The 113,991-nt window shown below is 71.9% G+C and carries 111 protein-coding genes (1 of these 111 only partly in view); 29 read left to right on the forward strand and 82 right to left on the reverse strand.

What is annotated here, in order from left to right:
• Nucleotides 1-125: 125 nt before the first annotated feature.
• From RH861_RS15095 to recO, 3 genes are all read right to left on the reverse strand, one after another.
• Complete coding sequence (locus RH861_RS15095) at nucleotides 126-581, reverse strand: hypothetical protein (protein WP_310521691.1); 456 nt, start codon at nucleotides 579-581, stop codon at nucleotides 126-128.
• Nucleotides 582-811: 230 nt separating this feature from the next.
• Nucleotides 812-1,627 (reverse strand): isoprenyl transferase, encoded by an 816-nt coding sequence (locus tag RH861_RS15100; protein ID WP_310521692.1) that lies wholly within the window; start codon nucleotides 1,625-1,627, stop codon nucleotides 812-814.
• Entirely contained in the window at nucleotides 1,624-2,361 is a 738-nt protein-coding gene (gene recO, locus RH861_RS15105; RefSeq protein ID WP_248598885.1) for a DNA repair protein RecO, read from the reverse strand. The genes RH861_RS15100 and recO overlap by 4 nt, the downstream gene beginning before the upstream one ends.
• A 91-nt stretch (nucleotides 2,362-2,452) precedes the next feature.
• Here recO and RH861_RS15110 point away from each other — a divergent pair, with 91 nt between their 5' ends.
• Entirely contained in the window at nucleotides 2,453-3,244 is a 792-nt protein-coding gene (locus tag RH861_RS15110; protein WP_310521693.1) for an SDR family oxidoreductase, read from the forward strand.
• Nucleotides 3,241-3,900, forward strand: coding sequence for a trimeric intracellular cation channel family protein (locus RH861_RS15115; RefSeq protein WP_067945436.1), 660 nt, complete (start codon nucleotides 3,241-3,243; stop codon nucleotides 3,898-3,900). The genes RH861_RS15110 and RH861_RS15115 overlap by 4 nt, the downstream gene beginning before the upstream one ends.
• Nucleotides 3,901-3,963: 63 nt before the next feature.
• On the opposite strand, the gene leuA is transcribed toward RH861_RS15115, so the two are convergent.
• The 14 genes from leuA to hrcA all read right to left on the reverse strand — a co-directional run bounded on the left by leuA (nucleotide 3,964) and on the right by hrcA (nucleotide 18,005).
• Entirely contained in the window at nucleotides 3,964-5,739 is a 1,776-nt protein-coding gene (leuA, locus tag RH861_RS15120; protein ID WP_310521694.1) for a 2-isopropylmalate synthase, read from the reverse strand.
• A 229-nt stretch (nucleotides 5,740-5,968) separates the two neighbouring features.
• The gene (locus RH861_RS15125) at nucleotides 5,969-7,369 is read right to left on the reverse strand and encodes an ABC transporter permease (protein ID WP_310521695.1); all 1,401 of its coding nucleotides are present in this window, start codon (nucleotides 7,367-7,369) and stop codon (nucleotides 5,969-5,971) included.
• Nucleotides 7,366-8,127, reverse strand: coding sequence for an ABC transporter ATP-binding protein (locus tag RH861_RS15130; protein ID WP_067945430.1), 762 nt, complete (start codon nucleotides 8,125-8,127; stop codon nucleotides 7,366-7,368). Before RH861_RS15130 ends, RH861_RS15125 begins: the two co-directional genes overlap by 4 nt.
• 91 nt (nucleotides 8,128-8,218) lie before the next feature.
• On the reverse strand, nucleotides 8,219-8,887 hold the full coding sequence (locus tag RH861_RS15135; protein ID WP_310521696.1) for a response regulator: 669 nt from the start codon (nucleotides 8,885-8,887) through the stop codon (nucleotides 8,219-8,221).
• On the reverse strand, nucleotides 8,884-10,083 hold the full coding sequence (locus RH861_RS15140) for a sensor histidine kinase (RefSeq protein ID WP_310521697.1): 1,200 nt from the start codon (nucleotides 10,081-10,083) through the stop codon (nucleotides 8,884-8,886). The genes RH861_RS15135 and RH861_RS15140 overlap by 4 nt, the downstream gene beginning before the upstream one ends.
• A 133-nt stretch (nucleotides 10,084-10,216) precedes the next feature.
• Nucleotides 10,217-10,807: a hypothetical protein gene (locus tag RH861_RS15145; RefSeq protein WP_310521698.1), complete on the reverse strand. Its 591-nt coding sequence runs from the start codon at nucleotides 10,805-10,807 to the stop codon at nucleotides 10,217-10,219.
• Nucleotides 10,808-10,908: 101 nt separating this feature from the next.
• Nucleotides 10,909-11,802: a GTPase Era gene (gene era / locus RH861_RS15150; protein ID WP_310521699.1), complete on the reverse strand. Its 894-nt coding sequence runs from the start codon at nucleotides 11,800-11,802 to the stop codon at nucleotides 10,909-10,911.
• Nucleotides 11,799-13,115: a hemolysin family protein gene (locus RH861_RS15155; protein ID WP_310521791.1), complete on the reverse strand. Its 1,317-nt coding sequence runs from the start codon at nucleotides 13,113-13,115 to the stop codon at nucleotides 11,799-11,801. The genes era and RH861_RS15155 overlap by 4 nt, the downstream gene beginning before the upstream one ends.
• Before the next feature lie 5 nt (nucleotides 13,116-13,120).
• Nucleotides 13,121-13,582: an rRNA maturation RNase YbeY gene (gene ybeY / locus RH861_RS15160; protein WP_067945418.1), complete on the reverse strand. Its 462-nt coding sequence runs from the start codon at nucleotides 13,580-13,582 to the stop codon at nucleotides 13,121-13,123.
• Entirely contained in the window at nucleotides 13,579-14,703 is a 1,125-nt protein-coding gene (locus RH861_RS15165; RefSeq protein ID WP_374760991.1) for a PhoH family protein, read from the reverse strand. The genes ybeY and RH861_RS15165 overlap by 4 nt, the downstream gene beginning before the upstream one ends.
• Entirely contained in the window at nucleotides 14,690-15,049 is a 360-nt protein-coding gene (locus RH861_RS15170) for an HIT domain-containing protein (protein WP_310521700.1), read from the reverse strand. The genes RH861_RS15165 and RH861_RS15170 overlap by 14 nt, the downstream gene beginning before the upstream one ends.
• A 24-nt stretch (nucleotides 15,050-15,073) precedes the next feature.
• Complete coding sequence (locus RH861_RS15175) at nucleotides 15,074-15,808, reverse strand: 16S rRNA (uracil(1498)-N(3))-methyltransferase (RefSeq protein WP_310521701.1); 735 nt, start codon at nucleotides 15,806-15,808, stop codon at nucleotides 15,074-15,076.
• A gap of 19 nt (nucleotides 15,809-15,827) precedes the next feature.
• Nucleotides 15,828-16,928 (reverse strand): molecular chaperone DnaJ, encoded by a 1,101-nt coding sequence (gene dnaJ, locus RH861_RS15180; protein ID WP_310521702.1) that lies wholly within the window; start codon nucleotides 16,926-16,928, stop codon nucleotides 15,828-15,830.
• A 57-nt stretch (nucleotides 16,929-16,985) separates the two neighbouring features.
• Nucleotides 16,986-18,005: a heat-inducible transcriptional repressor HrcA gene (hrcA, locus tag RH861_RS15185; protein WP_310521703.1), complete on the reverse strand. Its 1,020-nt coding sequence runs from the start codon at nucleotides 18,003-18,005 to the stop codon at nucleotides 16,986-16,988.
• A 203-nt stretch (nucleotides 18,006-18,208) separates the two neighbouring features.
• Between hrcA and RH861_RS15190 the strand changes: the two genes are divergently transcribed.
• Together RH861_RS15190 and RH861_RS15195 are read left to right on the forward strand one after the other, a co-directional pair.
• Entirely contained in the window at nucleotides 18,209-18,598 is a 390-nt protein-coding gene (locus RH861_RS15190; RefSeq protein ID WP_310521704.1) for a DUF4870 domain-containing protein, read from the forward strand.
• A 280-nt stretch (nucleotides 18,599-18,878) separates the two neighbouring features.
• Entirely contained in the window at nucleotides 18,879-19,202 is a 324-nt protein-coding gene (locus tag RH861_RS15195) for a DUF4870 domain-containing protein (protein ID WP_067945406.1), read from the forward strand.
• Between the two features lie 21 nt (nucleotides 19,203-19,223).
• Here RH861_RS15195 and hemW read toward each other — a convergent pair whose 3' ends face one another.
• From hemW to lepA, 3 genes are read right to left on the reverse strand one after another with little or no spacing between them, the layout of a single operon-like run.
• Nucleotides 19,224-20,459 (reverse strand): radical SAM family heme chaperone HemW, encoded by a 1,236-nt coding sequence (gene hemW, locus RH861_RS15200; protein WP_310521705.1) that lies wholly within the window; start codon nucleotides 20,457-20,459, stop codon nucleotides 19,224-19,226.
• A 1-nt stretch (nucleotide 20,460) separates the two neighbouring features.
• Nucleotides 20,461-21,108, reverse strand: coding sequence for a DUF1990 domain-containing protein (locus RH861_RS15205; protein WP_310521706.1), 648 nt, complete (start codon nucleotides 21,106-21,108; stop codon nucleotides 20,461-20,463).
• Between the two features lie 30 nt (nucleotides 21,109-21,138).
• Complete coding sequence (gene lepA / locus RH861_RS15210) at nucleotides 21,139-22,995, reverse strand: translation elongation factor 4 (RefSeq protein ID WP_067945400.1); 1,857 nt, start codon at nucleotides 22,993-22,995, stop codon at nucleotides 21,139-21,141.
• Nucleotides 22,996-23,074: 79 nt separating this feature from the next.
• On the opposite strand from lepA, the gene RH861_RS15215 reads away from it, so the two are divergent.
• The 4 genes from RH861_RS15215 (at nucleotide 23,075) to rpsT (ending at nucleotide 26,090) form a co-directional block, all read left to right on the forward strand.
• A complete protein-coding gene (locus RH861_RS15215) occupies nucleotides 23,075-24,301 on the forward strand; it encodes a sensor histidine kinase (protein ID WP_310521707.1) in 1,227 nt (408 codons plus the stop codon).
• Entirely contained in the window at nucleotides 24,298-24,924 is a 627-nt protein-coding gene (locus RH861_RS15220) for a response regulator (RefSeq protein WP_248598900.1), read from the forward strand. The genes RH861_RS15215 and RH861_RS15220 overlap by 4 nt, the downstream gene beginning before the upstream one ends.
• Nucleotides 24,925-24,927: 3 nt before the next feature.
• Nucleotides 24,928-25,680 (forward strand): alpha/beta fold hydrolase, encoded by a 753-nt coding sequence (locus tag RH861_RS15225; protein WP_310521708.1) that lies wholly within the window; start codon nucleotides 24,928-24,930, stop codon nucleotides 25,678-25,680.
• A gap of 149 nt (nucleotides 25,681-25,829) precedes the next feature.
• Nucleotides 25,830-26,090, forward strand: coding sequence for a 30S ribosomal protein S20 (rpsT, locus tag RH861_RS15230; RefSeq protein ID WP_067945396.1), 261 nt, complete (start codon nucleotides 25,830-25,832; stop codon nucleotides 26,088-26,090).
• A 113-nt stretch (nucleotides 26,091-26,203) separates the two neighbouring features.
• On the opposite strand, the gene holA is transcribed toward rpsT, so the two are convergent.
• From holA to RH861_RS15280, 10 genes are all read right to left on the reverse strand, one after another.
• The gene (gene holA, locus RH861_RS15235; RefSeq protein WP_310521709.1) at nucleotides 26,204-27,220 is read right to left on the reverse strand and encodes a DNA polymerase III subunit delta; all 1,017 of its coding nucleotides are present in this window, start codon (nucleotides 27,218-27,220) and stop codon (nucleotides 26,204-26,206) included.
• Between the two features lie 31 nt (nucleotides 27,221-27,251).
• The gene (locus RH861_RS15240) at nucleotides 27,252-29,648 is read right to left on the reverse strand and encodes a ComEC/Rec2 family competence protein (protein ID WP_310521710.1); all 2,397 of its coding nucleotides are present in this window, start codon (nucleotides 29,646-29,648) and stop codon (nucleotides 27,252-27,254) included.
• Nucleotides 29,649-30,353 carry a ComEA family DNA-binding protein gene (locus RH861_RS15245; protein WP_310521711.1) on the reverse strand — a complete coding sequence of 235 codons (705 nt, stop codon included), beginning with the start codon at nucleotides 30,351-30,353 and terminating at the stop codon, nucleotides 29,649-29,651.
• A gap of 96 nt (nucleotides 30,354-30,449) precedes the next feature.
• Nucleotides 30,450-33,026, reverse strand: a complete 2,577-nt coding sequence (leuS, locus tag RH861_RS15250; RefSeq protein ID WP_310521712.1) for a leucine--tRNA ligase — start codon at nucleotides 33,024-33,026, stop codon at nucleotides 30,450-30,452.
• Between the two features lie 87 nt (nucleotides 33,027-33,113).
• Nucleotides 33,114-34,517 (reverse strand): aminodeoxychorismate synthase component I, encoded by a 1,404-nt coding sequence (gene pabB / locus RH861_RS15255; protein WP_310521713.1) that lies wholly within the window; start codon nucleotides 34,515-34,517, stop codon nucleotides 33,114-33,116.
• A gap of 103 nt (nucleotides 34,518-34,620) precedes the next feature.
• Nucleotides 34,621-36,486 (reverse strand): PA domain-containing protein, encoded by a 1,866-nt coding sequence (locus RH861_RS15260; protein ID WP_310521714.1) that lies wholly within the window; start codon nucleotides 36,484-36,486, stop codon nucleotides 34,621-34,623.
• A 130-nt stretch (nucleotides 36,487-36,616) separates the two neighbouring features.
• Entirely contained in the window at nucleotides 36,617-38,326 is a 1,710-nt protein-coding gene (cydC, locus tag RH861_RS15265; RefSeq protein WP_310521715.1) for a thiol reductant ABC exporter subunit CydC, read from the reverse strand.
• Entirely contained in the window at nucleotides 38,319-39,950 is a 1,632-nt protein-coding gene (gene cydD / locus RH861_RS15270; RefSeq protein ID WP_310521716.1) for a thiol reductant ABC exporter subunit CydD, read from the reverse strand. The genes cydC and cydD overlap by 8 nt, the downstream gene beginning before the upstream one ends.
• 1 nt (nucleotide 39,951) lies before the next feature.
• Complete coding sequence (gene cydB, locus RH861_RS15275) at nucleotides 39,952-40,956, reverse strand: cytochrome d ubiquinol oxidase subunit II (protein WP_310521717.1); 1,005 nt, start codon at nucleotides 40,954-40,956, stop codon at nucleotides 39,952-39,954.
• A 12-nt stretch (nucleotides 40,957-40,968) separates the two neighbouring features.
• Complete coding sequence (locus RH861_RS15280) at nucleotides 40,969-42,381, reverse strand: cytochrome ubiquinol oxidase subunit I (protein WP_310521718.1); 1,413 nt, start codon at nucleotides 42,379-42,381, stop codon at nucleotides 40,969-40,971.
• Nucleotides 42,382-42,487: 106 nt separating this feature from the next.
• On the opposite strand from RH861_RS15280, the gene RH861_RS15285 reads away from it, so the two are divergent.
• From RH861_RS15285 to RH861_RS15295, 3 genes are read left to right on the forward strand one after another with little or no spacing between them, the layout of a single operon-like run.
• Nucleotides 42,488-42,859: a BlaI/MecI/CopY family transcriptional regulator gene (locus tag RH861_RS15285; protein ID WP_310521719.1), complete on the forward strand. Its 372-nt coding sequence runs from the start codon at nucleotides 42,488-42,490 to the stop codon at nucleotides 42,857-42,859.
• Between the two features lies 1 nt (nucleotide 42,860).
• Nucleotides 42,861-43,787, forward strand: coding sequence for a M56 family metallopeptidase (locus RH861_RS15290; protein ID WP_310521720.1), 927 nt, complete (start codon nucleotides 42,861-42,863; stop codon nucleotides 43,785-43,787).
• A 43-nt stretch (nucleotides 43,788-43,830) separates the two neighbouring features.
• On the forward strand, nucleotides 43,831-44,610 hold the full coding sequence (locus RH861_RS15295) for a DedA family protein (protein WP_310521721.1): 780 nt from the start codon (nucleotides 43,831-43,833) through the stop codon (nucleotides 44,608-44,610).
• Here RH861_RS15295 and RH861_RS15300 read toward each other — a convergent pair.
• The 5 genes from RH861_RS15300 to RH861_RS15320 all read right to left on the reverse strand — a co-directional run bounded on the left by RH861_RS15300 (nucleotide 44,607) and on the right by RH861_RS15320 (nucleotide 48,538).
• Nucleotides 44,607-45,539 carry an ABC transporter substrate-binding protein gene (locus tag RH861_RS15300; RefSeq protein ID WP_310521722.1) on the reverse strand — a complete coding sequence of 311 codons (933 nt, stop codon included), beginning with the start codon at nucleotides 45,537-45,539 and terminating at the stop codon, nucleotides 44,607-44,609. The genes RH861_RS15295 and RH861_RS15300 overlap by 4 nt on opposite strands.
• Nucleotides 45,536-46,279 carry an ABC transporter permease gene (locus tag RH861_RS15305; protein WP_310521723.1) on the reverse strand — a complete coding sequence of 248 codons (744 nt, stop codon included), beginning with the start codon at nucleotides 46,277-46,279 and terminating at the stop codon, nucleotides 45,536-45,538. The genes RH861_RS15300 and RH861_RS15305 overlap by 4 nt, the downstream gene beginning before the upstream one ends.
• A complete protein-coding gene (locus tag RH861_RS15310; RefSeq protein WP_310521724.1) occupies nucleotides 46,276-46,962 on the reverse strand; it encodes an ABC transporter permease in 687 nt (228 codons plus the stop codon). The genes RH861_RS15305 and RH861_RS15310 overlap by 4 nt, the downstream gene beginning before the upstream one ends.
• Nucleotides 46,959-47,771, reverse strand: a complete 813-nt coding sequence (locus tag RH861_RS15315; RefSeq protein WP_067945367.1) for an ABC transporter ATP-binding protein — start codon at nucleotides 47,769-47,771, stop codon at nucleotides 46,959-46,961. Before RH861_RS15315 ends, RH861_RS15310 begins: the two co-directional genes overlap by 4 nt.
• Nucleotides 47,772-47,878: 107 nt before the next feature.
• Nucleotides 47,879-48,538, reverse strand: coding sequence for a TetR/AcrR family transcriptional regulator (locus tag RH861_RS15320; protein ID WP_067945365.1), 660 nt, complete (start codon nucleotides 48,536-48,538; stop codon nucleotides 47,879-47,881).
• Nucleotides 48,539-48,649: 111 nt separating this feature from the next.
• Here RH861_RS15320 and RH861_RS15325 point away from each other — a divergent pair, with 111 nt between their 5' ends.
• Nucleotides 48,650-49,708, forward strand: coding sequence for an App1 family protein phosphatidate phosphatase (locus RH861_RS15325; RefSeq protein WP_310521725.1), 1,059 nt, complete (start codon nucleotides 48,650-48,652; stop codon nucleotides 49,706-49,708).
• A 58-nt stretch (nucleotides 49,709-49,766) separates the two neighbouring features.
• Here the strand turns inward: RH861_RS15325 and RH861_RS15330 are convergent, their stop codons facing one another.
• From RH861_RS15330 to RH861_RS15445, 24 genes are all read right to left on the reverse strand, one after another.
• Nucleotides 49,767-50,822, reverse strand: coding sequence for a quinone-dependent dihydroorotate dehydrogenase (locus tag RH861_RS15330; RefSeq protein WP_310521726.1), 1,056 nt, complete (start codon nucleotides 50,820-50,822; stop codon nucleotides 49,767-49,769).
• 13 nt (nucleotides 50,823-50,835) lie between these two features.
• The gene (nrdR, locus tag RH861_RS15335) at nucleotides 50,836-51,309 is read right to left on the reverse strand and encodes a transcriptional regulator NrdR (protein ID WP_310521727.1); all 474 of its coding nucleotides are present in this window, start codon (nucleotides 51,307-51,309) and stop codon (nucleotides 50,836-50,838) included.
• Nucleotides 51,310-51,333: 24 nt separating this feature from the next.
• On the reverse strand, nucleotides 51,334-52,647 hold the full coding sequence (hisD, locus tag RH861_RS15340; protein ID WP_310521728.1) for a histidinol dehydrogenase: 1,314 nt from the start codon (nucleotides 52,645-52,647) through the stop codon (nucleotides 51,334-51,336).
• A gap of 47 nt (nucleotides 52,648-52,694) precedes the next feature.
• A complete protein-coding gene (gene dnaE, locus RH861_RS15345; RefSeq protein ID WP_374760992.1) occupies nucleotides 52,695-56,225 on the reverse strand; it encodes a DNA polymerase III subunit alpha in 3,531 nt (1,176 codons plus the stop codon).
• 77 nt (nucleotides 56,226-56,302) lie between these two features.
• Complete coding sequence (locus RH861_RS15350) at nucleotides 56,303-57,223, reverse strand: RluA family pseudouridine synthase (RefSeq protein WP_310521730.1); 921 nt, start codon at nucleotides 57,221-57,223, stop codon at nucleotides 56,303-56,305.
• A gap of 1 nt (nucleotide 57,224) precedes the next feature.
• Nucleotides 57,225-57,833 (reverse strand): signal peptidase II, encoded by a 609-nt coding sequence (gene lspA, locus RH861_RS15355; RefSeq protein ID WP_067945352.1) that lies wholly within the window; start codon nucleotides 57,831-57,833, stop codon nucleotides 57,225-57,227.
• Nucleotides 57,823-58,521 carry a DivIVA domain-containing protein gene (locus RH861_RS15360; protein WP_310521731.1) on the reverse strand — a complete coding sequence of 233 codons (699 nt, stop codon included), beginning with the start codon at nucleotides 58,519-58,521 and terminating at the stop codon, nucleotides 57,823-57,825. The genes lspA and RH861_RS15360 overlap by 11 nt, the downstream gene beginning before the upstream one ends.
• Before the next feature lie 114 nt (nucleotides 58,522-58,635).
• Nucleotides 58,636-58,941, reverse strand: a complete 306-nt coding sequence (locus RH861_RS15365) for a YggT family protein (protein WP_067945348.1) — start codon at nucleotides 58,939-58,941, stop codon at nucleotides 58,636-58,638.
• Between the two features lie 9 nt (nucleotides 58,942-58,950).
• Nucleotides 58,951-59,424 (reverse strand): cell division protein SepF, encoded by a 474-nt coding sequence (locus RH861_RS15370; RefSeq protein WP_310521732.1) that lies wholly within the window; start codon nucleotides 59,422-59,424, stop codon nucleotides 58,951-58,953.
• 33 nt (nucleotides 59,425-59,457) lie between these two features.
• Nucleotides 59,458-60,129: a YggS family pyridoxal phosphate-dependent enzyme gene (locus RH861_RS15375; protein WP_310521733.1), complete on the reverse strand. Its 672-nt coding sequence runs from the start codon at nucleotides 60,127-60,129 to the stop codon at nucleotides 59,458-59,460.
• Between the two features lie 43 nt (nucleotides 60,130-60,172).
• The gene (ftsZ, locus tag RH861_RS15380; protein WP_067945344.1) at nucleotides 60,173-61,363 is read right to left on the reverse strand and encodes a cell division protein FtsZ; all 1,191 of its coding nucleotides are present in this window, start codon (nucleotides 61,361-61,363) and stop codon (nucleotides 60,173-60,175) included.
• Nucleotides 61,364-61,523: 160 nt separating this feature from the next.
• Entirely contained in the window at nucleotides 61,524-62,561 is a 1,038-nt protein-coding gene (locus tag RH861_RS15385) for a cell division protein FtsQ/DivIB (RefSeq protein ID WP_310521734.1), read from the reverse strand.
• 10 nt (nucleotides 62,562-62,571) lie between these two features.
• Nucleotides 62,572-63,978: a UDP-N-acetylmuramate--L-alanine ligase gene (gene murC, locus RH861_RS15390; RefSeq protein WP_310521735.1), complete on the reverse strand. Its 1,407-nt coding sequence runs from the start codon at nucleotides 63,976-63,978 to the stop codon at nucleotides 62,572-62,574.
• Between the two features lie 46 nt (nucleotides 63,979-64,024).
• Nucleotides 64,025-65,125, reverse strand: coding sequence for an undecaprenyldiphospho-muramoylpentapeptide beta-N-acetylglucosaminyltransferase (gene murG / locus RH861_RS15395; protein WP_310521736.1), 1,101 nt, complete (start codon nucleotides 65,123-65,125; stop codon nucleotides 64,025-64,027).
• The gene (gene ftsW, locus RH861_RS15400; RefSeq protein WP_310521737.1) at nucleotides 65,122-66,378 is read right to left on the reverse strand and encodes a putative lipid II flippase FtsW; all 1,257 of its coding nucleotides are present in this window, start codon (nucleotides 66,376-66,378) and stop codon (nucleotides 65,122-65,124) included. The genes murG and ftsW overlap by 4 nt, the downstream gene beginning before the upstream one ends.
• A complete protein-coding gene (gene murD, locus RH861_RS15405) occupies nucleotides 66,335-67,888 on the reverse strand; it encodes a UDP-N-acetylmuramoyl-L-alanine--D-glutamate ligase (RefSeq protein ID WP_310521738.1) in 1,554 nt (517 codons plus the stop codon). Before murD ends, ftsW begins: the two co-directional genes overlap by 44 nt.
• Nucleotides 67,873-68,967 (reverse strand): phospho-N-acetylmuramoyl-pentapeptide-transferase, encoded by a 1,095-nt coding sequence (mraY, locus tag RH861_RS15410; RefSeq protein ID WP_248598924.1) that lies wholly within the window; start codon nucleotides 68,965-68,967, stop codon nucleotides 67,873-67,875. Before mraY ends, murD begins: the two co-directional genes overlap by 16 nt.
• Nucleotides 68,964-70,376, reverse strand: a complete 1,413-nt coding sequence (locus RH861_RS15415; protein ID WP_310521793.1) for a UDP-N-acetylmuramoyl-tripeptide--D-alanyl-D-alanine ligase — start codon at nucleotides 70,374-70,376, stop codon at nucleotides 68,964-68,966. Before RH861_RS15415 ends, mraY begins: the two co-directional genes overlap by 4 nt.
• Nucleotides 70,373-71,917 (reverse strand): Mur ligase family protein, encoded by a 1,545-nt coding sequence (locus tag RH861_RS15420; RefSeq protein ID WP_310521739.1) that lies wholly within the window; start codon nucleotides 71,915-71,917, stop codon nucleotides 70,373-70,375. Before RH861_RS15420 ends, RH861_RS15415 begins: the two co-directional genes overlap by 4 nt.
• Nucleotides 71,918-71,930: 13 nt before the next feature.
• Nucleotides 71,931-73,724, reverse strand: a complete 1,794-nt coding sequence (locus tag RH861_RS15425) for a peptidoglycan D,D-transpeptidase FtsI family protein (RefSeq protein ID WP_310521740.1) — start codon at nucleotides 73,722-73,724, stop codon at nucleotides 71,931-71,933.
• A gap of 55 nt (nucleotides 73,725-73,779) precedes the next feature.
• A complete protein-coding gene (ftsL, locus tag RH861_RS15430; RefSeq protein ID WP_310521741.1) occupies nucleotides 73,780-74,364 on the reverse strand; it encodes a cell division protein FtsL in 585 nt (194 codons plus the stop codon).
• Complete coding sequence (gene rsmH, locus RH861_RS15435; protein ID WP_310521742.1) at nucleotides 74,361-75,314, reverse strand: 16S rRNA (cytosine(1402)-N(4))-methyltransferase RsmH; 954 nt, start codon at nucleotides 75,312-75,314, stop codon at nucleotides 74,361-74,363. Before rsmH ends, ftsL begins: the two co-directional genes overlap by 4 nt.
• Before the next feature lie 104 nt (nucleotides 75,315-75,418).
• Entirely contained in the window at nucleotides 75,419-75,850 is a 432-nt protein-coding gene (gene mraZ / locus RH861_RS15440; protein WP_067945325.1) for a division/cell wall cluster transcriptional repressor MraZ, read from the reverse strand.
• A 245-nt stretch (nucleotides 75,851-76,095) separates the two neighbouring features.
• Nucleotides 76,096-76,491 carry an SCO2097 family morphological protein gene (locus tag RH861_RS15445; RefSeq protein ID WP_310521743.1) on the reverse strand — a complete coding sequence of 132 codons (396 nt, stop codon included), beginning with the start codon at nucleotides 76,489-76,491 and terminating at the stop codon, nucleotides 76,096-76,098.
• Nucleotides 76,492-76,567: 76 nt separating this feature from the next.
• Between RH861_RS15445 and RH861_RS15450 the strand changes: the two genes are divergently transcribed.
• On the forward strand, nucleotides 76,568-77,680 hold the full coding sequence (locus RH861_RS15450) for a polyprenyl synthetase family protein (RefSeq protein WP_310521744.1): 1,113 nt from the start codon (nucleotides 76,568-76,570) through the stop codon (nucleotides 77,678-77,680).
• 25 nt (nucleotides 77,681-77,705) lie between these two features.
• Here RH861_RS15450 and RH861_RS15455 read toward each other — a convergent pair whose 3' ends face one another.
• Complete coding sequence (locus RH861_RS15455) at nucleotides 77,706-78,044, reverse strand: Rv2175c family DNA-binding protein (protein WP_310521745.1); 339 nt, start codon at nucleotides 78,042-78,044, stop codon at nucleotides 77,706-77,708.
• Between the two features lie 134 nt (nucleotides 78,045-78,178).
• Between RH861_RS15455 and RH861_RS15460 the strand changes: the two genes are divergently transcribed.
• Both RH861_RS15460 and pknB read left to right on the forward strand, forming a co-directional pair.
• Nucleotides 78,179-79,375 (forward strand): muramidase family protein, encoded by a 1,197-nt coding sequence (locus RH861_RS15460; protein WP_310521746.1) that lies wholly within the window; start codon nucleotides 78,179-78,181, stop codon nucleotides 79,373-79,375.
• A gap of 121 nt (nucleotides 79,376-79,496) precedes the next feature.
• Entirely contained in the window at nucleotides 79,497-81,380 is a 1,884-nt protein-coding gene (gene pknB, locus RH861_RS15465; protein WP_310521794.1) for a Stk1 family PASTA domain-containing Ser/Thr kinase, read from the forward strand.
• A gap of 112 nt (nucleotides 81,381-81,492) precedes the next feature.
• Here the strand turns inward: pknB and RH861_RS15470 are convergent, their stop codons facing one another.
• The 3 genes from RH861_RS15470 to RH861_RS15480 all read right to left on the reverse strand — a co-directional run bounded on the left by RH861_RS15470 (nucleotide 81,493) and on the right by RH861_RS15480 (nucleotide 84,632).
• Nucleotides 81,493-82,863, reverse strand: a complete 1,371-nt coding sequence (locus tag RH861_RS15470; RefSeq protein WP_374760993.1) for a class II 3-deoxy-7-phosphoheptulonate synthase — start codon at nucleotides 82,861-82,863, stop codon at nucleotides 81,493-81,495.
• Between the two features lie 82 nt (nucleotides 82,864-82,945).
• Entirely contained in the window at nucleotides 82,946-83,635 is a 690-nt protein-coding gene (locus tag RH861_RS15475; RefSeq protein WP_067945313.1) for a lysophospholipid acyltransferase family protein, read from the reverse strand.
• A 46-nt stretch (nucleotides 83,636-83,681) separates the two neighbouring features.
• A complete protein-coding gene (locus RH861_RS15480) occupies nucleotides 83,682-84,632 on the reverse strand; it encodes an ROK family glucokinase (protein WP_310521747.1) in 951 nt (316 codons plus the stop codon).
• Between the two features lie 143 nt (nucleotides 84,633-84,775).
• Between RH861_RS15480 and RH861_RS15485 the strand changes: the two genes are divergently transcribed.
• Complete coding sequence (locus tag RH861_RS15485; RefSeq protein ID WP_310521748.1) at nucleotides 84,776-86,611, forward strand: AMP-dependent synthetase/ligase; 1,836 nt, start codon at nucleotides 84,776-84,778, stop codon at nucleotides 86,609-86,611.
• A 72-nt stretch (nucleotides 86,612-86,683) separates the two neighbouring features.
• Here RH861_RS15485 and def read toward each other — a convergent pair whose 3' ends face one another.
• Genes def through RH861_RS15500 form a run of 3 tightly spaced genes read right to left on the reverse strand, consistent with a single transcriptional unit; the run spans nucleotide 86,684 to nucleotide 92,000 of the window.
• On the reverse strand, nucleotides 86,684-87,175 hold the full coding sequence (gene def / locus RH861_RS15490) for a peptide deformylase (protein ID WP_310521749.1): 492 nt from the start codon (nucleotides 87,173-87,175) through the stop codon (nucleotides 86,684-86,686).
• Between the two features lie 13 nt (nucleotides 87,176-87,188).
• Entirely contained in the window at nucleotides 87,189-88,541 is a 1,353-nt protein-coding gene (locus RH861_RS15495; protein WP_310521750.1) for a MinD/ParA family ATP-binding protein, read from the reverse strand.
• Nucleotides 88,542-88,589: 48 nt separating this feature from the next.
• On the reverse strand, nucleotides 88,590-92,000 hold the full coding sequence (locus tag RH861_RS15500; protein WP_310521751.1) for a pyruvate carboxylase: 3,411 nt from the start codon (nucleotides 91,998-92,000) through the stop codon (nucleotides 88,590-88,592).
• A 79-nt stretch (nucleotides 92,001-92,079) separates the two neighbouring features.
• Here RH861_RS15500 and RH861_RS15505 point away from each other — a divergent pair, with 79 nt between their 5' ends.
• On the forward strand, nucleotides 92,080-92,922 hold the full coding sequence (locus tag RH861_RS15505; protein WP_067945301.1) for a ParA family protein: 843 nt from the start codon (nucleotides 92,080-92,082) through the stop codon (nucleotides 92,920-92,922).
• A gap of 102 nt (nucleotides 92,923-93,024) precedes the next feature.
• Here the strand turns inward: RH861_RS15505 and RH861_RS15510 are convergent, their stop codons facing one another.
• From RH861_RS15510 to RH861_RS15530, 5 genes are all read right to left on the reverse strand, one after another.
• Complete coding sequence (locus RH861_RS15510) at nucleotides 93,025-93,579, reverse strand: MerR family transcriptional regulator (RefSeq protein WP_248598934.1); 555 nt, start codon at nucleotides 93,577-93,579, stop codon at nucleotides 93,025-93,027.
• Nucleotides 93,580-93,686: 107 nt separating this feature from the next.
• On the reverse strand, nucleotides 93,687-94,379 hold the full coding sequence (gene ftsR / locus RH861_RS15515) for a transcriptional regulator FtsR (protein WP_310521752.1): 693 nt from the start codon (nucleotides 94,377-94,379) through the stop codon (nucleotides 93,687-93,689).
• Nucleotides 94,376-94,876 (reverse strand): FHA domain-containing protein, encoded by a 501-nt coding sequence (locus tag RH861_RS15520; protein WP_067945295.1) that lies wholly within the window; start codon nucleotides 94,874-94,876, stop codon nucleotides 94,376-94,378. Before RH861_RS15520 ends, ftsR begins: the two co-directional genes overlap by 4 nt.
• Before the next feature lie 17 nt (nucleotides 94,877-94,893).
• Complete coding sequence (locus tag RH861_RS15525) at nucleotides 94,894-95,508, reverse strand: CDP-alcohol phosphatidyltransferase family protein (RefSeq protein ID WP_310521753.1); 615 nt, start codon at nucleotides 95,506-95,508, stop codon at nucleotides 94,894-94,896.
• A gap of 9 nt (nucleotides 95,509-95,517) precedes the next feature.
• Nucleotides 95,518-95,985, reverse strand: coding sequence for an NUDIX hydrolase (locus RH861_RS15530; protein ID WP_067945293.1), 468 nt, complete (start codon nucleotides 95,983-95,985; stop codon nucleotides 95,518-95,520).
• A gap of 147 nt (nucleotides 95,986-96,132) precedes the next feature.
• On the opposite strand from RH861_RS15530, the gene idi reads away from it, so the two are divergent.
• The 9 genes from idi to RH861_RS15575 all read left to right on the forward strand — a co-directional run bounded on the left by idi (nucleotide 96,133) and on the right by RH861_RS15575 (nucleotide 102,630).
• Nucleotides 96,133-96,675 (forward strand): isopentenyl-diphosphate Delta-isomerase, encoded by a 543-nt coding sequence (gene idi / locus RH861_RS15535; RefSeq protein WP_310521754.1) that lies wholly within the window; start codon nucleotides 96,133-96,135, stop codon nucleotides 96,673-96,675.
• Nucleotides 96,668-97,714 carry a polyprenyl synthetase family protein gene (locus tag RH861_RS15540; protein ID WP_310521755.1) on the forward strand — a complete coding sequence of 349 codons (1,047 nt, stop codon included), beginning with the start codon at nucleotides 96,668-96,670 and terminating at the stop codon, nucleotides 97,712-97,714. Before idi ends, RH861_RS15540 begins: the two co-directional genes overlap by 8 nt.
• On the forward strand, nucleotides 97,711-98,598 hold the full coding sequence (locus RH861_RS15545; RefSeq protein ID WP_310521756.1) for a phytoene/squalene synthase family protein: 888 nt from the start codon (nucleotides 97,711-97,713) through the stop codon (nucleotides 98,596-98,598). Before RH861_RS15540 ends, RH861_RS15545 begins: the two co-directional genes overlap by 4 nt.
• Nucleotides 98,595-100,208 carry a phytoene desaturase family protein gene (gene crtI, locus RH861_RS15550; RefSeq protein ID WP_310521757.1) on the forward strand — a complete coding sequence of 538 codons (1,614 nt, stop codon included), beginning with the start codon at nucleotides 98,595-98,597 and terminating at the stop codon, nucleotides 100,206-100,208. The genes RH861_RS15545 and crtI overlap by 4 nt, the downstream gene beginning before the upstream one ends.
• The gene (locus RH861_RS15555; RefSeq protein WP_310521758.1) at nucleotides 100,205-100,576 is read left to right on the forward strand and encodes a lycopene cyclase domain-containing protein; all 372 of its coding nucleotides are present in this window, start codon (nucleotides 100,205-100,207) and stop codon (nucleotides 100,574-100,576) included. Before crtI ends, RH861_RS15555 begins: the two co-directional genes overlap by 4 nt.
• On the forward strand, nucleotides 100,573-100,947 hold the full coding sequence (locus tag RH861_RS15560; protein WP_310521759.1) for a lycopene cyclase domain-containing protein: 375 nt from the start codon (nucleotides 100,573-100,575) through the stop codon (nucleotides 100,945-100,947). The genes RH861_RS15555 and RH861_RS15560 overlap by 4 nt, the downstream gene beginning before the upstream one ends.
• Nucleotides 100,944-101,855 (forward strand): prenyltransferase, encoded by a 912-nt coding sequence (locus tag RH861_RS15565; protein ID WP_310521760.1) that lies wholly within the window; start codon nucleotides 100,944-100,946, stop codon nucleotides 101,853-101,855. Before RH861_RS15560 ends, RH861_RS15565 begins: the two co-directional genes overlap by 4 nt.
• A gap of 21 nt (nucleotides 101,856-101,876) precedes the next feature.
• A complete protein-coding gene (locus RH861_RS15570) occupies nucleotides 101,877-102,248 on the forward strand; it encodes an Hsp15 family ribosome-associated heat shock protein (protein ID WP_310521761.1) in 372 nt (123 codons plus the stop codon).
• 88 nt (nucleotides 102,249-102,336) lie between these two features.
• Entirely contained in the window at nucleotides 102,337-102,630 is a 294-nt protein-coding gene (locus tag RH861_RS15575; RefSeq protein ID WP_067945277.1) for a GNAT family N-acetyltransferase, read from the forward strand.
• A gap of 55 nt (nucleotides 102,631-102,685) precedes the next feature.
• Here the strand turns inward: RH861_RS15575 and RH861_RS15580 are convergent, their stop codons facing one another.
• The gene (locus RH861_RS15580; RefSeq protein ID WP_310521762.1) at nucleotides 102,686-103,540 is read right to left on the reverse strand and encodes an aggregation-promoting factor C-terminal-like domain-containing protein; all 855 of its coding nucleotides are present in this window, start codon (nucleotides 103,538-103,540) and stop codon (nucleotides 102,686-102,688) included.
• A gap of 196 nt (nucleotides 103,541-103,736) precedes the next feature.
• Here RH861_RS15580 and RH861_RS15585 point away from each other — a divergent pair, with 196 nt between their 5' ends.
• Nucleotides 103,737-104,144 carry a YchJ family protein gene (locus RH861_RS15585; RefSeq protein WP_310521763.1) on the forward strand — a complete coding sequence of 136 codons (408 nt, stop codon included), beginning with the start codon at nucleotides 103,737-103,739 and terminating at the stop codon, nucleotides 104,142-104,144.
• Nucleotides 104,145-104,315: 171 nt separating this feature from the next.
• Complete coding sequence (locus RH861_RS15590; RefSeq protein WP_374760994.1) at nucleotides 104,316-104,954, forward strand: GTP pyrophosphokinase; 639 nt, start codon at nucleotides 104,316-104,318, stop codon at nucleotides 104,952-104,954.
• Between the two features lie 27 nt (nucleotides 104,955-104,981).
• Here the strand turns inward: RH861_RS15590 and ligD are convergent, their stop codons facing one another.
• On the reverse strand, nucleotides 104,982-106,013 hold the full coding sequence (ligD, locus tag RH861_RS15595) for a non-homologous end-joining DNA ligase (RefSeq protein WP_310521764.1): 1,032 nt from the start codon (nucleotides 106,011-106,013) through the stop codon (nucleotides 104,982-104,984).
• Between the two features lie 35 nt (nucleotides 106,014-106,048).
• Nucleotides 106,049-106,327 carry a DUF2277 domain-containing protein gene (locus RH861_RS15600; RefSeq protein ID WP_310521765.1) on the reverse strand — a complete coding sequence of 93 codons (279 nt, stop codon included), beginning with the start codon at nucleotides 106,325-106,327 and terminating at the stop codon, nucleotides 106,049-106,051.
• A 192-nt stretch (nucleotides 106,328-106,519) separates the two neighbouring features.
• Here RH861_RS15600 and RH861_RS15605 point away from each other — a divergent pair, with 192 nt between their 5' ends.
• Entirely contained in the window at nucleotides 106,520-106,762 is a 243-nt protein-coding gene (locus RH861_RS15605; RefSeq protein ID WP_067945267.1) for a hypothetical protein, read from the forward strand.
• 10 nt (nucleotides 106,763-106,772) lie between these two features.
• Here the strand turns inward: RH861_RS15605 and RH861_RS15610 are convergent, their stop codons facing one another.
• From RH861_RS15610 to RH861_RS15645, 8 genes are all read right to left on the reverse strand, one after another.
• The gene (locus RH861_RS15610) at nucleotides 106,773-107,843 is read right to left on the reverse strand and encodes a YihY/virulence factor BrkB family protein (RefSeq protein ID WP_310521766.1); all 1,071 of its coding nucleotides are present in this window, start codon (nucleotides 107,841-107,843) and stop codon (nucleotides 106,773-106,775) included.
• An 83-nt stretch (nucleotides 107,844-107,926) separates the two neighbouring features.
• Nucleotides 107,927-109,186 carry an AI-2E family transporter gene (locus RH861_RS15615; RefSeq protein ID WP_310521767.1) on the reverse strand — a complete coding sequence of 420 codons (1,260 nt, stop codon included), beginning with the start codon at nucleotides 109,184-109,186 and terminating at the stop codon, nucleotides 107,927-107,929.
• A gap of 256 nt (nucleotides 109,187-109,442) precedes the next feature.
• Nucleotides 109,443-110,354 (reverse strand): aggregation-promoting factor C-terminal-like domain-containing protein, encoded by a 912-nt coding sequence (locus RH861_RS15620; protein ID WP_310521768.1) that lies wholly within the window; start codon nucleotides 110,352-110,354, stop codon nucleotides 109,443-109,445.
• Nucleotides 110,355-110,539: 185 nt separating this feature from the next.
• Complete coding sequence (locus RH861_RS15625; protein ID WP_310521769.1) at nucleotides 110,540-110,737, reverse strand: hypothetical protein; 198 nt, start codon at nucleotides 110,735-110,737, stop codon at nucleotides 110,540-110,542.
• A gap of 133 nt (nucleotides 110,738-110,870) precedes the next feature.
• A complete protein-coding gene (locus RH861_RS15630; protein ID WP_310521770.1) occupies nucleotides 110,871-111,644 on the reverse strand; it encodes a glycosyltransferase family 2 protein in 774 nt (257 codons plus the stop codon).
• A 64-nt stretch (nucleotides 111,645-111,708) separates the two neighbouring features.
• A complete protein-coding gene (locus RH861_RS15635) occupies nucleotides 111,709-113,382 on the reverse strand; it encodes a SulP family inorganic anion transporter (protein ID WP_310521771.1) in 1,674 nt (557 codons plus the stop codon).
• Nucleotides 113,379-113,789: an ArsR/SmtB family transcription factor gene (locus RH861_RS15640; RefSeq protein ID WP_248598948.1), complete on the reverse strand. Its 411-nt coding sequence runs from the start codon at nucleotides 113,787-113,789 to the stop codon at nucleotides 113,379-113,381. Before RH861_RS15640 ends, RH861_RS15635 begins: the two co-directional genes overlap by 4 nt.
• A gap of 109 nt (nucleotides 113,790-113,898) precedes the next feature.
• On the reverse strand, nucleotides 113,899-113,991 hold the 3' portion of the coding sequence (locus tag RH861_RS15645) for a mismatch-specific DNA-glycosylase (RefSeq protein WP_310521772.1). 489 nt of this gene lie beyond the right edge of the window; 93 of the gene's 582 nt are visible here — the last part of the coding sequence; its start codon lies beyond the right edge, outside the window — the gene reads right to left on this strand; it ends in the stop codon at nucleotides 113,899-113,901.

Consider the following 113,991-nt stretch of genomic DNA (forward strand, 5'->3'; position numbering starts at 1 on the left):
AATGGGCGAGCTCGACGCGGGCGGCGCGCAGAGCCGTTCACCCGCAAAACGCGGTTCTTAGGTCGAGACCTCCGTACTCGGACGATCCATCAACGCGATTTGTGAACGCGAACGCCCCGCGCCTTCTACTGCTCGCGAACGAACGAAGTGGCATCTTCCTCAGGCCCGTATTGGAGACACGGCTCGCCCCGACACGTCGCGTAATCCAAGTCGATCCAAGCTTGCTCACCAGACGCCTCCGTCACCAGAACACCGACGGCGGTTGGCGCGGCCGGGTCAATGGTCCAATCGCCCGAGGCATCGACAGTCGATCGGGAAGCGCCGTGGCCGCTATGGAATGAGAACTCACTGACCGCTGCCCTGCCACCGGACTCGAGCACGATCCTCGCGCCACTGTCAGACGCGCGCCATTCACCGATCAATTCGGCCGGGTCAGCGACTCGCGGCACGCTGCTCGGGGGGAATACGACCACGAGCAGCGAGATGGCGGTGCCCATGATCGCCACAGCAAACCCGCCCACGAAGACCCACCGCCATCCTTGGATCGGTGGTTTCGACAGTGCTCCAGCTCCTCCGGTCACGAGTCGATCGTACGTTCGCAGCTCCTGCCTCGCGGGGCATGGCCCGTTGGTGCGAAGGTGCGTTGATCGCCCGAAAGCCGGTCCCTAGCGCGCGAGGAGCGACCCGCGGTGACAACGCGCTTCAGCGCGGAGCACCTCCGTTCGGAAGACCCGCCCGCAATTCTGCCCGCTGATCGCCCCGCAGTCGCGACACCGACGTCGCGACCGGCGAGGCCGACCGCCGCACGACCCTACGCGCCCACGTCCTCCGCCGGCCGGTCGACGGCCCCGCCGAAGCGGCGGTTCCGCGACGCGTACAGCTCGATCGCGTGCCACAGGTCGGTGCGCGAGAAGTCGGGCCAGAGCGTGTCGAGGAAGACCATCTCGGCGTAGGCCGACTGCCACAGCAGGAAGTTCGAGGTGCGCTGCTCCCCCGAGCTCCGCACGAACAGGTCGACGTCGGGCAGGTCGGGCACGTAGAGCCGCTTCTGGATGAGCTTCTCGGTGACCGCCGAGGGGCGCAGGCGACCGGATGCCACGTCGTCGGCGATCGAGCGGACGGCGTCGACGAGCTCGTTCCGCCCGCCGTAGTTCACGCACATGGTGAGCGTCATGGTGTCGTTGCCGGCCGTGAGCCGCTCGGCGTACTGCAGTTCGTCGATGACCGAGCGCCACAGCCGCGGGCGCCGGCCGGCCCAGCGGATCCGCACGCCCCACTCGTTGAGCTGGTCGCGCCGCCGGTGCAGCACGTCGCGGTTGTAGCCCATGAGGAAGCGCACCTCGTCGGGCGAACGCTTCCAGTTCTCGGTCGAGAACGCGTACACCGACAGGTGCTTCACCCCGGCCTGGATGGCGCCCGCGACCACGTCGAGCAGCGCCGCCTCGCCGGCCTTGTGACCCTCGATGCGGGTGAGGCCCTGGCGGTTCGCCCAGCGGCCGTTGCCGTCCATGACGATCGCCACGTGCTCGGGCACGGAACCCTTCGGGAACGCGGGCGGGTGGACCCCGGTCCAGTCGAGCGGGCGGTAGGGCACCGCGTCCTTGTGGGTGTAGGGCTTCGGGGTCACTGGGGGGTCGCTCCTCGGGAGACGTGGGAGAGCGAGCGCAGGCCGCGCTCGAGATGCCATTGGGTGTACGCCGCGACGATGCCGCTCGCCTGGGCGCGATCTCGTTCGGGTGCGGCATCCGCCATCGCCCAGTCGCCCGCGAGGAGCGCACCGAGCAGGTCGACGGTCGCGGGCGCGATGCGGGGCGCGCCGGGCGGTGCGCACTCGTCGCACACGACCCCGCCGAGCTGCACGACGACCGAGGTGTGCGGGCCCGGCCGCCCGCAGCGGGCGCAGTCGACGAAGCTCGGCGCCCAGCCGGCGATCGCGAGCGCGCGCAGCAGGTACGAGTCGAGGGTGAGCGCCGGCCCGTGTTCGCGCCGCGAGAGCGAACGCAGCGCGCCGACGAGCAGCAGGTACTGCTGCGTCGAACCCTCGGCCTCGGTGACGCGGTCGGCGGTCTCGACCATCGCGTTCGCGGCTGTGTAGGCCTCGTAGTCGTCGACGATCTCGGCGCCGTACGAGCCGATCGTCTCGGCCTGGGTGATCACGTCGAGCGTGCGGCCCTCGTACAACTGCAGGTCGGCCACCATGAACGGCTCGAGCCGCGACCCGAACTTCGACGCGGTGCGCCGCACCCCGCGGGCGACGGCGCGCACCTTGCCGTGCCGCCGTGTGAGCAGCGTGACGATACGGTCGGCTTCGCCCAGCTTGTGGGTGCGCAGCACGACGGCGTCATCTCGGTACACGGGCACCCGTCGATTCTCCCACCGACCGCCGAGGTCGGCGCCGTGTCGTCGCCGCAACCCGGCGCATCGGGCCGCGCCGGACGGCAGAATGGGTCGGGTGACCTCGACGTCCGCTCCCATCCTCGTCACCGGCGGGACCGGCACGCTCGGTCGCGCCGTCGTCCCGCAGCTCACCGCCCGCGGATTCGACGTGCGAGTGCTCAGCCGCAGCGGCGCGCCCGGCACGGCGCGCGGCGACCTCGAGACGGGCGAGGGCGTCGAAGCGGCACTCGAGGGGGTCGGCGCCGTGCTCCACCTGGCGACGAACCTGCGCGACGACACCGAGCTCACGCGCAACCTCGTGCGCCTCGCCGAGCGCTCCGGCCGACCGCGGATGATCTACCAGTCGATCGTCGGCATCGACCGCATCCCGCTCGGCTACTACGGCGGCAAGCGCGCCTCGGAGCGCCTCGTGGCGGAATCGCGGCTGCGCTGGTCGATCCTCCGGGCGACGCAGTTCCACGACCTCGTCGCGTCGCTCTTCGCGGTGCAGCGCTTCTCTCCTGTCGTGTTCGCGCCGTCGTTCTCGTTCCAGCCGATCGACGCGGGCGACGTCGCCCGGCGCCTGGTCGAGGTGGTCGAAACGGATGCCGCGGGGCTCGTGCCCGACATCGGCGGCCCCGAGGTGCGCACCGCGCGCGACCTCGCCCGGGCCTACCTCGCGGCGCGCGGCTCCCGGCGCCCGACGGTGCCGTTCCGCCTTCCCGGCACGCGCTTCTCGGCGTTCGCATCGGGCGCCAACCTGGTCCCGGGCGAGCCGTACGGGCGGATCACGTTCGAGCAGTACCTCGCGGCGGTCGCCGACGGCGCATCCGACACCGCGCACGGGCGCGACGGTGCCGCATCGTGAACGTGGCCGCGTTCGAGATCCCGCTCTGGACGGACCTCGCCGCCGTCGGCGTGGGCGCCCTGCAGGGCGCGATGTTCGCCGGGCGCCTGAAGGACCGCCGGCTCGACCTGCTCGGGGTCGCCCTCATCGGCATCCTGGTCGGGCTCGGCGGCGGTCTCCTCCGCGACGTCCTGCTGAACCAGCTCCCAGCGGCCATGCAGAGCAACTGGTACCTCGTCGTCGCCACGCTCGCCGCGCTGCTCGGGATGGCGCTGCTCCGCCTGTTCACCCGACTGAACCCGCTCATCATCGCACTCGACGCGGTGACCATCGGCCTGTTCGCCGCGATCGGCACGAGCAAGGCGCTCGCCTCCGGCGTGCCCGAGGTGCCCGCGGTCTTCGTGGGCGTGGTCTCCGCGGTCGGCGGGTCGATTCTCCGCGACGTGTCGCTCAACCTGCCGATCGCGCTCATGCACGTCGGGTCGCTCTACGCGGTCGCTGCCGGGGCCGGGACGGTGCTCATCGTCGTGCTCGTCGCCCTCGGCGCGAACATCACGGTCGCCGCGATCGCGTGCGTCATCGTCACGACCGTCATCCGCCTCGGGTCGGTGCGATTCGGCTGGAGCCTTCCCGAGCAGCGCGCGATCGCGAGCTGGCGGGTGTGGCGCCGCCGCTGAGCCCCCGGCACCCGAGTGCGGGCGGGGCGACGGATGCCGCGCCCGCCCGCTCCACCCGGTGGCTCAGGCGAGGGCCGGCGCCTCGGCCTCCTCGCGCACGCGCGCGGCGCGCAGTGCCCGGTTGACCGCGGAGACGACGGCCTTGAGCGACGCCGTAGAGATGTCCGCGTCGATGCCCACGCCCCAAAGGGTGCGGCCGGCGACCTGGCACTCGACGTAGGCCGCGGCGATCGCGTCGCCGCCCGACGACATCGCGTGCTCGCTGTAGTCGAGCACGCGGACGTCGACGCCCTCTGCCGCGAGCACCGACAGGAACGCGGCGACCGGACCGTTGCCCGACCCGTCGGCGTCGACGCGCTCGTCGCCGTCGCGCAGGCCGACGCGCACCCGCACGTCGCCCGTGAGGTCGCTCTCGGTGCGCAGCGACAGCAGCTCGAACCGGCCCCACTTCTCGTCGGGTCGGTCCTGCGGCGCCGGCAGGTACTCGTCATTGAAGATGCGCCAGATCTCGTCGCTCGTGACCTCGCCGCCCTCGGCATCCGTCTTCGCCTGCACGACGCCCGAGAACTCGATCTGGAGGCGCCGCGGCAGGTCGAGCGCGTGGTCGCTCTTCAGCAGGTAGGCGACACCGCCCTTGCCGGACTGCGAGTTGACGCGGATCACGGCCTCGTAGTTGCGGCCGATGTCCTTCGGGTCGACCGGCAGGTACGGAACCGCCCAGGCCAGGTCGTCGACCGTGCCGCCGCGCTCGGCGGCGCGCGCCTCCATCGCCTCGAAGCCCTTCTTGATCGCGTCCTGATGCGATCCCGAGAAGGCCGTGTAGACGAGGTCGCCCGCCCACGGGCTGCGCTCGTGCACGGGCAGCTGGTTGCAGTACTCGGCGGTGCGCTTGATCTCATCCATGTCGGAGAAGTCGATCTGCGGGTCGATGCCCTGCGTGAACAGGTTCATGCCCAGCGCGACGAGGTCGACGTTGCCGGTGCGCTCGCCATTGCCGAACAGGCAGCCCTCGATGCGGTCCGCGCCGGCCAGGTAGCCGAGCTCGGCCGCGGCGATCGCCGTACCGCGGTCGTTGTGCGGGTGCAGCGAGAGGATGACGTGCTCGCGGTGCGCCAGGTGCCGCGACATCCACTCGATCGAGTCGGCGTACACGTTGGGCGTGGCCATCTCGACGGTGGCAGGCAGGTTGATGATGGCGTTCCGCTCGGCCGTGGGCTCCAGCACCTCGAGCACGGCGTTGCAGACCTCGACGGCGAACTCGAGCTCGGTGCCCGTGTAGCTCTCGGGCGAGTACTCGTAGTACACGGTCGTACCGGGTACGGTCGCCTCCATCTCGCGGCACTTCCGGGCACCGTGCAGGGCGATGTCGATGATGCCCTGCTTGTCGGTGCGGAAGACCACCTCGCGCTGCAGCACGCTCGTCGAGTTGTAGAGGTGCACGATCGCCTGCTTCGCGCCGCGGATCGACTCGTACGTGCGCTCGATCAGGTGGTCGCGCGCCTGGGTCAGCACCTGGATGGTCACGTCCTCCGGGATCGCGTCCTCCTCGATGAGGCTGCGCACGAAGTCGAAGTCGGTCTGGCTCGCCGAGGGGAAGCCCACCTCGATCTCCTTGTAGCCCATGCGGACGAGGAGGTCGAACATGATGCGCTTGCGCTCGGGGCTCATCGGGTCGATGAGGGCCTGGTTGCCGTCGCGCAGGTCGACGGCGCACCAGCGCGGCGCTTTCTCGATCCGCTTGGACGGCCACGTGCGATCCGGCAGGTCGACGCGGATCTGCTCGTGGAAGGGGCGGTACCGATGGACCGGCATCGCGGAGGGCTTCTGGGTGTTCTTCATGAGGTGCTCTTCTCGCTCTTCGGGGGTTTCAGCCGACGACAGACTCCGCAGCGAGGGAGGCCTGTGAACTAGGACTCGCTGCGGCAGCTAAGGAGAAGCAGGCTGTGAAGCACGCGACAAGGCTAACACCAGCGCGCCCGGGGCCGCAGCCCCGTGACGGGCCGCGGCACGCGGACGCGCGGCAGGGGTCGGATGCCGCCCCCCAGGACCCGGCATCCGACCCCGTCGCTCACCCGACCGCGAGCGCCTCCACCGGGGAGACGCGAGCCGCGCGTCGCGCGGGCGCGACCGACGCGATGATCGTGAGCACGACCGCCGCGACGACCACCAGCCCGAGCACGGGCCAGGGCATGACCGGTGCGATGAGCAGCGGCTGCCCCGTCGCCCCGCCGAGCAGCGACTGGGCGCCGGCCCAGCCGTACGCCACCCCCAGCGCGACGCCGACCACCGTCGCGGCGGCCGTGAGCGCCGCCGCCTCCGCGACGACCATGGCCCGCAGCTGCCGGCGCTCGAAGCCGAGCGCGCGCAGCAGGCCCAGTTCGCGGCCGCGCTGCAGGACGCTCAGCGACAGCGTGTTCACCAGGCCGATCGCGGCGATGAGCGCGCTGAAGCCGATGAGTACGCTGAAGACCGCGACCGTGGCATCCACCATCGCCTGGATGCCCGCGACCAGTTCGGGCCGGTCCGCGACCGACTCGATCATCAGGACGCGGTACGACTCCATCGCGACGGCGAACATCGTCACGAGCGTGACGCCGATGACGAGGCCGATCGTCATGCGCGAACTCCGCTCGGGGTTGCGGACCGCGTTCTCGGCGGCGAGCCGCGCCGACGGCGACCGACCGAGCAGCCGGCCCACCGCGCGCAGCACGGGCGGCATGACGACGTGCGCGCCGAGCACGATCCCGGTGAACGAGAGGATGCCGCCGATGAGCCCGATGAACACCCCGAGCGGGGTGACGAGGCCGGCGAGGACGCCGAGCGCGAGCAGGGCGACCCCCGCGACGGTGAGGGTGATCGCGGTCGCGTTCCGGCCGCGGCGCGTGCGGAGCTCGTCGTGCGAGGACTCGTTCGCCCCGCCGAGCGCCTCCGCGGGACGCACCGACAGCACGCGCCGCGACCCGACCCAGGCCGCGAGCCACGTCGTGAGCGCGACCACCGCGGCGGGCGGCGCGACCCAGACGTTGACCCAGTCGTACGGGGTCTCGGGGATCACGTCCGCGACGACCGCCCAGCGGCCGAGGCCCCACGCGGCGAACGACCCCACGAGCACGCCCGCGACCGCTCCCGCGGTGCCGACCACGAGCCCCTCGCGGGCGATCGCGGCGCGCTGCGACCGGGCCGAGGCCCCCACGAGCCGCAGCAGGGCGATGAGGCGGGTGCGCCCCGCCACCACGGTCGCCACCGTGTTCGACGTCACGATGGCGCCCACGTACACGGCGATGACGATGAACACCCAGGCCGTGATCGCGAGCATGAGCATGGCGGTACCGGATGACGCGGCCGTGTCGTCCGCGCGGATCGAGGCGCCGAGCAGCCCGGTGACCTGCAGCAGCATCGCCCCGAACGCCGACGCGAGCGTCGCGACGGTGAACGTGGGCCACTGGTCGGCGAGGTTCAGGCGGTTCACGCGGCCGCCTCCATGGCGAGCATGTACGTCGCGATCTCCTCGGGAGTCGAACGGGTCGCATCGCGCACGATGCGGCCGTCGGCGAGGTAGAGGATGCGGTCGGCGTGGCTGGCGGCCACCGGGTCGTGCGTGACCATCGCGATCGACTGGCCCGAGTCCCGGCTCGCCTCGGCGAGGATGGCGAGCACCTCGCGGCCGGTGCGCGAGTCGAGGTTGCCGGTCGGCTCGTCGGCGAACACGAGGTCGGGGCGCGTCGCGAGGGCCCGCGCGATCGCGACGCGCTGCTGCTGCCCGCCCGAGAGCTCATGCGGCCGGTGGCGGAGCCGGGAGGCGAGCCCGAGCCGGTCGAGGAGCCCGTCGATCACGGCGCGCTCGTCACGTGACGGCGTCCGTCCGTCCAGTTCGAAGGGCAGCAGCACGTTGCCCTCCACGTCGAGCGTCGGCACCAGGTTGAAGGACTGGAACACGAAGCCCACGCGGCGACGGCGGAGGACCGTGAGCGCGGCATCCGGAAGCTCGGTGATGTCGGTGTCGCCGAGCCAGGCGCGACCCGACGTCGGCGAGTCGAGGCCGGCCATGATGTGCATCAGGGTGGACTTGCCGGAGCCCGAAGGGCCCATGACGGCGGTGAACTCGCCGCGGCGGAGGCCGAGCGACACGTCGTCGAGCGCGGTGACGGCGCCCGAACCGGAGCCGTATCGCTTGCCGAGTCCGGCGACGCGGGCGACGAGTCCGAGGTCTGAGGGTTGGATCTGCATGCCTCCGACGCTATGGACGGGACCGGGACGCACGCGTCCGCCGATCGGCTCGCCCGCGTCATCCGCTCGGGTGACCTTCGGGGCCGGGACGTCAGTCGACCGGCAGGTCGTGCTCGTACGCGAAGACGACGAGCTGCACGCGGTCGCGGAGGCCGAGCTTGCCGAGGACGCGGCTGAGGTGCGTCTTCACCGTCGCCTCGCCGAGATACTCGGATGCCGCGATCTCAGCGTTCGAGAGCCCCTTGGCCGCGAGGCGGAAGATGTCGCGCTCGCGCGCCGTCAGCTCCGACCACGCCGCCGGTGCGGGCCGTCGCCCGCTCCCGCGCGACGCGCTCGCGATGAGCTCCCGGGTTGCGTTCGCGGCGATCACCGCGTTGCCGCGGTGCACCGTGCGGATCGACGCGAGCAGGAACTCCGGCTCGGCGTCCTTCAGCACGAATCCGCTCGCCCCGGCACGAATGGCGCGCGCCGCGTTCTCGTCGAGGTCGAACGTCGTGAGCACGAGGATGCGAGGCGGAACGCGGCCGTCGCGCTCGGCCTCGGCGAGGATGCGCTCGGTGGCCGCGATCCCGTCGAGCTGCGGCATCCGCACGTCCATGAGCATGACGTCGGGGCGGCTGCGCTCCGCGAGGGCGATCGCCGCCCGGCCGTCGGCGGCGTCGCCCGCGAAGACCAGGTCGGGCTGCGACTCGACGAGCATGCGGATTCCGGCGCGGAACAGCGCCTGGTCGTCGACGAGGGCGACGCGGATGGCGCTCACGACGCGGCCTGCGCGGGGATGCGGGCGGTGATGCGGAACCGACCGTCCTCGAGGGACTCGGCGGCGAACGTGCCACCCGCGAGCTCCGCCCGCTCGCGCATGCCCGGGATGCCGTGCCTCGGGCCCGGACCGGTCTCGTCACCGGTCCCGGGGTGCGCGGCATCCGTCACCGCGTTCTCGACCTGCACGGCCACGCCCTCCGGGCTCCAGTCGAGGGCGAGGTCGACCGGCCGCGCGGTGTCGCCGTGCCGGAGCGCGTTCGTGAGCCCCTCCTGCACGATGCGGTACACCGCGATCTGGTGCCCCGCGCCGAGCGGCACGCGCTCGCCGCGTTCGGTGCGACGCACGTCGAGCCCCGCCCCGCGCACCTGCTCGAGGAGGTCGTCGAGGTCGTCCAGCGCCGGCTGCGGCGACTCGCCCTCGCGATGCCGCAGCTCGCCGAGCAGCAGCCGCACATCACCCAGCGCGCCCCGCGCGACCCCCGAGATCGTCTCCAGCGCATCCACCGCGGCCTCGGGGCGGGTGCGGGCCGCGAACCGCGCGCCGTCGGCCTGCGCGATCACCACCGCGAGCGAATGCGCCACGACGTCGTGCATGTCGCGCGCGATGCGCGTGCGCTCCTGCTCGACCACGTAGCGGTACTCCGCGTGCTCCCGCTCGCGCCGGTCGAGCTCTGCCCGGCGGCGCTGCTCGCGGGAATCGCGGACCGTGCGCGCGAGGAGGCCGATCGTCCACGCCAGGACCAGCCCCGTGATCGCGGCACCGAAGAGCAGCGCGGACCACGTGATGCGGCCGATCGCATCGGTGGTCGGCGCGATGCCCACCCCGTTGACCAGCGGCATCACCACCGAGAGGTACGCCGACGCGATGACCGCGCCCGCCCCGGCTGACCCGAGACCCCACCAGCGCACCGCCTTCGAGCCGTGCGCCGCGGTCGAGTAGACCACGACGAACACCGCGGCATCCGCCGGCTGCAGCTCGCGTAGCATGAGCATCTGCGCGCACGCCGCGACCCACGCCACCACGAGCGATGCACCCGGCGCCGCCCGCCGGATCGCGAGCGCCGCCGAGAACAGGACGACGACCACCACGTCGGGCCACCCGCCCACGAACGCGTAGAGCACGCACACCGCGAAGAACAGGGCGGCGAGGATGCCGTCGACGATGAGCGTGGCGCGGTTCGTCGAGTTGCTCACCGATCCACGGTACGCCCTGCCCGGGCGCCGCCCGGCGCGCGTGCCGCGGAATCATCCCTTCGGCGGACCCCTGCCCCGACAATGGAGACGGAGGCACGATGACCCGGTGGCAGGGCCGCCCCGCCGGTCCGCGTCAGGACTGGAACGCCGGCACGAACTCGAGGATGCCCGGGTAGCTGACGTAGTACAGGATGCCGTCCCGCCAGACGAACCCGCGAGTCGGGTAGCTCTCATCCGGGGAATCGGGACCGTCGACGAAGCCGTCGATCCCGAACGAGTCGTCCTGACGGTAGCCGGCCGCCTCGAGGTCGGCGCGGGTGGCGTCCCAGGTGGCCTCGTCCATGGCGAGCTGCCCGACGACGACGAACACGTCGCCGCCGCCGGCCCACTGGCAGACCACGCCGTCGGCAACGAACTCGGCCAGCAACGGGTAGTCCCAGCTCTGGTACTGGTACTCGAACGGCTTCAGGTCGTCCTCGGCGAGGTCCGCGTTCCCGGCCTCGTCGAGCACCGTGCCGCAATCGGCGAGCCGGGTCGAGGGCTCGGCGCTCGGCTCCGGCGTCGGAGTCGGAGTCGGAGTCCCAGTCGGAGTCGCCTCCGTCTTCGTCGGCGCGGCGGCCGACTCCGTGGCGACGGGCTCGGATGGGCCGGTGCAGCCGGTCAGGGCGAGAAGCAGGACGGCGGTGCCGATGCCGGTGGAGACCGACCGGTGTAGGGAAGCCATGGGGCGAGCCTAGTGAGCGCGCACCCCCCGGGGAGTCAGGGACGCCCCGGATGCGCGGAAGCGCATCGGCGGTCGTCGCCGACGCGTCGGGACGGGCCCGGTCAGAACCCGAGCCGGCCGAGCTGCTTGGGGTCGCGCTGCCAGTCCTTGGCGACCTTCACGTGCAGCGCCAGGTACACCTTGCGTCCGAGCAACGCCTCGATCTGCGCGCGAGCGCGTTCGCCGACCTCGCGGAGGCGGGAACCGCCCTTGCCGATGATGATGCCCTTCTGGCTGTCGCGCTCGACGTAGAGGTTCGCGTAGATCTCGAGGAGATCCTTGTCGCCGCGTTCGACCATGTCGTCGACCACCACGGCGATCGAGTGCGGCAGCTCGTCGGACACGCCCTCGAGCGCGGCCTCGCGGACGAACTCGGCGATCCGCTCGCCGGTCTCCTCATCGGTGGTCGTCTCCGCCGGGTAGAGCGGATGCTCCGACTCGGGCATGAGCTGCAGCAACTCGTCGACCAGGACGTCGAGCTGCTCGCCCTTCGGCGCCGAGACCGGGATGATCGCGTCCCACTCGCGAAGCTTCGACACCGCGAGCAGCTGCTCGGCGACCTTGGCCTTGCCCGCGGCATCCGTCTTGGTGACGATCGCGACCTTCTTCGCGCGAGGGTATTGGTCGAGCTGTTCGTTGATGTACCGGTCGCCGGGCCCGATCGCCTCGTTCGCCGGTACGCAGAACCCGATGACGTCGACGTCGCCGAGGGTCGTCTGCACGAGCGAGTTGAGGCGCTCGCCGAGCAGCGTGCGCGGGCGGTGCAGGCCCGGCGTGTCGACGACGATGAGCTGGCCGTGGTCGCGGTGCACGATGCCGCGGATGGCGCGACGCGTGGTCTGCGGCTTGGAGCTCGTGATGGCGACCTTCTCGCCGACGAGCGCGTTGGTGAGCGTCGACTTGCCGACGTTGGGCCGCCCCACGAACGACACGAATCCGGCGCGGTAGTCGGTCATGGGCGGTCTCCCTCGGTCGGTGCGACGTCGTCGCCGAAGGCGGCGCGGACGTCGATCAGTGCCTGGTCGGCCTCGACCAGGATCGTGGCGATGCGCTTCCGGCGCCCCTCGGTGCGCTCGGCCTCGAGCACGAGGCCGCTCACCGAGGCGCGGTCGCCGGGCTGCGGCAACCGGCCGAGCTCCTTCGCCAGGAGCCCGCCGGCCGTGTCGACGTCCTCGTCCTCGAGGTCGAGCCCGAACAGGTCGCCCAGCTCGTCGACCGGCAGGCGCGCGGTGACCCGGAACCGGCCGTCCATGAGCTCCTCGACCTGCGCGCTGTCGCGGTCGTACTCGTCGGAGATCTCGCCCACGAGCTCCTCGATGAGGTCCTCCATGGTGACGAGCCCGGCGATCCCGCCGTACTCGTCGACCACGATCGCCAAGTGGTTGGACTCGAGCTGCATCTGCCGGAGGAGGGCGTCGGCGCGCATCGAGTCGGGGACGAAGTTCGCCGGCCGGGTCAGGTCGTCGACGGTCAACGTCTCGTCGTCGATCGGGCGTTCGAACCCGAGCCGGGCGAGGTCGCGCAGGTACAGCACGCCCACCACGTCGTCGGCCTCGCGGTCGACGACGGGGATGCGCGAGTAGCCGGCCTTCAGGAACAGGGCCATGGCCTGGGGCAGGTGCGCCGAGCGGTCGATGGTCACCATGTCGGTGCGCGGAACCATCACCTCGCGCACGAGCGAGTCGCCGAACGCGAAGATCGAGTGGATGAGCTCGCGATCGCCCTGCTCGAGCACCTCGAGCTCCGTCGCCTCGTCGACCATGCTGAGCAGCTGCTCCTCGCTCGCGACGCCCGCGAACCGCACCCGGCCGGGGGTGACCCGGTTGCCGAGCGCGACGAGCGCGTCGGCCAGCGGACCGAGCAGCACCCGGACGAACCGGATGAGCGGCGCCGACAGGCGCAGCACGGCGGACGCGTGCGCCCGCCCGACGCTCCGCGGGCTGGCGCCGACGAGCACGAACGACACGGCGGTCATGATGAGCGCCGAGACCAGCAGGACGAGCCAGACGTCGTCGAGGAACGACGCGAAGGCGAGCGTCACGAGCACCGCCGCCGTCGTCTCGGCGAGGATGCGCATGAAGTTCACGGCGTTGACGTGCGCGCCGGCGTCGTCCGCGATCGCCCGGAGGGACCGCTCGGCGCGCGCGCCCACCGACATCTCCACGAGGTCGGCTCGCGAGCTCACGCTGATCGCCGAATCGACCGCGGCCATGAGTCCGCCGAAGGCGACGAGCACGAGCGCCGCGGCGAGGAAGAGCCAGGGCAGCATCATGGTCAGCGGCGGCGCTCCTGCATGGCGAAGCCGACGAGCAGGTCGCGCTGCAGCCCGAACATCTCCCGCTCCTCGGCAGGTTCGGCGTGGTCGAAGCCGAGCAGGTGGAGGATGCCGTGCGCGGTGAGCAACTGCAGCTCGTCGAGGAGCGAATGCCCCGCGGCGCGGGCCTGGGCCTCGGCCACCTGCGGGCAGAGCACCACGTCGCCGAGCAGTCCGGGAGGCGCCGGCTGGTCCTCGGTGCCGGGTCGCAGCTCGTCCATGGGGAAGCTCAGGACGTCGGTCGGCCCCGGCTCGTCCATCCACTGCACGTGCAGCTGCTCCATCGCGCCCTCGTCGACGAGGACGATCGCGAGCTCGGCGTCGGGGTGGACGTGCAGGGCATCGAGCGCATACACCGCGAGGCGCTGCAGCGCCGCCTCGTCGACCTCGACGGCCGACTCGTTGTTGACCTCGATGCTCACGTGCTCCTCTTCCTCGGCAGGTGGTCGCGCGGACCGGCGGCACCGCGGCGCTCCGCACCGCGACGCTCGGCCCGGTTGGCGAACTCGCGCGCCTGCTCGCGCTCGAACCGCTGCGCCTGCGCGCGCTGGTCGAACTCGGTGTAGGCGTCGATGATGCGGCCGACCAGCGTGTGGCGGACGACGTCGTCGCTCGTCAGCCGCGCGAAGTGGATGTCGTCGACGCCGTCGAGGATGCGGGTGACCAGCCGGAGACCGGACGAACCGCCCGGCAGGTCGACCTGCGTGATGTCGCCGGTGACGACCATCCGCGAGCCGAACCCGAGTCGGGTGAGGAACATCTTCATCTGCTCGGGCGTCGTGTTCTGCGCCTCGTCGAGGACGACGAACGAGTCGTTCAGCGTGCGGCCGCGCATGTACGCGAGCGGTGCGACCTCGACGGTGCCCGAGGCGAGCAGCTTCGGCACCATCTCGGGATCCATCATCTCGTTCAGCGCGTCGTACAGCGGCCGGAGGTAGGGATCGATCTTGTCGGTCAGCGTGCCCGGCAGGAAGCCGAGCCGCTCCCCCGCCTCCACCGCAGGACGCGTCAGGATGATGCGGTTCACCTCCTTGCGCTGGAGGGCCTGCACGGCCTTCGCCATCGCGAGGTAGGTCTTGCCGGTACCGGCGGGTCCGATGCCGAAGACGATCGTGTTCTCGTCGATCGCATCGACGTACGCGCGCTGGCCCTCGGTCTTCGGTCGGATCGAGCGGCCGCGAGCCGACACGATCACCTGGCCGAGTGCCTCGGATGGCCGGGAGTTCGGGTCGGCGTCGAGCATTCGGGCGGAGCTCCTCACTTCGATGGGCGTCGGGTCCTCGCCGCCACGGACGAGTTCGAGGAGTTCCTCGATGAGGCGGCGCACGCGCCGCCGCTGGTCGTCGTCGCCGCGGATGGCGATCTCGTTGCCCCGGACGTGGACGTCGACGCCGGGGTACTCGCGTTCGATGGTCGTGAGCAGCCGGTCCTGCGGTCCGAGCAGGCGCACCATCGCGATGCCGTCGACGTGGATGCGGTCCTCGTCGGATGCCGCCGCCGGGGCGGCGGGCCGGATCTCGCCCTGGTCGTCAGCGCCCGCCAAGCGATCCCTCCTCGAGCCCGCCGCCGAGGACGTGGGCGTGGACGTGGAACACCGTCTGGCCCGCAGCCGGGCCGGTGTTGAAGACCAGTCGGAACTGGCCGTCGGCCAGCTCTTCGGCGATGCCGCGAGCCACCGAGACGAGCTCGGCGAGCAGTTCGGGGTCGGCGGCCGCGAGTTCGACGACGTCGCGGTACTCCGCCGTGCGCGGCGTCACGACGACGTGCACCGGCGCCTGCGGCGAGATGTCGTGGAACGCGATGATGCGCTCGGTGTCGGCGACCATGCGCGCCGGGATCTCGCCGGCGGCGATGCGCTCGAACACCGTGGGCTCAGCCGTTCCGCTCATCCCCCCATCGTAGCGACGGATGGCTCACCACCGCCCGAGCGCGACCGACAGCACCGCGATCGCCGCGGGGCCGGCCGTCGAGGTGCGCAGGACCGAGTCGCCGAGCCGCACCGGTTCCGCGCCGGCGTCGACGAGCCGCGCGATCTCGGCGGGGTCCATGCCGCCCTCGGGTCCGACCACGAGGGCCAGGTCGCGACCGTCGTGACGGATGCCGGACAGCGGGGTCTCAGCGCCCGGCACGAGCAGCAGCATCCGCTCGCCCTGCAGCCGAGCCGGGAGCTCGCGCGTGGCGGCGACCGGCTCCACCACGGGGATGCGCGAGCGGATCGACTGCTTCACCGCCTCACGCACGATCGCGGCCCAGCGTGCGCGGCCCTTCTCGGCCTTCGGCCCCTCCCAGCGCGACACCGACCTCGTCGCCGCCCACGGCACGACCCGGTCGACGCCGAGCTCGGTGGCCGCCTGCACGGCGAGCTCGTCGCGGTCGCCCTTCGCGAGCGCCTGCACGAGCGTCAGCCGCGGCGACGGCTCGGGGTCCTCGCGCACCTCGTCGACGGCGAGCTCGAGCCGGCGCGACTCCGTCGCGGCGACCTCGCCCGCCACGATGCGTCCTCGACCGTCGCCGATCGAGACGCGCTCGCCCACCCGGACCCGCGCCACCGTCACCGCGTGGCGCGCCTCGTCGCCGTCGAGCACGACCGACGCACCCGGCGCGACCCCGGCCAGGTCGAGCGTCTCGTCGAGGTAGAGGCTGCTCATCGCGGCATCCGCCCCGCCGTCAGCCGAGGAACCGGTCGCGCAGCCGCGCGAACAGCCCCTGCTGGAAGTGACCGAGCTGCGGCGGCTGCGCCTTGCGGTGCTTGGCCAGCTGCTGCACGAGCTCGCGCTCCTTGTGGCTCAGCTTCGTCGGCGTCACGACGTGGACGGCGACCTTGAGGTCGCCGCGGCCGCCGCCGCGCAGGTGCGTGATGCCGCGGTCGCGCACCGTCAGGATCTCGCCCGACTGCACGCCCGCCTTCAGTTCGAGGTCGACGTCGCCGTCGAGCGCCTCCACCTTCGCGGTCGTTCCGAGGATGGCATCGGTCATCTGCACCTCGAGCGTGCACAGCAGGTCGTCGCCGTTGCGGCTGAACACCTCGTGGTTGCGCACCTTGATCTCGAGGTAGAGGTCGCCGTTCGGCCCGCCGGCAGGACCCGCCTCGCCCGAGCCGGGCATCTGCAGGCGCACACCCGTGTCGACACCGGCCGGCACGTCGACGGGAACGGTGCGGCGTGCCCGGACGCGGCCCTGACCCTGGCAGGTCGGGCACGGCGTGGCGATGATCGTGCCGTAGCCGCGGCACGAACCGCACGGGCTCGAGGTCATCACGTTGCCGAGGAGCGAACGCACCGCGCGCTGGATGTGCCCGGTGCCGCCGCAGATGTCGCACGTGACCGGCGCCGTGCCGGGCTGGCAGCACGAGCCGTGGCACGTCTCGCAGGTGACCGCGGTGTCGACGTCGATCTCGCGGTGGGTGCCGAAGATCACGTCGTCGAGGCCCACCTCGAGCCGGATGAGCGCATCCTGGCCGCGCTCGCGGCGCGAACGCGGGCCGCGCGTGGACTGCCCCGCGCCGAAGAACGTCTCGAAGATGTCGCCGAACCCGCCGAAGCCGGCACCGTTGAAGCCGCCCTGGCCGCCGCCCAGGTCGTACTGCTGCCGCTGCTTCGGGTCGGAGAGCACGTCGTAGGCGTGCGTGACCTGCTTGAAGCGCTCGGATGCCTCGGTGCCCGGGTTGACGTCGGGGTGCAGCTCGCGGGCGAGCCGCCGGTAGGCCTTCTTGATCTCGTCGGGGGTGGCGTCGCGCGAGACGCCGAGGACCTCGTAATGGTCGGCCACGGAGGGCGTGTCCTTTCGGTTGCCGGTGACGGATGCCGCGCGGTGGCGGTCCGGGGATCAGCTCTCGCCGAGGGTCCGGGAGAGGTAGCGAGCCACGGCGCGCACGGCGGCCATGCTCTGGGAGTAGTCCATGCGGGTGGGACCCACCACGCCGAGCCGCGACACGTCGCGCCCCGGCACGGCGAACGAGCTCGTGACCACCGAGGTCTCGCCGAGGCCGTACGGGGCGTTCTCGCGGCCGATGCGCACGGCGATGCCGTCGTCGGAGTGCATCTCGCCGAACAGCCGCAGGATCACGACCTGCTCCTCGATCGCCTCGATGACACCGAGGATGTTGCCGGCGAAGTCCTGTTCGGTGCGCACGAGGTTCGCCGCGCCGGCGACGACCAGTCGGTCGCTCCGGGTCACGTTCGCCTGGTCGGCGAGCGTCGCGGCGAGCGTGCGGAGCACCTCGGCGTGGGCACGGTCGGCCTGCGCGGTCTCGGCCGAGAGCGCGGTCGCCGCCTCGGTCATGGTGAGCCCGGCGGCGACCTCGTTGAGCCGGTCGCGCAGTCGGTGCATCGTCTCCTCGTCGACCGGGTGGTCGAGCTCGGCCAGCCGCTGCTCGACCTGGCCGGAATCGGAGATGAGGATGCACAGCACCCGCGTCGGCGCCAGCGAGACGAGTTCGACGTGACGCACGCGCGCCCGTGCGAAGCTCGGGTACTGCACCACGGCGAGCTGCCGCGTGAGCTGCGCGACGAGCCGGACCGTACGGGAGAGCAGCTCGTCGAGGTCGTTCGACTCGCCGAGGAACGTCTCGATCGCCTGCCGTTGCGCGGTCGAGAGCGGGCGGATGTCGGCGAGCTGGTCGACGAACACCCGGTAGCCCTTGTCGGTCGGGATGCGACCGGACGACGTGTGCGGTGCCGCGATCAGCTCCTCCTCCTCGAGGAGCGCCATGTCGTTGCGGATGGTCGCGGCCGAGACGCCGAAGTGATGGCGCTCGACGATCGTCTTCGAGCCGACCGGCTCGCGCGAGGCCACGTAGTCCTGGACGATGGCACGGAGGACGGCGAGACTGCGCTCGGAGACCATGGACCCTCGCTTCCCTCGACCGGTCGGGCGGATCGTGCGCTTAGCACTCGGTTCAGCTGACTGCTAATCATATCGCGTCATCCGGGGATGGCGCCGTTGCCGGTCCGCGTGCTGCCGCAGTAGCGTGTGCATCGCCGTCACCGGCGCGCGCCCGCTCGGCGCGGCCGGCGGGCATCCCCCGTCAAACCCGAAAGGCACCCCGCATGACCGATCCCAACACCCCGCAGCCGGCCGCCGCCGCGCCGCTCTCGCACGAGCAGGACGTCAAGTGGGCGTCGTTCGCCCACCTCGGCGGCATCCTCGGCATCCTGCCGTCGCTCATCATCTGGCTCGTCTTCAAGGACCGCGGCTCGTTCACGAACACCGAGGCGAAGGAGGCGCTGAACTTCCAGATCACGCTCACCATCGCCACGGTCGCCCTGTGGATCGCCGTGACGGTGCTCACGATCGTCACCTTCGGCATCGGGGCCGTCCTCGGCTTCCTCACCTACGTGCCGTGGATCCTCGGCGTCGTCTTCTCGATCATCGCCTTCCTGCAGGTGAAGGACGGTCGGCACTACCGCTACCCGTTCGCCCTGCGCCTCATCAAGTAGCCGCACAGCTCCTCACGACGCGCCGGTTCGAGACCTCTCGACCGGCGCGTCGCCGTGTGCCAGCATGAAGAAACGCCTCGCGACACGGCGTGCGACCGACCAAGGAGCCAGCATCATGTCCGACGCACCACCTCCCACCCCACCCACTCCGCCCAGCACTCCGCCGCCCGGCGGCAGCACGCCCCCGCCTCCTCCCGGAGGCAGCACGCCTCCCCCGCCGCCCGGCGGCCCGACCCCGCCGCCCGCGGGCGGCCCCGGCTACGGCGCCGCAGCGCAGGAGATGAGCCCGCCCGACCAGCGGCTCTGGGCCACGCTGATCCACATCGGCGGCATCCTGTTCGGGTTCCTGCCGCCGCTCATCGGCTACCTGGTGCTGAAGGACCGCGGCGCGTTCATCCGCGCGCACTCGGCCACCGCGCTGAACTTCCAGATCACGCTGCTCATCGCGTACGTCGTCGGCTGGGTCCTCGCGTTCGTGCTGATCGGCTTCCTGATCCTGTTCGCCGCGTGGGTCGCCGCGATCGTGTTCGGCATCATCGCCGCGATGAAGGCGAACCAGGGTCAGCCCTACGTCTACCCGATCGCGATCAAGTTCGTGAGCTGATCTCGGTACGCGCCTTCGGCGCTACTCGATCACCGAGTACAGCAGGCGCCGCACGACGGCGTCCGCCAGCAGACGCCCTCGCCGGGTGAGCGTGAGCCGCCCGGCGAGGGCGTTCTTCGCGTCCACGAGTCCGTCGGCGATGAGCGCGGCGACCTCGCGGCGACCGCCGGCACCCAGCGAGGCGAGCTCGAGCCCGTCGCGGATCCGGGTGCCGAGCAGCACGCGCTCGGTCTCGCGCGCCGCCGCGTCGAGCGTCTCGCGCCCGCCTGCCGGCGACACGCCCGCCGCCAGGCGCTCGGCGTACGCCGCCGGGTGCTTCGCATTCCACCACCGGACGCCGCCGACGTGGCTGTGGGCGCCGGGGCCGACGCCCCACCAGTCGTCGCCGCGCCAGTACCCGAGGTTGTGGCGGGAGCGGTGCGTGGCATCCGTCGACCAGTTCGACACCTCGTACCACTCGTACCCGGCCGCGGCGAACCGCTCGTCGGCCAGCTCGTACATGTCGGCCGTGAGGTCGTCGTCGATCGCCGGCAGTTCGCCGCGACGCAGCTGGCGGGCGAGCTTCGTGCCCTCCTCGACGATGAGCGCGTAGGCGCTGACGTGGTCGGGTCGTTCGGCGAGCACCGACTCGACGCTGGTGCGCCAGTCGTCGAGCGACTCCCCCGGCGTGCCGTAGATGAGGTCGAGGCTCACGTCGAGCCCGGCGTCGCGCGCCCAGCCGACGACGAGCGGTACGCGGGCGGGGTCGTGCGTGCGGTCGAGCGCGGCGAGCACGTGCGGCACGGCGGACTGCATGCCGAACGAGACGCGGGTGAACCCGCCCTCGGCGAGGCGCTGCAGGTCCTCCGGTTCCACCGAGTCCGGATTGGCCTCGGTGGTCACCTCGGCGCCGCTCGCGAGGCCGAACTCGTCGCGGATGCCGCGCAACATGCGCACCAGATCGGTCGCAGGCAGCATCGTGGGCGTGCCGCCGCCGAAGAACACCGTCTGGGCGGGTCGGTCCGGTGCACCGGATGCCGCGAGCACGCGACCCGCGAGCCGGATCTCGTCGACGGCCTGGTCGGCGTACTGCGCCTGGCTGACGCCGCGCAGCTCCCCCGCCGTGTACGTGTTGAAGTCGCAGTAGCCGCAGCGCACCCGGCAGAACGGCACGTGGACGTACACGCCGAAGGCGCGCGTCGCGGCATCCGTCACCGCCGTCGCGGGCAGCAGGCCGTCAGCGGGAGCGGGATCGGCGATCGGGAGCGGACCGGCCACGTCAGGTGTACGCGGGGTGCAGCGCGCGGAGCTCGGCGCGGGTGAGCTCACGCCGGCGACGACGCACGAGGGGGGCGAGCAGGCGGTGGATGCCGCCCCTGGGCTCGAGCGCCGAGCGGATGGTGAGCCACACGCTGTCGTCGTCGCGGTGCTCGAGGACGAACGCCTCCTCGCCGTGCTCGGGCGACTCTCCGGTGGTGCCGTAGGCGAAGCCGATGCGGCCCGGCTCGTCGACCACGTAGACCACGAGCACCGGCACCACGCGGGTGCGGAACCGTTCGCGGCGACGGAGCACCGCGGTCATGCCCGCCGACACGAACGGCGTGCCGTCGGCGGCGAAGCGCTGCTCGGCCCGCGCGGTCGGCTGCTCCGTCAGGGGCGAGCCGTCGGCGTCGTACGCGATGCCCGTGTACTGCGCGCCCGTGCCCGGGGCGACCTCGGCCACCTCGAACCCGGCGCCCTTCTGGACGCCCCAGGTCATGAGCTCCTCGGCGGCGCGGTCGAAGCGCTCGCGGCCGGAACCGAGCTTCACCGAGTCCTCGGCCGGGCGGAACCCGGCGGGCGGGTACCGCAGCAGGTCGGGATCGAGCGTGGCGCCGATCGCGCCGTAGGTCACCGACTGGTCGGTGAACGTGCTGCGTCGAGTCATCCGTCGATTCTACGAAACGGCGCCTGAGCGCTACTTCTTCGCGTCCTTCTTCTCGGTCTCGCCCGAGAGCGCGGCGATGAACGCCTCTTGGGGAACCTCGACGCGGCCGACCATCTTCATGCGCTTCTTGCCCTCCTTCTGCTTCTCGAGGAGCTTGCGCTTGCGGGTGATGTCACCGCCATAGCACTTGGCGAGCACGTCCTTGCGGATGGCGCGGATCGACTCGCGCGCGATGATGCGGGCGCCGATCGCCGCCTGGATCGGCACCTCGAACTGCTGCCGCGGGATCAGCTCGCGCAGGCGACCGGTCATGAGCACGCCGTACGCGTACGCCTTGTCGCGGTGCACGATCGCGCTGAACGCGTCGACCTGCTCGCCCTGGAGCAGGATGTCGACCTTCACGAGGTCGGCCGCCTGGTCGCCTGCCGGCTCGTAATCGAGCGACGCGTAGCCGGCGGTCTTCGACTTGAGGTTGTCGAAGAAGTCGAAGACGATCTCGCCGAGCGGCATGTTGTACCGGATCTCGACCCGGTCCTCGCCGAGGTATTCCATGCCGAGCAGCGTGCCGCGACGCGACTGGCAGAGCTCCATGATCGTGCCGACGTAGTCCTTCGGCGCGAGGATCGCGGCCTTCACGATGGGTTCGCGCACCTCGGCGATCTTGCCGCCGGTCGGGAACTCGCTCGGGTTGGTGACCGTGACGGTCTTCTTGTCCTCGGTCGTGACCTCGTAGACCACGGATGGCGCGGTCGCGATGATGTCGAGGTCGAACTCGCGACGCAGCCGCTCGGTGACGATCTCGAGGTGCAGCAGCCCGAGGAACCCGCAGCGGAAGCCGAAGCCGAGCGCCACCGACGTCTCGGGCTCGTAGACGAGCGCGGCATCCGAGAGCTTGAGCTTGTCGAGCGCTTCGCGGAGCTCGGGGTAGTCGCTGCCGTCGATCGGGTACAGGCCCGAGAAGACCATGGGCAGCGGCTCGGTGTAGCCGGCGAGCGGTTCGGCGGCCGGCTTCGACGCGGTCGTGACGGTGTCGCCGACCTTCGACTGCCGCACGTCCTTCACGCCCGTGATGAGGTAGCCCACCTCGCCGACGCCGAGGCCCTTGGTGGGCGTCGGCTCGGGCGCGCTCACGCCGATCTCGAGGATCTCGTGCGTCGCCCTGGTCGACATCATCTGGATGCGCTCGCGCGGGTTCAGCTTGCCGTCGACCATGCGGACGTAGGTGACGACGCCGCGGTAGCTGTCGTAGACGGAGTCGAAGATCATCGCCCGGGCCGGGGCATCCGCGTCGCCCACGGGGGCGGGGATGCGCTCGACGACGCGGTCGAGCAGGTCCTCGACGCCCATGCCGGTCTTGCCGGACACGCGGAGCACGTCGTCGGGCGAGCCGCCGATGAGGTCGGCGAGCTCGCGCGCGTACTTCTCGGGCTCGGCGGCCGGGAGGTCGATCTTGTTCAGGACCGGGATGATCTCGAGGTCGTTCTCGAGCGCGAGGTACAGGTTCGCGAGCGTCTGCGCCTCGATGCCCTGCGCCGCGTCGACGAGCAGGATCGCGCCCTCGCACGCCGCGAGCGAACGCGAGACCTCGTAGCTGAAGTCGACGTGCCCGGGCGTGTCGATCATGTTCAGCGCGTACGCGGTGCCCGACAGCTCCCACGGCATGCGCACGGCCTGGCTCTTGATGGTGATGCCGCGCTCGCGCTCGATGTCCATGCGGTCGAGGTACTGCGCACGCATGTCGCGGTCGGCGACCACGCCCGTGATCTGCAGCATGCGGTCGGCCAGCGTCGACTTGCCGTGGTCGATGTGCGCGATGATGCAGAAGTTGCGGATCAGCGCGGGATCGGTGGCGGCGGGCACCGGGGGGTCAGCGGCTCTCGGAGACATCCCGACGATTCTCCCATGCGGGCGATCCCACTTTCGACGGATGCCGCTCCGGGGCCCCGGGACTACGCTGAATCGCACCATGACCGTGCTCGATGCCCCACTCGTCGGACGGGTGCAGCCGTCGGCGCTCCGTCCCGTGTTCACGTCGCTCCGCGTGGGCCTGCACGTCCTCGTGGTCGGCCTCACGCTCTTCGTCGTCGCCCGCGCGGTGATCACCGGCGGCGAGCAGCGGGTGCCGATCGCCATCCTCTCGATCGCCTTCATCGGCACCTACGCCGTCGGCGTGGTCACCGCCCACCAGGTCGTCACGCCCTGGATGCGCGCGGCCTGGCTCGTCATGCTGCTGGGGCTGTGGCTCGGGCTGGGTGCGCTCACCCCGGATGCCGCGTTCTTGGCGTTCCCGCTCTTCTTCCTCGAACTCCACGTGCTGCCCGCGCGCTACGCCGTGCCGCTCGTCGCCGTGACGTTCCTGCTCAGCGTGTGGAGCACGACCTCCCACCTCGGATTCGAGGTCGGCAGCATCCTTGGGCCGTTCATCTCCGCGGGCGTCGCCGTGATCATCGGACTCGGGTACCGGGCCATGGCGGTGGAGTCGCGCGAGCGCCAGTCGCTCATCCTCGACCTGCTCGCCACGCGCGAGGAGCTCGCCGCGGCGAGCCGCGAGGCGGGCACGCTCGCCGAACGCGAGCGGATCGCGCGCGAGATCCACGACACGGTGGCCCAGGGCCTCTCCTCGATCCAGATGCTGCTGCACGCCGCCGAGCGCGACGTGCACGACAGCGCCGTGCGCGACAAGCTCCGGCTCGCCCGCGAGACCGCCGCCGACAACCTGCAGGAGACGCGGCGCTTCATCCGGGAGCTCACGCCGCCCGCCCTCGACGAGCAGACGCTGCCGGCAGCGCTCCGCCGGCTCGCCGAGGCCACCAACGAGCAGGCGGCCCAGTCGGGGTCGCGCACCCGGGTCTCGTTCTCGCTGAGCGGCCACCCGGTGGCCCTCCCCATGTCGATCGAGGCGACCCTGCTGCGCATCGCCCAGGGCTCGCTCTCCAACGTCGTCAAGCACGCGGATGCCGCCAGGGCCGAGCTCACGCTCAGCTACCTCGGCGACGAGGTCGCGCTCGACGTCGTCGACAACGGCATCGGCTTCGACCCGGCCGGACTGCAACCCGAGGGCTCCGCCGGCGCCTCGTTCGGGCTGCGCGCCATCCGGCAGCGGGCCGAGGCGCTCGGCGGCTCGGCCGACGTCGAGTCCTCCCCCGGCGGCGGCACGGCGCTGTCGGTGCGCATCCCGGCGGTGACGGCATGATCCGGCTCGTGCTGAGCGACGACCATCCCGTCGTCCGAGCGGGCATGCGCGCGCTGCTCGAGGCCGAACCCGACCTGCACGTGGTCGCCGAGGCGTCCACGGCCGAGGAGGCGGTCTCGCTCGCGACGACGCCGGGCGTCGACCTCGTGCTCATGGACCTGCAGTTCCCCGGGCGGCTGCAGGGCGTCGACGCCACCCGGCGGATCCGCGCCACTCCCGGCGCACCCCGCGTGCTCGTGCTCACGAACTACGACACCGACGCCGACATCCTCGGCGCGATCGAAGCCGGCGCGAGCGGCTACCTGCTGAAGGACGCCCCGCCCGGCGAGCTCGTCGCCGCCATCCGTGCCGCCGCCGCCGGCGAGTCGGCGCTCGCGCCGGCGGTGGCCTCGCGGCTCGACGCGTCGCAGCGCAGCGCCGACCAGCGGCTCACCGTACGGGAGGCGGAGGTGCTCGCGCTGGTCGCGGCGGGCAGCACGAACCGCGAGATCGGCCAGGCGCTCTTCCTCAGCGAGGCGACCGTGAAGTCGCACCTCGTGCACATCTTCACCAAGCTCGGCGTGGGTTCGCGCACCGCCGCCGTCGCGAAGGCGCGCGAACTCGGCGCGATCCGGGCGGGCTGACGGATGCCGCGCGCCCGCGTCGTCCTCGTCCACGGCATCCGCACGTCGGCGACGATGTGGCGCGGGCAGGTCGCGCGCCTCGCGCGCCACGACATCGAGGTGGTCCCCGTCGACCTGCCCGGCCACGGCGCGCGCCTCGACCAGGCGTTCACGCTGGACGACGCGATGCGCGCGATCGACGAGGCGCTCGACGACGCCGACCCGCGGTCGCCGCGCCTGCTCGTGGGGCTGAGCCTCGGCGGCTACCTCGCGATCGAGTACGCGGCGCGGCATCCGCACCGGCTCGACGGGCTCGTGGCCGCGTCCTGCGGCACCCGGCCCCGCGGTGCCGGGTTGCGGGGGTACCTGGCGCTGGCCGCCGTGATCCGGCGGCTGCCCGACCGCGGCCGATGGCTGAACGACACCATGGCCCGGCTGTTCCTGCCGCCGGCCGCGGTCGAGGACGTGGTCGCGGGCGGCGTGGCCCTCGACGTCATGCAGCCGGCGATCGGGGCGGTCGCCGCGCTCGACATCGAGGCGTCGATCGCGGCCGTCGAGGTGCCGATCTGGTTCGTGAACGGGAGGTACGACCACTTCCGGATCGAGGAGCGCCGCTTGCTTCGCGCCGCCCGCGACGGGCACCTGATCCACGTCGAGGGGGCGACGCACCTCGTGAGCCTCGTGCGACCGGCGGAGTTCACCGCGACGATCCTCGGCGTCGTGGCGGAGCTCGAGCTGCGCGCCGCCCGGCGGGACGCCTCGCGCACGACCTCCTGACGGCCGCGCGCTTTGGCGTCGTGCCGGGCGAACTGGTATCGTTGCCTGTTGGCTTGCGTGTGGGTCCCACCCCGCACGATGCGCCGCGACGGCCCCTCTACCGATTGCGGCAACTCCGGTACCCGCAGAACACACGAAAGACGAACCACGTGGCAAACATCAAGTCGCAGATCAAGCGCATCCGCACCAACCTGAAGGCGCAGGAGCGCAACAAGGCCGTGAAGAGCGAGCTCAAGACCGTCATCACCGCGACCCGCAAGGCCATCGCCGAGGGCGACAAGGAGAAGGCCACCGCGGCCCTCCGCGTCGCGACCCGCAAGCTCGACAAGGCCGTGAGCAAGGGCGTCATCCACAAGAACCAGGCCGCGAACCGCAAGTCGGCCATCGCGAAGCAGGTCGCCGCGCTCTGAGCGACCGCCGCACTCGACCGAAGGGCCCCCACCGGAGACGGTGCGGGGCCCTTCGGCGTTCGAGGGCGCGACGGTCCTTACCCGGCGAGGGCGTGTACCCGTGACGGGCGTCGTCAGGCGAGAGCGCGCCCGCGGGCGCTGATCACGCCGACGAGACGCTCCAGCGCGAACACCGGGTCGCGCTCGGCACCCTTCACGGCGGCATCCGCAGCGGCGAGGGCCTCGATGGCCGCGCCCAGGCCCTCGTCATCCCAGCCCTGGAGGTCGCGGCGCGCCCGGTCGACCTGCCACGGCGCGAGCCCCAGCGAGGAGGCCGCCGCGCCGCGCGCGCCGGCGACCTTGGCCATCGTGCGGATCTTCATGGCGAACGCGGCGACGATCGGGACCGGGTCGGCCCCCGAGTCGAGCGCGTGCCGCAGGGCGATGATCGCGTCGCCGTGACGCCCCGCGATGGCCGAGTCCGCGACCGTGAACGCGGTGGTCTCGACGCGGCCGCTGTAGTACTTGGCGACCGTGGCCTCGTCGACGTCACCGGGGACATCGGCGATGAGCTGCCGGCAGGCCGCGGCGAGCTCCCCGAGGTCGTCGCTGAACGCCGCGACGAGCGCGCGCAACCCGGCCGGCGCGATCCTGCGGCCCGCGAGCTTGAACTCGGCCGCCGCGAAGTCCTGCTTGTCGGCGTCGCGCTTGAGCTCGGCGCAGACGATCTCGATGCCGCCGCCGGTGCCGGCTCGGATGGCGTCGAGGAGCTTCTTGCCCCGGGTGCCGCTGCGGTGCCGCAGCACGACGACCGTGCCGTCGGCGGGCGCCTCGAGGTACTCGAGCGCGTCGACGAGGAAGTCGTCGGTCGAGCGCTCGACTGCGGCCACGCGGATCAGCCGGGGCTCGCCGAAGAGCGAGGGGCTGGCGAGCGTGAGCAGCTCGCCGCGTCGATAGCCGTCGGCTTCGAGGTCGCTGACCTCGAGCGCCGGGTCCTCGTCGCGGAGGGCGTCGCGCAGCATCGCGACGGCCCGTTCGGCGAGTACATCCTCCCCGCCCGAGACCAGGACCACCGGCGCCGGTCGAACGGCGCTCCAGGCGAGTTGCGGGATCGCCGCCTTGGACTTCGCCGTGCCTCCGCGTGCCGCCACGTGCGCGCTCCCTCCGATGTGCCGCACCAGTCTACGGATCACCACCGACCTGATCCGCACGCTCGGTCCACACGGCGAACCCGCCCTCGGTCGCCACGAGCGCCGCGGTGCCCGACCGATCGCTTCGGATCACGTGGGTCCCGGCCTCGTCGAGCAGGTCCAGGAGCGAATCGGTCGGGTGCCCGTACCCGTTGTCGGCGCCGACGCCGACGAGGCCGACCGGGGCACGCAATTGGCGGTACAGCTCGCTGCTCTGGTCGGCGCTGCCGTGGTGGGCGACCTTCACGAGGTCGGCCGAGCCGATCGCGTGGTCGCGACGCAGCCGCTCCTGCGCCGTCTCTCCGAGGTCGCCGAGGAAGACGGCCCGGTACCGCGCTGTGCGCAGGTCGATCACCACGCTCGCATCGTTGCCGGGCTCGGTGCGCGGCGGAGGCCACAGCACCCGCCAGTGGGCCCGCCCGAGTGCACCGGAGGCGCCCGCGCCGACCTCGACCGCCTCGGCCCCGCCGCGGACGAGCGGCTCGAGCGCCCGGCTCGACCTGGCCCCGTCGAGCGGGCCGTGCAGGACGACGTCGACCCGACCGGCGATCGCCTCAACGCCGCCCGCGTGATCCGCATCCCAGTGCGTGATGACCGCCAGGTCCAGGCGGTCGACGCCGGTCAGGTCGAGGCAGCGGGCAAGCGCCGCCGGTTCCGCGCCGGCATCGACCAGCATGACCGCGTCGCGATCGCGGACGAGCACGGCATCGCCCTGGCCGACGTCGCATTGCACCAGTTCCCAATCAGCGGGGAGCACCGCTCGCGCGACCACGGGCCGACCGGCCGCCGCTCCGAGCGGGAGCGCGATCGACACGATCAGGATCACTGCGGCCACCGTCCGCACCCGGGTACCGGCACGGATGGCCGCGACCACCCCGGCAGCCACCCCGACCGCGCACAGCACTGCGCCCGGTGCATCGGGCATCCACGGCAGGGAGGTGACCGGGAGCCGATCGACGCCGTGCGCGAGCAGCGCGATCCACGTCGCAGGCAGCCACGCGACCTGGAGCGCCGCGAAGCCGACGGAGGGCAGGACGGGGAGGATGAGGCAGCCGACGAGCCCGGCGACCGTCGCGACGGGAGCTGCGGGCGCGGCGAGGAGGTTCGCGGGCACGCCGTAGACCGGCATGGACGGTTCGAGCAGGATCAGCACCGGCTGGCACGCCAGCTGCGCGGCGAGCGGAATCGCGATCATCACGGCGACCGGCCGCGGCATCCAGCGCGACAGTCGCGCACCGAGCGGTCCGGAGAGCAGGATGAGTCCTCCGGTGGCGCACACCGACAGGGCGAAGCCGAAGTCGCGCGCGTACCAGGGGTCGATCGCGAGGAGGACCACCGCAGCCACGGCGAGGGCCGACGCTCCTCCGCCGGACCGGCCCACGCCCAGCGCGACCAGCACGACGACCGCCATGACCGCGGCGCGCACGACGCTGGACTCGGGCGTCACGAGCAGGACGAACCCCGCGAGCGCGGCCAACGCGATCCCGATCCGCAGCGGACGCGGCGCGCCCGCCCGCCCGGCCGCCCAGAACACCGCCGCGGTCACGATCGCGCAGTTCGCTCCCGAGACGGCCGTGAGGTGGGTCAGCGAGGCGACGGTCATGGCCTCCCGGAGCTCGTCGGAGACGGCCGACGTGTCGCCGATGGCGAGCCCCGGCACGAGGGCACCGCCGTCGCCGCCCAGTCGGTCGGCGGCGTCCGCGAGGCCCGCCCGGAGTGGATGGGTCCACCCGACGAGGAACGGCGCCCCGCCCGACTCGAGGAGCTCGCCGCGCAACCGGAAGGCCTCGCGGTCCGCGGTGGGCAGGGCGGTCGCCCGGACCCGGGCGAGGTGCGTCGTGCCGAAGCCCGGGACGGACGGGGACCCCGACACCACCGCTTCGACGCGAACGGGCCGGTGCGGCCGCCCGTCCACCGCCGTCACGGTCGCGGGCGCCCGCCAGTTGCTCGAGCCCTCCTCCCATGGCGCCGGAACGGACGGGCGAGCCGCCGACTCGAGGCGCATCTCGACCTCGACCCAGCTGCGCGACACCGCGGCCTCGGACAGTGTGCCCGTCTCGCGCCCAGCCAGCGCGATGCCGGCGGAGGTCGCGGCGACCCCGGCGCACGCGGCCGCGAGGGCGATGCTGGTGAACCATCGATGCGCGAGACGGCGCACCCGAGCGCGCTGCCCCGGCCACTCCCCCGACCGACCCGATACCTCCGGCCGCCGGAACCCGCGTCGTCGCTCGGCGATGATCGCCGCGGCGAGCACGAGCCCGGCGAGGAGCCAGCACAGGACCGGCAGGCACCACGCCGGGATCCCTTCATCCGGCACTCCTGTCGCCAGCCACGCGGCCGCCCATGCGACGATCGCGGCGGGCAGGAGGCGCAGGTCGTGGCGGCGCACTCAGAGCGTCACGAGGTCGGCGAGACCGGAGTAGACCGCATCGCCGATGCCGGCGACGTCGAGGAGTTGCGAGACATCCGTGAACGGGCCGTTCGCCTCGCGCCAGTCGATGATGCGCTGGGCGAGCGCGGGACCGATGCGGGGAAGCGTGTCGAGAGCGGCGACGTCGGCCTGGTTGAGGCTCACCCGCCCATCCCCGGCCGCGGCGCCACCGGATGCCGCGGCGGCGGGTTCGGCGCCGAGGACCGGTACCACGAGCTGCTCGCCGTCGACGAGCGCGCGGGCGAGGTTGACCCCGCCCGGGTCGGCGTCCGGCGCCAGTCCGCCCGCTGCCCCCACGGCGTCGACGACGCGCGCACCCGGCGCGAGCTCGACGATGCCGGGCCGGGCGACCGCGCCGAGGACATGCACGAGGAGGGTGGGCGTGGGGGCCGCCGGGTTCGCCGCGCCCGAGGCGGCGGGATCCACCGCGCCGACGCCGTCGATCGTCACGCCCGGCGCGCCGACCTCGCCCTGCATGCCACCGCCGCCGGAGGCGAACGCGGCGAACGCCGAGACGGCGACGGAGGCGACGAAGACCACGACCGCCGCGCCGACCGCGATGCGTCGCCGGGGCCCGACGCGTGATTCGTCGAGCGCGGTCAGCGGGTCCACGTCGGCGCTCGACTCGACCGGGTCGGATTCGATGGGCTCGCGCACGGGCATGCGGGCACGCTAGCCGCGCCGGCACGACCGTCGGCAGCGAACCCGCGTCACGTGCGACGAACCGGAGCCGGCCCCGCCTGTGGAGGCCGGGTCGGGCTAGCGGCGCGTGGCTATGTTCACGAGCTTCGGCGCGCGCACGATCACGTTCGCGATCTCGCGCCCGGCCACCGATCGGGTCACCGCGTCCGACGCGCGCGCGAGGGACTCGAGCTCGTCGGCGCCGATCTTCGGCGACACCTCGATGCGGTCGCGCACCTTCCCGTCGACCTGCACGATCGCCGTCACGGACTCCTCGACGAGCAGGGCCGGGTCGGCCTTCCGCCACACCGCGTTCGCCACGGTCGGCTCGTAGCCCAAGCGTTGCCACATGTCCTCGGCCGTGTACGGGGCGAACAGGTCGAGGATCATCGCGGTCACCTCGGCGGCCTCGCGCACCGCGGCATCCGCCGGGCCGGCCCCCGAGTCGATCGCCTTGCGCGTGGCGTTCACGAGCTCCATGAGTCGCGCGACGATCACGTTGAACTTGAACGACTCGGCCAAGCCGGGCGCGTCCGCCAGCAGGCGATGCGTGATGCGGCGCAGCGCCGGGTCGCCCGTCTTCCACTCGACATTCGGGCTCGAGGCGACCTCACCCGAGATGCGCCAGGCGCGCGCGAGGAACTTCGCGGCACCGACCGGCGACACGTCCGCCCAGTCGATGTCGTCCTCGGGCGGGCCCGCGAACGCCATGGTCACGCGCAGCGCATCGGCGCCGTGCGCGGACAGCTCGGAGGCGAACTCGACCAGGTTGCCCTTCGACTTCGACATCTTGTGGCCGTCCATGATCACCATGCCCTGGTTGAGCAGCGACGTGAACGGCTCGGTGAACCCGAGGTAGCCGAGGTCGAACAGCACCTTGGTGAAGAACCGTGCGTAGAGCAGGTGCAGGATCGCGTGCTCGACGCCGCCGACGTACTGGTCGACCGGCATCCACTTCTCGGCCTCGGCGGGGTCGAAGGCGCGGTCGTCGTCGTTCGGGTTCAGGTACCGCAGGAAGTACCACGAGCTGTCGACGAAGGTGTCCATCGTGTCGGAGTCGCGCCGGGCCTCGCCGCCGCAGTTCGGGCAGGCGACGCTCGCCCACTCCTCGGCCGCGCCGAGCGGGCTCGAGCCCTTCGGCCGCAGGTCGAGCCCCGCGGCATCCGGCAGCCGGACCGGCAGGTCGGACTCGGGCACGGGCACCTCGCCGCACTGCTCGCAGTGGATGATCGGGATGGGCGTGCCCCAGTACCGCTGCCGGGAGATCAGCCAGTCGCGCAGGCGGTAGTTCTTCGCCGCGCGCCCGAGGCCGCGCTCCTCGAGGATCTCGATGGCACGTCGGATCGCGTTGGACTTGCTGAGCCCGTTCAGCGGGCCCGAGTTCATCAGGCGGCCCTCACCCGTGAGCGCGACGCCCGTCGAGGCGGGGTCGAGCTCCGGCAGGTCCTCGAGGGGCAGCGGCACGCCCTGGTCGTCGACGGGGATGACGGGGATCACGCCGGTCACGGGCGCGTTGGTGTCGACGACCACCCGCACGGGCAGCTCGAAGGCGCGCGCGAAGTCGAGGTCGCGCTGGTCGTGCGCCGGCACCGCCATGATCGCGCCGTGGCCGTAGTCGGCCAGCACGTAGTCGGCCGCCCAGATCGGCAGTCGCTCGCCCGTCAGCGGGTTGGTCGCGTACCGGTCGAGGAACACGCCCGTCTTCGGGCGGTCGGTGGCGAGCCGGTCGATGTCGCTCTCGGCGCGCACCGACTCGAGGTACTGCTCGAACCGCGCGCGCACGTCGTCGGAGGCGCCCTCGACGAGCTCGGCCGCGAGTGCCGAGTCGGGCGCGACGACCATGAAGGTGGCGCCGTAGAGGGTGTCGGGACGCGTCGTGAACACCGTCACCGGCTCGTCGCGGCCCTCGATGGCGAAGTCGACGTCGGCACCCGACGACCGGCCGATCCAGTTGCGCTGCATCGTGATGACCTTGCCGGGCCACTTGCCCTCGAGCTGGTTCAGGTCGTCGAGCAGGCGGTCGGCGTAGTCGGTGACGCGGAAGTACCACTGCGTGAGCGCCTTCTTCGTCACCACGCTGCCGCAGCGCTCGCAGTGCCCGTCGACGACCTGCTCGTTCGCGAGCACCGTCTGGTCGTTCGGGCACCAGTTGACCTGGCCCGCCTTGCGATAGGCGATGCCCTTCTCGTACAGCTTGAGGAACAGCCACTGGTTCCACTTGTAGTACTCGGGGTCGCTCGTGTGGAGCTCGCGCGACCAGTCGAACGACGGCGCGTACTGCTTGAACGAGCGCTTCTGCTGCTCGATGTTCGCGTACGTCCAGGCCTTGGGGTCGGCGCCGCGCTTGATCGCCGCGTTCTCGGCGGGCAGGCCGAACGAGTCCCACCCGATCGGGTGCAGCACGTCGAAGCCCTGGTGACGCCAGTAGCGGGCCGCGGCGTCGCCGAACCCGAAGGCCTCGGCATGGCCCATGTGCAGGTCGCCCGAGGGGTACGGGAACATGTCGAGGATGTACTTGCGCGGGCGCGTGTCGCCCGGCTGCGCGGCGCGGAACGGCTGGAGCTCCTCCCACACCGGGCTCCACTTCGCCTGGATGGCGGCGAAGTCGTACGTGCCGGCGTCGGCGGTCTCGGGGGTGTCCTGCTCGTGTGCCACGTGACTCTCAATCGTGCTGCGCGGGGAGGGTGCGGGCGCTCGGCCCGGGACGGGCGCGCGAGCGCGGCGCCCGAGGGACAAGCCTACTCAATGGGCGGGCGGGGGCGCCTGCGAGCGGACGGGGTCCTCGCCGCCGAGGACGGCGATGAGCGCGCGCGCCTTGAGTCGCGTCTCCTCGACCTCCTCATCCGGGTCCGACAGCGCCGTGATGCCGCCGCCCGTGCCGATCGACGCGCCCCGGGCGGTCAGCACGATCGACCGGATGACCATCGCCAGGTCGGCGGTGCCGTCGACCCCGAGGCATCCGAAGGCCCCCGAGTAGATGCCGCGCGGCCCGCCCTCGAGCTCGTGCAGGATCCGCATCGCGCTCTCCTTCGGCGCCCCGGTCATCGATCCGGCGGGGAACGCCGAGCGCACGGCGTCCAGTGCCGTGAGCGGATGCCGCAGGCGGGCCGTCACGGTCGAGACGAGCTGGTGCACGTGCGGGTACTCCTCGACCTCGAGCAGGCTCGGCACCGCGACCGTGCCGAGTTCGGCGATGCGACCGAGGTCGTTGCGCATGAGGTCGACGATCATGAGGTTCTCGGCGCGCTCCTTCTCGCTCGCGCTGAGCTCGGCGCGCAGGGCCCGGTCGGTCGCCGCGTCGGCCGACCGCGGGCGCGTTCCCTTCATGGGCTTGGTGGCGACGGTGCCGTCGCGTTCGACCAACAGGAACTGCTCGGGCGAGGCGCTGAGCAGCGCGACGTCGCCGAACCGGAGGAAGCCCCCGTGGTGGCTCGGGCTGCCGCGTCGTAGTCGCAGGTACGCCTCGACCGGGTCGGGCCGCACGTCGAGCTCGACCCGGTTGGTCAGGCACAGCTGGTACGCGTCGCCGCGCACGATGGCCTCGCGGCACGCGTCGATCATGCGACGGTACGCCTCGGCGCCGTGCCGCCACCGGGTGGGTGCGGATGCCGCGGGACCGGTCGCCGACGGCGTCCGGTCCGGCTCGCCCGCCGGGAGAGCGGCGAGCGTCGCTCGCGTTGCCTCGACCCACCCCTCGACAGATGCAGCGTCCTCCCCCTCGAGCCATTCGAGCCGCACGCGCCGGTCCGCGTGCTCGAACACGATCACGCGATCGGCGAGGAAGAACGCCGCGGCCGGCACCTCGGTCGCGGACGTCGGAACCCCGAGGGTACGGGCGCCGAATTCGTAGCCGAACCATCCGTGCCAGCCCACGGCGGCGCGTGCCGATGCGCCGAGGTCGTCGATCGGGTCGACGTCGCCGATCCCGGCCGCGAGCGCGGCATAGACGTCATCGGCCCGGTCGGCGTCGCCGGCGATCACGACCGGGGTGTCGCCGTCGGCGATCGCGATCACGCTGCGACCGTCGCGGGCACCGTCCCCGCCGTCGAGCCAGGCCGCGATCGACGCCGCCGCCGCGAGTGCGACGAAGACGACCTCGGGGTCGCGCCACTCGGGCAGCGTCAGGCTCCGGATGCGTCGTGGCACCCTCCGAGCGTACTGCCGGTGCCGAAGCGGTCCGCGCGCCGGGCGGGCGCGGACGCGCCGGTGGGCGGGCGCTCCCGCACCCGCCCACCGGCGTTCGAGCAGATCAGCCCTCAGGGTCGTACTGGAAGATGTACAGGCCGCTGTCGCGGTCCGATGCCAGCACGTACTTCTCGCCGTTCGGGTGCTCGTGCACCTCCACGCCCCAGAAGTTGTTGCCGCCCTCCTCGATGAAGTGGCCGACTTCGTTCAGCCCCGTCGCCCGGTCGTACTCCACCACGCGGAAGCCCGCGGCGTAGTAGGAGACGTACGCGAGGTTCTCGTCCGGATCGGTCGCGATCTCGTGCACCGACAGGTCGCCGAAGCCCGAAGCGTAGGCGGCGTCCTGGCTCTCGGGAACGTAGTACTGGTCGAGATCCTCCATGGTCTCGGCGTCGTACAGGTGCACGTAACCCCATCCGTCGAACACGGCGCTCACGTCCACGTCGCGTCCGGGGTCGCCGACCGCGAGCGGCACCGGGTACGGAGTCCCGCTGCCGCAGGTGTAGCCGGCCGGGACACCGCCCGTCAGGATGCGGAACCCGTCGGTGCGCGAGGCGAACACCGCCGGGATGCCCGCGTCGACGAGCATCGACACGAGGGCGTCGCAGTTGCCCGCGGCGTCGGAGTTGAAGACGATCGCTCCCTCGTAGCCTGCGGCCTCCACGGCCTGGACCTTGTCGGTGAACGCGCAGGTGCCGCGTTCGACGACGGCGACGGTCGCGCCGGCCGGTGCCGGGACGGAGGCCGCGGTGCAGGCGAGGCCGACGTAGCGCGTGCCTCCGGCGAGGCTCTGCTCGGGCGAGATCTGCGGCACGTCGGAACCCTGGACGGCGGTGAACTCGCCGGCGCCCTCGATCTGGGCGATGACGCGGTACGGATCGAAGTCCTCGTCGGTCGCGATGAAGAACTCGCGATCGTGCGTGAACTCGGCCTGATGCGCGTTGCCCTCCGGGGTGATCTCCTCGCCGGCGACCTCGAGCCGTACCGGATCGAACTGCTCGAAGTCGGTGTCGTCGATGAACACGGGGTTCGCCGGATCGTCGACGTTCAGCTTGATGTAGCCGCCATCCCAGTACGAGAGCAGCATGGTCATCACGCCGTCGACCTCTTCGACGACCATGTCGTGGAGGAAGGTCGCGTCGCCGTGGACCTCGCCGAGGGGCTGTGCGGACTCGTCGACCAGGTCGGTCTCGGACACCAGGACCGGCTTCGACGGGTTCGTGATGTCGAGGATGTCCACGTCGGCGGATTCCTCGTTGTCGACGAGCACCACGTACGCCCGGTCGCCGTCGGTCCACATGCGGATCGAGTGCGTCTCGTGGGCCTTCGTCTGCGCCTTGCCCGGCACGTCGAAGTCACCGGCACCCTCGACGAGCTTCTTCGGCTTCGCCGGGTTGGTGACATCGACCAGCGTCACGCCCCCGATCCCCTTGTCGTCGCCCGGGCAGATCTCGTTCTGGTAGGCGAGGAGCTGACCCGTGAAGTGCTCCGTGTTCAGGTCGATGACCTGCGACCCTTCGCCGCTGAAGGTGCCGCGGTGGCTGTCGATCTTCGTGACGACCTTCGGCGCCTCGGGATCGGCGATGTCGACGATGTAGACGCCGCCGCGATCGCACGCGGGCTCCCAGAAGGCGGTGAGGTAGGCGTAGTTGCCGTACGCCGAGACGTCGGCGATCCGGCCGGGCTGTTCCGCGCCTTCGAAGAGGTCGAGGTTGCCGATCTTCAGCACGTTCTCGCTCGAGGCAGGGAGGTGGCCCTCCTCCTCTCCGTGCTGCTGGCCGTGCGAGTGGTGGTTGTGGGTCTCCTTGCCGGAGTCGAGGACTCCGTCGTCGACGAGCGGCTCGTCGTGTGCGAGCACGGGGCCGGCGCCGAGCAGGAGTGCTCCCGCCGCGACGATGGCCGTGCCCGCGAGTGCGGCACTTCGGTACATGAAGGCTCCTCTGCTGGGGGTATGCCGTCCGCCGTGCGGACGATTGGGGGGAGTCAAGCAGAGAAGTTGTCCCCCGGACTAGGGGTGCCTTCCGAGAACGCAAGATCCGTGCGCACGACGCGAGGAATCGTCACTCCCGCCGGCCGACGGTATCAGCCGGCCCGTCGATTCGGATGCGCCGGTCGACGAGCGCGTCGGGTGCTCCGGTGTGGGAGATGAGGATCACCGAGCGACCGTCCGCGGCGGCCCCGAGCAGGTCCGCCAGGAGGGCGTCCGCGCGATCCGCGTCGACGCTGGCGGTCGGCTCGTCGAGCACCAGCACCGGGAAGTCCGCGAGCATCGCCCGGGCGAGCGCGATCCGCTGCGCCTGGCCTCCCGAGACCAGCGCGCCTCGCTCCCCCACGCGGGCATCGAGACCGCCGCGCTCGGCGACCCACGACCCGAGCCCGACCCGGTCCATCACCTCGAGCAGCTCGGCATCGGTGGCGGTGTCCCGGGCGAAGATGAGGTTCTGGCGGAGGTCCTCGTCGAACAGCCACGGGCGCTGCTCGACGAGGCCAACGACGCGGCGGACGTCCCGCGGATCGAGGTCGCGAGCCTCCACGTCGTCGAGGCGGTACGACCCCTCGTACTCGAGGAACCGGACGAGCACGTGGGCCAGCGTGGTCTTGCCGGAGCCCGACGGCCCCTCCACGAGCACCCGGTCGCCCGGGGCGACGTCGAGGTCGAGCGGCGCCAGGTCGCGTGAGCCGGCACGCCCGGCGCCGCTCGCCCGCGGCCAGCTCGCGCTCGCGCTCCTGAGCCGAAGGCCGGGTGTCCGGCGCCGATGCGACGATGTCGGCTCGGGCGCCGCACCGGAGGGCGGCTGCGGCAGCTCCGCCGGGACCTCCGCCGGGACGGCGTCGGCCACCCGTTCCGCACTCGCCCGCACGGTGCGGACGGCGCCGATCGCCACGGGGATCGCCGCCGCGACCTCGGCGATCGCGAGCGGGACCAGGCACAGCACGGCGAACGTGGGACCACTGATCCGGCCGTCGGCGAGCAGCGGGGCAGCGGCTCCGAGGCTCGCCGCCGCTGCGACCCCGCCGACCGCGCTCATCGCGGCTGCAGCGAGGCCCTGCGCGGCCGCGCGCGTCCGGGTCGCCCGCTGCAGCTCGGCGCCGATCCGCCGGATGCGGGCCCGGCTCGCCGCCGCCGCGTCGAAGGCCACGAGGACGTCGAGGGCCTGGACGTGTTCGACGATCGCGGCCTGCAGCCGTCCGCGGAGCGGGGCGAGCCGCGCGTCCGCACGCGCGGCGAGCACCTGCTGGGCCGTGACCGCGACGGCGATGCCGACGCCCAGGCAGGACAGGACGGCGAGCGCCGAGGCGGGGGCGAGCCAGGCCAGTCCGGCGATGGCCGTGGCCAGGACGATGGCGGCGCTCACGAGCGGCTGCACGATCCGCAACGAGACGTTCTGGAGTTCGTCGACGTCGCCGACGAATCGCGCGAGGAGGTCGCCGCGGCGGCTCGTAGCGAGCCCGTCGGGTGCGACGGGAAGCATGCGCTCGAAGACGCCCGCCCGGATCTCTGCGAGCTGGCGGAAGGCGGCGTCGTGGCCGGCGAGGCGTTCGAGGTAGCGGAACACCGCGCGGCCGAGCGCGAAGGCGCGGACGCCCACGACGCCGAGCGACAGGTAGAGGATGGGCGGCTGCTCGGCGGCGCGCGCGATCAACCAGGCGCTCGAGGCGAGCAGCGCGACGCTCGAGAGGCCCGCGAGCACCCCGAGGAGGATCGACGGCACGAGCCGTCCGGCCGGCGGGACGGCACGGCGGAGCACGTCTCGGGTCGATTCACGCATGCGCGACCTCCCGGATGGCGACCACGCGGTCGGCGTGGGCCGCGAGCGTCTCGCGGTGGGTCACGACGAGCACGGTGCGTCCCTCGGCGGCGAGTTCGCCGAGGCCTGCGGCGAGCGCCGCCTCGCGATCGGCGTCGAGCGCCGACGACGGCTCGTCGAGGACGAGCAGGGAGGCGTCGGTCGCGAGCAGGCGGTGGATGGCGCGTGCCACGGCGACGCGCTGGGCCTGTCCGCCGGAGAGGCCGGTGCCGCCGGGTCCGAGCACGGTGCCGGCGGGCACCTCGGCTGCGGCAAGGGCGAGTGCCCGGTCGGCGACGGCGGCGGGGGCGTGTTCGGCGCCGAGGCGTACGTTCTCGGCCACGGTGCCCTCGAGCAGGTGTGCGCTCTGCGCGGCCCACGCGAGTCGCGCCCGCGTGCCCGGACCGAGCGCGACGCCGTCGAGGGTGGCCGTGCCCTCGTAGGGGGCGAAGCCGAGCAGCGCGGCGACGAGCGACGACTTCCCCGACCCGCTCGCTCCCATGACCGCGACGATCTCGCCGGGGGCGGCGTCGAGGTCGACGCCGTCGACCGCGGCGCGCCCGCCGCGGGTGACGCGCACGCCGCGCAGGTGCAGCCCCGCGGCATCCGTCGTCGGGTCGCCGTGCTGCGCGGGCTGGTCGGGACGACGCTCCGCCGAGTCCGTCTCGAGGAGGTCGAGGGCGCTGCGAGAGGCTTCGAGGCCGGCGGTGGAGGCGTGGAACGCCGCGCCGACGTTGCGGATCGGCAGGAAGACCTCGGGCGCGAGCACGAGCACGAACAGCCCGGGCGCGAAGGACATGTCGCCTGCGACGAGTCGCAGTCCGATGGAGACGGCGACGAGCGCGACCGACAGGCTCGCCGCGAGTTCGAGCGTGAACCCGGAGAGGAACGTGACCCGCAGCACCTTCATGGTGCTCGAGCGGTACTGGTCGGTGACGGTGCGGATGCGCTCCACCTGGCGCTCGGCGCGGCCGTACAGCATGAGCGTCGCGAGTCCCCCGACGACTTCGAGGAACCCCTTGGAGAGCGACTGGAGCCGCTGCCACTGCCGGCGCTGCACGACCTCGGTCGCCATGCCGATGAGCGCCATGAAGACGGGGATGAGGGGCAGGACGATCACGAGGATGAGCCCGGACACCCAGTCCGCCGACCAGGCCGCGGCGACGAGTATCGGGGTGGCGACCGCGGTGAGCACCAGTTGTGGCAGGTAGCGCCCGAAGTACTCGTCGAGGGCGTCCAGGCCGGGGCCGAGCAGCGTGGACGCGTCCGCCGTCGACGTGGGCCGCGCGTCGCCGGGCCGGTCCTCCAGTGCGGCGAGCAGGTCGTCGCGCAGCTCGGCCTTGACCCGCATCGCCCCGGCCGAGCCGAGCCACTCCCAGAGCCAGCCGGCGACCGCGCGAACGGATGCCGCGGCGACGAGCACCACGATCACCAGTTCGATCCCCCACGGCACGTCGCCCTCGATGAGGCCGACGACGAGCGACGCGAGCGCCCAGGCGAACGCGATCGTCGAGCCGGCCTGGAGCAGCGCGAGCGCGCCGCCGCCGATGAGGAAGCCGCGCGCCGCGCGGGAGCGCCGGATGAGTCGTGGGTCGAGGGGTCGCACGTCAGTGGGCTGCGGCGTCGATCGTCTGCCGGGTCACGCGCTTGCGGAAGACCCAGTAGGTCCAGCCCTGGTACGCGAGGATCAGGGGCAGGAAGATCAGGGCGGTCCAGCTCATGACGGTGAGCGTGTACGGCGTGCTGGAGGCGTTGGCGATGGTGAGGCTGTTGGCCGGGTCGTTCGATGCGGGCATCACCTCGGGGAAGAGCGCCGCGAACAGCCCGAAGACCGCCGCGCCGATCGTGACGGCCATGAGGGTGAACGCGGTGCGCTCGGCGCCGCGTCCGTTGGCGAGCCAGGCGCCGACGAGGGCGACCGCGGCGACCGCGGCCAGTGCCCAGAACCAGGCGCTGCCGTTCGCGAGGCCGGTCCAGACGAGGAAGGTGGCGGCCACCGCGATGGTGATGACGCCGGCCTTCGCCGCGAGGCGGCGGGCACGCTCTCGGATCTCGCCGTCGGTCTTCAGCGCCGCGAACACGACGCCGTGGGTGAAGAAGAGCAGCAGCGTGGTGAGGCCGCCGAGCAGGGCGTAGGGGTTGAGCAGGTCGAACAGCGTGCCCGTGTAGTTGTGGTCCGCGTCGAGCGGGACGCCCTGGACGATGTTGGCGAAGGCGACGCCCCAGAGCAGCGCCGGGACGGCCGAGCCGATGATGATCATCGCGTCGAATCGGCGCTTCCAGGCGAGCTCGGGTCGCTGGTGCCGGTACTCGAAGGAGACGCCGCGGGCGATGAGCGCGAGCAGGATGAGCAGCAGCGCGAGGTAGAACCCCGAGAACAGCGTGGCGTACCACTCGGGGAACGCGGCGAAGAGCGCGGCGCCGGCCACGATCACCCAGGTCTCGTTGAGGTCCCACACCGGGCCGATCGTGTTGATGAGCACGCGGCGGTCGGTGTCGTCCTTCGCGAGGAACGGCAGCGACATGCCGACGCCGAAGTCGAACCCGTCGAGCACGAAGTAGCCCACGAAGAGGAAGGCGACGATCCAGAACCAGAGCGTTGCGAGATCCATGTCCGTCTCCTCCTAGTAGACCGTGGCGGCGTGTTCGACCTCGCCCGTCTCCGGGTCCGGCGCGGCGATCTCGGGCGGTCCCGTGCGGATCGCCTTGAGGATCAGCTTCACCTCGACGACCGCGAGGGCGCCGTAGATGAGCGTGAAGGCCACGAGCGAGATCAGGACCTCGAGGCCGGTGACGTTCGGCGACACCGCCGACTCCGTGGGCAGGAGGCTGAACACGATCCAGGGCTGGCGGCCCATCTCGGTGAAGACCCAGCCGACGATCATCGCCAGGAGCGAGAGCGGGAAGCTCCAGATCGCGACGGTCCAGACCCAGCGCTGGCGCGGCATCCGACCCTTGCGGGTGAGCCAGAGGCCGGCGACCGCGACGAGGATGTGAAGCATGCCGAGGCCGATCATCCACCGGAACGACCAGTACGTCACCCAGATGATGGGCGCGTAGTCGCCGGGACCGTAGAGGTCGGTGTACAGCGCCTGCAGGTCGTTGATGCCTTCCACGCAGCCGTCGAGGGTGTGCGTCGAGAGCAGGGCGAGCAGGTAGGGCACGCGGATGGAGAACAACTCGGTGGAGCCGTCCGGCGTGCCGAGGGTGAAGAGCGAGAACGAGGCGTCCGCACCGCAGACGGTGTCGTACGTGGCCTCGGCCGCGGCCATCTTCATGGGCTGCGTGGCGACCATCGCGAGGCTCAGCTGGTCGCCGAAGAACGTGGTGAGCGCGCCCGCTCCGACCATGGTCCAGAGGCCGAACTTCAGGGCGGGACGCATGGTGTCGAGGTGCTGGTTGCGCGCGAGGTGCCAGGCGGCGGCGCTGATCACGAGGCCGGCCGAGACCATGAAGGATGCCGCGATCGTGTGCGGGAATGCGGCGACGGCCACCGGGTTCGTCAGCAGCGCCCAGATGTCGACGAGTTCGGCGCGCCCGCGTTCGGCGTTCATCTGGTAGCCGACGGGGTTCTGCATGAAGGCGTTGGCCGCGATGATGAAGTAGGCCGACAGGATGGTGCCGATCGCGACGACCCAGATGGTCGCGAGGTGCAGCTTCTGCGGGAGCCGGTTCCAGCCGAAGATCCAGAGGCCGATGAACGTGGCCTCGAGGAAGAACGCGAGCAGGCCCTCGAGGGCGAGCGGGGCGCCGAAGACGTCGCCGACGAACCGGGAGTACTCCGACCAGTTCATCCCGAACTGGAACTCCTGCACGATGCCGGTCACGACGCCCATCGCGAAGTTGATGAGGAAGATCGTGCCGAAGAACCGCGTGATCCGCAGGTACTCGATCTTGCCCGTGCGCACCCACGCGGTCTGGAAGACGGCTGCGGTGGTCGCGAGTCCGATGGTGAGGGGGACGAAGAGGAAGTGGTAGACCGTCGTGAGTCCGAACTGCCACCTGGCGAGCAGGAGCGGATCGAGGAGCTCGTTCACTGCGGGGGCCCCTTTCGTGGGAGTGACGGCGCGTTCTTCTACACAGCGTAGAGCACTTTTCTACGATGTGTAGAACCTTTGGGCCCTTGCGCGGTATCCTCGATGTATGGCAGGACTCGGCGACCTCGAGCGCTCCGTGATGGAGCAGCTCTGGAAGAGCGACGGACCGCTCACGGCGAACGAGGTGCGCGAGCACCTCGCCGACCCGGCCGACCCGTCGCGCACCCCGGCCACGACCACCGTCCTCACGGTGCTCTCCCGCCTCGAGCGCAAGGGCTTCGTCACCCGCGCCCGCGAGACGCGCCCGCACCGCTACCGCGCGCTGCTCTCCCGGGCCGAGCACACCGCCGAACTCATGCACGAGGTGCTCTCGTCCTCCTCCGACCGCGACGCGGCGCTGGCCCGCTTCGTCGGCACGGTCAGCGACGGCGAGGCGCGCACGCTGCGCCGCCTCCTCGACGAGCTCGTGCGTCGCTGACGTGGTCGCCGCCGCCGTCCTGCTCGGCGTCGTCGCGCTCGCGCTCGCCTGGCCGGTCCCCGTCGCCCTCGCCCGGGCATCCTGGCCGGCGCGCTCCCCCGCCACGGCCCTGGCGCTCTGGCAGGGCATCGCACTCGGAGGCGGCCTCGCCATGATCGGCTCGCTGCTCGTCTTCGGCGCGTCGCCGGGCGGCTCGATCGTCGGCGCGGCCCGCGACCTGCTGCCCGCCTTCACCGTCGGCCCGATCCCCGACGGCTACGGCGTGATCCACCTCGCGGCGCTCACCCTCGCCGTCGGGCTCACCGTCCACCTCGCCCTGAACCTCCTCTCGACCGCCATCCGCGCCGAACGGGCCCGTCGGCGCCAGCACCGGCTCGTCGACCTCCTCGCCGAGCCCGCCGCCGACCCGTCCGGTCCGCGCGTGCTCTCCCACCCCGTGCCCGTCGCCTACTGCGTCCCCGGCATCCGCACCGCCACGGTCATCACCGAGGGGCTCGTCGAGCTGCTCGACGCCGACGAGCTGCGCGCCGTCGTCTCGCACGAGCGCGCGCACCTCGACCAGTTCCACCACCTCGTCCTGCTCGCGTTCCGGGCGTGGCACGGCGCGCTCCCCTGGTTCCCCATCGCCAACCGCGCCGAACGGGCCGTCGCCCTGCTCACCGAACTGCTCGCCGACGACCGCGCCCGCCGCGAGACCGGTCCCGAGCCGCTCCGGCGGGCGCTCGTCCTCGTCGGAAGTGCCGGCGAGCCCGGGGCGTACGCCGACGCCGGTGGCGTGAATCCGGACGCCGGCATGCTCGAGCAGCGCCTCGAGCGGCTCGAACCGGGGCGGCATCCGCTCAGCCCCGTCGCCCGCACGGCCAGCTGGATCGCCACCGCCCTCATCGTCGCGACACCCGTCGTGGTGCTCGCCGCCGTGACGCTCTGACGGCTCACAGCCGCGACGGCGACCCACGCCATAGGCTCGGAGCGTGAACGAGCTGCTCGACGGCATCCTCGGCACCGTCGAAGGTGTCGATCCCGTGCTGCGGACCGTCCTCGCCGGCATCGGGATCATGCTCGAGACCTCCGTGCTGATCGGGCTGGTCGTACCGGGCGACAGCATCGTCATCGTCGCCTCCACCGCGGTCGACGGTCCGGTCGAGTACCTCGCCCTCGCCCTCACCGTCATCATCGGAGCGCTGATCGGCGAGAGCATCGGCTTCGCGCTCGGTCGATGGTTCGGACCGCGCATCGAACGATCGCGCGTCGGTCGCCGGATCGGCGAGCACAACTGGCACCGCGCGCGTCGCTACCTCGCGCGTCGCGGCGGGCCGGCGGTCTTCATCTCGCGGTTCCTGCCCGTGCTGCACTCCCTCGTGCCGCTGACCGTCGGCATGAGCGACATGTCCTACCGGCGCTTCATCGCCTGGACCACCCCGGCGTGCATCATCTGGTCGTTCGCGTACGTGAGCGTCGGCAGCGCCGCCGCGGGCGGCTACCGCAGCCTCAGCGACGACCTCCACTGGGCCGGCTACCTGTTCGTCGGGGCGATCGTGCTGTTCCTGGTGCTCGTGTGGGCGGCGAAGAAGGTCCTGATGCGGCTCGAGGCGCGACACATGGCGGATGACGCGGTGCACGACGCCGGCGCCGCGGTGGCCCCGCACGGCATCGCGCCCGGGGTCGAGCCCGCCGGGGAACCGGCCGTCGCACGCGACGAAGGGCCGGCCGCCGAGGCGACCGACCCTTCAGAGCGACGTCGAGAGCCCTAGAAGAGGGCCTTCTCGGCGAGCCAGTCGCTCGCGATCTGGTCGGCCGACTGCTGCTCGTTCACGCTGAGCGCGTTGAGCGCCACGAGGTCCTCGGGAGTGAGTGCCGCGCTGACCGTGTCGATGACCTCGGCCATCTCGTCGGTCACCTTCTCGCTCACGACGGGGACGACGTTCGACGACAGGAACAGCCCTTCCGGGTCCTCGAGCGTCACGAGGTCGTTCGCGGCGATGTTCGGGTCGGCGCTGTAGATGTTCACCATCTGCACCTGGTCGTCGACGAGCGCCTTCAGGGTCAGCGGGCCGCCGCTGTCCTCGATGGGCGTGAACGCCACGTCGACGCCGTAGACGGACTGCAGGCCCTCCGGGCCGTACGGGCGCGTCTCGAGCTCGGAGTTGCCGCCGAGCGTGATCGGGGTCGAGACGTCCTTCAGGTCGGCGAGGCTGGTGACCCCGTTCTCCTCGGAGAACGTGCGGGTGACGTTGTAGGAGTCCTGGTCGGTCGCCGGCGACTGCTCGAGCACGCGAAGCCCCTCGGGAAGCGCACCCTCGAGCTCGGCGTAGACGTCGTCGCTCGTGGTGGCCGTCGTGTCGGGCACGTAGTACTGGAGGAGGTTGCCGGTGTACTCGGGGAAGACGTCGATCGCGCCGTCCTCGATCTCGGGGATGTAGACCTCGCGCTGGCCGATCCGGAACTGCCGGTCGACCGTGAAGCCGTTCTCCTCGAGCGCCTGGGCGTACAGCTCGGCGATGATCTCGTTCGAGTAGTAGTCCTGCGAGCCGACGACGATCGTCTCCGAGCCGCCGTCGCCCCCCTCGCCGCCCGATCCGCTGTCGAGCGGATCGCCGGATGCACACCCTGCCAGGGCCACTGTCGCCCCGACCGCGACCGCCGCCAGGGCGACGAGCCGGCCTTTTCCTGCTGTGGTCATTGCTGGTTCCCTTCGGTGATGGGTTGCCCCACGGCCGTTCGGGACCGGGCCGGTCCCGAACGGAGCTCTCTGGCGCGGGTGGCGCGCACGCCGGCGGGCACCACGAGCCGCTGCGCGAGTGCGAACAGCCCGTCGACGACCAGCGCCAGCAGGATCACGAGGATGGATCCGCCGAGCATCTCGGCGTAGTCGCGGGTCTTCAGCCCGCTGAAGATGAAGCGGCCGAGCCCCTCGTCGGCGATGTACGCCGCGAGCGTGGCCGTCGCGATGATCTGCAGGGTGGCCGAGCGGATGCCGCCGACGACGATCGGCAGTCCCAGGGGCAGCTCCACTTTGCCGACGATCTGCAGCTCCCGCATGCCCATGGCCCGGGCCGCGTCGATCGTGCGCCGGTCGACCGACTCGAAGCCGGCGTACGCGCCGGCCAGCAGCGGCGGGATCGCGAGGATCACGAGCGCGATTACGGGCGCCTGCAGTCCGATCCCGAGCCAGGTGCCGAACAGCGTCAGCACGCCGAGCGTCGGCAGCGCGCGGAGCCCGCCGGAGAGCATGACGGCCGGTTCGCGGCCGCGACCGGTGTGTCCGACCCACGCCCCCACGGGCAGGGCGATGACCGCGGCGATGACGAGCACGACCGCCGAAACCCAGAGGTGCTCGCCGAGGCGCTGCGGGATGCTGCCGGCGCCACTCCAGTTGGCGGGGTCGGCGAGCCAGGCGAAGGCGTCGGCGAAGAGGTTCACGAGCCCTCCGCTCCGACGGCGACCTCGACCGGCGCCGCACGTCGGAGCCGCGATGTCCGCGTCCACGGCATGAGCAGGCGGCCGAGGAGGACGGCGATCCAGTCGAGCAGCAGGGCGAGCAGGATCGTCGCGACGATCCCGGTGATGATCTCGACCTGGATGCCGCGCTGGAACCCGTCGGTGAAGAGGCTGCCGAGGCTCTGGACGCCGATCACCGCGCCGACCGTGGCGAGGCTCACGGTGCTCACGATCGCCACGCGGAGCCCGGAGAGCAGCACCGGCCCGGCGAGCGGGAGCTCGACACCCCAGAACCGTCCCGCCGCCGAATAGCCGATGGCCGTGGCCGACTGGCGGATGTCGCGCTCGACCGCGTCGAACGCGTCGGTCGCGGTGCGCACGAGCACGGCGATGCCGTACAGCGTGAGGGCGATCACGAGGTTCACGGGCGAGCGGAGGCTCAGCCCGGTGGCGGCGGGCAGCGCGATGAACAGCGCGAGCGAGGGGATGGCGTACAGCAGCCCGACGATCGAGAGCAGGATGCCGCGCGACCACCGGTGCCGGTGGGCGATCCATCCGAGCGGGACCGACAGCACGAAGCTCAGTATGATCGCCGGCACCGACAATGCCAGGTGCACCACGACGAGTTCGCCGACGCGGTCGAGGTTGGACCAGAGCCAGTTCACGAGGTGAGGACCCCGGCCGGGCGTCCGTCGGCGTCGACGACGATCCTCCGCCCGTCGACCTCCCGCACATGGAGGGCCCGCTTGCCGCGATCGGCGCCCACGAAGTCCGCCACGAACGAGTCGGCGGGGTTCGCCAGGATCTCTGCCGGTGAGGCGGCCTGGGAGATGCGCCCGCCCTGCTGCATGATCACGACCTGGTCGCCGAGGAGGAACGCCTCGTCGATGTCGTGGGTGACGAACACGACCGTCTTCCCGAGCTCGCCCTGCAGTCGCAGCAGCTCCTGTTGCAGCTCGGCGCGCACGATCGGGTCGACCGCACCGAAGGGCTCGTCCATCAGGAGGATGTTCGGGTCGACGGCCAGCCCGCGGGCGACGCCCACGCGCTGCTGCTGTCCGCCCGAGAGCTGCGACGGGTACTTGTCGGCGAGGGACCGGTCGAGGCCGACCGTGTCGAGCAGTTCGAGGGCGCGCGCGTGCGCCGCGCGCTTCGACTCGCCGCGCAGCAGCGGGACGGTCGCGACGTTGTCGATCACCTTGCGGTGCGGCAGCAGGCCGGAGTTCTGCATCACGTACCCGATGCCCCGCCGGAGCTTCACCGGATCGACCGTCGCGACATCCGTGCCGTCGATGAGGACCTGGCCGCCGGTCGGGTCGACCATGCGGTTGATCATCCGGAGCAGGGTCGTCTTGCCCGAGCCGGAGGAGCCGACGAGCACCGTCGTCTCATGCGGCGGGATGACGATGTCGACGTCGCTGACGGCCACGGTGCCGTCGGGGAACTGCTTCGTGACACCGCGGAACTCGATCATGCTGCCTCCCCTGTGCGGGGCGCCGGTCGGCGCACCCTCAAGCCAAACACCTCGCGGCCGTCGGTGGCAACGGCGGCGGGCCGGTTCGGACGGCTCTCGGGAGGTTCTCAGGCCGCGGTCGTCGCCGCGACCCGGTCGGCGAGGTGCTCGTCGAGGTACACGCGCACCACGCGCCGCGCCTCATCGAGGTACCGGACGTCGCCGGCCGCGTCGCGCGCGAAGGCGCGGTGGATGAGCGCCTCGCCGATCTCGACGGCGATGCCGAGGCGGAACCGGGTTTCGGCGTCGTTGCGGATGCCGAAGTCGTGCTCGAGGAGGAGCGCGAGGCGGTGCGCGATCTCCGCCTCGCCGTCGCGCTCGGACAGCTCACGAGGCGCCGCGTGGATGACCGTGAACCCGGGCTCGTCGCGGTACAGCTCGGCGCACACCGCGAGGGCGGCGTCGATGACGTTCCACCAGTCGGCGAGCTCGGCCTGCTCGAGTGCCTCCGCGAGGCGCTCGCGGTACCGGCGCACGCTGCGCTCCCGGAGCGCGTGCAGGACGGCGACGCGGTCGGGGAAGTACCGGTAGACCGTGCCGATCGACGCGCCGGCCCGCTCGGCGACCATCTGGGTCGTCAGGCGTTCGAAGCCGAGCTCGTCCACGATCTCGGCCGCTGCGTCGAGCAGCGCGTCGAGCCGCTGGGTGCTGCGGCGCTGCGTCGGCTCGGTGCGGACCGAGCGCCTCCGGCCGTGATCGGTCCCGAGGATCAGGTCGATGTTGGGCACGGGACCTCCTCACTTGCCGGACCACTCTACCCGCGACGCGGGACCTCGCGGACGCGGGCGGCGTCGCGCCGGGTTTGACCCATGGTCGGAACCGCATGAAAGACTGAGTGGATGCCGGTGAGTTCCCCTGTCCCGGCCGGTTCCCGGCAACGACCGGTCCGGCACGGTGCCGCGCGCCTCGAAGACTGGATCCACGACGTCCGCGAGCGCTGGGCGCGGCGCCGGGGCCACGTCCCGACCGTGGTGCCGTACACGGGCTACGGCTCGACGGAGTGGGTGCGGGTCTTCTGCCGCGTGCTCCTCGCGAAGCCGGCGTCGGCCGAGGGCACGTCCAAGCGCCGCCGGCGCCGCCGCGAGCAGGGCATCCGCGGCTGGCGCAGCTTCACGAGCGTCCCCGTGGGCGACGTGCGCGTGACGATCGAGGTCGGGGGCGAGCGCATCGAGGTGCTCGCCGACCGCGGCGGCGTGGTCGACACGCGCGTTCCGGCGGACCTCGAACCGGGCTGGAACCGCGCCGTGCTGCAGGTCGAGGGATCCGAGCCGGTCGAGGCGCCGATCTGGGTGGTCGCACCCGACGTCCACTTCGGCATCGTGTCCGACATCGACGACACCGTCATGGTCACGGCGCTCCCCCGCCCGTTCGTGGCGTTCTGGAACACCTTCGTGCTCGACGAGCACGCCCGAAGCCCCACTCCGGGCATGGCCGTGCTGTACGAGCGGCTCGTGCGACAGCATCCGGGTTCCCCGGTCGTCTACCTCTCGACCGGCGCCTGGAACGTCGCCCCCACGCTCACCCGGTTCCTCTCGCGCAACCTCTACCCCGCCGGCCCCATCCTCCTGACCGACTGGGGTCCGACGCACGACCGCTGGTTCCGCAGCGGCCGCGAGCACAAGTCCGACAACCTACGGCGGCTCGCCGAGGAGTTCCCCGACATCCGGTGGCTGCTCATCGGCGACGACGGCCAGCACGACGAGGAGCTCTACGCGTCCTTCGCGGCCGAGCACCCCGAGCGGGTCGCCGCGGTCGCGATCCGCGAGCTCTCGGTCGGCGAGGCGGTGCTCGCGGGCGGTCGCAGCAAGGCCGAGCAGCACGGCGCCGACGTCCCCTGGGTGTCCGCGAGCGACGGCGCCACGCTGGCCGACCGGCTCGCCGACATCGGCATGCTCTGAGCCGCATGCACCGCGCAGCGGCGGCTCGTCGCGCCGGCGTTGGCGTCGACCTCAGCGGTCAGGCGACGGATGCCGCGACGCCCCGCTCGCGCCGCAGGCGTGCGAGCCCCCGGTTGACCTGGCGCGCCCAGAGCGGGCCGCGGTAGACGAAGCCCGTGTAGCCCTGGACGAGCGTGGCGCCGGCGTCCAATCGCTCCTGCACGTCCTCGGCGGTCTCCACGCCACCCACCGACACGACGCAGAGCGACGCCGGCACGTGCTCCCGGATGAGGCGCAGCACCGCGAGCGACCGGGTCGCGAGCGGCGCGCCGGAGAGCCCGCCCGCGCCGATCGCCTCGACCTCCGCCGGCGGCGTCAGGAGCCCGGCCCGGGAGATCGTCGTGTTGGTCGCGATGATCCCGTCCAGTCCCAGCCGGACGACGAGCTCGCAGATGCGCACCACCTCGGCGTCGTCGAGGTCGGGCGCGATCTTCACGAGCAACGGGGTGCGCCCGGCGGCCTCGCGGACCGCCTCGAGGAGCGGCGCGAGAGCGTCGAGTTCCTGCAGGCCCCGGAGTCCCGGGGTGTTGGGCGAGCTGACGTTGACGACCAGGTAGTCGGCGTGCGGGGCCAGCACCTTCGTGCTCCGCACGTAGTCCTCGGTCGCCCGCTCGACGGGCGTGACCCGGCTCTTGCCGATGTTGACGCCGAGCACCGGTCGATGGGGGCGACGGGACAGCCGCGAGATGCGGCCCGCCGCGGCATCCGCACCGCCGTTGTTGAAGCCCATGCGGTTCACCAGCGCGCGGTCGGCGACGAGCCGGAACAGGCGCGGGCGCTCGTTGCCCGGCTGCGCGATCGCGGTGAGGGTGCCGACCTCGACATGGCCGAAGCCGAGGTGGCCGAGGCCGACGACCGCGAGCGCATCCTTGTCGAAGCCCGCGGCGACGCCGAACGGCGACGGGAACCGCAGCCCCAGCGCCTCGACCGCGAGCTCGGGCGCGGGCGCCGTGACGCGTTCGACCAGGCGGCCGACGCCGAGGAGCGGCAGCCGGCGAATGACGCCGAAGGCGAGGTGATGGGCGCGCTCCGGGTCCATGCGCGTGAAGACCTGGGAGAAGAGAAGTCGATACATGCCGTGGGACAGGCTACTCGACCGGACGCGCGGGCAGGCGCCCGTGCTCCTCGCGCAGCTGGCCGATGGCCGACTCGAAGTCCTCGAGCGACTCGAACGCCTGGTAGACGCTCGCGAACCGGAGGTAGGCGACCTCGTCGAGTTCCCGCAGCGGCGGCAGGATCGCCAGGCCGATGTCGTTCGCCTCGATCTGCGACGCGCCCGTGGAGCGGATGGTCTCCTCGACCTTCTGCGCGAGCACGGCGAGGTCGGAATCGGTGACCGGCCGCCCCTGGCACGCCTTCTTCACGCCGAGCACGACCTTCTCGCGGCTGAACGGCTCGATGACGCCGGAGCGCTTGATCACCGCGAGACTCGCCGTCTCGGTCGTCGAGAATCGGCGGCCGCACTCCGGGCACTGGCGGCGGCGACGGATCGAGAGCCCGTCATCGCTCGTACGGGAGTCGATGACGCGCGAGTCCGGGTGGCGGCAGAACGGGCAGTGCATGGTGCTCCCAGCGTAGCGGCGCGGTCAGGGTCGATCGCCGAAGCGGGCCGTCACGGCCTCGCCGTGCGCGGGCAGGTCCTCCTCGGCGGACAGCGCCGCGATGACCGGCGCGACCTCGCGCAGCGCGGCCTCGTCATACCGCACCACCTGCTGCGGCCGGAGGAACGTGGCGGCCGACAGCCCCGCGGCCGAGCGCGCCTGCCCGCCGGTCGGCAGCACGTGGTTCGATCCGGCCGCGTAGTCGCCGAGACTCACCGGCGAGTACGGGCCGATGAAGATGGCGCCGGCGTTCTCGATCCGGGCGAGCGTCGCATCGGCGTCGCGCACCTGGATCTCGAGGTGCTCGGCCCCGAACGCGTTCGCGAAGTCGGCGGCCTGCTCGAGGTCGTCGACGAGCACGACGGCCGACTGCGGGCCCTCCAGGGCGGTGCGGATCCGGTCGGCGTGGCGGGTCGCCGCGACCCGGGCAGCGAGCCGGTCGAGCACCCGCTCGGCGAACGCCGGCGAGTCGGTCACCAGCACGGCCGCGGCGAGCTCGTCGTGCTCGGCCTGGCTCACGAGGTCGGAGGCCACGAGGTCGGCGTCGGCGGTGTCGTCCGCGATGACGAGGATGTCGGTGGGGCCTGCCTCGGAATCGATGCCGGTGACGCCCTGCACGAGCCGCTTGGCCGCCGCGACGAAGACGTTGCCGGGCCCGGTGACCCGCTGGACCGGCTCCAGGCCGATTCCCGGGACGCCGTAGGCGAAGGCGCCGATCGCTCCCGCGCCGCCCATCGCGTAGACCTCGTCGATGCCGAGCAAGGCCGCGACGCCCGCGATGGTCGGGTGGATGCGGCCGCCGTGGGCCGCCTGCGCGGGCGAGGCGAGCGCGATGGACCGGACGCCGGCCACCTGCGCGGGCACGACGTTCATCACCACGGACGACGGGTACACGGCCTTGCCGCCGGGCACGTAGAGTCCGACGCGCGCCACCGGCTGCCACCGCTGCTCGACCACGGCACCGGGCCCGAGAACGGTCGTCGCGGGAGCGGGCACCTGCGCCGCGCTGGCTGCGCGCACGCGCTCGACGGTCGACTCGACGGCGCGCCGCACCTCGTCGGTCAGCGCATCGCGCGCCGCCCGGAGCTCGTCGGCGCTCACCCGCACGGCGGCCGGGCGCACGCGGTCGAACCGCTCGGCCTGGTCGAGCAGCGCGGCCTCGCCGCGGGAGCGGACGTCGTCGATGAGCTCCCTGGCCGGGTCGAGCGCCGCCGCGACATCCGTCGCGGCACGCGGGACGAGGTCGAGCAGTTCGCTCATCGAGGGACGGGAGTCGCGGAGATCGATCGTGCGCAGCATGGCCCGCCCAGCCTACCGATCGCGACCGGGCGCCCGCTGGACGCCCGTCACGTGAGGCAGTTCGGACCGAGCAGGCTCTTCAGCTCGCCGTAGAAGTCGGCGCTCACGGCGACGGGGTAGGGCAACTCGAACACGCGTGCGGTGCGCCCCTTGGTGAGCTTCAGCCGCACCTCGGTGTCGCCTCGATGGCGGATGAGGACATCGCCGAGCGCCGTGATCGTGTCGGTCGTCGCCCGGACGTCGGGCAGGGAGATGACGACCGGCCCGTTCTCGTCGCCCTGTCCCACCTCGGGCTCGAACACGCTGTACGCGTGCAGGTTCATGCCGTCGTCGCGCAGGCTCACGCGCCCCCGGACGACGACGATCGAGTCGCCCTTCAGCGCCGGCGCGAACTCCTGGTACGCCTTGCCCATGAACATCACGGTGATCTCGCCGGAGAAGTCCTCCACCTGGATCATGCCGTACTGGTTTCCGGACTGCCGCGCGACGCGGTGCTGCACGCTGGTCACCAGGCCTGCGATCGTCGCGACGTCGCCGTCCTGCGTGCCATCCGAGCTCATCAGGTCGGTGATGGTGGTCGACGCGTGCTTCGCGAGCGTCGCCTCGAGCCCCGCGAGCGGATGGTCGGAGACGTAGAGGCCGAGCATCTCGCGCTCGAACGCGAGCTTGTCGCGCTTGGACCATTCGGGCCGGTCGGGCACGGGCGAGGGCGCCGCCTCCTTCTCGTGGTCCTCGAACAGGCTGTCGAAGTCGAAGCCGACGTCGCCGTTCTCCTCCGCGCGCTTCTCCTTCACCGCCGCCTCGACGGCGCCCTCGTGGATCTCCACGAGCGCCCGACGGGTATGCCCGAGGGAGTCGAATGCGCCGGCCTTGACCAGCGACTCGACCGTGCGCTTGTTGGCGACCTGCGTCGGCACCTTCTTCAGGAAGTCGTGGAACGACTCGAACCGGCCCTTCGCGTCGCGCGCCGCACGGATCGCGTCGACCACGTTGAAGCCGACGTTGCGCACGGCGCCGAGCCCGAACCGGATGTCGTCGCCGACGGCGGCGAAGAACCCGATGGACTCGTTCACGTCGGGCGGCAGGACCTTGATGCCCATGCGGCGGCACTCGTTGAGGTACAGCGCGAGCTTGTCGCGGGCGTCGCCCACGCTCGTGAGCAGCGCCGCCATGTACTCGGCCGGATAGTGCGCCTTGAGGTACGCGGTCCAGTAGCTGAGCACGCCGTAGGCGGCCGAGTGTGCTTTGTTGAACGCGTAGTCGGAGAAGGGCAGCAGGATGTCCCAGAGCGTCTTGATCGCGGCATCCGAGTAGCCGTTGGCCTTCATGCCGCCGGAGAAGCCCTCGTACTGCTTGTCGAGCTCGGACTTCTTCTTCTTGCCCATCGCTCGGCGCAGGATGTCGGCCTGGCCGAGGCTGAACCCGGCGACCTTCTGCGCGATCGCCATCACCTGCTCCTGGTAGATGATCAGGCCGTAGCTCGTGTCGAGGATCTCGCGGAGCGGCTCCTCGAGCTCGGGATGGATCGGCGTGATCGGCTGCAGGCCGTTCTTGCGGAGCGCGTAGTTGATGTGCGAGTTCGCGCCCATCGGGCCCGGGCGGTAGAGCGCGATGACGGCCGAGATGTCCTCGAAGTTGTCGGGCTTCATCTGGCGGAGCAGCGAGCGCATGGGGCCGCCGTCGAGCTGGAACACGCCGAGCGTGTCGCCGCGCGAGAGCAGCTGGTACGCCTCGGCGTCGTCGAGGGCCAGGTCTTCGAGCACCGGCCGGAAGCCGCGGTTCGCCTCGATGTTGTCGAGCGCGTCGTCGATGATCGTGAGGTTCCTGAGCCCCAGGAAGTCCATCTTGATGAGGCCGAGCGACTCGCACGCGGGATAGTCGAACTGCGTGACGATCTGGCCGTCCTGCTCCCGCTTCATGATCGGGATGATGTCGATGAGCGGCTCGCTCGACATGATGACGCCCGCGGCGTGCACGCCCCACTGCCGCTTGAGGTTCTCGAGCCCGAGCGCCGTCTCGAAGACGGTCTTCGCCTCCGCGTCGGTCTCGATGAGGGCGCGGATGTCGCCCGCCTCCTTGTAGCGCGGGTGGTCCTTGTCGAGGATGCCGGAGAGCGGGATGTCCTTGCCCATCACCGCGGGAGGCATCGCCTTGGTGAGCTTCTCGCCCATGCCGAAGGGGAATCCGAGCACGCGCGAGGAGTCCTTGAGCGCCTGCTTCGCCTTGATGGTGCCGTACGTGACGATCTGCGCCACGCGCTCGTCGCCGTACTTCTCGGTCACGTACTTGATGACCTCACCGCGACGACGCTCGTCGAAGTCGACGTCGAAGTCGGGCATCGAGACGCGGTCGGGGTTCAGGAACCGCTCGAAGATGAGGCCGTGCTGCAACGGGTCGAGGTCGGTGATGCGCATCGCGTAGGCGGCCATGGATCCGGCGCCGGAGCCGCGGCCGGGACCGACCCGGATGCCGTTGTTCTTCGACCAGTTGATGAAGTCGGCGACGACGAGGAAGTAGCCGGGGAAGCCCATCTGGCTGATGACCTCGACCTCGTAGGCCGCCTGCTTCCGCACGTCGTCCGGGATGCCGCCCGGGTAGCGCTCGTGGAGGCCGCGCTCGACCTCCTTCACGAACCAGCTCTGCTCGCTCTCGCCCTCGGGCACCGGGAAGCGCGGCATGTAGTTCGCGCTCGTGTTGAACTGCACGTCGCACCGCTCGGCGATGAGCAGCGTGTTGTCGCAGGCCTCGGGGTGGTCGCGGAAGAGGTGCCGCATCTCGGCGGCCGACTTCAGGTAGAACTCGTCGGCGTCGAACTTGAACCGGTTCGGGTCGTCGAGGGTCGATCCGGACTGGACGCAGAGCAGGGCCGCGTGGCTCTTCGCGTCGTGGGCGTGCGTGTAGTGCAGGTCGTTCGTGGCCACGAGCGGGAGGTCGAGCTGCTTCGCGAGGCGGAGCAGGTCGTCCATGATCCGCTTCTCGATGCCGAGCCCGTGGTCCATGATCTCGGCGAAGAAGTTCTCCTTGCCGAAGATGTCGCGGAACTCCGCCGCCGCCTGCACGGCCTCGTCGTACTGGCCCAGCCGCAGCCGGGTCTGCACCTCGCCCGACGGGCAGCCGGTGGTCGCGATGAGCCCGGCCGAGTACGTCTGCAGCAGCTCGCGGTCCATGCGCGGCTTGAAGTAGTAGCCCTCGATCGACGCGAGGCTCGAGAGCCGGAACAGGTTGTGCATGCCCTCGGTGGTCTCGGAGAGCAGCGTCATGTGCGTGTACGCGCCCGACCCCGACACGTCGTCGCCGCCGCCGTTGCCCCAGCGCACGCGGGTCTTGTCGCTGCGGTGGGTGCCCGGCGTGAGGTACGCCTCGGTGCCGATGATGGGCTTCACTCCGGCGTCGGTCGCCTGCTTCCAGAAGTCGAACGCGCCGAACACGTTGCCGTGGTCGGTCATCGCCACGGCCGGCATGCCCTCGGCGGCGGCGGCCTTCATCAACTCGCCGACCCGGGCCGCACCGTCGAGCATCGAGTACTCGGAGTGCACGTGCAGGTGGACGAAGGAATCGGCGGCCACAGGGCTCCTCATCGGGTGGTGCTTCGGGGGTGCTCACAGTGTATTGCGAGCCGCCGACGTGCGGGTCGCGGACGCGCGGCGTCGCTCGCTCAGTCGCCGCGGAGGACGTCGAGGGCGTGCTGCAGGTCGGCCGGGTAGTCGGACTCGTAGGTCGTCCACTCCCCCGTGCCCGGGTGGATGAACGAGAGCTCCTTCGCGTGCAGCCACTGCCGCTCGAGCCCCAGCCGGGCGCTCAGCGTCGGGTCGGCGCCGTACATCGCGTCACCCGCGCACGGATGCCGCTGCGCCGCCATGTGCACCCTGATCTGGTGCGTGCGCCCGGTCTCGAGGTGCACCTCGAGCAGCGACGCGTACGGGAACGCCTCGATCGTCTCGTAGTGCGTGACCGCGTGCTTGCCGTCCGCCGTCACGGCGAACTTCCACTCGGACCGCGGGTGGCGCCCGACCGGCGCGTCGATCGTCCCCGCCAGCGGATCGGGGTGGCCCTGCACCACCGTGTGGTAGACCTTGTCGACCTCGCGATCGTGGAACTGCCGCTTCAGTTCGCGGTAGGCGCGCTCGGACTTCGCCACGACCATGAGGCCGCTCGTGCCCTGGTCCAGGCGGTGGACGACGCCCTGCCGCTCCGCCGCTCCCGAGGTGGAGATCCGGTAGCCGGCCGCCGCGAGGGCGCCCACGACCGTGGGACCCTCCCACCCGAGCGACGGGTGGGCCGCGACGCCCGCGGGCTTGTCCACCACGACGAGGTCGTCGTCGTCGTGGACGATGCCGAGGTCGGGGACCGGGATCGCCTCGATCTCGAGCGCGCGCGGAGGCGCCCAGCTCACCTCGAGCCAGGAGCCGGCGCGCAGCCGGTCGGCCTTGTCGACGACCGACCCGTCGAGCAGGACGCCGCCGGCCGAGGCGACCTCCGCCGCCTGCGTGCGCGAGAACCCGAGGAGCTTCGCGAGCCCCGCGTCGACCCGCGACCCGTCGAGCCCGTCGGGCACGGGGAGGGACCGGTGCTCCATTTCAGGGCTCGCGCGCCAGCTCGACGCCGGCCGTGCCTCCGCGCGCGTCGCGTTCGCCCCGGCCCGGCTCCTCGGCCTCGGCGCCCGTGCGGTCGCGCGCGGGCCGGCTTCCATCGAGTCCGACGCCGCGGATCGTGAGGATCATGAACAGCACCATGCTCGACACGATCGCGATGTCCGCCACGTTGTAGATCGCGGGGATGAGCCACGGCGTCGAGATGAAGTCGATCACGTGCCCGACGCCGAAGCCCGGCTCACGGAACAGGCGATCGGTGAGGTTGCCCAGCACGCCGCCGAGCAGCAGCCCGAACACCAGGGCCCAGGCGATCGAGCGGATGCGACGTGCGAACCAGACGATGAACGTGATCACGCCGGCGGCGAGGATGGTGAAGATCCACGTCATGCCGCTGGCGATCGAGAACGCCGCGCCCGGGTTGCGGACGAACTGCCACTGGAGGACGTTCCCGAGCACGGGCACGACCTCGCCCTCGGCGAGGCTCGTGACCACGAACTGCTTGCTCACCTGGTCGACGCCGTAGATGGTGACGGCGACGCCGACCAGGATGAGCAGTGCGGTGATGCCGACCCTGGCCGGGCGCTCAGCCCGCAAAGCCCTGGAACGTCGGCGACGGCTGCTCGTTGCTCACGCCCTGGGCGCCGACGGGTGCCGAGAACCCGGATCCGCCGGAGACCTGCACCGGCTGCGCCGTGTCGAGCTCGCGGAGCTGACCCTCGATGTAGCTCTTCAGCTTCTGGCGGTACTCGCGCTCGAACACGCGGAGCTCGTCGACGCGCTTCTCCAGCGCCATCCGCTCCTGGTCGAGGATGCCCATCTGCGCACGCTGCTTGGCCTCGGCCTCGGCGACGATGCGCGCGGCGGTCGCGTGGCCCTCGGCGATCAGCGCGTCGCGCTTCTCGACGCCCTCGCGCACGTGCTCCTCGTGCAGGCGACGGGCGAGCTGCAGCAGGTTGGTGGTGCTGGTCTGCTCGTCGATCTCCGACTGGGGCGTCGCGGTGTGCGTCGGCACGGCGACGGTCGGCGGCGTGGCGGCGGGCTCCGCGTAGACCGGGGCGGGCGCGGCGGGTGCGGGCGCCGGGGCCGATGCGGCCTGGCCCTCGGAGGAACGAGCCTCGGCCGCGGCGAGCCGCTGCCGGAGTTCCTCGTTCTCCTGGTTCAGCCGGCGCAGCTCGACGACCACCTCGTCGAGGAAGTCATCGACCTCGTCCTGGTCGTAGCCCTCCCGGAACTTCGTCGCCTGGAAGCGCTTGTTGACCACATCTTCCGGAGTTAGCGCCATGGCTTCCCATCCCTCGAATCTGTCGAACTGTCGATCACGTTCAGCTAACGGTAGCAAAGAGACCCGAGCGGAGGCAGTGCAGCGACACGCCGCCGGACCGCTCCCGGCATCCGCTCAGGACGCCGCCGCGAGCGACGACACGACGGTCATCGCGATGATGACCACGAGCATCGCGACGCTCCAGCCGAGGTCGAGCGCGACCTGGCCGAGGCGGATCGGCGGGATCAGGCGGCGGAAGAACTTCACCAGCGGGTCGGTGATGGTGTACACGGCCTCGACGAGCACCAGCATGACGCCGCGGGGACGCCACGAGCGGTTGAAGGTGCGGACGAGGTCGAGCACGAACCGCGCCCACATCGCGAAGAAGTAGATGAGGAGGAGGGTGTAGACCAGATTCCAGACGACGGCGAGGGCACTCACGTCGGGAGTCTACGCGTGCGCGAAGAACGATGCGTCCACGTCGCCCTCGCCCTCGCCCGCCTCACCCGACACGACCACGTGCGCCGGAGAGAGGAGGAACACCTTGCTGGTGACCCGCTCGATCTTGCCGTACAGGCCCTGCGAGAGGCCGCTGGCGAAGTCGATGAGTCGGCGCGCGTCGGCGTCGGACATCTGCGACAGGTTGATGATGACCGGCACGCCGTCCCGGAAGGACTCGGCGATCATCTGTGCGTCGCGGTACTGGCGCGGGTGCACCGTGAGGATCTCGTTCATATCCGCCTGCGGGGGTGTGGGTTGGACGTGCGTCTTCCGGAGCGGCGTCACCGCGGCGCCGCCCTTGGGGGCGGCCGGCGCGGGCGCGGCGTGCACGACGGGCGCGGGCGCCGGCTGCGCGGTCTCGGGCTCGAGCTCCTCATCGGCGAGTCCGAGGTAGACCATGGTCTTCTTGAGCGGGTTCGACATCGCTGCCTCCGTCAGTGGTTCCGTGGTTCGAGGCTATCCGCCGGTCGGCCGATTGCCCGTGATTGCCGTGCCGATCCGAAGGTGTGTCGCACCCTCCAAGATGGCGTCGCGATAGTCGTGCGACATCCCCATGGACAACGACGTGGCTTCGGGCGCGAGCCGCTGCACCCGCTCGGACATCGCCCGGACGTTCGCGAACGCGGGCCGCGCCGGCTCGCCGAGGGGAGCCACCGCCATGAGGCCGCGGAGCTCGAGGCCGGGCGTCTCGAGGACCTTCTCGACGAGGGTCTCCAGCGCGTCGGGCGCCACGCCCCCGCGGCCCGGGTCGTCGGTCAGGTTGACCTGCACGAAGCAGTCGACGGATGCCTCCTCCGAGCGGAGCGCGTCGACGAGCGATTCGCGGTCCACCGAGTGGATCGCGGACGCGTAGGCGCGCACCTGCCTGGCCTTCTTGCTCTGCAACTGCCCGACGAAGTGCCAGCGGAGCCCGAGATCGCCGAGTTCGGCGGCCTTCGCCTGCGCCTCCTGGTGACGGTTCTCACCGACGTCGCGCACGCCGAGCGCAGCCAGCTCGCGGATCAGCGAGACCGGCTGGAACTTCGTCACGACGATCGTGGTGATCCCGCCCGGATCGCGCCCGGCGTCGCGGGCGGCATCCTCGATGCCGGCGCGCACCGAGTGCAGCCGGTCCGCCAGGGCGCTCACGACCGCTCCCCCGACGTCGTCCCGCCGGCCCCGGGCCGGCCCCTCACTTCAGGAAGTCGGGGATGTCGAGGTCGTCGGAGTCGTCGGCGAACGCCGGGTCGGAGACGATCTGGTCGGCCGTGGTGCTCGTGGCCTCGCCCCAGTTCGCCGTCTCGACGAGCTCCTCGATATCGATCTCCGCGAGCGGCTCGCCCGCGTCGGAGCCCGCGAGGACCGCGCCGACGCCAGCACCGACTGCGGCCGGCACGGCCGCCGGCTTCTTCACCTCGACCGGCTTGGGCATGGGGTCGCCGCCGTCGAACCCGGCGGCGATCACCGTCACGCGGACCTCGTCGCCGAGAGTGTCGTCGATGACCGCACCGAAGATGATGTTCGCCTCCGGGTGCACTGCCTCCTGGACGAGTCGCGCGGCGTCGTTGATCTCGAAGATGCCGAGGTTCGAGCCGCCCTGGATCGACAGCAGCACGCCGTGGGCCCCGTCGATCGACGCCTCGAGCAGCGGGCTGGCGACGGCGAGCTCAGCCGCCTTGATCGCCCGATCGGCGCCCCTCGAGGAGCCGATGCCCATGAGGGCCGAGCCCGCCCCCTGCATCACCGACTTCACGTCGGCGAAGTCGAGGTTGATGAGGCCGGGCGTGGTGATGAGGTCGGTGATGCCCTGCACACCGGCGAGGAGCACCTGGTCGGCCGTGGCGAACGCCTCGAGCATCGAGATGCCCCGGTCGCTGATCTCGAGGAGCCGGTCGTTCGGCACGACGATGAGGGTGTCGACCTCTTCCTTCAGGCGCGCGACGCCCTGCTCGGCCTGGGTCTGGCGACGCTTGCCCTCGAAGCTGAACGGCTTCGTCACGACACCGATGGTGAGTGCGCCGATCGACTTCGCGATACGCGCCACGACGGGGGCGCCGCCGGTGCCCGTGCCGCCGCCCTCGCCGGCGGTGACGAACACCATGTCGGCGCCCGCGAGCGCCTCCTCGATCTCCTCGGCGTGGTCCTCGGCGGCGCGGCGCCCGACCTCCGGGTCGGCACCCGCCCCGAGACCGCGGGTGAGGTCGCGGCCGACGTCCAGCTTGACGTCGGCATCGCTCATGAGCAGCGCCTGGGCGTCGGTGTTGATCGCGATGAACTCGACGCCACGCAGTCCGAGTTCGATCATGCGGTTGACGGCGTTGACGCCGCCACCGCCGATGCCGACGACCTTGATGACGGCGAGGTAGTTCTGGTTAGTCGACATGTCCGGCCCTCCGTGCGAACTCTGAACTTTCAACCTCCAGTCGAAGGTTAAAGTTTTGCCGAGTATGCAATTCCTGATCTCGACGGTAGCGGCGGTGACCCACCCGGGCGCCAGGCACTCCCGCGTGTCGCGATCCGTTGCCCCGTTCTCGCCGGACGGATCAGTACACGACCGCGCTGAGCGGCGCCGACACGTCGTAGCCGCCGACGTCCTCCGGCGGAGCGGCCGCCATGAGGCGCGCCAGGACCGTCGCCTTGAGCGACGACTCGTCCGCGCTCCCCCACACGACCACCGCGCCCTCGGCCAGTTCCAACCGAACATCGTCGGGCGTGTCCGCCGTCACCTGCGCGACCTGCGCGCGCAGCTCCGCCGGGAGGCTGCGGAGCACCGCACCGGCCGCCCGGTAGGCGTCGCCGTCCAGCCCGCCCTCCGCGTTCACGAGCGGCAGTCCCTCCGGCGCCGCCTCGACGCGTTCGATCACGACGCCCGCGGCATCCGCCGTGACGAGCCCGGAGGCGGTCTCGACCACGCCGACCGGCGTGCGCTCGACGATCCGCACGACCAGGGTGCCGGGTGGCACCGTCTCGGTCGAATAGGTCTCGATCAGCGGGAACTCCGACAGCGCTCCGCGCACCTCGTCGGTCGTGATGAGCGGCAGCGGCGTGCCGAGGCGATCGTCGAACGCCGCACGGATGTCGGCGGCCGGCACGCGCGAGGCGCCCTCGACGCGGATCTCGCGCAGCGCCATGAGCGGGGAGTACGCCACGCCGACCGCGAGCAGGGCGAGCGCCGCGACCGCCGCGAGCCCCGCGAGCCAGGTCATCCGCCGCAGCCGACCGCGACGCGTGAACCGGCGCACCTCCTGCCGCTCGTACCGCCGGCGGCGCCGTTCGGCCGCAGCCAGGGCGCGCCTTGCGGCCCGCACGTCGCGCATTGCCGTGCCGGTCGGCGACGCCGCGGCCGCGGCATCCGTCGACGGCACGGTCTCGGCGCGCGCCGATTCCCGGGGCTCGGACTGCGCGCGCATCGGGACGGCTGAAGCCGCGCGCTCATCCATGTCGAGGCGGATCGGCTCGGTGAGCGCCTGGTCGCGCGACGGCGCGCCGCGGCGCGCCGAGCTTCGGGTGGGCGCCGCAGGATCCCGCCCGGGCGGTCGCGCCGGCGCCGCCGGCGGCTGGAATCCCTGCGGCCGCTTCATCGACCGATCCTCAGGCGCGCCGCTCGCGCTCGAGCGAGCCGAGGATCTGCGGCACGATGCGGTAGACGTCACCGCAGCCGAGGGTGATCACGAAGTCGCCGGGACGGGCGATCCGCGCGGTGTGGTCGGCCGCCTCCTGCCAGTCGGCGATGAACGCCACGTGCTCGGGCTGCTCGAACCGCTCGCTCACGAGCGCCCCGGTCACGCCCGGCTCCGGGTCCTCGCGGGCACCGTAGACGTCGAGCACGACCGTCTCGTCAGCGTACTGCTCGAGCACCTCCGCGAACTCCTTCGCGAACAGCCGCGTGCGGCTGTAGAGGTGCGGCTGGTGGACGGCGATGATGCGGCCGTCGCCGACGACCGTGCGCGCGGCGGACAGCGCGGCGGCCACCTCGGTCGGGTGGTGCGCGTAGTCGTCGAAGACGCTCACGCCCTCGACCGTGCCGTGGAGCTCGAACCGCCGGCCCGTGCCGGCGAACCGTGCGATGCCCTCGAGCGAGGCGGCGGGGTCGAAGCCCAGGCCCACGAGCACCGCGAACGCGCCGGCGGCGTTGATCGCGTTGTGGTGCCCGGGAACGCGCAGGCGAGCCCGGTGCTCGGCGCCCTCGTACGAGACGGCGAACGCCACCGGGCCCTCGGTCTCGATCGAGTGCACGCGGACCGTGGCATCCGTCGCCTCGCCGAACGTGATCACGCGCTCGTGGGACAGGCGCCCGGCCACCCGCTGGGCACCCGCGTCGTCGGAGGAGATCACGACGAACTCGCGTGCCCGGTCGGCGAAGTCGACGAACGCCTGCTCGAAGGCCTCGAGCGAACCGTAGTGGTCGAGGTGGTCGGGGTCGACGTTCGTGATGAGCGCCACCGACGTGTCGTAGAGCAGGAAGGAGCCGTCGGACTCGTCGGCCTCGACGACGAACAGCTCGCCCGATCCGGACGCCGAGCTCACGCCCAGTTCCTCGATGACGCCGCCGTTGACGAAGCTCGGGTCCTCGCCGAGCGCGAGCAGCCCCGTGATGATCATGCCGGTGGAGGTCGTCTTGCCGTGCGCGCCCGCGACCGAGACCAGGCGCTGGCCGGCGATCACCGACGCGAGCGCCTGCGAGCGGTGCAGCACCGGGATGCCGCGCTCGAGCGCCAGCTGGTACTCGGGATTGTCCTGCCAGAGCGCCCCGGTCACCACGACCGTGTCGACGTCGGCCGGCAGGTTCTCGGCGGCGTGCCCGATCGCGACGGTCGCGCCGAGGTCGCGGAGGGCGGCGATGTTGTCGGAGTCCCGCACGTCGGAGCCCGTGACGCGGTGCCCGGCGCCGAGCACGAGGCGCGCGATGCCGCTCATGCCGGATCCGCCGATGCCGACGAAGTGGACGGCGCCGAGGTCGGCGGGGATGGGCGTGGAGAGGTCGGGCTTGATGGTCACGGTGTCGTGGTGCTTCCTCGATGGTGTGCGGCGGTCGACGTCAACGTTACGCGCCCGGCGAGGGCGGAGCGCCCGGAAGCGCCAGCGCGCCGTCGACGAGCGCCACCATGCGGTCGGTGCCGTCGAGGGCGCCGACGGATGCCGCCGCGCGGCCCATCTCCGACCGGCGCTCGCGATCGGCGAGCAGGGGCACGAGTTCCCGCTCGACCCACTCGGGCAGGAACGCCGCATCGTCGACGAGCAGCCCGCCACCGGCCCCGACGACGTCGGCCGCATTGAACCGCTGTTCGCCGTTGCCCACCGGATACGGGACGTACACCGCCGGGATCCCCAGGGCGGAGAGCTCGCTCACCGTCGCGGCACCCGCCCGGGAGACCGCCACGTCGGCGATCGCCAGCGCGAGATCCATCCGGTCGGCGTACTCGACCATGCGGTAGCCGTCGATCCCCGGGTCGTCGACATCGGATGCCGCGCCGGTGACGTGCAGCACCTGCCAGCCCGCGCCCACGACGGAGGACGCGCTGCCGACCATCGTGCGGTTGATCCGGCGGGCGCCGAGGGATCCGCCGGTGACGAGCAGGACCGGCCGGGCCGGATCGAGTCCGAAGAGCTCGGCCGCCTCGGCGCGACGCCCGACGCGGTCGAGCGTCTCGATCTCGCGACGCAGCGGCATCCCGACGAACTCCGCACGCGGCAGCGGCGTGCCGCGGAACGCCACGCCCACGCGTGCCGCGAAGCGCGCGCCGAGGCGGTTGGCGAGCCCCGGCTTGGCGTTCGCCTCGTGGATCGCCACGGGAACGCCGGCCCGCCGGGCGGCGAGGTAGGCGGGAGTGGCGACGTAGCCGCCGAAGCCCACCACCACGTCGACCCCGCGCTCGGCGATGACGTCGGCGACCGCGCGAACGGATCGACGGAAGCGACCCGGGAAGCGGAGCGCCGCCCCGTTCGGACGCCTCGGGAAGGGCACCTTCTCGATGGTGAGCAGTTCGTAGCCCCGCGCGGGCACGAGCCGCGACTCGAGGCCCTCGGCAGTGCCGAGCACGAGCACGTCGGCTGCCGGGTCGCGCTCGCGGAGCCGATCGGCGACGGCGAGCAGGGGGTTCACGTGGCCGGCGGTGCCCCCGCCGGCGAGCAGGTACGTCGTCATCGGGCGCGGGCCGCCTTCTCGGCACGGGCCTCGCGGCGCTGCTCCGCGCGGACAGCCGCGCGCTCGGGAGCCTGCGGATCGCGCGCGACGGACAGGACGATACCGATCGCGAAGAGGGTGGTGAGCAGTGCCGTGCCGCCGGCGGAGACGAGCGGCAGCGGGACACCGAGGACGGGGAAGACGCCGAGCACGACACCGATATTGACACAGGCCTGGCCGATGACCCAGACGAGCACCGCCGCCGCGACCGTCTTGGCGAACGGCGTCTCGGCCGCGCGGAGCACCCGCGCGAGCGCGAGGGCGAGCAGGACGAACAGGCCGAGCACCACGATCGCGCCGATGAGTCCGAGCTCCTCGCCGATGATCGCGAAGATGAAGTCGTTGTCGGCCGCGGGCAGCCACGACCACTTCGCGGCGGAGTTGCCGAGCCCGACGCCGAAGATCCCCCCGTTGGCGAGCGCGAAGGTGCCGTGCTGGATCTGCCAGCAGTCGGCGGTGTCGAACTGGGTGCAGTGCTCCTGGAGGAACGCGGTGATGCGCTTCATGCGGCTCTCGCTGGACACCGCGACGAGGCCGAAGGCCACCACGCCGAACAGCAGCGGGACGAGGAGCAGGCGCAGTCGGACGCCGATGAGGAACAGGGTGCCGAGCAGCATCCCGGCCATCACCATGACCGTGCCGAGGTCGCCGCCGAGGAGCACGAGCCCGATGGCGCCGCCGCCGACCAGCAGGATGGGGAGGATGCCGTGCGTGAAGTCGCCGAGCTGGTCCTTCTTCTTCGTCACGATCAGGCCGAGCCAGATGACGAGCGCGACCTTGATGAGTTCGGACGGCTGGAACTGGACGCCGCCGATGCGCAGCCAGTTGGTGTTGCCGCCGACCTCGACGCCGAGCGGCGTGGCGACGACGAGCAGCTGGAGGGCGCACGAGATGCCGAGCGCGATCCAGGCGATCCGCATCCAGAACGTCTCGGGCATCCGCCCGGCGAGGAGCATGACCGGTACGCCGATGAGGGCGTACGTCGCCTGCTGCATGGCGCGGGACGTGAAGTCGCCGTCGTTCTCGAGGCCCGACTGGACGATCGAGGAGGACAGCACCATGACGAGCCCGAGCACCACGAGGAAGAGGACCGTACCGAGCAGCAGGAAGTAGTCCTTCGACTCGGCGCGGAACGCCCCCAGCCGGATCCGGGCAGCGAGCCCCGAGCCGTCAGCGCCCTTCTGCGGGCGGGTCGTCCGAGTCGGGCTCGTCATTCGCCGTGCCTCCCAGCCGCTCTCGGACGGCGTCGTGGAATCGCCGCCCGCGGTCGGCGTAGTCCGTGAACTGGTCCATGGATGCCGCGGCCGGGGCGAGGAGCACGGTGTCCCCGTCCTCCGCGACCGAGGCCGCCAGGGCGACGGCGTCGGGCATCACGCTCTCAGTGTCGGTCGTCGCGACCTCGAAGAGGGGCACGTCGGGCGCGTGTCGGCGGAACGCCTCGACGAGCGCGGCGCGGTCGCGACCGATCACGATCGCCGCCCGAAGGCGCGCGGCGTGGCGCGCGACGAGCGCGTCGGCGTCGACGCCCTTGAGGAGGCCCCCGACGATCCAGACCACGCGGCCGAACGCGCGCAGCGAGGCTTCGGCCGCGTGCGGGTTGGTGGCCTTCGAGTCGTCGATCCAGCGGATGCCGCCCGCGATGGCGACCGTCTCGATCCGGTGCGCGTCGAGACGGAACGAGGCGAGCGCATCGTGGATGACGCCCACCGGCACGCCGTACGAGCGAGCGAGCGCCGAGGCGGCGAGGATGTTCGCGACGATGTGCGGGACGGCGAGCCCCCGGGGCTCGAGCTCGTCGAGGGTGGTGATCTCGAGCGCAGCGGTCCGCCGCTCCTCGAGGAACGCCCGGTCGCACAGGATGCCGTCGACCACGCCGAAGTCGCTCGGGCCCGGGGTGTCGAGCCCGAAGCCGATCGCGCGGGCGCCCTCCTCGACCTCGGCGTCCTCGACCATGTGCATCGTCGCCTCGTCGGCGCGGTTGTACACGCACGCGACCTTGGCGTTCTGGTACACCTTGGCCTTCGCGTCCCGGTAGGCCTCCATGGAACCGTGCCAGTCGAGGTGATCGTCGGCGAGGTTCAGGCAGACGCTGGAGAACGGGTGCACCGCCCCCGGACCGCTCGTGGGCATCGCGTGGAGCTGGAAGCTCGAGAGCTCGACGACGAGGACGTCGTAGCCGAGCGGGTCGCGGACCGCGTCGAGCACGGGCACGCCGATGTTGCCGCACGGCGCGACCCGCACGCCGTGCGCTGCGATGAGCGTCGCCGCGAGCTGCACGGTGGTCGTCTTGCCGTTCGTGCCCGTGACGAGCATCCACTCGGCGGCCTTCACCTTGTCGCGCACGCGCCAGGCCAGCTCGATGTCGCCCCATACCGGCACGCCGGCATCGGCCGCCCACCGGAGCACGGGGTGGTCGGGGCGGAAGCCGGGCGAGACCACCACGAGTTCGGGGGGCGTCTCGGCGAGGTCGGCGGGCACCTCGTCGAGCGGGTGCACCACGAGGCGGACGCCGATCACGTCGAGGATCCGGGCACGGTCGTCGTCGCGGTCGCGCGCGAAGACTGTCACGTCGGCGCCGAGCTCGGCCAGGGTGTCGGCGACCGCGAAGCCCGTCACGCCGAGGCCGAGCACGGCGACGCGGAGCCCGCGCCAGTCGGCGTGCCAGCTGGTCAGTCCGTCGAGGCGCGTGGCGCCGGCCGTGGCATCCGTCAACTCTGCAGCCATTCGAAGTAGAACGCGCCCACGCCGGCGGCGACGAAGAGGCCGCCGATGATCCAGAAGCGCACGACGATCGTGACCTCGGCCCAGCCCTTGAGCTCGAAGTGGTGGTGGATCGGGCTCATCAGGAAGATGCGCTTGCCGCCGGACAGCTTGAAGTAGGCCCGCTGGACGATGACCGATCCGGCCTCGATCACGAAGAGGCCGCCGATCACGAGGAGCAGCAGTTCGGTCTGGCTCGTCACCGCGAGCGCCGCGAGCGCGCCGCCGAGTGCGAGCGAGCCGGTGTCGCCCATGTAGATGTGCGCCGGGTTGGTGTTCCACCAGAGGAACCCGACGACCGCGCCGACGATCGCGGTCGCGACGATGGCGAGGTCGAGCGGATCGCGCACGTCGTAGCTGCGGTACAGGTCGCTCGGGTTCAGGTTCTCGCTGAAGCGGGACTGGTTGAACTGCCAGAACCCGATGATGATGAACGAGCCGATCGCGAGGATCGAGGCACCGGATGCGAGACCGTCGAGCCCGTCGGTGACGTTCACGCCGTTCGAGGCGGCGGCGGAGATCAGCACGATCCACGCGACGTACGCCACGATGCCGAACACCGTGCCGAAGACCATGAAGTCCAGCGGCAGGTCGCGGATGAACGAGATCTTCGTCGTCGCCGGCGTCGCGCCCTGCTCGTTCGGGAACTGCAGGGCCAGGAGCGCGAACGCGGCGGCCACGAGCGTCTGGCCGGCGATCTTCGCCCATCCGCCGAGCCCCAGGCTCTGCTTCTTGCGGGTCTTCAGGAAGTCGTCGATGAAGCCGACGATGCCGAGCCCGACCATCATGAAGAGGACGAGCAGGCCGGACGCGGTCGGACCGTCGCCGATGATCAACGTGGCGCTGAAGTAGCCGAACAGCGTGCCGAGGATGAAGATGATGCCGCCCATGGTGGGCGTGCCGCGCTTGACGTGGTGGGTCTGGGGTCCGTCGTCGCGGATGAACTGCCCCCATCCGAGCCTCGTGAACAGCCGGATGAACAGCGGCGTCAGGAAGAGCGTGAAGGAGAGCGACAAGGCTCCGGCGGTCAGAAGTGCTCTCACGCGAACCATTCTCCCAGTCGGTCGCCGAGGTGACGGAGCCCCGCCGCGTTCGACGATTTCACCAGCACGGTGTCCCCCGGGCGGGCCATGGACGTCACGAGCTCGAACGCCTCGTCGGCGGTGTCGACGTACGCCGACTCGCCGTCCCACGATCCTTCGTTGATCGTGGAGATGTGCAGGCGCCGAGCCCCCTCGCCCACGACGACCAGCTGCGAGATCCCGAGCCGCACGGCGAGCAGGCCGATGCGGTCGTGCTCCTCCCCCGAGAACTCGCCGAGCTCGCTCATCTCGCCGAGCACGGCGATGCTGCGCGCACCCGGACGCTTCACCTGCGCAAGCGTCTTCAGCGCCGCCGCCATCGAGTCGGGGCTGGCGTTGTACGCGTCGTTGATGACCGTGATGTCGTCGCGGCCGCCCAGGACCTGCATGCGGCCCTCCTCGGCGAGCGTCACCTGCTCGAGGCCGGCGACGATCGTGTCGAGCGGCACGTCGAGCTGCAGTGCCGCGGCGACCGCCGCGAGCGCGTTCATCACGTGGTGCTCGCCGAGGACCGAGAAGTCCACCCGGGCCGACTCCCCGCCGGGCACCGTGACGGTGAACGAGGTGCCGCGAGCGTGGACCACGACGTCGGTGGCGCGCACGTCGGCCTCCTCGGCGAGCCCGAACCAGACGACGCGCGCGCGCGTGAGCTGCGCCATCGAGGCGACGCGCGGGTCGTCGGCGTTCAGCACCGCCACGTCGGTCGGGAGCAGGTCGGTGACCATCTCGGACTTCGCCTGCACCGTCTTCTCGATGCCGCCGAACTCGCCGGCGTGGGCGAGGCCGACCTTGAGCACGATGCCCACGTCGGGGCGGGCCATGCGCACGAGGTGCGCGATGTGCCCGATGCCCGAGGCGCCCATCTCCGCCACCAGGAACTCGGTGTCCTCGGTGAGCTCGAGCATGGTCGTCGGGGCGCCCACCTCGTTGTTGTAGCTCTTGCGGGCGGCCACGGTGGGGCCGACCTGCTCGAGGACGGTGCGCAGGAGGTTCTTCGTGGTCGTCTTGCCGTTCGATCCGGTCACCCCGACGATCCGCAGGCGGCCGAGGGCGCGAACCCGCCGGACGACCTCGGTCGCCAGCGCGCCCAGCGCCTCGACGGAGTCCGACACCACGATCTGCGGCACGGGGACCTCCAGCGGCCGCTCCACGATGAGGAGCGCCGCACCCCGCTCGGCCGCGCCCGGCGCGAACCGGTGCCCGTCGTCGGCCTCGCCGCGCTTGGCGACGAAGACCCCGCCGGGCTCGACCTCGCGCGAATCGGTCGTGACGGCACCCGTCACCACCGACTCGGGCGTCGCCTCCGTGCCGCTCGCCTCGAACCGCCCGGACGTCGCCTCGGCGATCTCGGCCATGGTCAGCGCGATCATTCGAGCCACCCCGCTTCCTGCAGTGCCAGCCGGGCGTCGTCCCGGGCCGAATACGGATGCTTCACCCCGGCCACCTCGTGGTAGTCCTCGTGGCCCGGGCCGGCGTAGAGCACCGCGTCCCCCTCGCCGACGAGCGTCAGCGCACGTCGGAAGGCGGCCCGCGGGTCGCCGATCTCGTGGATCTCCCGCTCGGGCACCGCCGCGCGGGCCCCCGCGATCAGGGCCGCGCGGATCGCGGCCGGGTCCTCGGAGCGGGGGTGGAAGTCGGTGATGACGAGCGCGTCTGCGCCGCGAGCCGCGATCGCGCCCATGTCGGCGCGCTTGGTCGTGTCGCGGTCGCCGTCGGCGCCGAAGACCATGACGACGCGTCCGTCGGTCGTGCTGCGGATGGCCTCGAGCGCCTGCTCGAACGCATCGGGCGTGTGGCCGTAGTCGATGTAGACGACCGGTCCGCGCTCGCCCGAGACGCGCTCCGCGCGGCCCGGGATGTACGCGTCGATGCCGCGCTCCGCGATCGCCCCGGCGATGAGGTCGAGATCGTGCCCCGCTTCGACGAGCATCACGATGGCGAGCGCCGCGTTGGCGGCCATGAAGCGGCCGATGAGCGGCACGTGCGTCTCGAGCGCGCGGCCGTCGGGGCCCTCGAGCCGGAACGACGTGCGCGTCGGCGCCTGCTCGAGGAGCGACATCCGCCAGTCGGCGTCGACGCCCGGCTCGGTCGCGAGGGTCGTGACGGGGATCCGGGTGTCGGCCACCAGGCGGCGTCCCCATTCCGAATCGACCGTGACGACGCCGCGGCGGGCACGCTCGGGCGTGAAGAGCTCGCGCTTGGCCTCGAAGTACTCGTCCATCGACGCGTAGTCGTCGAGGTGGTCGTGCGACAGGTTCGTGAACCCCGCGATGTCGAACACGAGGCCGTCGACCCGGTGCCGGGTGAGGGCCTGGGCCGACACCTCGATGCCGACCGCGCGCACCTCGACCTCGCGCATGCGCGCGAGGAGCGCGTGCAGCTCGCTCGCCTCGGGCGTCGTGAGCGAACTCGTGACCGCCTCATCGCCGATCCGACGCTCCGCCGTCGAGGTGAGCCCCGCCGTGACGCCCATCTGGCGCAGGATCGCGTAGAGCAGGTAGACGACGCTCGTCTTGCCGTTCGTGCCCGTGACCGCGAGCAGGGTGGCGGGGTTCTCGTCCGTCCGGTGGATCCATGCCGCCACCTCGCCGAGCGCGGTGCGCGCGTCGGGCGTGACGAGGACCGGCAGCCCGGACTCCGCCGCGAGCTCGACGCCGGCGGCATCCGTCAGCACCGCCACCGCGCCGTTCGCCGCCGCCTGGCCGGCGTACCGCGCACCGTGCGCGTTGCGGCCCGGGACGCCGACGTAGAGGTCGCCGCCCTGGACCGCGCCCGACGCGATGGCCACGCCGGTCACGTCGAGGTCGTCGATCCCGCCGCGCACCTCGAATCCGAACGCCTCCGCGAGGCCGCGGAGCGAACGAGGATTCGGGTGCTGCGGCCGGAGTGCCGTCGGAGGCGTTCCGGTCACGAACCCAACTTTCTCACCAGTTTGCTGGCAGTTCAGGCGCCGGAGCGCCGGATGGAACCGTCCGATACTTCTTCAGCACCTGGCTCATCACCTGTTGGAAGACGGGAGCAGCTGCGGCGGACGAATTCATCTTAACCGGGTTCTTGATGCTCACCGAAACGACGAACTCGGGGTCGTCGGCCGGCGCGAAGCCCGCGACCGACACGAGGTATCCCGCCTCGTAGCCGTCGCCGTCGGAGAACTGCGCGGTACCGGTCTTCGCCGCCACCCGGTAGCCGGGGATCTCCCACAGGTCCGACACCCACGCGTCCTCGTACACGCGCTCGAGCATGTCGGTGGTCTCCTGGGCGGCGGCCTCGGAGATGACCCGTCGGCCCTCGGTGGCCGGCTCCCCCTCGAGCGTGCCGTCCGGCATGCGGCATCCGTCGACCAGCGTCACCGGCTTGCGGACGCCGCCGTTCGCGATGGCCTGGTAGGCGCTCGCGATCTGCACCGCCGTCGTCGTGAGGCCCTGGCCGAACATGGTCGCGTAGCGCGTCTGCGAGTCCGGCCAGCCGCCGTCGTAGTTCAGGTCGCCGGCCGCCTCGCTCGCGAAGCCCACCTCGGTCGGCGAGCCCAGGCCGAAGGCCCGCATGTAGTCGTACCGGTCGGCGTCGCTCAGCCGCTCGCCGAACATCGACATGCCCGTGTTCGACGACACGATGAGCATGCCCGTCATGGTCCAGCGCTCGGGTTCGTGGCCGAAGGAGTCGGTGATGTCGGCGCCGTCGGGTTCGTACCGGTACGGCGCGGTGACGCGGCTCGTCGGCGTCGCCTCCCCCGCGTCGATGACGGATGCCGAGGTCAGCGACTTGAACGTCGATCCGGGTTCGAACGGCGCGGTGAACGCCCGCGAACCGCGGTCCTGCGAGTCGACGGACGTCGGCGAGTTCGGGTCGACGGTCGGCACGTCCGCCACGGCGAGGAGCCGACCGGTCTTCGCCTCCATCACGGTGACCGTGGCCCAGTCGGCCTGCACCGCCGCGACCTGCTCGGCCGCGACGCGCTGCACGAAGTACTGCAGGTCGGCGTCGATCGTCAGCTGCAGGTCGCCGCCGTCGTGCGACTCCTCGATCACCTGCTCGGAGCCGGGGATCGTCACCCAGTCGGTGAGGCTGCGCAACGACCGCATGGTGCCGTTCTCGGCCGCGAGGCACTGGTCCTCCGACAGCTCGAGTCCCGCCACGGGTTCGCCGTCGGCGTTCGTGAAGCCGAGCAGGTTGCCCGCCACGGCCCCATTGGGGTAGCGGCGTCCGGGCTGGATGTAGGGCTCCACCCACGGGATCCCGAGGGCCTTGACCGCTTCGTAGGTCGCCGTGTCGACGTGCCGCGCGGCGTACTCGAAGTCGTCGTCGGGGTCGGCGGCGAGGGCGGTGTCGATCTGCGTGCGGAGCTCCTCGCCCGTCCGACCGATGACCTCGCCGAGCTCGGCGAGGACCTGGTCGAGCGGCACCTCGACCGTCCGGGTGCTCGACGGGTCGTCGGGGTCCGGCTCCTCGCGGGTCACCCGGCCGAGCATGGCCTGCTTGGGCGACAGCGCGATGTCGTAGCGCATGACGGTCTCGGCCAGGACCGCGCCCGTGGCATCGAGGATCTCGCCGCGCTCCCCGTAGATCGTCTGGTCCCGGGACCGGACGTCCTGCGAGGCCTCGTTGAGTTCGGCGGCGCGCACGACCTGGATGTCGACGAGTCGGAGCACGAACCACCCGACCAGCAGGAGCAGGACCACGCCGGCGGCGAGGATCCGCCGCATGGGATGCCGGCTCACTCGGTTCATCGTCGGGTTTCGCTCCTCGTGTGGTGTGGTCGGCTCGGTCGGGCGATCAATGCGTCGCCGGGGTCGGCAGCCCCCCGGTCAGCGCGGGCGGTGCGGCGGGGGTGCCCGCCGCCGGAGCGTCGGGCCGGCCCCCCTGGCCCTCCTTCGCAGTCTTCCCCTCCGCCTGCTCCGTCACGGGCGGCACGCCGTCGATCAGGGCATTCGGCACGAGGGGCGCAGCGGATGCCGCGGCACCACCGGCGGGCGTCGGCTCCCCGAGCACGGCCCCGTCGGACAATCGCAGGTACACCGGTTCGGCATTCGGGACCATGCCGAGCGCCTCGGCGTTCATGGCGAGGAACTGCGGCGAGCCCATGCGGTCGAGGTCGTCGGAGAGCTTCGCCTCCTCGCGACGCAGCTCCGCCTGCCGCAGGAGCTGCTCGTCCATCTCGTACGCGCCCTGGGTCATCGCGATCGACAGGAGCAGCTGCACGATCGCGATCGCCCCGATCGAGGCGAGCGCCACCACGGCATAGGCGAGCCGCGGACGACCGCGGGTGCCTGCGGGCACCTCGGGTACCGGCCTGAGCCGCGGACCGCGCTCGGTGGCGGGCCGTCGGACGGGTCGTGTCTGGGCCGGCAGTGCGCTCACGACGGCCTCCTCACTCGCTCTGCGGCACGGAGCCGCACCGGCTTGGCACGCGGGTTCTCCGCCTGCTCGGACTCGCTCGCCAGCTCCGCGCCCCTTACGAGGAGGCGGAACTGCGGACGATGCTCGGGGAGCTCCATGGGCAGCCCTGCGGGGGCTGTGGAGCTCGATGCCGCGGCGAGGGCCCGCTTCACGAGGCGGTCCTCCAGCGACTGGTACGAGAGCACGACGATGCGCCCTCCGGTCGAGACGAGGTCGAGGGCCGCGGGGATCGCCGCCTCCAGCGCGACGAGCTCCTCGTTCACCTCGATGCGCAGGGCCTGGAACACGCGCTTGGCGGGGTGCCCGGCGCGCTGCACCGCGGCCGGCGTCGCATCCGTGAGGACCTCGACCAGCCGACCGGAGCGCGTGATGGGCTCGGCCTCGCGCGCCCGGACGATGGCCCGGGCGTATCGGGCCGCGAGCTTCTCCTCGCCGTACTCCTGGAAGATCCGGCGCAGCTGGTCCTCGTCGTACTCGGCGATCACGTCGGCGGCCGTGCGGCCCCGGGTCGAGTCCATGCGCATGTCGAGCGGGGCGTCCTTCGCGTACGCGAAGCCGCGCTCGGCCCGGTCGAGCTGCATCGAGGAGACGCCGAGGTCGAACAGGATGCCCTGGACCTCGTCGAAGCCCTCGCCCCGCACCGCGTCGGCGATGCCGTCGTAGACCGTGTGGACGAAGCGCATGCGGTCGCCGAACCGGGCGAGCCGCTCCCGCGCGATGGCGAGGGCCTCGGTGTCGCGGTCGAGTCCGATCACGACGGCGCCCGGGAAGCGCTCGAGGACGGCGAGGCTGTGCCCGCCCATGCCGAGCGTGGCGTCGACGAAGACGGCGCCCTCGCGTTCGAGCGCCGGCTCGAGCAGGTCGAGCGTGCGCTCCAGCATGACCGGCGTGTGGATGCGATCGATGTCCATGTGCTCTCCCTCCTTCCGGGGCCTCGGGGCCCGATCCCCATCCGTTCGTCCTGCTGCGGGGAAGTGCAGCAGGCTCGCACGGCTGGGAGTCGGGACCCGAGGACTCAGAAGAGTCCGGGAATCACCTCCTCCGCCGTCTCCGCGAAGGCCGCCTCCTGCTCGGCGAGGTACGTCTGCCACGCCGCCGCATCCCAGATCTCCACCCGGCTGCCTGCGCCGATGACCGTGAGGTCGCGGCCGAGGCCCGCATACGCGCGAAGCGTCGCGGGGATGGTCACCCGATGCTGCTTGTCGGGGGTCTCCGCGGATGCCCCCGAGAGGAAGACGCGCATGTAGTCGCGCGCCTGCTTGCTCGTCACCGGGGCCTGGCGGATCTTGTCGCTCATGCTCTCGAACTCCCGCGCGCTGAACACGTAGATGCAGCGCTCCTGGCCTCGTGTGAGCACGAGGCCGTTCGACAGCTCCTCCCGGAACTTCGCCGGAAGAATGACGCGACCCTTCTCATCGAGCTTGGGCTCGTAGCTTCCGAGGAACATCGCGTCACCCCCACTCCTCCGGCCAGGAACCAGGTGTGGCCCCACTTTACTCCACTGTCCTCCACCACTCAATGACATTGCCGTGTTTCGGCGCGTCGTACCTCAGTGGAAGCCCGGATTCTCAGGCTTCTCGAAGGGTGGAGGGAAGTGGATGGCTCGGGGACGGATGGCGCCCGGAGCGCACGAAAAACGGGCCGATCAGATGATCGGCCCGTCAGGCGGAGTGGTTCAGTCGGGGTGGAGCGTCAGTCGCGGCCCTCCTGGCGGCGATCCCATCGTTCGTTGAGGCGGTCCATGAAACCGCCACGAGCGGGCGCGCTCGGCCGCGCGGCGCCCGCCTGCGTCGGGCCGGCGAACGGCGACGCGGCGGTCGCCGTGCGCTTGGACGGCGTGATGGCCACGAGGACCCCGACGAACATGAGCGCGAAGCCGAGGACGCCGACGATGAGCAGCTGGGAGGCGACCCCGCCGATGAGGGCACCGGCTCCGGCCACGGCGAGCAGCACGCCGATCACGATCGCCCGGTAATTGGGACGACCGCGGCCCGAACCTCCGACGGTCGCGACGAAGTCGGCGTCGTTCTTGTAGAGGTTCCGCTCCATCTCTTCGAGAAGGCGCTGCTCTTGCTCCGAAAGCGGCATCTCATTCCCCTCGTGTTCGGAACCGACGCTTCGTAGCGTCCATTCTAGTCTCCCGCGCCGTCGCTAGGCTAGGACGATGGTCCCGGCTCCCCGACTCGTCGAACTGGTCAACGAACGACTCGAGGAGTTCCTCGCCGATCGCGCTTCCATTCTCCGCTCCATCGCGGTCGACCTCGACCCGCTGTCCGGATTCTCGGAGCGCTTTCTCAGCGGCGGCAAGCGCTTCCGCGCACGGTTCTGCCATCTCGGCTGGGAGGCGGTCCGTGGCCGCGGCGACGGGAGCGTCGACGCAGGGGACGAGGCGGGCCTGGCCGCCGTCGTGTCGGCCTCGGCCGCCCTCGAGGTGTTCCATGCCGCGGCGCTCGTGCACGACGACCTGATCGACCACTCCGACACGCGTCGGGGCGCGCCGTCGGCCCATCGCGTGTTCGAGGGCCAGCACCGCGATTCCGGCTGGTCGGGCGACTCCGCCGACTACGGGCACGGCACCGCCATCCTCCTGGGCGACCTGCTCCTCGGCTGGAGCGACGAACTCCTCGACGAGGGGCTCGCCAGCCTCGGCTCGTTCGCAGCCGGACGGGCGGCGCGGCTGGAGTTCAACCGGATGCGCACCGAGGTGACCGCCGGCCAGTACCTCGACATCCTGGAGGAGCGCGCCTGGCACGCGAGGGCCGAGACCGAGCAGCGCGCCCGGGCCGAGCGGGTGGTGGTCTACAAGTCGGCGAAGTACTCGATCGAGGCGCCCCTCGCGATCGGCGGAGCCATCGCCGGAGCATCGCCCGGCGACCTCGAGGCGCTCCGGGCGTTCGGGCTGCCGCTCGGGGTGGCGTTCCAGCTGCGCGACGACCTCCTCGGCGTCTACGGCGACCCCGGCGTGACCGGCAAGCCCGCCGGGGACGACCTCCGCGAGGGCAAGCGCACGGTCCTCGTGGCGATCGCGCGCGAGCGGATGGATCCGGCCGACCGACGCCGCCTCGACGACCTGCTGGGCGACCCCGACCTGACCGCGGCCCAGGTGGCCGACCTGCAGGCCGCGATCCGCGACGCCCGGGCGGTCGACGCCGTCGAGCAGTTGATCGACGAGAACACCGCGAAGGCCATGGCGGCGCTCGACGCCGCCGACCTCCAGCCGGATGCCGCGGCCGGGCTCGCCGAACTCGCCGATGCGGTGACCCGGCGGGTCAGCTGACGAGCTGCGGACGAGGCGTTGGAGCTCAGGCGAGCGCCTGCGCCACCCGGCGAACCTCCGACTTTCGGCCCGCACGCAGCGCCGCGATCGGCGTGGTGCCCAGGCTGTCCTCCTCGCCGAGCAGCCACTCGAGCGCCTCGGCGTCGCTGAAGCCGGCGTCGGCGAGGACGATCGCCGTGCCATGGAGCTCCGGCAGCGGCGCGTCGTCGCGGAGGAAGTCGGCCGGCACCTTCAGCACGCCGTCGATCTTCGTCGCCAGGAGGAAGCGCTCGTCGATGAGGCGTCGGATCCGACTCGGGGTCTGGCCGAGGCGCTCGACGAGTTCGGGGATGGTCAGCCAGTCGGTCTGGTCGGCATCGGTCACGCATCCAGCCTGCCACGACGGACCGGGCCGACGGAACCGCCCTCGCCGGGCCCGGGCGACGCGCGCGGATGAGTTTGACTCGCTCCGGGCCGCGTGAGACGGTGACGGCGTCCGCCTGGGAGCGGAGGGGGAACATGACGCAGCATCCGGGGACCGCACCGACAGGCGACGACGCGCACGTGCCGGCGATCCGGCCGCGCACCGTCCGTCGCCTGCTGACCGTCCCCATCGCGCTCGCGAGCGCCGTCGCCGTGACGCTCGGCTTCGCGCACCCGGCGGAGGCGACCTCCCAGACGGTGAAGCGGTCGCCGAAGGCCAAGGCGCAGCGCTCCGCGCCCACCGCCGCGCCGCAGGTGCGCACCGCGACCGACGTGCCCGCCGAGGTCACCGTCGGCGACGGGGACACCGTCAGCGGGATCGCCGCGCGATACGGGCTGTCGACCGCCGAGGTGCTCGCGAAGAACGGGCTGAGCTGGTCGAGCCTGATCTTCCCCGGCCAGCGCCTGGCGCTGCCCGTCGGCGGCCCGCAGCGGACCGCCGAGCGGCCCGACATCGCGCGACACGTGGTGGCGCCCGGCGACACCATCGGGCGGATCGCGGCCGAGCACGGCCTCGCGGTCGACGACGTGCTGCGGGCGAACGGGTTGAACCGCGCGAGCCTCATCTTCCCGGGGCAATCGATCGTCCTCCCCCGTGCCGACGCTCCGGACGGCGGGTCGTCGGCCGCCGCGAGCACGACCGTCACGCACGAGGTCGTCGCCGGCGACACGCCCATCGGCATCGCCGTCAGCCACGGCATCACGCTGGCTCGGCTCCTCGAGCTCAACGACCTCGACCGCGACGCCGTGATCCACCCGGGCCAGCGACTCGTGGTCCGCCGGGCCGAGCCCGTCGAGGCCACGGCCGCCGCGTCGACCGACGTCCCCCTGGACCCCGACATGCGGGCGAACGCCCGGATCATCGTCGAGGTGGGACGGCGGCTCGGCGTGCCCGACCGCGGCATCGTCATCGCCCTCGCCGCGGCCGCCCAGGAGTCCGGCCTCAGGAACCTCCGCCACGGCGACCGCGACTCGATGGGCCTGTTCCAGCAGCGGCCCAGCCAGGGCTGGGGCACTCCCGAGGAGGTGCTGGACCCGGTCCGGGCCGCGCGCGCCTTCTACGGCGGACCGACCTCGCCGACGGCGGGGATCGCGCCCGGCCTGCTCGACGTCGACGGCTGGTCGTCGATGCCCGTGACGGAGGCCGCGCAGGCGGTCCAGCGGAGCGCCCATCCGCACCACTACGCCAAGTGGGAGGCGACGGCGCGGCGCTGGCTGGACGAGCTCGGCTGAGCCCGCGGCATCCGTCATCACGATGCCGTTGCGATCCTGAGGCTCCCCGGCGTTTGTTCGGCTCACGGCATACGCGAATTCGTACACTCGTACGGTGACCACCGCGCCGCCCGCCGACCCGATGATCGGCCGTCTCGTCGACGGCCGGTATCAGGTGCGCTCGCGGATCGCCCGCGGGGGCATGGCGACGGTGTACCTCGCGACCGACCTGCGCCTCGAGCGCCGCGTCGCGATCAAGATCATGCACGGCCACCTGGCCGACGACAACACGTTCAAGACCCGGTTCGTGCAGGAGGCGCGGTCGGCCGCGCGGCTCGCGCACCCGAACGTCGTGAACGTCTTCGATCAGGGCCAGGACGCCGACATGGCCTACCTGGTCATGGAGTACCTGCCGGGCATCACCCTCCGCGACCTGCTGAAGGACTACACGCGGTTGACCCCCGAGCAGACCGTCGACATCCTCGATGCCGTGCTCTCGGGCCTCGCCGCCGCCCACAAGGCCGGCATCGTCCACCGCGACCTCAAGCCCGAGAACGTGCTGCTCGCCGACGACGGCCGCATCAAGCTCGGCGACTTCGGGCTCGCGCGCGCGGCGAGTGCCAACACGGCGACCGGGCAGGCCCTGCTCGGCACCATCGCCTACCTCTCCCCCGAGCTCGTGACGCGCGGCGTGGCCGATGCGCGCAGCGACATCTACGCGCTCGGCATCATGACCTACGAGATGCTCACGGGCGAGCAGCCCTACGTCGGCGAGGCGCCGATGCAGATCGCCTACCAGCACGCGAACGACTCGGTTCCGGCGCCGAGCACGCGCGATCCGTCGATCCCGCCCGAGCTCGACGAGCTCGTGCTCTGGGCGACCACCAGGGACCCCGACCAGCGGCCGGCCGACGCCCGGGCGATGCTCGAGCGCCTGCGTGAGATGGAACCGCACCTCCGCCCCTCGCAGCCCGTGGTGGCGGCCGGCGACACGATGGTCATCGCTGCCGGCGATCACCTGCCCACCGCCGAGACGCGCGTGCTCGGCGGCGGCGCGCTCGCGGTGGCCGAGACGGATGTCGCGGAGCCCGACGACGACGCGGCGGTCCTCACCCGCACGACCGACCGCCGGCGCCGCCGCGGCTACTGGCTGCTCGCGCTCGTGCTCGTGCTCGCCGGACTCGCCGGTGGAACCGGCTGGTACTTCGGGGCCGGACCGGGCTCGCTCGCGGTGGTGCCCGACACGGTCAACCTGATGCCCGACAGCGCCACCCAGGTGCTGCAGGAGGCGGGCTTCGAGGTCGAGCTCGCCGAGCGCAACGATCCCGTCGTGCCGCCTGGGCAGGTCTCGGGAACCGACCCGGAGGCCGGAGCAGAAGCGCGGCGCGGCTCGACCGTGCAGCTGTTCGTCTCGATCGGGCCGCAGTTCCTGGACGTCCCGGCGGTCATCGGACTGCCCGAGGCCGATGCCCGGGCGCAGCTCGGCGAGTTCTTCACCGTGGCCGACGAGGCTGCGCTCCAGTTCTCCGGCGAGGTCGAGGCCGGCCTCGTCATCGCGGTGCTCGACGCCGACGGTACGGCGGTGCCGACGACCTACCCGGAACGCGGCGCGCTCTCGCTCGTCGTGTCCGCCGGCCCCGTGCCGCCCGTCGAGGGGCTCGCCGTCGGCGACGCGCAGGCCAGGCTCGAGGGCGCGGGCCTCCGGGTCGAGTTCGCCGACCCCGCCTTCGACGACAACGTCCCCGTCGACGTGGTCATCACGGCGGACTGGCTCGACGACCCGATGAACCCGGGCGACACCGTGCGGCTCACGGTGTCGAAGGGGCCGGACCTCGTCGAGGTGCCGAACGTCGTGACCGGCCAGACGGTGGCGCAGGCGCGCACCCAGCTCGAGGAGCTCGGCTTCGCGGTCACGTCGAACGTCCCGCAGTTCCTGGAGGGCGCGGTCGTCGCCTCCGTGCAGAGCCCGGCCGCCGGCGAACGCGTGAAGCGCGGCACCGAGATCACGGTCAACTTCCAGCCCTGACGACCCACCGACGCGCTCCCACGGGCCCTGCAGCTCCGGACGCCGACGGGCGGCCGCGGCATCCGTGGGACACCGCGACCGCCCGTCGAACGTCGTCGGAGGCGCGCGCCGATCAGCGCGCGGCGAGCTCCTCGGCCACGAGGAACGCCAGCTCGAGCGACTGCATGTGGTTCAGGCGCGGGTCGCACAGCGACTCGTAGCGGGTCGCGAGCGTCTCCTCATCGATGTGCTCGGAGCCGCCGAGGCACTCGGTGACATCGTCGCCCGTGAGCTCGACGTGGATGCCGCCCGGGTGCGTGCCCGCCGCCCGGTGCGCCTCGAAGAAGCCCTTGACCTCGTCCACGACGTCGTCGAAGCGACGCGTCTTGTAGCCGGTCGGCGTGGTGATGCCGTTGCCGTGCATGGGGTCGGTGACCCAGAGCGGATTGGCATCGCTGCGCTTGATCGCCTCGAGCAGGGGCGGCAGCGCGTCGCGGATCTTCCCGGCGCCCATGCGCGTGATGAACGTGAGCCGGCCCGGCTCGCGGTGCGGATCGAGCTTCTCGACGAGCTCCATCATGACCTCGGGCGTCGTCGTCGGTCCGAGCTTCACGCCGATCGGGTTGCGCACCCGGGACAGGAAGTCCACATGCGCGCCGTCGAGTTCGCGGGTGCGCTCGCCGATCCAGATGAAGTGCGCCGAGGTGTTGTACGGCGTGCCGGTCCGGGAGTCGATCCGCGTCATGGGGCGCTCGTAGTCCATGAGCAGGCCCTCGTGGCCGGTGTAGAACTCGGTGCGCTTGAGCTCGTCGAAGTCGGCGCCGCACGCGTCCATGAACTTCACCGCGCGGTCGATCTCGCGCGCGAGCTTCTCGTAGCGGACGTTGGCCGGGTTGGCGGCGAAGCCCTGGTTCCACGCGTGGACCTGGCGGAGGTCGGCGAACCCGCCCTGAGTGAAGGCCCGGATCAGGTTCAGCGTGGACGCGGCCATGTGGTACCCCTGCAGCAACCGCGAGGGGTCGGCCGCCCGCGACTCGGGGGTGAAGTCGTAGCCATTGACGATGTCGCCGCGGTAGGCCGGCAGCGTGATGTCGCCGCGCGTCTCGGTGTCGCTCGAACGCGGCTTGGCGAACTGCCCGGCCATGCGGCCCATCTTCACGACCGGCATGGATGCGCCGTAGGTGAGCACGACCGCCATCTGGAGCACCGTCTTGACGCGGTTCCGGATCTGGTCGGCCGTCGCGCCGGCGAAGGTCTCGGCGCAGTCGCCGCCCTGAAGGAGGAACGCCTCGCCGCGCGACGCGGACGCGAGCCGATCGCGCAGCATGTCGACCTCGCCGGCGAAGACGAGCGGGGGCAGCGCCGCGAGTTCAGCGGATGCCGCGTGCGCCGCCTCCGGGTCGGGCCAGGCGGGCTGCTGCTTGATCGGCAGCGTGCGCCAATAGTCGAGGCCCGCGATCACGGAGGGATCTGCGTTCACGATGGGCTCGACGAGCTGTACCACTTTGGTGTCCTGGAGGGTTGGGCGCGCGGGGCGCGGGGAGGGAACGGAAACCGGCGCCGGGTCGCGACGCCGTCTCGCCAGCCTACCGCGACTGGGTCGCGCGTTGCTCCCGCACCGAACTCGCGTACACGTCCACGTACTCCTGGTCGCTCAGGGCGCGGAGGTCGTAGACGAGTTCGTCGGTCACGGAGCGCAACACGAAGCGGTCGCCCTCCATTCCCTCGAAGCGACTGAAGTCGAGCGCCTCGCCGAAGACGATGCCGACACGGCGCACCTTGGGCACGCGGGTCCCGATCGGCATGACCTCCGCGGTGCCGATCATGGCGACGGGCACGACCGGGACGCCGGCCTCGAGCACCATGCGGGCCACGCCGGTGCGTCCGCGGTAGAGGCGTCCGTCGGGGCTGCGGGTGCCCTCCGGGTAGATCCCGAGGATCCGCCCCTCGCCAAGCACGCGGAGGCCGGTGTTGAGCGACGCCTCGGAGGCCTTCCCGCCGGAACGATCGATCGGCAGTTGGTTCGCCGCCTGGAAGAAGAGTCGGGTCGCCCAGCCCTTCAGGCCCTTGCCCGTGAAGTACTCGCTCTTCGCGAGGAACACCACGGGGCGGTCGACCACGAGCGGGAGGAAGATCGAGTCGATGAACGAGAGGTGGTTCGAGGCGAGGATCACCGGGCCCTGCTTCGGGACGTGCTCGAGGCCCACCACCCACGGGCGGAACACGGCGAGGAGGATCGGCCCGATCACGATGTGCTTCATGATCCAGTAGAACACCGGTCTCCTCCGTCCGTCGCTCCCGCCAGCACAGCCTATCCCCGGGTCAGGCGTGTTCTTCGACCCACAGGCGCGCGAGGTCGGCCGCGCCGACGACTCCGGCGTCGTTGACGAGTTCGGCGATCACGAAGTCCGGCTCCGGGTGGTACCCGCGAGCGGGCAGGTGCTCGAGGAACGCCTCGCGTACGGGCGCCAGCAGCAGCTCCCCCGCCACGGCGACGCCCCCGCCGAAGACGAAGCGCTGCGGGTCGAGCACCGCGGACAGACTCGCGGACGCCTCGCCCAGCCACCGGCCCAACTGCCGGAGCGCTGCGAGGGCGCCCGGGTCGTGCTCGGCGATGAGCCCGCCCACGATGGCGCCGTCGAGCGTGCCGTGCTCGTCGCGAGCCCGCGCGAGCGCCTGGCCGATGCCGCCCGCGTCGGCGATCTCGTTGGCCATGCGCATCAGGGCGCGTCCCGACCCGTACTGCTCGAGGCATCCGTGCTGGCCGCAGCCGCAGGCGATGCCGCCCGGGACGACACGGAGGTGGCCGAGCTCGGCGCCCGCACCGAACCCGCCCCGGAAGAGTCGGTCGCCGGCGACGATCGCACCGCCGACGCCGGTGCCGATGGTGAGCATGACCATGTCGCTCACCATCCGACCCGCGCCGAAGCGGAACTCGGCCCATCCGGCCGCGTTCGCGTCGTTCTCGACGATCACGGTCGTACCGACGCGGGCCTCGAGCTTCTCGCGGAAGGGTTCGTTGCGCCAGTCGATGTTCGGCGCGTAGTACACCGTCGACTGCGCCGCATCGATGAAGCCCGCCGCAGCCACGCCGACCGCGCCGATCGGCTCGCCCTCGGACAGGCTCCGGATCATGCCGACCACGGCATCCTCGAGCGCGACCGAGTCGCCGGCGGGCGTGGGGACGCGCTCGCTGCGTACGATGGCGCCGAGTTCGTCGACGACTGCCCCGGCGATCTTGGTGCCGCCGATGTCGATGCCGATCGCGTGCACGTGCGACTGCCTTTCGGAGGGGGCGGGGAAGCGGAACCGCAGCGGACGCGCCGCGCAGCACCGACTAGAGTGTAGTCAACCCCAATGCCGAGGTTCGCGCGGCCCCGAAGCGTGTGCGACCTCCCGGTGCCGAAGGAGCTACCGTGACCGAATTCGCCACAGCACCGTTGGTCCCCGCGGACCCGGACGCGAACACCACCGACCTGCTCGTCGACCGCCTCAAGGCGACGCCCGACTCCGTGTTGTTCTCCCTGCCGACCGCCGACGGCGGTTGGTCCCCGGTCACGACCCGCGAGTTCCACGACCAGGTCGTCCGGCTGGCCAAGGGCCTCGTCGCCGCGGGCATCCAGCCCGGCGACAAGATCGGCCTCATGTGCAAGACGCGCTACGAGTGGACTCTCATCGACTTCGCGGTGTGGTTCGCCGGAGCCGTGCTCGTGCCGATCTACGAGACGAGTTCGCCGTCGCAGGTCAAGTGGAACCTCGGCGACTCCGGCTCGATCGCCGTGATCGTCGAGACGGCAGACCACTTCGCCCGCTTCGACGAGGTGCACCCGGACCTCCCGGCGATCCGCAACGTCTGGCAGATCGACCTCGGCGACCTCGACAAGCTGGCCACCGCGGGCGGCGATGTGCCCGACGACGAGATCGAGCGCCGGCGGAACCTCGCGGTCGGTTCGGACATCGCGACGCTCATCTACACGTCCGGCTCCACCGGCCGTCCGAAGGGCTGCGTCCTCACGCACTCGAACTTCGTCGAGCTGTCGCGCAACTCGGCGGTGGCGCTGAAGGAGGTCGTGCTCGACCCCAACGGCGCATCGACGCTGCTGTTCATCACCACGGCGCACGTCTTCGCCCGCTTCATCTCGGTCCTGTGCGTGCACGCGGGCGTCCGCGTGGGCCACCAGCCCGACACCAAGCAGCTGCTCCCGTCGCTCGGCAGCTTCAAGCCGACCTTCCTCCTCGCGGTACCCCGCGTGTTCGAGAAGGTCTACAACGTGTCCGAGCAGAAGGCGGAGGCCGGCGGCAAGGGCAAGATCTTCCACGCGGCGGCCGAGACCGCGGTCGCGTACTCGACCGCCCAGGAGTCCGGCGGCAAGATCCCCCTCGGACTCAAGCTGAAGTTCCGGCTGTTCGACCGGCTCGTCTTCTCGAAGCTCCGCGCGGCGATGGGCGGCAACGTCAAGTACGCCGTCTCCGGCTCCGCTCCCCTCGGTCCGCGCCTCGGCCACTTCTACCACGCGCTCGGCATCACGATCCTCGAGGGCTACGGCCTCACCGAGACCACGGCGCCGGCCACGGTGAACCTCGTCACCAAGTCGAAGATCGGAACGGTCGGACCGGCACTGCCCGGCGTGGCCGTCCGCGTCGCCGACGACGGCGAGATCGAGGTCAAGGGCATCAACGTGTTCAAGGAGTACTGGAAGAACCCGGAGGCGACGGCCGACGTGTTCGACGGCGACTGGTTCAAGACCGGCGACATCGGCACCTTCGACTCCGACGGGTTCCTGACCATCACGGGCCGCAAGAAGGAGATCATCGTCACGGCGGGCGGGAAGAACGTCGCCCCGGCGGCGCTCGAGGATCCGATCCGCGCCAACCCGCTGGTCGGTCAGGTGGTGGTGGTCGGCGACAAGAAGCCGTTCATCTCGGCGCTCGTCACGCTCGACCCCGAGATGCTCCCCGTGTGGCTCAACACCCACGGCGAGGATGCCGGCATGAGCCTCGACGAGGCGACCAAGCACCCGGCGGTCCTCGCCGAGGTGCAGCGGGCCGTCGACGCCGCGAACGAGACGGTCTCGCGGGCGGAGTCGATCCGCAAGTTCATCATCCTCCCGCTCGAGTTCACCGAGGCCAGCGGCCACCTCACGCCCAAGATGAGCATCAAGCGCAACGTGATCCTCGAGGACTTCAGCGCGCAGATCGAGGGCATGTACACCGGCGCCCCCGCCACGGAGGGACACTCGATCGTGCAGTGATCCGTCGGTCGCTCCGACCGGACGACGGGCCCCGCGGCATCCGCGGGGCCCGTCGTCGTCTCGGTGCTCGGGTCAGAACCAGTCGGACTCGCGCACGGCGCGCATCGCCGCCCGGCGCTCGTCCTTCTCGAGCCGATCGAGGTAGAGCAGCCCGTCCAGGTGGTCGACCTCGTGCTGCAGCGCCTGCGCCATCAGGCCCTCACCGGCGAGCTCGATCTCGTTGCCGTCCAGGTCGACGCCCCGCACCCGTGCGAACGGATGCCGCGGCGTCTTGTGCCACAGTCCGGGCACGGACAGGCAGCCCTCGTCGACGAGTTCGGGTTCGCCCGAGACCTCGACGACGCGAGGATTGATGATGTACCCGACCTCACCGTCGACGTTGTAACTGAACACGCGCAGGTTCACGCCGATCTGCGGCGCGGCGACGCCCGCGCGCCCGGGCAGCCGGACGCTGTCGACGAGGTCGTCGACGAGGGCGCGCACGCGATCGTCGATCTGCTCGACGGGTGCTGAGACGGTCTTCAGGACGGGATCGCCGAACAGGCGAATGGGACGTTCCGGCAATGGTGCTCCGAGATCAGTGCCCGCGGTCGGCGGGCAGGCCTTCCACCACGAGGGCGGCGAGTTCGCGGGCCGCGTGCTGGGTCACCGGGCGCAGGTCGCGCCAGTGCACCACGGAGCCCGCCGCGAGCTGGGGATCGTACGGGATCCGCACGATCTCGCGCACGCGCGACTGGAAGTGGGCTTCGATCTCGTCGACCTTGACGAGATGCGTTCCCTGGGTGGCGAGGTTGATCGCGACGACCGCGTTCCTCACCAGTTCGTCGTACCCGTTCGCCTCGAGCCACGTCAGGGTCTCGCTCGCGAGCCGGGCCTCGTCGACGCTGCCGCCCGACACCACGACGATGGCGTCCGCCCGCTCGAGGGTGGCGCGCATCACCGAGTGGACGATGCCCGTCCCGCAGTCGGTGAGCACGAGCGAGTAGTAGCGGGCGGCGAGGTGGGCGACGACCGCGTAGTCGTCGGCGTCGAACGCCTCGGCGAGGTTGGGGTCGGTGTCCGACGCGAGGATGTCGAGCCGGGTCTCGTCGCGGGACACGAACTCCGAGAACTCCGTGTAGCCCGTGATAGATGCCGCCCGTGCGACGACATCACGCACCGTCTCGCGGGTCTGGCGGTCGACGCGCTCCGCGAGCGTGCCGCGGTCCGGGTTCGCGTCGATCGCGATGATCCGATCATCGCGCGCATCGGCCAGCGCCATGCCGAGGAGGGTCGTCACGGTGGTCTTCCCGACGCCGCCCTTGCGAGTGAGCACCGGGACGAATCGCGTACCGCCCTCGAAGCGTCGTTGGATCCGCTCGGTCATCGCACGATGGGCCCGGACCTTCGCGGAGTCGCCGAGGTTCACGAGGTGGAACGTGGCGTCGTACAGGAACCGGTTGAACCCACCCTGCGGCGCCGGCCGCATCGTCCTGGTCGCGTCGATCAGCCGATCGGCGGTGAGGGCGTCCGCGGACTCCGGCCCGCCTGCGGGCACGAGTTCCGTCGCGGCATCCGTGACGATGGCGACGTGGGCACCGGTGTCGGTGGTGACCCGCTCGCGGCGGAGCCTCGACGCGTCGGCCGCGAGGAGCGCGCCGTACGGCGACGCGTTCCGACCGCGCCCGCCCGGCGTGATCGCGGGATCGCGCAGCTCGATCGAAACGGTCCCGGCGGAGCCCGAAAGGTCCCCGGGGTCGACGGCGACGTCGTCGATGGCGACGGCGACCTCGTCATCGGGCATCCGCGGGGGTGGCGGCGGCGGGAGGTCGACCCGGACGTCGACGGGTTCGCCCGCCTCGCCCGCGGCGTCGGCGCCGGACCGCCGTCGACCGGCGGAACGCGAACCCGGCCGACGCTCGGCTGACCTGCTCTCGTCGGGTTCAGCCACCGATACCCCTCCTCGTCAGTGCGGAACGCTCACCAGTGCGGGACGCAGTCAGCCTACCGCCGGGCGGACGACGACCAGCAGATCACCCGCCTCGACCTGCTGGGTCTTCGGGATCGCAACCCGCTCGACCACGCCGGCGATGGGCGAGGTGATCGCCGCCTCCATCTTCATGGCCTCGATCGAGGCGACCGCCTGACCGGCGGCGACCTCGGCTCCGGCCTCGATCTGGAGCGTCACGACGCCCGAGAACGGCGCGGCGACGTGTCCCGGCTGCGACTGGTCGGCCTTCTCCGCGGCGCGCGCCTCGACCGTGATGCTGCGGTCGCGGACGAACACCGGGCGCAGTTGCCCGTTCAGGATCGTCATGACGGTCCGCATGCCCTTGTCATCGGCCTCGCCGATGGCCTCGAGGCCGGCGTACAGACGGACGCCCTTCGCGATCTCGACCACGTGCTCCGCACCCGGTCGAAGGCCGTAGAGGTAGTCGGCGGTGTCGACGACCGAGAGGTCGCCGAACAGCTCGCGGATCTGCTCGAACTGACGGGTCGGCGCCGGGAAGAGGAGCGAGTTCAGAAGCTCCTGGCGGTCGCGCCCCGGCGACTCGAGTCCCCGGCGCTGCGCGTGCGTCAGCTCCGTGACGCCGACCCGCACGTCCCGGCCGGCGAGCACCTTGCTGCGGAACGGCTCCGGCCACCCGCCGGGCAGGTCGCCCAGCTCACCGGCCATGAAGCCGATGACCGAGTCGGGCACGTCGTACTTCTCGGGGTTCGCCTCGAAGTCGGCGGGGTCGGCCTTCACCGCGGCCAGGTGCAGGGCGAGGTCGCCGACGACCTTCGACGACGGCGTCACCTTCGGGACGCGGCCGAGGATCTTGTTCGCCGCGGCGTACATGTCCTCGATCAGCTCGAAGTCGTCGGCGAGGCCGAGGGCGATCGCCTGCTGCCGCAGGTTCGAGAGCTGGCCGCCGGGGATCTCGTGGTGGTAGACCCGACCCGTGGGCCCCGGGAGGCCCGACTCGAACGGGCGGTACAGGCGGCGCACGGCTTCCCAGTAGGGCTCGAGGTCCGAGACGGCATCGAGCGAGATGCCCGTGTCGCGCTCGGTGTGGGCGAGCGCGGCGACGAGGGAGGACGCCGAGGGCTGGCTCGTGGTCCCGGCCATCGGGGCGCTCGCGACGTCGACCGCGTCGACACCGGCGCGGCTGGCGGCCAGGAGCGTGGCCAGCTGCCCGCCGGCGGTGTCGTGGGTGTGCAGGTGCACGGGCAGGTCGAACCGCTCGCGCAGCGCGGCGACGAGCTTCTCGGCCGCCGCCGGACGCAGGAGCCCGGCCATGTCCTTGATCGCGAGGATGTGCGCGCCGGCCGAGACGATGTCGTCGGCGAGGCGCAGGTAGTAGTCGAGCGTGTAGAGGTCCTCCGCCGGGTCGAGCAGGTCACCGGTGTAGCAGACCGCGACCTCGGCGACCGAGCTGCCCGTCGCGAGCACCGCGTCGATCGCCGGCCGCATCTGTGAGACGTCGTTCAGCGCGTCGAAGATGCGGAAGATGTCGACGCCGGTCGAGGACGCCTCCTGCACGAAGGCATCGGTCACCTCCGTCGGATACGGCGTGTAGCCCACCGTGTTGCGCCCGCGCAGGAGCATCTGGATGTTCAGGTTGGGCAGCGCCTCGCGGAGGGTGGCGAGCCGCTCCCACGGGTCCTCGCCGAGGAAGCGGAGCGCGACGTCGTAGGTCGCACCGCCCCACGCCTCGACCGAGAGCAGTTCGGGCGTCATCCGGGCGACGTACGGGGCGACCGCCGCGAGGTCGCGCGTGCGGACGCGCGTCGCGAGGAGCGACTGGTGGGCGTCGCGGAACGTCGTCTCGGTGACCGCCAACGGGGTCTGGGCCCGCAGCGCCGCCGCGAACCCGGCCGGTCCGAGTTCGAGGAGGCGCTGCCGCGAGCCGTTCGGCGCGGGTCGTCCGAGGTCGAGCTCGGGGAGCTTGTCGACCGGCGCGACCGTCGTCGGTGCGGGACCGTTCGGCTGGTTGACCGTGACATCCGCGAGCCAGTTGAGGATCTTGGTGCCGCGGTCCTTGGAGACCCGTCCGCGCATGAGCTGCGGGCGCTCGTCGATGAACGAGGTGCTGAGGTCGCCCGACATGAACTGCGCATCCTCCAGCACGGCCTGGAGGAACGGGATGTTGGTCGAGACGCCGCGGATGCGGAACTCGGCGAGGGCGCGCTTGGTGCGGGTGACCGCCTGCTGGTAGTCGCGGCCGCGGCAGATGAGCTTCGCGAGCATGGAGTCGAAGTGCGGGCTGATCTGCGCACCGGGGTTCACCGTGCCGCCGTCGAGGCGGATGCCTGCACCGCCGGGCGACCGGTAGGTCGTGATCTTGCCCGTGTCCGGGCGGAAGTTCGCCGTCGGGTCCTCGGTGGTGATGCGGCACTGGATCGCCGCGCCGCGCAGGTGGATGCGGTCCTGCGTCAGCCCGAGGTCGGCGAGCCGCTCCCCCGCCGCGATGCGCATCTGGGCGACGACGAGGTCGACGTCGGTGACCTCCTCGGTGACGGTGTGCTCGACCTGGATGCGCGGGTTCATCTCGATGAAGACGTGCTGGCCGGCGCGCTCGCCCGCCGTGTCGAGCAGGAACTCGACCGTGCCCGCGTTGACGTACCCGATGGACTTCGCGAACGCCACCGCGTCGCGGTAGAGGGACTGGCGGATCTCGTCCGTGAGGTTCGGCGCGGGCGCGATCTCGACCACCTTCTGGTGGCGGCGCTGCACCGAGCAGTCGCGCTCGAAGAGGTGCACGGTCTCGCCCGCGGCATCCGCCAGCACCTGCACCTCGATGTGGCGGGGCCGCAGCACGGCCTGCTCGAGGAACATCGTCGGGTCGCCGAACGCGCTGTCGGCCTCGCGCATGGCCTCCTCGAGCGCCCGGCGCAGGTCCTCCCGCCTGTCGACGCGACGCATGCCGCGTCCACCGCCGCCGGCGACGGCCTTGGCGAAGATCGGGAACCCGATCTCGTCGGCCTGCGCGAGCAGGGCGTCGACGTCGCGCGACGGCTCGGTCGACTTCAGGACCGGCACGCCGGCGGCGATCGCCTGCTCCTTCGCCGTGACCTTGTTGCCCGCCATCTCGAGCACGCGCGTGGGCGGGCCGATGAAGGTGATGCCGGCGTCGGCCGCGGCCTGCGCGAGCTCCGGATTCTCGGAGAGGAACCCGTAGCCGGGGTAGATCGCGTCGGCGCCCGACTCCTTGGCCACCCGGATGATCTCGGACACGTCGAGGTAGGCGCGCACCGGGTGCCCCGGTTCGCCGATCTGGTACGCCTCGTCCGCCTTCAGGCGGTGCAGCGAGTTGCGGTCCTCATACGGGAAGACGGCGACGGTCTTCGCACCGAGCTCGACGGCGGCTCGGAACGCCCGGATGGCGATCTCACCGCGATTGGCGACCAGGATCTTCTCGAACATGCAGGCCTTTCCGGGTGGGGGTTCTCCGCACAGCGAACATTTAGGTATCGCCGTGCGAGTAACGGTAACGTATTCGCTCGTGCACGTTCTCTCGGTCAGTTCCCTGAAGGGCGGCGTCGGAAAGACGACCGTCACGCTCGGGCTGGCCTCCGCGGCCTTCGCTCGCGGGGTGCGCACGCTGGTCGTCGACCTCGACCCGCAGTCCGACGTCTCGACCGGCATGGACATCCAGGTCGCCGGCCACCTGAACGTCGCCGACGTGCTCGCCTCCCCCAAGGAGAAGATCGTCCGTTCGGCGATCGCCCCGAGCGGCTGGGCCCGGTCCAACCCGCAGTCCACGATCGACGTCATGATCGGCAGCCCGTCGGCCATCAACTACGACGGACCGCACCCGTCGATCCGCGACATCTGGAAGCTCGAGGAGGCGCTCGCGAACGTCGAGGCCGACTACGAGCTCGTCCTCATCGACTGCGCGCCGTCGCTGAACGCCCTGACGCGCACCGCGTGGGCGGCCAGCGACCGTGTCGCCGTCGTCACCGAGCCCGGGCTGTTCTCCGTCGCCGCTGCCGATCGGGCCCTGCGCGCGATCGAGGAGATCCGGCGCGGTCTCTCCCCCCGACTGCAGCCGCTCGGCATCATCGTCAACCGTGCCCGCGTGCAGTCGCTCGAGCACCAGTTCCGCATCAAGGAACTGCGCGACATGTTCGGTCCGCTCGTGCTCTCGCCGCAGCTGCCCGAGCGCACGTCGCTCCAGCAGGCGCAGGGCGCCGCGAAGCCGCTCCACATGTGGCCGGGCGAGAGCGCCGAGGAGATGTCGCACCACTTCGACCAGCTGCTCGAGCGCGTGCTCCGCACGGCCCGCATCGGCGAGTTCGGCGCCGCCCAGCCGCAGCGGCTCGAGATCGACTCGACCTCGCGCTGACCGTCGGTTCCCTACCCGCCTCCGGCCGTGACGGCCGCCGCCGCGGTGCATTCGATGACGGATGGCGCCGCGCCGCGGCATCCGTCGGCTGATGACGCCGGGTTACGAGATCTTGCGCGCCGCGCGGCTTCGCCGAGCGGCGAGCTCGTCGACCTGGTCGGCCGACTGGGTGTCGAGTTCGACGAGCGTGGACTCGACCTCGCGCAGGACCTTGCCGACCGCGATGCCGAACACGCCCTGTCCGCGATTGACGAGGTCGATGACCTCGTCGTCGGAGGTGCACAGGTAGACGCTCGCGCCATCGCTCATGAGCGTGGTCTGCGCCAGGTCGTCGATGCCGGCCTCGCGCAGCTGGGTCACGGCGATGCGGATCTGCTGAAGCGAGATGCCCGTGTCGAGCAGGCGCTTCACGAGCTTCAACACGAGGATGTCGCGGAAACCGTAGAGCCGCTGGGAGCCGGAGCCCGCCGCGCCTCGGACCGTCGGCTCCACCAGTTGGGTCCTCGCCCAGTAGTCGAGCTGGCGGTAGCTGATACCCGCGGCCCGAGCGGCGACCGCACCGCGATACCCCGTGCCGTCGTCGTGCTCCGGCAGGCCGTCGGTGAAGAGCAGGCCGAGGTCGTAGCGTGCGCGTTCGCTCCGATCGAGCTCGGTCATCCCATCGCCCCTCACTGTCGTCGGCGCCGCAGCGGCGCGGATTCCACGCTACCCACGGCGGGCATCGGAGTCGAGGACATCGGGCCGAACGTCACGGCGTGTCGTGGTCAGTCCGACGAGCGGCCGAGCGACTGCCGCAGGACGCTCGCGTGGACCGACGCCAGGTGGCCGGCCAGCTCGCCCGCGCGCTCGTCGTTGCGAGCTCGACCGGCCGCATCGCGGCGACGCTCCGGCGCGATCGCCCGTTCGATGAGTGCGGCCTGGCGTTCCGCCGCTCCTCGGAGTCCGCGGAGGTGCCGCGGCTCGATGCCCACGCCGCCGAGCGCGACGAGCGAGCGGAGCAGCTGGAGCGCCTCCTCGCCGTAGACGTCGGCGGGACGGATGAGGGAGGACGCGATCGCCTCGTCGAGCAGCTTCGGCGTCGCGCCGGCCGCCTGCACGAGTTCGCCGCGCGTGTACCGGTTCGCCGTCGCGCGCACGGTGGCGCCGCTGGTGGCTCCGGGGAGCGCGGGCGTCTCGCCCCGGTCGACCGCCTCGAGGTGAGCCCGGATGACCTTCAGCGGAAGGTAGTGGTCGCGTTGCATCGACAGCACGACGCCGAGTCGCTCGATGTCGTCGGGCGAGAACTTGCGGTAGCCCGCGGCGGTGCGGGCGGGCGTGACGAGCCCCTGCTCCTCGAGGAAGCGCAGCTTGGACGGCGTCAGTTCCGGAAACTCCGGCTGGAGTTTCGCGAGGACCTGACCGATGCCGAACAGCGGCGGGGCGTGGACCTGACGCCGCGTCGCGGCGCCCTCGGTCACCCGGTGCCCGCCGGCGAGAGGTCGCGACGCGACGCGTAGAAGGTGAGCCGGTACTTGCCGATCTGGACCTCGGCGCCGTCACTGAGCAGCGCGGTCTCGATGCGGACGCCGTCGAAGTAGGTGCCGTTCAACGAGTTCAGGTCGCGGACCTCGAACGCGGTGCGGTGCCGGACGAATTCCGCGTGCTTGCGCGAGACCGTCACGTCGTCGAGGAAGATGTCGGCGTCGGGGTGCCGGCCGACCGTCGTGACGTCGGTGTCGAGCAGGAATCGCGCGCCCGCGTTCGGTCCGCGGCGGACGATCAGCAGCGCGGAGCCGGACGGCAGGGCGTTGATCGCCTCCTGCTCGGCCGCGCTGATGTCGGCGTCGAGCGCGCTCAACTGCGCGGCGGCCTCACGGCTGAACCCCATCGTCGTGTCGTTCGCGCCGTTGAACTCGTGCGCCGAGGTCGCGGTCGAGGGCTCCCGCTCCTCACCGTTCGCACCGGCCTGAGTCATGTCGGAATCCGCCACCGCTAACCTCCCTGCTCCAGCGTATCGGATGCGGCGGGCCCCGATGCACGCGGGATCCGAACCACGCGCACGGTCTCGATCGCGTAGATGATCCCCGCCCACCAGTAGAGGAACGCGCCCCAGAGCGTCACCGACCAGCCGAGGGGTTCGCTCACCGGCTGGGCGGCGGGGAACGCGAGCCCCAGCATGATGACCGGGACGCCGAAGAAGAGCGCGAAGGTCGCGGCCTTCCCGAGCTGGTGCACGGGCAGCGGACCGAAGCCGTGGTTGGCGAGGACGACGCCCAGCGCCAGGAGCATCACGTCGCGCGCGACGATGACCACGACGATCCACCACGGCACGAGGCCGTTGGCGGCGAGCCCCACGAGTGCGGCGAAGATGTACAGTCGGTCGGCCGCAGGATCGAGCAGCTGACCGAGGCGCGTGACCTGGTCGAACCGTCGCGCGAGGTAGCCGTCCAGGAGGTCTGAGAGGCTCGCCACGACGAGGACGACGAGCGCGGCCACGTAGGCGCCACGGACCACGAGGACGAGGAAGACGGGCACGAGGAGCAGCCGCAGCATCGAGAGGACGTTCGGTATCGTCCAGACCTGCGCCCCCACGCTCTGCCCCGCCACGTGTCGATCCTATCGATCGACGCCCGGTCGGACTCGTGCCCGCAACGCCGGCCACGCCTCGGCGAACCGCGGATGCAGCGGCAGGGCGTCGACGTCGTCGATGGGGGTCCAGCTCAGCGCGATGCTCTCCGGGTCCGTCATCCGCGGTTCGAATCGCTCGACGGCGTCGGCCACCACGGTGGTGTACGACCAGAATCCGAGGTCGAGCACGCTCTCGAACCGGTGGACGACGAGCTCCGGGGGCAGCCCCGCCTCCTCGGTCGTCTCGCGCACCGCCGCGTCGAACGCCGACTCTCCGAGGTGCCGCGCACCGCCCGGGATCCCCCACGTGCCGCCGAAGTGGCTCCACTCCGCGCGGTGCTGCAGCAGGACCGCGCCGTGCGGGTCGACGAGCAGGAGTCCCGCGGCGCCGAAGCGCCCCCAGTAGCGGGAGCCGTCGGGCCCGTGCACCCATCCGTCGCCGCTCTCGCCCGTCATCCCTCCAGCATGCCCCACGAGGACGGACCCGCGGCGGGCGCGCTGGTCCAACTTTCGGTTGTTCCACCCCCATCCGTCACGCTGCTAGCTTCGATCCCACGATCCGCACGGGTCAGCGCACATCGCCCGCAGCGAGGAGGAGGCACGATGCCGCAGACGACCAGAACCGTCGAAGACGAGGTGGTGCTCCTCGACGAGTCGGGCACGCCGATCGGTCGGGCACCGAAGAACGCCGTGCACGGCCCGGACACCGCGCTCCACCTCGCCTTCTCCTGCCATGTGGTCAACCCCATCGGCGAGGTGCTCATCACGCGTCGGGCGATCGGCAAGCAGACCTGGCCGGGCGTCTGGACGAACTCGTTCTGCGGCCACCCGAAGCCGGCCGAGCCGCTGCTCCACGCGGTCCACCGCCGCGCCGACTTCGAGCTCGGGCTCGAGATCGGGTCGGTGGAGCTGGCGCTGCCGCTGTTCCGGTATCGGGCGACGGATGCCAGCGGGATCGTCGAGAACGAGGTGTGCCCCGTGTACGTGGCCACGACCGACGGCGAGCCCGACCCGAACCCGCGGGAGGTCGCGGAGTACCGCTGGGTGGACCCGCGTTCGCTCGCCACCGCGGTCCAGGCGGCGCCATGGGCGTTCAGTCCGTGGCTGGTCCTCCAGGCGCGGGAGCTGGAGCTGTTCCGTGCCTGAACTGCTCGACTCCGCGATCGACGAGGAGCTCCGCACCTTCTTCACGGAGGCGCGGATCCGAGCCGGCGCGTACGGCGCCCACTACGCGGCGCTGTGGGAGTCGATCGAGCAGCAGAGCTCGGGCGGCAAGCGGGTGCGGCCGCGTCTGGTGTGGTCGGCCTACCGCGGATTCGGTGGAGCGGACCGGGCGATGGCGACCCGCGTGGCCCTCGCCTTCGAGCTGCTGCACACCGCGTTCCTCATCCACGACGACCTCATCGATCGCGACACCGTGCGGCGCGGCGCGCCCAACGTCGCGGGACGCTTCGCGGCCCGCGCGCTCGAGCACGGTGCCGACGAGCGCGCGAGCGCGGTGTGGGCCGAGACCGCAGCGGTCCTCGCGGGCGACCTCGCGCTCAGCCGTGCGCATCGCGAGATCGCGATGCTGCCGATCCCGGCCGAGCGCCGCGAGGCGCTCCTCGACATCCTGGATCGCGCCGTCTTCATCTCGGCGGCCGGCGAGCTGGCCGACGTCACCGGTTCGCTCCGCGGGACCACGCCGGCACTCGAGGCCGTGCTCTCGACGCTCGAGCAGAAGACGGCGGTCTACTCGTTCGAGGCGCCGCTCGCGGCCGGTGCGGTGCTGGCCGGCGCGGGCCCCGAGATCGTCTCGGCCCTCTGCCGCTTCGGCCGGCTCGTCGGCGTGGCCTTCCAGATCACCGACGACGTGCTGGGCGTGTTCGGCGACCCGGCGATCACGGGCAAATCAGCCTCGGCCGACCTCCGCGAGGGCAAGCGGACGGCGCTCATCGCGCACGCGGCGACCACGGCCGCCTGGCCTCGGATCGCCGAGCGGCTGGGCGACCCCGCGCTCGACGAGGATGCCGCAGCGGAGCTGCGCGCCGCGCTGCTCGAGTGCGGCGCTCGCGAGGCCGCGACCGCCCTGGCCGAGGAGCACGTGACGCTCGCCCGGTACGAGCTGGACTCGGCCGAGCTGCCCGCCGAACTGCGCGTCGAGCTCCACGAGTTCGCCCAGCGCGCCATGGAGCGGGTGCGATGAGCCGTCGCTCGATGCTGGGGCTGCTCGACCGGTACACGGATGCCGCGGAGGCCGGTTCGGCGACCGTGATCGCCCGCTACTCGACCTCGTTCGGTGCCGCGGCCAAGCTCCTCGACGCCGAGACGCGTCGCCGCATCCGCTCGGTGTACGCCCTCGTGCGGGTGGCCGACGAGATCGTCGACGGCGCGGCGGCCGAGGCCGGGCTCGGCCCGGACGAGCTGCACGAGGTCCTCGACGGGCTCGAGGCCGACACCGAGCGCGCCATGCGACTCGGCTACTCGGCGAACCTCGTCGTCCACGCGTTCGCCAGGGTGGCGAGGGAGACCGGGTTCGGCGTCGAGCTCACGCGGCCGTTCTTCGCGTCGATGCGCCGCGATCTCGATCCGGCGCCGTTCACGAGCGAGGAGATCGGTCCGTACATCCACGGCTCCGCCGAGGTGGTCGGCCTCATGTGCCTGGCCGCCTTCCTCGTCGACGAGCCCGCGGACGAGGCCCGCCGTGCGCGGCTCGAGCGCGGCGCGATCCACCTCGGTGCGGCGTTCCAGAAGATCAACTTCCTCCGGGACCTCGCGGTCGACTGGCGGACGCTCGGCCGGAACTACTTCCCCGGCGTCGATCCCGAGGCCTTCACCGAAGAGGACAAGACCGCGATCCTCGACGACATCGACCGCGACCTGGAGATCGCGAGGAGCGCGCTGCCCGAGCTGCCTCGCCGGGCGCGATCGGCGGTCGCGACCGCGCACGGGCTCTTCGCGAGCCTCACCGCACGCTGCCGGACGACGCCGGCATCCGAGATCATGGCGACGCGGATCCGCGTGCCCGACGGCGAGAAATTCGCCATCGCGGTCCGCTCCGCACTGGGCACGGGAGGGAATCGACGATGATCGGCGCATCCGAGCGCATCGTGGTGATCGGCGGAGGCATCGCCGGGCTCGCGACATCCGCGCTGCTGGCCCGGGACGGGCACCGCGTGACCCTGCTGGAGGCGCGCGACGAGCTCGGCGGGCGGGCCGGTCGCTGGGAGCGGCACGGGTTCCGGTTCGACACCGGCCCCTCCTGGTACCTCATGCCGGAGGTGTTCGGTCACTTCTTCCGCCTCTTCGGCACGAGTGCCGAGCAGGAGCTCGACCTGGTCCGCCTCGACCCCGGCTACCGCGTGTACGCGGAGGGCTTCGCCGATCCGGTCGACATCCGCCCGACGCGGGAAGAGAACGTCGCCCTGTTCGAGTCGATCGAGCCGGGCGCCGGCCGTGCGCTCGAGCGCTACCTCGACTCGGCCGAGTCGGCGTACGACATCGCCCGCCGCCGATTCCTCTACACGAACTTCGACGACCCCCGCGAGCTGCTCACGGGCGAGGTCCTGCGCCAGTCCGGCCGTCTGGCGAGGCTGCTCGCGACGCCGCTCGACCGGTTCGCCGCGCAGGCCGTGCGCGATCGGCGCCTGCAGCAGGTGCTCGGCTATCCGGCCGTGTTCCTCGGCTCCTCGCCGGATGCCACGCCGGCGATGTACCACCTCATGAGCCACATGGACCTGCAGCAGGGCGTCTTCTACCCGCAGGGCGGCTTCGCCGAGCTCATCGACCGGATCGCGGCGGTCGCGACCGCGGCCGGAGTCGACATCGTGACCGGCGCGCGCGTGGAGTCCATCGAGCTGTCCGGCGACGCCAAGCCGGCGGTCGCGGGCGCCCGTTTCCGCGACGCGTCGGGCCGCAGCGTCGTCGCCCCGGCCCATCGGGTGGTCTCGGCGGCGGACCTGCACCACACCGAGACCGAGCTGCTCCCGCGGCAGGCGCAGACCTACCCCGAGACCTGGTGGCGCCGACGGACGTCGGGTCCGGGAGCGGTGCTCGCCCTGCTCGGCATCCGCGGACAGGTGCCCGGCCTGGAGCACCACACGCTCTTCTTCACCGAGGACTGGAAGCGCAACTTCGGGGCGATCTTCGGCTCCGACCCGCACGTGCCCGACCCCGCGTCGTTCTACGTGTGCATGCCGAGCGCGACCGATCCCACGGTGGCACCCGAGGGCGACACCAACCTGTTCATCCTCATCCCGGTGCCCGCCGACGTCGCGATCGGCAACGGCGGACTCGACGGCGCCGGCGACCGGCTGGTCGAGGAGACCGCCGACCGCGCCATCGCGCGGATCGCCGAGGCGACCGGCGTCCACGACCTCGCGGAGCGCATCGTCGTCCGGCGCACCATCGGTCCGGCCGACTTCGCCGACGACCTGAACTCGTGGCAGGGCGGGGCGCTCGGACCCGCGCACACCCTTCGGCAGAGCGCGTTCCTGCGCGGCACGAACCAGTCCCGGCGGGTCGACGGCCTCTACTACGCGGGCGGCTCCTCGGTCCCGGGCATCGGGTTGCCGATGTGCCTCATCAGTGCCGAGAACGTCGTGAAGCGCGTGCGCGGTGACCGATCGGCCGGCCCGATCCCGGAGCCGGAGTCGTCCGATGCCGTGGGGGCCGCCGGTCCGGGCGCATCCCTCGCATGACGGCGTTCGCGTACCTCGGCGGCCTGCTCCTCGTCATCGGCTGCATGGCGCTCATCGACGCGCGCTGGCGCCTGGTGTTCTGGCGTGCGCCGCTCGCGGCAGCCGTCACGATCGGCGTCGGCCTGGCCTTCTTCCTGCTGTGGGATGCGGCGGGCATCGTGCTCGGCGTGTTCTTCCGGGGCGAGTCGCAGATCGTCACGGGCATCGAACTCGCGCCCGAGCTGCCGCTCGAGGAACCGGTCTTCCTCTTCTTCCTGTGCTACCTGACCCTGGTGCTGGTGCTGGGGGTCGAGCGGATGCTGCGGACGAGGGCGCTCGGCCCCGCGGCATCCGTGCCGGGCGACCGCGAGACGGGAGCGGCCGGATGACCTACACGCTCATGAGCCTGCCGTTCGTCGCGGCAGCGATCCTGGCCGCGTGGGCCTGGCGCCCCCGGGACGCGGCGGCCGCACGCCGCCGACGGAACGCCATGCTCGTGGCCGCCGTCGCGCTGTTCGTGCTCACCGCGGTGTTCGACTCCCTCATCATCGGCACCGGCATCGTCGCGTACGATGACGGACAACGCTCGGGCCTGACGATCGGGCTCGCACCGATCGAGGACTTCCTGTACCCGCTCGCGGGCGTGCTGCTGCTGCCGGCGGTGTGGGGGCTCGCGGTGCGCCGCTGGCCCGGCGGGTCGCCACGGGCGCTGGCCGCGGCGGCGGGCGACGGCACGGAGGACACGGAGGAACGCGCATGACGGGTCCCGAGGCGTCGCGCACGGCACGGCGGACGCGCCACGCGGTCGGCCAGGTGCTCCTCTCGTCGCGGCCGATCAGCTGGATCAACACGGCCTTCCCGTTCGCCGCCGCCTACCTGCTGACGACCGGAGAGGTCGATGCGCTGCTGGTCGTCGGCACGCTGTTCTTCCTCGTCCCGTACAACCTCCTGATGTACGGCGTGAACGACGTCTTCGACTACGAATCCGACCTCCGCAACCCGCGCAAGGGCGGGGCCGAAGGGGCTCTGCTCGATCCCGGCCTGCATCGCGCCGTGGTGTGGGCGGGGGTCGTCACGGCCGCACCGCTCGTGGCGGCCATGCTCTGGCTGGCGGGCACGTCGCATCCGTCGTCGTGGGTGGTGCTCGCGATCAGCCTCTTCGCCGTCTTCGCCTACTCGGTGCCGGGCCTGCGGTTCAAGGAGCGGCCGCTCCTGGATTCGGTCACGTCGAGCACCCACTTCGTGAGTCCCGCCGCGTACGGGCTCGCGGTCGCCGGTGCGGAGTTCACGTGGCAGCTGGTGGCGCTCCTCACGGCGTTCTTCCTCTGGGGTATCGCGAGCCACGCCTTCGGCGCCGTGCAGGACGTGATCCCGGATCGCGAGGCGGGCATCGCCTCGGTGGCGACGGCGTTCGGTGCGGCGGCGACGGTGCGGATGGCGCTGGCCTTCTGGACCGCCGCTGGGCTGCTCATGCTCGCGACGGAGTGGCCCGGGCCGCTCGCCGCGCTGCTGGTCCTGCCGTACCTGCGCGCGGCGTGGCCGTACCGTTCGGTGACGGATGCCGCATCCGGCGAGTCGAACCGCGGCTGGCGCCGGTTCATCCTCATCAACTACGCCGTCGGGTTCGCGGTGACGCTGCTCATGATCTGGTGGGCGCTCGTGCGCTGACCGCCTGCGGAGGCTGGGACGATGGCAGAGCTCGAGTCGGCGCGCGTGGACGCGTGGCTGTGGGCCGTTCGCATCTGCAAGACGCGCTCGGCGGCCACCGCCGCGTGCCGCGCCGGCCACGTGCGCGTGAACGGCGATCGCGCCAAGGCGGCGCTTCCCGTCCGCCCCGGCGACGAGGTCAGGGTTCGACTCCACGGCTTCGACCGCATCCTCATCGTGCGGCGGCCGATCGTGAAGCGCGTCTCGGCCGAGGTCGCGGCGACGGCCGTCGAGGATCGCACGCCGCCGCCCCCACCGCGCGAGGCGGTCCCGACCGTGCCGGTCCGCGACCGCGGGAGCGGCAGGCCGACCAAGCGGGAGCGGCGCGACCTCGATCGGCTTCGCGGCCGCTGATGCCGGGAGGTCTCCCGTCGTCCTCGGCATGGGGCCACGCCGCCGCGGCCTCGGGGGGCAGCGTGCGGCTGCGGCGTAGCCTGAGACGGTGACGAAGGACTTCGCCCACGAACCGGACCTGCGGCGCTACGTCGTCCGCGTCGACGGCGTCATCGCCAGCGTGCTCGACTACCGCGAGCTCGGCGACGCCGTCGCGTTCGTCCGGACGTTCACCAACCCGCCCTACCGCGGCGCCGGGCTCGCCGCCGAGCTCACGCGGTTCGCCGTCGACGACGTGGAGCAGGGCACGGGCCGGCGGATCGTGCCGAGCTGCTGGTATGTCGAGCAGTGGTTCGACCGGCATCCGGAGCGCCGCCACCTGCTCGACCCGCGGACGGCATGAGGCGGCCGCGCGAGGTCTCCCCCGCGCGGCCGCCTCGGCTCGGTACGTGCGCCGATCAGTACCAGTTGACCGACTGCGAGTGGCCCCAGGCCGCGCACGGCGAGCCGTAGCTCGCGGCGATGTACTGCAGGCCCCACTTGATCTGGGTGGCCGCGTTGGTGCGCCAGTCCGCGCCCGCGGTGGCGAGCTTGTCGGCCGGCCACGCCTGCACGATGCCGTACGCGCCGCTCGAGGGGTTCACGGCCTGGTAGTTCCAGCCCGACTCCTTGGTCCAGAGCGAGTCGAGGCACTGGAACTGGTCCTCGCCCCACCCGTACTGCGAGGACATGATCTCGCGTGCCGACTGCTTCGCGCCTTCGGGGGTGTTGGCGCGCGCGAGCGCCGCCGCGGCGGCGGCCTGCTCGGCGGCCGCGCGGTCCTTCGCCTCCGCGGCCTTCATCGCCTCGGCGATGCGGACCTTGGTCTCGGCGGTGAGCTCGCGGACCTCGTCGAGCGGCAGGGTCTCGTAGTCGCCGAGGGAGGCGACGGACGCCTCGAGCCCACCGGCGTCGACCTTGCCCTCGACCTCGGCGAGCGTGTCCTCGGCGAGCGTGAGGGTGTCCTGGGCCTGGGCGTGGGTCTTCGCCTCGGCGATGCCGGCGTACGCGCCGAGCTGGAGGGCGTCGCGCGACGCGGCGTCGGTGATGGCCGCGGTGGCCTGGACGCGCTCCTGGGCGGCGAGCGCGGACTGCATCGTGAAGCCCGTGCCGGCGACGAGGCCGGCGGTGAGGACGGCGCCGCCGGCGATGAGCCGGCGTCGTCCGACCCGGCGGCGGCGGGCGGCGCGGCGGGTGGCCGCGGGGGTGGCGAACGGGGTGGTCTGCCGGGTGTCGGTGTACTGGTTCTCGGTCTGCTGGATCTCGTTGCGCATAGTCTGGGGGCGCTCGGATCACTCAGGTCGGGGGCCCTCCGAGCGGGGGCATGGGATCGCCCGGGCCGTCACGGTCCCGGGCGCACAAGTCCCCCACCCTTCCCTATGAATCTGAATGAAACCTCGGTTTCGGCTGGGCATCCCATGATCGGAGGCGCGCGGGCTCGGCGCGCGGCTGGTGCGGCACACTGGTGTGGTGCCTCCGCAGACCCCCGTCGACCGACCGGCCGCGTCGTCGCCGTGCCCGTGCCGGAGCGGTGCCGCGTTCGGCGAGTGCTGCGGGCCGTACCTCTCCGGCCGGGCCGCGGCTCCGACGGCCGTGCAGCTCATGCGATCGCGGTACACCGCGTTCGCCGTGGGCGACGCGGCATACCTGCTCGCGACGTGGCATCCGTCGACGCGCCCCCGCACGCTCGAGCTCGACCCGCACATCACGTGGCGATCGCTCGAGATCGTCCGCTCGGCGCGGGGCGGTCCCCTCGACCGCGACGGCCTGGTCGAGTTCGTGGCCCGCTACGTCGTCGACGGCGAGCGCGGCGCGCAGTCGGAGGTGAGCCGGTTCGTGCGCGAGGACCGGTGGCGGTACGTCGACGCGGAGGGGTGACCCGTCGCTGAGAACGCGCACCGGATCCATAGGGAACCCGAAGCTCGGCGCCCTACCGTGGCATCCGTGACCCCGCTCGACGGAACCCCGCGCACCCATCGCACCGGTCCCATGCTGACGCCCCGGGCGCAACGGTCGCTCGATGCGCTGGACGGTCGCACGCTCGACGAGATGCGAGCGCTGCGGGACGAGACCGAGCGGTTCATGCAGCAGTACAAGTTCGGCATGGATGAGGTGATCACGAAGCTGTCGATCCTGCGCGAGGAGTTCAGCCAGGCGCACGCGTACAACCCGATCGAGCACATCTCGAGCCGGTTGAAGTCGGTCGACAGCGTGGTGGAGAAGATGCGCCGCAAGGGCGTGGAGCCGACGTTCGACGGGATCCGCGAGACGATCACCGACATCGCCGGCGTGCGCGTGACGTGCAGCTTCGTCTCGGATGCGTACCGGCTCGCGGAGCTGCTGACGGCGCAGGCGGACGTGCGCGTGCTCCAGGTGAAGGACTACATCGCGCAGCCGAAGGAGAACGGCTACCAGAGTCTGCACCTCATCGTCGAGGTGCCCGTGTTCCTCTCGACCGGTGAGCACGCCGTCGCCGTCGAGGTGCAGATCCGGACGATCGCGATGGACTTCTGGGCGAGCCTCGAGCACAAGATCTACTACAAGTACGACCGACGGGTGCCGGGCGACCTGCTCGAGCAGTTGACCGATGCCGCGCGGACGGCCGCCGAACTCGACGCGCGAATGGAGCGGCTGCATCGGTCGGTGCACGGGGTGCCGCACACGAGGACTGCGCCGACGCACGTGTGACCTGTGCCGCGCCGCGGACAGGGGGGGTCAGTCGTCGGCGTCGCCGCGTCGGGCCCGGCTCGGCTGGACCCGCGTGGGCTCGCCCGGCATCTTGGGGAAGTCGGGCGGGAACGGCAGCTCGGGCAGTCCGTCGTCGAGGTCGCGCTGCCACCACTCGAGGAGCGTGTCGATGCGGCCCGGGGCCGCGTGCATGTCGGCCCACGGGTCGCCCCGTTCCGCCAGGCGGGCGGGGACGGTGCGGATGGTGTGTTCGGCCGGGTCCGTCGACTCGAGCTCGTCCCAGTCGAGGGGGCACGACACGGTCGCGTCGGGCAGGGGCCTCGGGCTGTAGGCGCCCGCCATCGTGCGGTCGCGATTGGCCTGGTTGAAGTCGAGGAAGATGCGTTCGCCGCGCTCCTCCTTCCACCACGCGGTGGTGACCGCGTCGGGCATCCGGCGCTCGAGTTCGCGGGCGAGTGCGATGACGGCGTGGCGCACGTCGAGGAACTCGTGCTCGGGCTCGATGGGCGCGAAGACGTGGATGCCGCGGTTGCCGGAGGTCTTCACGTACCCGGTGAGTCCGACCTCGGAGAGGAGGTCGCGCATCGCGAGGGCCGCCGGCACCGCCTGGGCGAACCCCGTGCCGGGTTGGGGATCCAGGTCGACCCGCAGCTGGTCGGGCAGGTCGGTCGCCTCGGCACGCGACGCCCACGGGTGGAAGACGACGGTGTTCATCTGGGCGGCCCACACCGCTCCGGCCGGTTCATCGATCACGAGCTGCGGGTGGCGGCGCCCGCTGGGGTAGGCGACGGTGACGTCGCGCATCCACTCCGGGACGCCGCGGGGCGGGTTCTTGGAGAAGAAGCGTTCGCCGTCGACGCCCTCGGGGAAGCGTTCGAGCGAGACCGGCCGGCCGCCGTTCGCGGCGACGAAGGCCGCGCCGACGGCGACGAGGTACTCGGTCAGCTCGAGCTTCGTGATGCCCGGACCGGGCCACAGCACGCGCGAGGGACTGGAGATCCGCACGGCGCGCTCGCCGTCGGGTCCGGGGATGTGCAGGGTCACCGCGTCGCCGGCCATGGTTCGACGCTACCCCTCGCCGCCGACGCGACGCCTCAGGCGCTCGCCGTGGCGTACCGCTTGGCGGCGCGCGCCCTCGCCTTGGCCGCCTCGACCTCGCGGTCCTTCGGCGGCGCCGAGGTGACGAGATGATCGAGGAGGTGCTGGGTGGCGAGCGCGACCGCGTCGACGGCCTCGTCGAACGCGGCCTGGTTCGCCTTCGACGGGCGGGTGGCTCCGCTGACCTTGCGGACGTACTGCAACGCGGCGGCCCGGACCTCGTCGTCGGTCGCCGCCGGCTCGAAGTTGTGGAGGGGGTGGATGTTCCTGCACATGCGGGGAGCCTAACCCCGCGCTCCCGGGGCGTCGAGGGGCGGCCGGCGTCGACGTCGGCGCGATCCGCCCGCCCGGGCACTACTCGCGCCGCGCCGACGCGTCAACAGGGTGGACGCCGCGCCCGTGGATGCCTAGCGTGTGCCTTGACCGCCGCGCCGAGCGGGACCACGGTCGCGACGAACGGAGTGAGCATGGCCGACATCCGATCCGATGAGCCGTTCGAGGGCGAGTACACCGACTCCGAGCTGCCCGCCGATGCGGTCCTCCCGAAGGACGCCGACGCCGGCGTGAACGACGGCGACTGGAACGCGGACGGGGACGCGGTGGTCGTGGACGACGCCGCCGCGGACGCCGTCGTCATCGAGGAGGAGGGCGAGTACACCGACTCGGACTTCGACGCCGACCGACGCCGCGACGGGATCGCCGGGCCCTGACCCTCGACCCTCAGGAACGCCGCTGCCGGGCGTGCGCGCCGGGATCGTGCACGCCCGGCAGCGCGTCGCGGGCCGCCGCCACCTCGGCCGCGGCATCCGCTGCGCGTCGTTCGGCGCGCTTGAGGCGTCGCAGTGCGGCCGACGTGGCCCCGTAGCGCGACGCCACGCGATCGGTCTCGTCATCCACGCCGGTGACGATGTAGGCGCTCGCGAGGAGCACGACCTGGCTGGAGAGGTTCAGCCAGATGAGCAGCGCGATGATCGATCCGAACGAGGCGACCAGCGGGTTGTTCGTGGCACCGCCGACGAACAGTCCCGAGAGCACCTGCAGCACGGTGAGCCCGGCGCCGCCGATGAGCGCCCCGGCCCACAGCGTCCGGGCTCCCGGCCGCAGGCCCGACAGCACCCGGAACAGGCCGGCGATCACCACCGTGTCGATGACGAAGGTGACGAGGACCGTGAGCGTGCGCGAGCCGGTGTCGAGCAGGGCGTCGCCGACGGGCAGGCCGAGCCAGTCGAGTGCGACGCCGAGGGCACCCGTGCCGACCACGGTGATCAGCGCGGCGACCGCCAGCAGCACGCCGAACCCGATGGCGATGGCCAGGTTGCGCAGGATCGTCCAGAGGAAGAACCGCTCGGGCTCCGGTCGGCCCGTGAGCGCGCGGAGCGCCACGTCGAGGGAGGAGATCGCGCCGATCGCGGCGCCGAGCAGACCGAGCAGCGCCAGCGCACCGGTGATGCTCAGGGTGAGCGGCTGCACGATGTCGTCGGGGTCGATGACGCCGCCCTCACCCACGAGTCCCGGGATGACGGTGCCGACCGTCTCGACGAGGGCCTCGATCGCATCGCGGTTGCCCGCCAGCCAGATGCCGGCGACCGCGAACCCGAGGTACACGCCCGCGAACACCGAGAACAGCGTGCGGTAGGTCACCGAGTCCGCCAGCGCCGGGCCGTGCGCCTCCTGGTAGTGCAGGAACGCGCGAACGGGCTTGGTGCTCATCGCCCACTCGACCATCCGGGTCAGTCGGGCGCGGATGCCGCCGCGGGCGGGCACGAGGGCGGGTCCGGTGCGCTCGCTCATCCCGACAGGCTATCGACGGCTCCGGGATCCGGGCGCCGACTCGTCGGGGCGGGCGGGGATTGATCCGCCGGTGCGGAGCGGGGTCACCGGCTGCGGCGCCGACCGGCGCGCGCGGCACGTGCGGCGCGGCCCTCCGCACGCGCCTCGGCGGACATCTCGGAGGCGAGCTCCTTGGTCTCGTGCACGTCACCGGTGGCCGGCCGCCACCAGCGGATGCCGGGGTCGGCGTCGATGAGCACCGCGCGGGCGAGCAGGGTGAGCGGCACGGCCAGGATCGCCCCGACCGGGCCGAGCACGAGCGCCCAGAACAGCACCGACACGAACGTGATCGTCTCGCTCAGTCGGACGGCGCCGCCGACCACCTTCGGCTGGATGATCGACTGCACGACCGCGTTGACCAGGCCGTAGACGACGATGACGGCGACGGCCGTCGGCCAGCCCCCGGCGAGGAACCCGAACACGATCGGCGGGATGATCGCGATGAAGTAGCCGATGTTCGGGATGAAGCTGCAGATGAACGACAGGAGCCCCCAGAGCAGCGCCCCGGGGACCTGGAGGATGACGAGCGCCAGCCAGTTGACGAGCCCCTGGACGACGCCGAGCCCGGTCGTGACCACCATGTAGCGGCGCACGTTGCGGGTGAATCCGGCAAGCGCCTCCACGAGGTCGGGCCGTCGCGGCTCGAGCTGGCGCAGGATCGCCGGGCCGTAGGTCGCATCCACCGCCATGAGGATCAGCAGGGTGAGGACGATGACGAGCGAGAACACGACGCCGGTCACGCCGCCGAGCAGGCCAGTGGCGATCTCGATCGCCCGTGACGGCTCGAGCCCGGCGACGATCGTCTCGGCCTGCGCGGCGCCGAATCCGATCGACTCGAGCGCGTCGGCGACGGCCGCGACGCCCGCCTCGATCTGGTCCGCGTACTGCGGCAGCAGTGCGGTGAACTGGGCGAGCGCGACGAACAGCGCTGCGAAGAACCCGGTCAGGAGCGCGAACACCGCGACGATCGCGCTGCCCGTCGCCAGGCCGCGGGGCACGCCCCGCCGCTCGAGGCGACGGCGGATCGGGTGCACGCAGATGGTCAGCACGAGGGCGAGCACCACGGGCGCCACGACGCTCCGGGCCGCGGCGAGTCCGAACACCACCACGACGGCGGCGGCGAGGCCGACCAGGATGACGGTGGCGCGCGGCAGCAGCGCCCGCGGCACCGGGGCGGCGGACGCGGCGTCCGGGACGAGCGGCTGCCCTCGTCGCTCGGCGGGATCCCCCCGACGAGCCCACCGGTCCCGGAGCATGCGTCCCCCGATCATCACTGCCGGATCGGCCGGCGACGCCGACCCCATGCGCGGACGCTAGCACCGCCCGGTGCGGCCCGGTGGGACTTCGGTCCCCGTCGAGCGGCGCGTCGGGGATCGGCGCGATCGCCGTGCGGACGCCATCCGTCACGGGCGACGGCGCGGGGTGCAGAGACCCGAGCAGAGCGCGAACGAGCACCGCCTGCTCGCCGCGATGGACGCGGACGGGCGGGCGGTGCTCGAACGGGTGCTCAGCCGGTGGCCGTCGACCCTCGAAGGTCCGGGCCGAACCGGGTGGCGGTGATCAGTACCAGCCGACCGACACCGAGTGCGACCAGGCGCCGCAGGGGGTGCCGTAGCGGCCGGAGATGTAGCCCAGGCCCCACTTGATCTGCGTGGCGGCACTGGTCTGCCAGTCGGCGCCGGCCGTCGCCATCTTGTCGCCGGGGAGGGCCTGCGGGATGCCGTACGCGCCGCTGGAGGGGTTCGTCGCGTAGACGTTCCAGCCCGACTCCTTGTTCCAGAGGTCGACGAGGCAGCCGAACTGGTCGTCGCCCCAGCCGTACATGGACGACATCAGGTCGCGGGCGATCGCCTGCGCACCGCTCGGGTTCGCCGGGCCGGACGGGTAGGACGGGGTGCTCGGCTCCGCCTGCGCCTCGGCGGCGGCCTTCTCGGCCGCGGCCTTCTCGGCGGCGGCCTTCTCGGCCGCGGCCTTCTCGGCGGCGGCCTTGTCGAACGCGGCGATATCGGCCTTGACCTCGTCGGCGTGTGCGGTGGCGACGTCGACCAGCTCGAACACGCGCTCCGGGGCGAGGTAGGTGTAGTGCTCGAGCGTCGCGACCGTGGACGCGAGCTCGGCAGCATCGGCCTTGCCCTCGGCGGCGGCGAGCGTGTCGCCGGCGACGGTGAGGGTGTCCTCCGCGGACTTCACGGCCTGGGCCTGGAGGATGCCGCCGTGGGCGTCGAGCTGCTCGATGCCGCGGTTGTGGGCCTCGGCGAGCGCCGCGGTCTCCGCGATGCGGGCGTGCTCATCGGCGACGGCGCCCTGCAGGGCGAAGCCGGAACCGACGAGCGCGCCGACGGCCACGACTGCGCCGGAGGCGAGCAGCGTCCGGCGGTTGCGACGCGTGCGTCGGACGCGGGTTCGCGTCGCCGCGAGGTCTTCGGGAGTGGGGTGCTGGGGGGCGTTGGGGGAAGTCGTCTCGTTGCGCATAGATGTCACGTGTCGGCGCGCGCGTGCTGTGCCGGCGCGCCGAGGTTCCTGTCGTCTCGGTGCAGTGAAGGGGGGTCGCCGTGGCGAAGCGGCCAGTCTGCACGGACTTCCTCCACGAGTCGTGCCCGTTTCCTGTGAAAGTCATCAAAGGTATCGACATTTCCTCACGGACCCATGGGATCCGTTCACCTTCCGGCGTGCGAGAAATCCGGGTATCCCTGCCACTCCCCCGGGCCGTGCGAGCGCACGAAGGCCGTGTGCACCCGTTCGCAGGCGCTGCGGAGCGTGGCCGACCAGCCGAGCAGTCGGCCCTCGAACTCGGCCCGGTAGCGGATGTCGCCGTCGAAGCGGACGATCGTGACGCGACCGTACTCGCGGCCCATCGTGTCGACCAGGCGCCATCGGCCGGGTTCGGGCTCGTCGGCGGCGAGGATCGGATGCCAGGTGACCAGTGCTGCTCCCTCCAGAGCGCCCCGGCCGGCGTGCCTCCCATGGTACGCCGCCGCTCCGGCGTCGTCAGCGCGAGGGGCGGCCGATGGGGCGCCGCGGCCGGGAACGGGGGCGCACGGCGCGCCGATACCACCGATACCAGGGGAACTCGGCAGGCCAGTGGGACACGATCGAGTGCATGCCGCGCCGCAGTCGCAGCATCCGGTCGCCCGAGAGGGCTCGCATCGAGACGCCCATCGTGAGCCGGTGGTCGTAGCGGATGCGGCGCCGCGGGCCGAGGTGCACCGACAGGTCCATGTCGTCGTGCATGAGCGGGTCGTGGCGGTGCACCCGGTCGCGCACCTCCAGCCAAGCGGATCGCCGAGCGGCGAAGTTCGAGCCGAAGAGCGGTACGTGTCCGAGTGCGGGCGTGACCGCGGCGAAGTAGCTGCCGAGGTAGGCCAGCGCGAGTGGACGGCGCCACCGGACGGGCCCGTCGATGAACGTCGCGGGGCCCGTGATCGCGGTGAGTTCGGGGTCGTCGGCGAACGTCGCGGCGATGTGCGCGATCCAGCCGGGGGGCGGCACGGAGTCGGCGTCGAGCCGTGCGACGATCTCGCATCGCGCCTCATCGAACCCGCGGGCCGACGCGGCCGGGATCCCGGCCTCGGGCTCGGTGACGACCCGCGCCCCGGCTGCCCCGGCGACGTCGGCGGAGTCGTCCGTCGACCCGTTGTCCACGACGACGATCTCGTCCGGGCGGACCTGCTGATCGGCGAGGGCGGCGAGGCATCGCCGGAGCACGTCGGCATCGTCCTTGACCGGGATGACGACCGAGACGGTGGGCGCAGGGGCGGGCATGCCTCCATCGTGCCCGAGCCCCGGATGCCGCGGCAGGGGCTTGCCGAACGCGCCGCGGAGCCGCTCAGCCGTGCGCCTCCGCGGCGCGCCGGGTGTGGCTGCGGGCGTGCTCGACGGCGGCGGCGAGGTCGTCGAAGAGGTGGTTGCGGTGCCGGAGGGAGGCGATCACGCCCACTCGCGTCGCGAGCTCCAGGTGGCGGCCCTGGATGCCCTTCACCAGCACGGTGACCCCGCGCCGCTCGAGCGCGTGGATGAGCTCGGTGATCACCTGGGCGCCCGTGGCGTCGAGCAGTTGGAGTTGCGACATCCGGATGATGACCACGTCGACGTCGCGCAGCGCGCCGACCCGCTGCAGCATCCGCTCGGCCGCGCCGAAGAACAGCGCACCCTCGAGACGGAACAGCGCGATGCGGTCGTCGCCGGCCGCCGCGGGAGCCGGCAGCTCCTCGCGGTGCACGCCGCTCGATCGGGCGAGCGTGCGCAGGGCGAGGAACGCGGCGACGGCGATGCCGACGAGGACCGCGGTGATCAGGTCGACGCTCACGGTCACGATCGCGGTGCCGACGAACACCGTCGCGTCGGCCCGCGTGGCTCCCATGACGGTGCGGACGGTCGCCAGCGAGATCATGCGGGTGGCGGTGACCATGAGCACGCCCGCGAGCGCAGCGAGCGGGATGGCGGCGACGACGGCGGCGCCGACCGCGACGATCCCGGCGAGCAGCACGGCATGGAGGACCGCGGCGAGCCGCGTCCGACCACCCGAGCGGACGTTCACCGCGGTGCGGGCGATCGCGCCCGTCGCCGGCATGCCGCCGAACAGCGCGGACGCGACCGAGGCGAGCCCCTGGCCGACGAGCTCGCGGTCGGCGTCGTACGGACCGGTGTCGGAGATGGTCGCCGCGACCCGCGCCGAGAGGAGCGACTCGATCGCGGCGAGGGCCGCGACGGTCGCGGCGGGCAGCAGGAGCGCGCCGAGCGTCTCGAGGTCGATGGCCGGCACCACCGGCGCGGGCAGCCCGGAGGGCAGTTCGCCGATCGTGGCGACGGGCGCGGCGGCGAGCGCGGTCACGACGGTCGCGACGACGATCGCGATGATCGAGCCGGGCACGAGCGGGTGGATGCGCGGGGCGGCGAGCATGATCGCGGCGACGACCGCGACGACGACGAGGGCCCACGCGGCATCCGGCCATGATGCGCGCGTCACCGCGTCGACGGCGCCGACGACCGCGTTGACGCCCTCGGTCGCGGGCACGCCGAGCGCGGAGGGCACCTGCTGCAGGAAGATGATGACGGCGATGCCGAGGGTGAAGCCCTCGATGACCGGCCAGGGGATGAACGTGACGGCCCGGCCGAGCCGGAGGACGCCGGTGGCGAGCACCATGAGCCCGGCCAGCACGCCGACGATCGCGAGCGCGCCGAGTCCGTGCGCGGCGATGATGGGCGCGAGCACGACGACCATCGCTCCGGTCGGACCGGACACCTGCACGTTCGATCCGCCGAACACGGCCGCGACGACGCCGGCGACGATGGCGGTGATCAGGCCGCTCGCCGCCCCGGCGCCCGAGCTCACGCCGAAGGCGAGGGCGAGCGGCAGCGCGACGATGCCGACCGTGATCCCCGCCACGAGGTCGCCCTTCCAGGTGCGACGCACGTCGCGGTAGTCGGTGGCGGCGGGCAGCAGCGAGCGGATGGCGCGTGCGGCGCGCTGCGCGGACGCGGGCGCGGGCGCGGCGGTCATGCGCCGGTCCGGGTCGCTGCGGCATCCGTGGTCGCGTCGGCCGTCTCGGGCGGAGCGAGGTCGGGCAGCGCGGACTGCTCGAGGAGCTGCCGCTCGGTGGTCTGCAGCACCTCGGCGAGCAGCGCCCGCGCGACGCGCAGCAGGTCGGCGACCTGCGGGTACGCGAGCCGGTAGCGCACCTGGTTGCCGCGGCGCTCGGCGGTGACGAGCCCGTAGTTGCGGAGGACGGCGAGGTGCTGCGAGAGGTGCGAGGCCTCGAGTCCGGTCGCCTCGAGCAGGTCGGAGACGGGCGTCTCGCCGGCGGATGACGCGAGCACCTCGAGCACGCGCACCCGGAGCGGGTGCGCGAGGCCCTTGAAGAGGTTGGCCTTGACCTCGTACAGCGGGCGACTGGCGTCCGAGAACATGCACTCCCCTAATGGATTGACGGATTCATCAATCCATTATGCGCATCTGCTCCCGTGTGGTCCGCGGGACCTTCGTCACGCCGCCCGGACGGCACGGTCGCCGACTGATTCAGCGCACCGGAGGGTGCAGTTCGATCCCCGCAGCGCGCGCCGGTTCGGCATACGCCGCCGCGAGATCGGCGACCGTCACGTGCGCGTTGAG

Source organism: Agromyces indicus (genome assembly GCF_031432295.1).
Lineage (GTDB): Bacteria > Actinomycetota > Actinomycetes > Actinomycetales > Microbacteriaceae > Agromyces > Agromyces indicus.

Coding starts and splice junctions, on each gene's coding strand:
- leuA (WP_310521694.1), bottom strand. CDS start 5,739: ATGAAGAACACCCAGAAGCCCTCCGCGATGCCGGTCCATCGGTACCGC.
- RH861_RS15130 (WP_067945430.1), bottom strand. CDS start 8,127: ATGCAGATCCAACCCTCAGACCTCGGACTCGTCGCCCGCGTCGCCGGA.
- RH861_RS15145 (WP_310521698.1), bottom strand. CDS start 10,807: ATGGCTTCCCTACACCGGTCGGTCTCCACCGGCATCGGCACCGCCGTC.
- era (WP_310521699.1), bottom strand. CDS start 11,802: ATGACCGACTACCGCGCCGGATTCGTGTCGTTCGTGGGGCGGCCCAAC.
- RH861_RS15155 (WP_310521791.1), bottom strand. CDS start 13,115: ATGCTGCCCTGGCTCTTCCTCGCCGCGGCGCTCGTGCTCGTCGCCTTC.
- RH861_RS15170 (WP_310521700.1), bottom strand. CDS start 15,049: ATGAGCGGAACGGCTGAGCCCACGGTGTTCGAGCGCATCGCCGCCGGC.
- RH861_RS15175 (WP_310521701.1), bottom strand. CDS start 15,808: ATGAGCAGCCTCTACCTCGACGAGACGCTCGACCTGGCCGGGGTCGCG.
- hrcA (WP_310521703.1), bottom strand. CDS start 18,005: ATGGTCTCCGAGCGCAGTCTCGCCGTCCTCCGTGCCATCGTCCAGGAC.
- RH861_RS15190 (WP_310521704.1), top strand. CDS start 18,209: ATGACCGATCCCAACACCCCGCAGCCGGCCGCCGCCGCGCCGCTCTCG.
- RH861_RS15195 (WP_067945406.1), top strand. CDS start 18,879: ATGAGCCCGCCCGACCAGCGGCTCTGGGCCACGCTGATCCACATCGGC.
- RH861_RS15205 (WP_310521706.1), bottom strand. CDS start 21,108: ATGACTCGACGCAGCACGTTCACCGACCAGTCGGTGACCTACGGCGCG.
- lepA (WP_067945400.1), bottom strand. CDS start 22,995: ATGTCTCCGAGAGCCGCTGACCCCCCGGTGCCCGCCGCCACCGATCCC.
- RH861_RS15215 (WP_310521707.1), top strand. CDS start 23,075: ATGACCGTGCTCGATGCCCCACTCGTCGGACGGGTGCAGCCGTCGGCG.
- RH861_RS15220 (WP_248598900.1), top strand. CDS start 24,298: ATGATCCGGCTCGTGCTGAGCGACGACCATCCCGTCGTCCGAGCGGGC.
- RH861_RS15225 (WP_310521708.1), top strand. CDS start 24,928: ATGCCGCGCGCCCGCGTCGTCCTCGTCCACGGCATCCGCACGTCGGCG.
- RH861_RS15245 (WP_310521711.1), bottom strand. CDS start 30,353: ATGCCCGTGCGCGAGCCCATCGAATCCGACCCGGTCGAGTCGAGCGCC.
- RH861_RS15260 (WP_310521714.1), bottom strand. CDS start 36,486: ATGTACCGAAGTGCCGCACTCGCGGGCACGGCCATCGTCGCGGCGGGA.
- cydC (WP_310521715.1), bottom strand. CDS start 38,326: ATGCGTGAATCGACCCGAGACGTGCTCCGCCGTGCCGTCCCGCCGGCC.
- cydB (WP_310521717.1), bottom strand. CDS start 40,956: ATGGATCTCGCAACGCTCTGGTTCTGGATCGTCGCCTTCCTCTTCGTG.
- RH861_RS15285 (WP_310521719.1), top strand. CDS start 42,488: ATGGCAGGACTCGGCGACCTCGAGCGCTCCGTGATGGAGCAGCTCTGG.
- RH861_RS15300 (WP_310521722.1), bottom strand. CDS start 45,539: ATGACCACAGCAGGAAAAGGCCGGCTCGTCGCCCTGGCGGCGGTCGCG.
- RH861_RS15315 (WP_067945367.1), bottom strand. CDS start 47,771: ATGATCGAGTTCCGCGGTGTCACGAAGCAGTTCCCCGACGGCACCGTG.
- RH861_RS15325 (WP_310521725.1), top strand. CDS start 48,650: ATGCCGGTGAGTTCCCCTGTCCCGGCCGGTTCCCGGCAACGACCGGTC.
- RH861_RS15330 (WP_310521726.1), bottom strand. CDS start 50,822: ATGTATCGACTTCTCTTCTCCCAGGTCTTCACGCGCATGGACCCGGAG.
- nrdR (WP_310521727.1), bottom strand. CDS start 51,309: ATGCACTGCCCGTTCTGCCGCCACCCGGACTCGCGCGTCATCGACTCC.
- hisD (WP_310521728.1), bottom strand. CDS start 52,647: ATGCTGCGCACGATCGATCTCCGCGACTCCCGTCCCTCGATGAGCGAA.
- dnaE (WP_374760992.1), bottom strand. CDS start 56,225: ATGAGGAGCCCTGTGGCCGCCGATTCCTTCGTCCACCTGCACGTGCAC.
- RH861_RS15350 (WP_310521730.1), bottom strand. CDS start 57,223: ATGGAGCACCGGTCCCTCCCCGTGCCCGACGGGCTCGACGGGTCGCGG.
- RH861_RS15360 (WP_310521731.1), bottom strand. CDS start 58,521: ATGGCGCTAACTCCGGAAGATGTGGTCAACAAGCGCTTCCAGGCGACG.
- RH861_RS15370 (WP_310521732.1), bottom strand. CDS start 59,424: ATGTCGAACCCGCTCAAGAAGACCATGGTCTACCTCGGACTCGCCGAT.
- ftsZ (WP_067945344.1), bottom strand. CDS start 61,363: ATGTCGACTAACCAGAACTACCTCGCCGTCATCAAGGTCGTCGGCATC.
- RH861_RS15385 (WP_310521734.1), bottom strand. CDS start 62,561: ATGAAGCGGCCGCAGGGATTCCAGCCGCCGGCGGCGCCGGCGCGACCG.
- murG (WP_310521736.1), bottom strand. CDS start 65,125: ATGACGACGTACCTGCTCGCCGGCGGGGGCACCGCCGGCCACGTGAAC.
- ftsW (WP_310521737.1), bottom strand. CDS start 66,378: ATGACGAGCCCGACTCGGACGACCCGCCCGCAGAAGGGCGCTGACGGC.
- murD (WP_310521738.1), bottom strand. CDS start 67,888: ATGGCTGCAGAGTTGACGGATGCCACGGCCGGCGCCACGCGCCTCGAC.
- RH861_RS15415 (WP_310521793.1), bottom strand. CDS start 70,376: ATGATCGCGCTGACCATGGCCGAGATCGCCGAGGCGACGTCCGGGCGG.
- rsmH (WP_310521742.1), bottom strand. CDS start 75,314: ATGGACATCGATCGCATCCACACGCCGGTCATGCTGGAGCGCACGCTC.
- mraZ (WP_067945325.1), bottom strand. CDS start 75,850: ATGTTCCTCGGAAGCTACGAGCCCAAGCTCGATGAGAAGGGTCGCGTC.
- RH861_RS15445 (WP_310521743.1), bottom strand. CDS start 76,491: ATGCCGCTTTCGGAGCAAGAGCAGCGCCTTCTCGAAGAGATGGAGCGG.
- RH861_RS15450 (WP_310521744.1), top strand. CDS start 76,568: ATGGTCCCGGCTCCCCGACTCGTCGAACTGGTCAACGAACGACTCGAG.
- RH861_RS15460 (WP_310521746.1), top strand. CDS start 78,179: ATGACGCAGCATCCGGGGACCGCACCGACAGGCGACGACGCGCACGTG.
- pknB (WP_310521794.1), top strand. CDS start 79,497: ATGATCGGCCGTCTCGTCGACGGCCGGTATCAGGTGCGCTCGCGGATC.
- RH861_RS15500 (WP_310521751.1), bottom strand. CDS start 92,000: ATGTTCGAGAAGATCCTGGTCGCCAATCGCGGTGAGATCGCCATCCGG.
- RH861_RS15510 (WP_248598934.1), bottom strand. CDS start 93,579: ATGACCGAGCTCGATCGGAGCGAACGCGCACGCTACGACCTCGGCCTG.
- RH861_RS15520 (WP_067945295.1), bottom strand. CDS start 94,876: ATGACTCAGGCCGGTGCGAACGGTGAGGAGCGGGAGCCCTCGACCGCG.
- RH861_RS15530 (WP_067945293.1), bottom strand. CDS start 95,985: ATGACGGGCGAGAGCGGCGACGGATGGGTGCACGGGCCCGACGGCTCC.
- idi (WP_310521754.1), top strand. CDS start 96,133: ATGCCGCAGACGACCAGAACCGTCGAAGACGAGGTGGTGCTCCTCGAC.
- RH861_RS15545 (WP_310521756.1), top strand. CDS start 97,711: ATGAGCCGTCGCTCGATGCTGGGGCTGCTCGACCGGTACACGGATGCC.
- crtI (WP_310521757.1), top strand. CDS start 98,595: ATGATCGGCGCATCCGAGCGCATCGTGGTGATCGGCGGAGGCATCGCC.
- RH861_RS15555 (WP_310521758.1), top strand. CDS start 100,205: ATGACGGCGTTCGCGTACCTCGGCGGCCTGCTCCTCGTCATCGGCTGC.
- RH861_RS15560 (WP_310521759.1), top strand. CDS start 100,573: ATGACCTACACGCTCATGAGCCTGCCGTTCGTCGCGGCAGCGATCCTG.
- RH861_RS15565 (WP_310521760.1), top strand. CDS start 100,944: ATGACGGGTCCCGAGGCGTCGCGCACGGCACGGCGGACGCGCCACGCG.
- RH861_RS15570 (WP_310521761.1), top strand. CDS start 101,877: ATGGCAGAGCTCGAGTCGGCGCGCGTGGACGCGTGGCTGTGGGCCGTT.
- RH861_RS15580 (WP_310521762.1), bottom strand. CDS start 103,540: ATGCGCAACGAGATCCAGCAGACCGAGAACCAGTACACCGACACCCGG.
- RH861_RS15590 (WP_374760994.1), top strand. CDS start 104,316: ATGCGAGCGCTGCGGGACGAGACCGAGCGGTTCATGCAGCAGTACAAG.
- ligD (WP_310521764.1), bottom strand. CDS start 106,013: ATGGCCGGCGACGCGGTGACCCTGCACATCCCCGGACCCGACGGCGAG.
- RH861_RS15600 (WP_310521765.1), bottom strand. CDS start 106,327: ATGTGCAGGAACATCCACCCCCTCCACAACTTCGAGCCGGCGGCGACC.
- RH861_RS15605 (WP_067945267.1), top strand. CDS start 106,520: ATGGCCGACATCCGATCCGATGAGCCGTTCGAGGGCGAGTACACCGAC.
- RH861_RS15610 (WP_310521766.1), bottom strand. CDS start 107,843: ATGAGCGAGCGCACCGGACCCGCCCTCGTGCCCGCCCGCGGCGGCATC.
- RH861_RS15615 (WP_310521767.1), bottom strand. CDS start 109,186: ATGGGGTCGGCGTCGCCGGCCGATCCGGCAGTGATGATCGGGGGACGC.
- RH861_RS15620 (WP_310521768.1), bottom strand. CDS start 110,354: ATGCGCAACGAGACGACTTCCCCCAACGCCCCCCAGCACCCCACTCCC.
- RH861_RS15625 (WP_310521769.1), bottom strand. CDS start 110,737: ATGGGCCGCGAGTACGGTCGCGTCACGATCGTCCGCTTCGACGGCGAC.
- RH861_RS15630 (WP_310521770.1), bottom strand. CDS start 111,644: ATGCCCGCCCCTGCGCCCACCGTCTCGGTCGTCATCCCGGTCAAGGAC.
- RH861_RS15635 (WP_310521771.1), bottom strand. CDS start 113,382: ATGACCGCCGCGCCCGCGCCCGCGTCCGCGCAGCGCGCCGCACGCGCC.
- RH861_RS15640 (WP_248598948.1), bottom strand. CDS start 113,789: ATGTTCTCGGACGCCAGTCGCCCGCTGTACGAGGTCAAGGCCAACCTC.